At 50.3% G+C, this 87,518-nt stretch carries 82 protein-coding genes, 4 tRNA genes and 1 riboswitch (1 of these 87 only partly in view); of the genes, 23 read left to right on the forward strand and 63 right to left on the reverse strand.

The window, feature by feature from the left end; all coding sequences use genetic code 11:
- The 18 genes from dnaB to orn form a co-directional block, all read right to left on the reverse strand.
- A protein-coding gene (gene dnaB, locus MHN33_RS17315; protein ID WP_046004973.1) for a replicative DNA helicase crosses the window boundary here: on the reverse strand, window positions 1-1,150 show its 5' portion. It extends 230 nt beyond the left edge of the window; the window shows 1,150 of its 1,380 coding nt (coding positions 1-1,150); the start codon lies at window positions 1,148-1,150; the stop codon falls past the left edge of the window.
- Between the two features lie 120 nt (window positions 1,151-1,270).
- A complete protein-coding gene (locus MHN33_RS17320) occupies window positions 1,271-2,212 on the reverse strand; it encodes a DUF4097 family beta strand repeat-containing protein (RefSeq protein WP_239399723.1) in 942 nt (313 codons plus the stop codon).
- Between the two features lie 9 nt (window positions 2,213-2,221).
- On the reverse strand, window positions 2,222-2,707 hold the full coding sequence (locus MHN33_RS17325; RefSeq protein WP_239399725.1) for a hypothetical protein: 486 nt from the start codon (window positions 2,705-2,707) through the stop codon (window positions 2,222-2,224).
- Window positions 2,700-3,251, reverse strand: a complete 552-nt coding sequence (locus MHN33_RS17330; protein ID WP_239399727.1) for an RNA polymerase sigma factor — start codon at window positions 3,249-3,251, stop codon at window positions 2,700-2,702. The genes MHN33_RS17325 and MHN33_RS17330 overlap by 8 nt, the downstream gene beginning before the upstream one ends.
- A 154-nt stretch (window positions 3,252-3,405) precedes the next feature.
- A complete protein-coding gene (locus tag MHN33_RS17335) occupies window positions 3,406-5,148 on the reverse strand; it encodes a polymer-forming cytoskeletal protein (RefSeq protein WP_239399729.1) in 1,743 nt (580 codons plus the stop codon).
- 4 nt (window positions 5,149-5,152) lie between these two features.
- Window positions 5,153-5,677: a prepilin-type N-terminal cleavage/methylation domain-containing protein gene (locus MHN33_RS17340; RefSeq protein WP_239399731.1), complete on the reverse strand. Its 525-nt coding sequence runs from the start codon at window positions 5,675-5,677 to the stop codon at window positions 5,153-5,155.
- Complete coding sequence (locus MHN33_RS17345) at window positions 5,674-6,069, reverse strand: prepilin-type N-terminal cleavage/methylation domain-containing protein (RefSeq protein WP_239399733.1); 396 nt, start codon at window positions 6,067-6,069, stop codon at window positions 5,674-5,676. Before MHN33_RS17345 ends, MHN33_RS17340 begins: the two co-directional genes overlap by 4 nt.
- On the reverse strand, window positions 6,060-6,521 hold the full coding sequence (locus MHN33_RS17350) for a GspH/FimT family pseudopilin (RefSeq protein ID WP_239399735.1): 462 nt from the start codon (window positions 6,519-6,521) through the stop codon (window positions 6,060-6,062). The genes MHN33_RS17345 and MHN33_RS17350 overlap by 10 nt, the downstream gene beginning before the upstream one ends.
- Window positions 6,508-6,927, reverse strand: coding sequence for a type IV pilin protein (locus MHN33_RS17355; protein WP_275442861.1), 420 nt, complete (start codon window positions 6,925-6,927; stop codon window positions 6,508-6,510). The genes MHN33_RS17350 and MHN33_RS17355 overlap by 14 nt, the downstream gene beginning before the upstream one ends.
- A 412-nt stretch (window positions 6,928-7,339) precedes the next feature.
- Window positions 7,340-7,792, reverse strand: a complete 453-nt coding sequence (rplI, locus tag MHN33_RS17360) for a 50S ribosomal protein L9 (RefSeq protein ID WP_239399737.1) — start codon at window positions 7,790-7,792, stop codon at window positions 7,340-7,342.
- 35 nt (window positions 7,793-7,827) lie between these two features.
- Window positions 7,828-8,055: a 30S ribosomal protein S18 gene (gene rpsR / locus MHN33_RS17365; protein WP_010386263.1), complete on the reverse strand. Its 228-nt coding sequence runs from the start codon at window positions 8,053-8,055 to the stop codon at window positions 7,828-7,830.
- 12 nt (window positions 8,056-8,067) lie between these two features.
- On the reverse strand, window positions 8,068-8,397 hold the full coding sequence (gene priB / locus MHN33_RS17370) for a primosomal replication protein N (protein WP_239399739.1): 330 nt from the start codon (window positions 8,395-8,397) through the stop codon (window positions 8,068-8,070).
- A gap of 30 nt (window positions 8,398-8,427) precedes the next feature.
- Window positions 8,428-8,769, reverse strand: a complete 342-nt coding sequence (rpsF, locus tag MHN33_RS17375) for a 30S ribosomal protein S6 (RefSeq protein ID WP_010386261.1) — start codon at window positions 8,767-8,769, stop codon at window positions 8,428-8,430.
- Window positions 8,770-8,978: 209 nt separating this feature from the next.
- Window positions 8,979-9,054 (reverse strand) — tRNA-Gly (locus tag MHN33_RS17380).
- Window positions 9,055-9,183: 129 nt separating this feature from the next.
- Window positions 9,184-9,259, reverse strand: a tRNA-Gly gene (locus tag MHN33_RS17385).
- A gap of 148 nt (window positions 9,260-9,407) precedes the next feature.
- A tRNA-Gly gene (locus tag MHN33_RS17390) sits at window positions 9,408-9,483 on the reverse strand.
- A gap of 209 nt (window positions 9,484-9,692) precedes the next feature.
- A tRNA-Gly gene (locus MHN33_RS17395) sits at window positions 9,693-9,768 on the reverse strand.
- Between the two features lie 174 nt (window positions 9,769-9,942).
- The gene (orn, locus tag MHN33_RS17400) at window positions 9,943-10,488 is read right to left on the reverse strand and encodes an oligoribonuclease (RefSeq protein ID WP_130244536.1); all 546 of its coding nucleotides are present in this window, start codon (window positions 10,486-10,488) and stop codon (window positions 9,943-9,945) included.
- 173 nt (window positions 10,489-10,661) lie between these two features.
- Here orn and rsgA point away from each other — a divergent pair, with 173 nt between their 5' ends.
- Window positions 10,662-11,714 (forward strand): small ribosomal subunit biogenesis GTPase RsgA, encoded by a 1,053-nt coding sequence (rsgA, locus tag MHN33_RS17405; protein WP_239399741.1) that lies wholly within the window; start codon window positions 10,662-10,664, stop codon window positions 11,712-11,714.
- 34 nt (window positions 11,715-11,748) lie between these two features.
- Entirely contained in the window at window positions 11,749-12,615 is an 867-nt protein-coding gene (gene asd / locus MHN33_RS17410; RefSeq protein ID WP_125720180.1) for an archaetidylserine decarboxylase, read from the forward strand.
- A 57-nt stretch (window positions 12,616-12,672) separates the two neighbouring features.
- Here asd and MHN33_RS17415 read toward each other — a convergent pair whose 3' ends face one another.
- The 8 genes from MHN33_RS17415 to MHN33_RS17450 all read right to left on the reverse strand — a co-directional run bounded on the left by MHN33_RS17415 (window position 12,673) and on the right by MHN33_RS17450 (window position 20,225).
- Window positions 12,673-13,425, reverse strand: a complete 753-nt coding sequence (locus tag MHN33_RS17415; RefSeq protein WP_239399743.1) for a HesA/MoeB/ThiF family protein — start codon at window positions 13,423-13,425, stop codon at window positions 12,673-12,675.
- Window positions 13,422-14,942: a thiamine phosphate synthase gene (thiE, locus tag MHN33_RS17420; protein ID WP_239399745.1), complete on the reverse strand. Its 1,521-nt coding sequence runs from the start codon at window positions 14,940-14,942 to the stop codon at window positions 13,422-13,424. The genes MHN33_RS17415 and thiE overlap by 4 nt, the downstream gene beginning before the upstream one ends.
- Window positions 14,943-15,025: 83 nt before the next feature.
- Window positions 15,026-15,820 (reverse strand): thiazole synthase, encoded by a 795-nt coding sequence (locus tag MHN33_RS17425; protein ID WP_239399747.1) that lies wholly within the window; start codon window positions 15,818-15,820, stop codon window positions 15,026-15,028.
- Window positions 15,820-16,017, reverse strand: coding sequence for a sulfur carrier protein ThiS (gene thiS / locus MHN33_RS17430; protein WP_125782407.1), 198 nt, complete (start codon window positions 16,015-16,017; stop codon window positions 15,820-15,822). Before thiS ends, MHN33_RS17425 begins: the two co-directional genes overlap by 1 nt.
- A complete protein-coding gene (locus MHN33_RS17435; RefSeq protein WP_239399749.1) occupies window positions 16,014-17,033 on the reverse strand; it encodes an FAD-dependent oxidoreductase in 1,020 nt (339 codons plus the stop codon). The genes thiS and MHN33_RS17435 overlap by 4 nt, the downstream gene beginning before the upstream one ends.
- Before the next feature lie 40 nt (window positions 17,034-17,073).
- Window positions 17,074-19,026, reverse strand: coding sequence for a phosphomethylpyrimidine synthase ThiC (gene thiC / locus MHN33_RS17440; RefSeq protein WP_239399751.1), 1,953 nt, complete (start codon window positions 19,024-19,026; stop codon window positions 17,074-17,076).
- Window positions 19,027-19,190: 164 nt separating this feature from the next.
- Window positions 19,191-19,292, reverse strand: a riboswitch (TPP riboswitch).
- A 28-nt stretch (window positions 19,293-19,320) separates the two neighbouring features.
- On the reverse strand, window positions 19,321-19,698 hold the full coding sequence (locus MHN33_RS17445) for an META domain-containing protein (protein WP_239399753.1): 378 nt from the start codon (window positions 19,696-19,698) through the stop codon (window positions 19,321-19,323).
- Between the two features lie 137 nt (window positions 19,699-19,835).
- Window positions 19,836-20,225: an acyl-CoA thioesterase gene (locus tag MHN33_RS17450; protein ID WP_046004957.1), complete on the reverse strand. Its 390-nt coding sequence runs from the start codon at window positions 20,223-20,225 to the stop codon at window positions 19,836-19,838.
- Between the two features lie 105 nt (window positions 20,226-20,330).
- On the opposite strand from MHN33_RS17450, the gene MHN33_RS17455 reads away from it, so the two are divergent.
- Window positions 20,331-22,424: a TonB-dependent receptor gene (locus MHN33_RS17455; protein ID WP_239399755.1), complete on the forward strand. Its 2,094-nt coding sequence runs from the start codon at window positions 20,331-20,333 to the stop codon at window positions 22,422-22,424.
- 68 nt (window positions 22,425-22,492) lie between these two features.
- Here MHN33_RS17455 and speD read toward each other — a convergent pair whose 3' ends face one another.
- The 9 genes from speD to fabR all read right to left on the reverse strand — a co-directional run bounded on the left by speD (window position 22,493) and on the right by fabR (window position 31,028).
- A complete protein-coding gene (gene speD, locus MHN33_RS17460) occupies window positions 22,493-23,296 on the reverse strand; it encodes an adenosylmethionine decarboxylase (RefSeq protein WP_239399757.1) in 804 nt (267 codons plus the stop codon).
- Window positions 23,297-23,382: 86 nt separating this feature from the next.
- Window positions 23,383-23,796, reverse strand: coding sequence for an OsmC family protein (locus tag MHN33_RS17465; RefSeq protein ID WP_239399759.1), 414 nt, complete (start codon window positions 23,794-23,796; stop codon window positions 23,383-23,385).
- A gap of 82 nt (window positions 23,797-23,878) precedes the next feature.
- A complete protein-coding gene (locus MHN33_RS17470; protein WP_046004953.1) occupies window positions 23,879-24,217 on the reverse strand; it encodes a DUF3802 family protein in 339 nt (112 codons plus the stop codon).
- A 175-nt stretch (window positions 24,218-24,392) separates the two neighbouring features.
- A complete protein-coding gene (gene astD / locus MHN33_RS17475) occupies window positions 24,393-25,865 on the reverse strand; it encodes a succinylglutamate-semialdehyde dehydrogenase (RefSeq protein WP_239399761.1) in 1,473 nt (490 codons plus the stop codon).
- A 13-nt stretch (window positions 25,866-25,878) separates the two neighbouring features.
- A complete protein-coding gene (astA, locus tag MHN33_RS17480; RefSeq protein ID WP_125720201.1) occupies window positions 25,879-26,907 on the reverse strand; it encodes an arginine N-succinyltransferase in 1,029 nt (342 codons plus the stop codon).
- Between the two features lie 75 nt (window positions 26,908-26,982).
- A complete protein-coding gene (locus MHN33_RS17485) occupies window positions 26,983-28,194 on the reverse strand; it encodes an aspartate aminotransferase family protein (protein WP_239399763.1) in 1,212 nt (403 codons plus the stop codon).
- A 322-nt stretch (window positions 28,195-28,516) separates the two neighbouring features.
- Window positions 28,517-29,692 (reverse strand): HDOD domain-containing protein, encoded by a 1,176-nt coding sequence (locus tag MHN33_RS17490; RefSeq protein ID WP_239399765.1) that lies wholly within the window; start codon window positions 29,690-29,692, stop codon window positions 28,517-28,519.
- Window positions 29,693-29,736: 44 nt separating this feature from the next.
- Window positions 29,737-30,318, reverse strand: a complete 582-nt coding sequence (locus MHN33_RS17495; protein ID WP_239399767.1) for an aminodeoxychorismate/anthranilate synthase component II — start codon at window positions 30,316-30,318, stop codon at window positions 29,737-29,739.
- Between the two features lie 65 nt (window positions 30,319-30,383).
- A complete protein-coding gene (fabR, locus tag MHN33_RS17500; protein ID WP_239399769.1) occupies window positions 30,384-31,028 on the reverse strand; it encodes an HTH-type transcriptional repressor FabR in 645 nt (214 codons plus the stop codon).
- Window positions 31,029-31,143: 115 nt separating this feature from the next.
- Here fabR and MHN33_RS17505 point away from each other — a divergent pair, with 115 nt between their 5' ends.
- Both MHN33_RS17505 and sthA read left to right on the forward strand, forming a co-directional pair.
- A complete protein-coding gene (locus MHN33_RS17505; protein ID WP_239399771.1) occupies window positions 31,144-32,277 on the forward strand; it encodes a fatty acid desaturase in 1,134 nt (377 codons plus the stop codon).
- Window positions 32,278-32,317: 40 nt separating this feature from the next.
- The gene (gene sthA / locus MHN33_RS17510) at window positions 32,318-33,754 is read left to right on the forward strand and encodes a Si-specific NAD(P)(+) transhydrogenase (protein ID WP_343224848.1); all 1,437 of its coding nucleotides are present in this window, start codon (window positions 32,318-32,320) and stop codon (window positions 33,752-33,754) included.
- A 26-nt stretch (window positions 33,755-33,780) separates the two neighbouring features.
- Here the strand turns inward: sthA and MHN33_RS17515 are convergent, their stop codons facing one another.
- Both MHN33_RS17515 and MHN33_RS17520 read right to left on the reverse strand, forming a co-directional pair.
- Complete coding sequence (locus MHN33_RS17515; protein ID WP_239399773.1) at window positions 33,781-35,031, reverse strand: hypothetical protein; 1,251 nt, start codon at window positions 35,029-35,031, stop codon at window positions 33,781-33,783.
- Entirely contained in the window at window positions 35,024-35,689 is a 666-nt protein-coding gene (locus MHN33_RS17520) for a methylamine utilization protein (RefSeq protein ID WP_239399775.1), read from the reverse strand. The genes MHN33_RS17515 and MHN33_RS17520 overlap by 8 nt, the downstream gene beginning before the upstream one ends.
- Window positions 35,690-35,861: 172 nt before the next feature.
- Between MHN33_RS17520 and MHN33_RS17525 the strand changes: the two genes are divergently transcribed.
- A complete protein-coding gene (locus tag MHN33_RS17525) occupies window positions 35,862-37,919 on the forward strand; it encodes a glycoside hydrolase family 97 protein (RefSeq protein ID WP_239399777.1) in 2,058 nt (685 codons plus the stop codon).
- Between the two features lie 30 nt (window positions 37,920-37,949).
- Here MHN33_RS17525 and MHN33_RS17530 read toward each other — a convergent pair whose 3' ends face one another.
- Together MHN33_RS17530 and MHN33_RS17535 are read right to left on the reverse strand one after the other, a co-directional pair.
- Entirely contained in the window at window positions 37,950-38,945 is a 996-nt protein-coding gene (locus MHN33_RS17530) for a hypothetical protein (RefSeq protein WP_239399779.1), read from the reverse strand.
- 114 nt (window positions 38,946-39,059) lie between these two features.
- Window positions 39,060-40,223: an MFS transporter gene (locus MHN33_RS17535; RefSeq protein ID WP_239399781.1), complete on the reverse strand. Its 1,164-nt coding sequence runs from the start codon at window positions 40,221-40,223 to the stop codon at window positions 39,060-39,062.
- Window positions 40,224-40,303: 80 nt separating this feature from the next.
- Between MHN33_RS17535 and MHN33_RS17540 the strand changes: the two genes are divergently transcribed.
- Complete coding sequence (locus MHN33_RS17540; protein WP_239399783.1) at window positions 40,304-41,110, forward strand: helix-turn-helix transcriptional regulator; 807 nt, start codon at window positions 40,304-40,306, stop codon at window positions 41,108-41,110.
- Here MHN33_RS17540 and MHN33_RS17545 read toward each other — a convergent pair.
- Entirely contained in the window at window positions 41,107-42,423 is a 1,317-nt protein-coding gene (locus MHN33_RS17545) for a M43 family zinc metalloprotease (protein ID WP_239399785.1), read from the reverse strand. The genes MHN33_RS17540 and MHN33_RS17545 overlap by 4 nt on opposite strands.
- A gap of 228 nt (window positions 42,424-42,651) precedes the next feature.
- On the opposite strand from MHN33_RS17545, the gene MHN33_RS17550 reads away from it, so the two are divergent.
- On the forward strand, window positions 42,652-43,305 hold the full coding sequence (locus tag MHN33_RS17550; protein WP_239399787.1) for an XRE family transcriptional regulator: 654 nt from the start codon (window positions 42,652-42,654) through the stop codon (window positions 43,303-43,305).
- Between the two features lie 60 nt (window positions 43,306-43,365).
- Here the strand turns inward: MHN33_RS17550 and trpS are convergent, their stop codons facing one another.
- The 3 genes from trpS to rpe are packed head-to-tail and all read right to left on the reverse strand — an operon-like array spanning window position 43,366 to window position 45,749.
- Window positions 43,366-44,370, reverse strand: coding sequence for a tryptophan--tRNA ligase (gene trpS / locus MHN33_RS17555; protein ID WP_239399788.1), 1,005 nt, complete (start codon window positions 44,368-44,370; stop codon window positions 43,366-43,368).
- Window positions 44,371-44,394: 24 nt separating this feature from the next.
- Window positions 44,395-45,060: an HAD family hydrolase gene (locus MHN33_RS17560; RefSeq protein WP_239399789.1), complete on the reverse strand. Its 666-nt coding sequence runs from the start codon at window positions 45,058-45,060 to the stop codon at window positions 44,395-44,397.
- On the reverse strand, window positions 45,060-45,749 hold the full coding sequence (gene rpe / locus MHN33_RS17565) for a ribulose-phosphate 3-epimerase (RefSeq protein ID WP_239399790.1): 690 nt from the start codon (window positions 45,747-45,749) through the stop codon (window positions 45,060-45,062). The genes MHN33_RS17560 and rpe overlap by 1 nt, the downstream gene beginning before the upstream one ends.
- Before the next feature lie 176 nt (window positions 45,750-45,925).
- Here rpe and MHN33_RS17570 point away from each other — a divergent pair, with 176 nt between their 5' ends.
- Window positions 45,926-46,225 carry a hypothetical protein gene (locus MHN33_RS17570; protein ID WP_239399791.1) on the forward strand — a complete coding sequence of 100 codons (300 nt, stop codon included), beginning with the start codon at window positions 45,926-45,928 and terminating at the stop codon, window positions 46,223-46,225.
- Window positions 46,226-46,340: 115 nt separating this feature from the next.
- A complete protein-coding gene (locus tag MHN33_RS17575) occupies window positions 46,341-46,523 on the forward strand; it encodes a DUF2970 domain-containing protein (RefSeq protein ID WP_239399793.1) in 183 nt (60 codons plus the stop codon).
- Between the two features lie 257 nt (window positions 46,524-46,780).
- Here the strand turns inward: MHN33_RS17575 and MHN33_RS17580 are convergent, their stop codons facing one another.
- From MHN33_RS17580 to MHN33_RS17620, 9 genes are all read right to left on the reverse strand, one after another.
- Window positions 46,781-47,611, reverse strand: a complete 831-nt coding sequence (locus MHN33_RS17580; RefSeq protein WP_239399794.1) for a Dam family site-specific DNA-(adenine-N6)-methyltransferase — start codon at window positions 47,609-47,611, stop codon at window positions 46,781-46,783.
- A gap of 37 nt (window positions 47,612-47,648) precedes the next feature.
- On the reverse strand, window positions 47,649-49,115 hold the full coding sequence (locus MHN33_RS17585; RefSeq protein WP_239399796.1) for an SPOR domain-containing protein: 1,467 nt from the start codon (window positions 49,113-49,115) through the stop codon (window positions 47,649-47,651).
- Complete coding sequence (gene aroB / locus MHN33_RS17590) at window positions 49,115-50,185, reverse strand: 3-dehydroquinate synthase (protein ID WP_239399798.1); 1,071 nt, start codon at window positions 50,183-50,185, stop codon at window positions 49,115-49,117. Before aroB ends, MHN33_RS17585 begins: the two co-directional genes overlap by 1 nt.
- 30 nt (window positions 50,186-50,215) lie before the next feature.
- Complete coding sequence (aroK, locus tag MHN33_RS17595; protein WP_239399800.1) at window positions 50,216-50,734, reverse strand: shikimate kinase AroK; 519 nt, start codon at window positions 50,732-50,734, stop codon at window positions 50,216-50,218.
- 151 nt (window positions 50,735-50,885) lie between these two features.
- Window positions 50,886-52,931, reverse strand: coding sequence for a type IV pilus secretin PilQ family protein (locus tag MHN33_RS17600; protein ID WP_239399802.1), 2,046 nt, complete (start codon window positions 52,929-52,931; stop codon window positions 50,886-50,888).
- 13 nt (window positions 52,932-52,944) lie between these two features.
- Window positions 52,945-53,484 carry a pilus assembly protein PilP gene (locus MHN33_RS17605; RefSeq protein WP_239399804.1) on the reverse strand — a complete coding sequence of 180 codons (540 nt, stop codon included), beginning with the start codon at window positions 53,482-53,484 and terminating at the stop codon, window positions 52,945-52,947.
- Entirely contained in the window at window positions 53,484-54,086 is a 603-nt protein-coding gene (locus MHN33_RS17610; RefSeq protein ID WP_239399806.1) for a type 4a pilus biogenesis protein PilO, read from the reverse strand. Before MHN33_RS17610 ends, MHN33_RS17605 begins: the two co-directional genes overlap by 1 nt.
- Window positions 54,087-54,089: 3 nt before the next feature.
- A complete protein-coding gene (locus tag MHN33_RS17615) occupies window positions 54,090-54,686 on the reverse strand; it encodes a PilN domain-containing protein (protein ID WP_239399808.1) in 597 nt (198 codons plus the stop codon).
- Window positions 54,674-55,753 (reverse strand): pilus assembly protein PilM, encoded by a 1,080-nt coding sequence (locus MHN33_RS17620; RefSeq protein WP_239399810.1) that lies wholly within the window; start codon window positions 55,751-55,753, stop codon window positions 54,674-54,676. Before MHN33_RS17620 ends, MHN33_RS17615 begins: the two co-directional genes overlap by 13 nt.
- 224 nt (window positions 55,754-55,977) lie before the next feature.
- Between MHN33_RS17620 and MHN33_RS17625 the strand changes: the two genes are divergently transcribed.
- Complete coding sequence (locus tag MHN33_RS17625; RefSeq protein ID WP_239399812.1) at window positions 55,978-58,425, forward strand: penicillin-binding protein 1A; 2,448 nt, start codon at window positions 55,978-55,980, stop codon at window positions 58,423-58,425.
- Between the two features lie 44 nt (window positions 58,426-58,469).
- Here MHN33_RS17625 and metL read toward each other — a convergent pair whose 3' ends face one another.
- A complete protein-coding gene (gene metL, locus MHN33_RS17630) occupies window positions 58,470-60,818 on the reverse strand; it encodes a bifunctional aspartate kinase/homoserine dehydrogenase II (protein ID WP_239399814.1) in 2,349 nt (782 codons plus the stop codon).
- 5 nt (window positions 60,819-60,823) lie between these two features.
- Window positions 60,824-62,047 (reverse strand): cystathionine gamma-synthase, encoded by a 1,224-nt coding sequence (gene metB / locus MHN33_RS17635; protein ID WP_239399816.1) that lies wholly within the window; start codon window positions 62,045-62,047, stop codon window positions 60,824-60,826.
- 300 nt (window positions 62,048-62,347) lie between these two features.
- On the opposite strand from metB, the gene metJ reads away from it, so the two are divergent.
- Window positions 62,348-62,668 carry a met regulon transcriptional regulator MetJ gene (gene metJ, locus MHN33_RS17640; protein WP_010386199.1) on the forward strand — a complete coding sequence of 107 codons (321 nt, stop codon included), beginning with the start codon at window positions 62,348-62,350 and terminating at the stop codon, window positions 62,666-62,668.
- Between the two features lie 69 nt (window positions 62,669-62,737).
- On the opposite strand, the gene MHN33_RS17645 is transcribed toward metJ, so the two are convergent.
- Complete coding sequence (locus MHN33_RS17645; RefSeq protein WP_239399818.1) at window positions 62,738-63,979, reverse strand: malic enzyme-like NAD(P)-binding protein; 1,242 nt, start codon at window positions 63,977-63,979, stop codon at window positions 62,738-62,740.
- Between the two features lie 624 nt (window positions 63,980-64,603).
- Window positions 64,604-64,819, reverse strand: coding sequence for a 50S ribosomal protein L31 (gene rpmE / locus MHN33_RS17650; protein ID WP_082078901.1), 216 nt, complete (start codon window positions 64,817-64,819; stop codon window positions 64,604-64,606).
- A 318-nt stretch (window positions 64,820-65,137) separates the two neighbouring features.
- On the opposite strand from rpmE, the gene priA reads away from it, so the two are divergent.
- The 5 genes from priA (at window position 65,138) to MHN33_RS17675 (ending at window position 70,189) form a co-directional block, all read left to right on the forward strand.
- Window positions 65,138-67,309: a primosomal protein N' gene (gene priA, locus MHN33_RS17655; RefSeq protein ID WP_239399820.1), complete on the forward strand. Its 2,172-nt coding sequence runs from the start codon at window positions 65,138-65,140 to the stop codon at window positions 67,307-67,309.
- 8 nt (window positions 67,310-67,317) lie between these two features.
- Window positions 67,318-67,851, forward strand: coding sequence for an SPOR domain-containing protein (locus tag MHN33_RS17660; RefSeq protein ID WP_239399822.1), 534 nt, complete (start codon window positions 67,318-67,320; stop codon window positions 67,849-67,851).
- Window positions 67,852-67,927: 76 nt separating this feature from the next.
- Window positions 67,928-68,446, forward strand: a complete 519-nt coding sequence (hslV, locus tag MHN33_RS17665; RefSeq protein ID WP_054016975.1) for an ATP-dependent protease subunit HslV — start codon at window positions 67,928-67,930, stop codon at window positions 68,444-68,446.
- Window positions 68,447-68,457: 11 nt separating this feature from the next.
- Window positions 68,458-69,786 carry an HslU--HslV peptidase ATPase subunit gene (hslU, locus tag MHN33_RS17670; protein WP_239399824.1) on the forward strand — a complete coding sequence of 443 codons (1,329 nt, stop codon included), beginning with the start codon at window positions 68,458-68,460 and terminating at the stop codon, window positions 69,784-69,786.
- Between the two features lie 40 nt (window positions 69,787-69,826).
- Window positions 69,827-70,189: a DUF971 domain-containing protein gene (locus MHN33_RS17675; RefSeq protein ID WP_239399858.1), complete on the forward strand. Its 363-nt coding sequence runs from the start codon at window positions 69,827-69,829 to the stop codon at window positions 70,187-70,189.
- A 75-nt stretch (window positions 70,190-70,264) separates the two neighbouring features.
- On the opposite strand, the gene MHN33_RS17680 is transcribed toward MHN33_RS17675, so the two are convergent.
- The 3 genes from MHN33_RS17680 to MHN33_RS17690 form a co-directional block, all read right to left on the reverse strand.
- Complete coding sequence (locus MHN33_RS17680) at window positions 70,265-72,145, reverse strand: methyl-accepting chemotaxis protein (protein WP_239399826.1); 1,881 nt, start codon at window positions 72,143-72,145, stop codon at window positions 70,265-70,267.
- Window positions 72,146-72,253: 108 nt separating this feature from the next.
- Window positions 72,254-73,306 (reverse strand): MJ1255/VC2487 family glycosyltransferase, encoded by a 1,053-nt coding sequence (locus MHN33_RS17685; protein ID WP_239399828.1) that lies wholly within the window; start codon window positions 73,304-73,306, stop codon window positions 72,254-72,256.
- Entirely contained in the window at window positions 73,303-73,824 is a 522-nt protein-coding gene (locus tag MHN33_RS17690) for a phosphatase PAP2 family protein (RefSeq protein WP_239399830.1), read from the reverse strand. The genes MHN33_RS17685 and MHN33_RS17690 overlap by 4 nt, the downstream gene beginning before the upstream one ends.
- Window positions 73,825-73,985: 161 nt before the next feature.
- On the opposite strand from MHN33_RS17690, the gene rraA reads away from it, so the two are divergent.
- Complete coding sequence (gene rraA / locus MHN33_RS17695; protein WP_239399832.1) at window positions 73,986-74,492, forward strand: ribonuclease E activity regulator RraA; 507 nt, start codon at window positions 73,986-73,988, stop codon at window positions 74,490-74,492.
- 74 nt (window positions 74,493-74,566) lie between these two features.
- On the forward strand, window positions 74,567-75,625 hold the full coding sequence (locus tag MHN33_RS17700) for a formimidoylglutamase (protein WP_239399834.1): 1,059 nt from the start codon (window positions 74,567-74,569) through the stop codon (window positions 75,623-75,625).
- On the opposite strand, the gene MHN33_RS17705 is transcribed toward MHN33_RS17700, so the two are convergent.
- Window positions 75,622-77,487, reverse strand: a complete 1,866-nt coding sequence (locus MHN33_RS17705) for a GGDEF domain-containing phosphodiesterase (protein WP_239399836.1) — start codon at window positions 77,485-77,487, stop codon at window positions 75,622-75,624. The two genes, MHN33_RS17700 and MHN33_RS17705, sit on opposite strands and share 4 nt — an antisense overlap.
- A gap of 24 nt (window positions 77,488-77,511) precedes the next feature.
- Window positions 77,512-78,732 carry an imidazolonepropionase gene (gene hutI, locus MHN33_RS17710; protein WP_239399860.1) on the reverse strand — a complete coding sequence of 407 codons (1,221 nt, stop codon included), beginning with the start codon at window positions 78,730-78,732 and terminating at the stop codon, window positions 77,512-77,514.
- 151 nt (window positions 78,733-78,883) lie between these two features.
- Between hutI and hutC the strand changes: the two genes are divergently transcribed.
- The gene (gene hutC, locus MHN33_RS17715; protein WP_239399838.1) at window positions 78,884-79,594 is read left to right on the forward strand and encodes a histidine utilization repressor; all 711 of its coding nucleotides are present in this window, start codon (window positions 78,884-78,886) and stop codon (window positions 79,592-79,594) included.
- Window positions 79,595-79,600: 6 nt separating this feature from the next.
- Here hutC and MHN33_RS17720 read toward each other — a convergent pair whose 3' ends face one another.
- Window positions 79,601-80,362, reverse strand: coding sequence for an NADP-binding protein (locus MHN33_RS17720; RefSeq protein WP_239399840.1), 762 nt, complete (start codon window positions 80,360-80,362; stop codon window positions 79,601-79,603).
- 256 nt (window positions 80,363-80,618) lie between these two features.
- Here MHN33_RS17720 and MHN33_RS17725 point away from each other — a divergent pair, with 256 nt between their 5' ends.
- The 3 genes from MHN33_RS17725 (at window position 80,619) to hemN (ending at window position 86,219) form a co-directional block, all read left to right on the forward strand.
- Entirely contained in the window at window positions 80,619-82,649 is a 2,031-nt protein-coding gene (locus MHN33_RS17725) for a methyl-accepting chemotaxis protein (RefSeq protein WP_239399842.1), read from the forward strand.
- A 131-nt stretch (window positions 82,650-82,780) separates the two neighbouring features.
- Window positions 82,781-84,730, forward strand: a complete 1,950-nt coding sequence (locus MHN33_RS17730) for a methyl-accepting chemotaxis protein (protein ID WP_239399844.1) — start codon at window positions 82,781-82,783, stop codon at window positions 84,728-84,730.
- A 118-nt stretch (window positions 84,731-84,848) separates the two neighbouring features.
- Entirely contained in the window at window positions 84,849-86,219 is a 1,371-nt protein-coding gene (hemN, locus tag MHN33_RS17735; RefSeq protein ID WP_239399846.1) for an oxygen-independent coproporphyrinogen III oxidase, read from the forward strand.
- A 48-nt stretch (window positions 86,220-86,267) separates the two neighbouring features.
- Here the strand turns inward: hemN and MHN33_RS17740 are convergent, their stop codons facing one another.
- Window positions 86,268-86,459 (reverse strand): hypothetical protein, encoded by a 192-nt coding sequence (locus MHN33_RS17740; protein WP_239399848.1) that lies wholly within the window; start codon window positions 86,457-86,459, stop codon window positions 86,268-86,270.
- Between the last annotated feature and the right edge of the window lie 1,059 nt (window positions 86,460-87,518).

An 87,518-nucleotide genomic window follows, 5' to 3' on the forward strand; every position in this document is an offset into this window, starting at 1 on the left:
GGCGCTTATCCGCCCGTTGTTCCAGCGTACGGTTAAGCTGCGACAGGGCTATCACCGGACATTGTAGTTCTTTAGCTAGCGCTTTTAGTGAACGAGAAATCTCAGCGATTTCTAAGGTCCGGTTGTCCGATAAACTGGGTACTCGCATCAGCTGCAAATAATCCACCATGATCATGCTGATCCCACCATGATCCCGCGCGATCCGCCGCGCCCGGGAGCGCACATCGGTGGGCGTCAGGCCGGAGGCATCATCGATATACATTTGGCCCTTTTCCATCAGCAGGCCCATGGTTGACGATAAACGCGCCCAGTCGTCATCATCCAATTGACCGGTCCGCACTTTGGTCTGGTTGATCCGGCCCAGTGAGGCCAGCATCCTCATCATGATCTGCTCTGAGGGCATCTCCAGTGAGTAGATAAGCACCGGCTTGTCTTGTGTCATCGCCGCATGCTCGGCCAGGTTCATCGCAAACGTGGTTTTACCCATCGACGGACGTGCCGCGACGATAATAAGGTCTGACGGTTGCAGCCCTGCGGTCATCTGGTCAAGATCGGAATAGCCCGTACTCACCCCGGTTACACCGTCCTGCGGTGACTGGTAAAGCTCTTCAATTTTATCGACGGTTTTTTCAAGAATGCTGTGAATGCTCTGCGGACCTTCGGTACTCTTGGTACGCTGCTCAGCGATTTTGAATACCTTACTTTCCGCCAGATCCAGCAATTCGTGGCTGTCGCGCCCTTCCGGGTTAAAACCCGCCTCGGCGATTTCATTGGCAACTGTGATCATCTCACGAACCACCGCACGCTCGCGGACAATGCTGGCATAGGCATCTATATTCGCCGCACTGGGCGTATTTTTCGCAATCTCAGCCAGATAAGCAAAACCGCCTACGGTGTCCAGCTGGTTGTTCTTCTCCAGATTTTCCGAAATAGTGATAAGGTCAATCGGCTGACTGGCCTCGACCAGTTTGGTCATAGCCTCAAATATCAACTTATGGGTGCGGGTATAAAAATCCTGCGCGACGACCAGCTCTGCCACCCTGTCAAACGCCTGATTATCAAGCATGAGTCCGCCAAGGACAGATTGCTCAGCCTCAATGGAATGGGGGGGAACTTTCAGGGTATCAACTTGTTGATCAGGTTTTGCCATATCACTACAAATACTAAGGGACGGACCTGTTATTGTATACGCAATCGGGGTGGAAATGAATCCAGATTACCGGCCTATTCTCAACTGCCGGGGCACGCACTTGCAGCACCCCGACTCGTATCACAGCTTCTTCAGAGCGATACGCCCACTGACGGTATCGATTTCCACATCCACGTCACCGTCTTTGATAACAAACTCCAACTCCCGGGACGGACCATATTTGGCTTTTTTCTCTTTGTCTGCTGATAATTCATTGACGATCCGTCCGCCAGCATGCGCATCGATGTCAAAGCGTGCAGACAGTTCAGCCGGGAAGTAAAAATCGACGTCCCCACTGACCGACTCAAATCGGATGTTGGCACCTTTTTCCAGCGCTCTGAGGCGTACATTGATCTCGCCATTGACTGTACTCATACGCAAGTCTTTCAGGCTGGCAATATCAAAATCCACTTCACCGTTGACGTTTTCAACCCGAATATCATTGGCCTGTGTCATGCTTTCGATACCGCCATTGACGGCGTTAAAGCGTAGCTTACCGCTGGACGCCATGTCTTCAATATCCCCATTCACTGTTTCATAGCGAATATTGCCTGATAACTCTTTGCCTTCGATGTCGCCGTTCACGGTTTCCAGCTCAATTTTACCGCTAAGCTGGTTCGCCTCAATGTCCCCGTTGACTGTGGTGACCGCCACCCCGGCAGTGAAATCGCTGACATTCACATCGACACTCACGCCTTCAAAGTCGAGTTCACTTTGCTTAGGCATATAGACGGTCAGCCTTGAGCCATCTCGCTGGTTGTTCCAGCTCTTGGTGCGGCGCGGCATTTTGACAATGAATTCGGTCACATTGCCCTGCGTTTCCAGTGTATAGCCTTCGGCCAGCTCATCGAGTTCTCCGCTGACCTTAAAGCTTGGCTTATCCCATGATTTAATGGTGACCTTGCCTCGCTGGTTTTCGATGACCACTTTACCATCCAACGGCACTTCGATCTGCTCATCAATTTTGTCACCTGCCAGGGCAAACAGCGGCAGCGCGGCCAGTCCTACTATGATTGCTTTCATGCTTCTCTCCTAAATCTGTTGCCACTGGGGCTGATGTACCTTAGTGATTAAATCCAACTGCTGCTGGTAAACCTGGGCCAGCATTTTGAGCAGGGCAGCATTGTCCGGATCCTTCATCAGTGCCAGCTTAATGGCCTGCTCTGCTTCTTCTAATTCCTGTAATGGTTTCTGCCAGTCTTTGGTCAGCGCGGGTTGTGCTTCATACTTGACCAGCAGCGTCTGTTTTTCCTGCTCAAAAAAAGCGCTCATGTGTGCCATTGTGTCTTGTTTAGGCTGGGTCATAATCACCTGCCAGCTCAGCAGCCCAGCCGACACACAGGCAGCGACGCCTGCCAGCTTTATCCAGGGACTGCGAGTGCGCGGCGCCGAGTCTGGCATATTGATGGCGTTCTCAATGCCCTGCCATAAGTCTCGTTGCGGCTCTGGTAATTGCTCCTGATCTTGTTGCCGTGGCAGCTGTTGTTTCAGAAACTGCTCGAATGTTGGTTTACTCATTGTCATACCACTCCTGTAACAATTTCCTGGCTCGGTGAAACTGTGACTTACTTGAGCCCACCGCCATATTCAACATACCCGCCACTTCTTCATGGCGATATCCTTCTACCGCATGCAGGACAAACACCAGACGTGCACGCTCTGGCAAACGTAAGATCAGCTTATCGAGCCCATTAAGTGACTGACATTGCATTATTTCGGCTTGCTCCATCCCACCGTCTTCCAGACTGACGACTTTTTGCAACCAGTTTTTCTGCTTACGTAAATAGCTGATCGCCACATTGGATGTCACACTGTGAAGCCAGGTGGTAAACTTTGACTGCCCCTGAAACTGGGCAATTTTGTGCCAAAGCTGAACAAAGACTTCCTGCGTCGCGTCTTCCGCATGAGCCTGATCGGCAAGCAAACGTAAACATAATCCATAGACCCTGCGATAACACTGCTGATAGAGCTGTTCAAAGGCTGTCTGGTCGCCTTGCTGGGCGCGCAGTACTAACCGCTCAATCGTATCTGGGTTAAATGCCTCTTTGGCATTGATTATCATAGAGTATTCCCTCGTTGCCGAGCCATCATCGTGACATATCAGGTGCCATAAAGAAAGTAACCCGATAATGTGATGTTTGCAGGATAAGACGCGAGGGAAATAGCGAAAGGTTTAAACGGGCAGGTAAATTTTTTCTTAATGGCAGACAGACGCGTTACTCTTCCTCTTCGTCGGGGGCCTGATAGTCCTCACCGGATTCAAAACGCCAACCCATAAACTCCAGTTTCGCAGGTGTAATCACGCCACCATTACCTAGGTTAAAGTTTTTCAGCGCTTCGTCAAAGTGCACACCGCTGCCGCCCGTGGCATCTATGGTTGCCCCACGAATGGTGCCATAAAACTGGCCACTACCACGCATGGCAATGCTGGTAACCGGTGCATAAATGACCGCATAGACTGAACTGGCGCCCCTCAATGTAATACCGTTTTGGCCTGAATAAGATGAGAAGATACTCAGGCTGGGAAAGCCACTGTCAGTTAGTCCTTCTCGCTCTGTGATCACCACCCCACTGGCCCCGAAATCCACTTTCCCGGTGACAAAAATTGCCAAACTGCTGCCCGCTTTAATGGTAATACTGGTGTGGCCCGTCATTTTAAGATCCCCATCAACCAGCCAGATAACGTCTCCCCCTTCTATGGTAATGGTGCCATCACTGGTCAGTTTCATGTTTTTCATGCCAAATACATATTCGTTGCTGGTATTACTCTGGCCATGATTTTGCGTCAGATGCTGAAATAAGTAGATGTCTGCGGGACTGGATGACCAGGTACCGCTGCCACCACGGGTATAGCGGCCTTCACTTGGTGTGAACACATAATCGGTCTGTGCACCGATCGTAAAGTCCGTGTAGCTATTGTGGTTGTCGATCACTGAAGGCATATTCAGCGGCAAAGCCAGCGGGTCGCATTCCTTGTCGGGGTCACTAGGATCATAGTCCGGTGAGCTTGGGTCGTATACCCGGACTGCTTCAACCTCGGGATTCACATTGAAACGATCGGCTGAATAGTGCAACCCATCCTGGACATGGCTGCTCTTGAAGCTTCCGGTGCCGCCATACATAATATCGAGCTCGGCCCGGTTCTGATTGAGGATCTCGGCGCCCCACTTCATGGTGACATCGCCGTTTGCACGCAATACCCCCGTGATCTGTCCGCCATTGTGCTTCACAAACCCCTGTGTGAGGACATCGCCGTCGACCCGCACACCACTGCCGGCAGAAATATCAATCCCGGTATTGGATTGCACTGTCCCAACGACGGGCGAGGAGCCCTTCAGGTAGAGTATCCCAGATGCTTTCACATCGCCCATAATGGGAGAATGACCATTTAGCACCACATCGGCATCGCCAATCACGGTATGCACATCGCCGTTACTGGTGTGAGTGTCTTCGTAACTGCCCTGGGTAGAATCATAACTATCGACCAGACCACTGCCTGCCAGATTCACCCCTTTACATCCGGTGACCGCATTTTGGAACACTGAGCTGCGTTCGGGGGGCGTGTATTTAAAGTAAGAGACCATACGCGACTGGGCCTGCTCATCATAGCGCTGCCCCAGGCTGGCAATCGCCACCTCATCGCCATTGACTGACAGCTGGGCGTCAAAGCTCGTGCCATCCAGTTCACCGCTGCCCAGACCCGCCCCAATCTGCTGAACCGCCTGCTCCAGTGTCAGATTTGGGTTATTGGTCAGTGCCGCTTTTAATGCCTGCCCGCGCTCGATCACGCCCTTTTCAGCCAGTAATCGCGCATTCAGGTCTTTTTGGTAGTTACCACTGAGGCGCTCCTGCACCAGGGTATCTTTGAATGCAGCAAACACCACCACGCTGGCCACGGAGCTCAGTAGCATGACTTTAATCAGGGTAAATCCGCGTTGTCGTATACTCTGCATCTTCATAATGTCACCAATTGGCCGTCGCGAGCACTTGCTGGCTTGCAGCCACGTCTATCTGGATCCCCGCAGCATACTGTGCGGGCATACCCACGGGCGTCACTGTGATGGACGTGATCAGGCCGTCGACCGAAAAGCTTAACCCATTCACTCCCCGTAACAAGCGCTGGGCAGGCAAGTTATCTGAGCTGAGATCGCACAATAAATAGCCATCCTGTAATGAAAATGTTTCGGTGTAATTCACCACTGGAACACTGCCATCGCAGGCCGGTGTATTGGCAACCTGGCTGACCTCTAATGCCTCACCGTTAAGCCTAACCTGTGGTGTAGAGGCTGTTTGCTTAATACTACGGGTCATCAGCTGGCTGGTATAGCGGATCACTTCCTGTGCTTGTGCCAGCTCCTGATTTATCACAATAGTGCTACGAATAGTCGAATAGGCAACCGCAATACCGCCGAGCATAAACAGGCCTATCGACAGTGCAATCAGCAGTTCCAGTAGGGTAAACCCGCGACCATTCACAATGCGATTCATAAGCAGACATTCACAAAGCTGGCGTGCAGTGAGATTTGGTCCACGCCGGTGTCAGTCATGCGCTCATCGTGCCAGCTGACGGTCAGACTTAAGTCCAGGCTAAAGGTGTTGGGCAGCGTCAGCGCAAACCGCGGATCATCGGGATATAAACCCGCAGCAGTCGGGTTAATGCCGGGGTTCAGGCTGGTATTCACGCTCTGATAATGACAGATATCAGGCCAGATGCGCTCAATCGCGTTCTGTCCGTGGATCAGTGCTATGGTATAGTTAAAACTGTTTTGCGCAAACTGCATTGCTTTAATCTGCGCCGCCGCAAGCCCAAGCAGCGCAATGGCTGCTATCACCATAGACACCATAACTTCCAGCAATGAAAACCCTTTTACTACGCGCAATTGTCAGTCGCCTTACTCAACCAGCTTTGACCACTGTGTAAAATACACAAACGCACGTCATCCGTCGTCGCATCGTTATCTGAAATCAGAATATTGCTGAACGCGCTCAGTTCACCACTGGAACGTAGTGTTCTGTCAACCAGGTTAACAGCAACCTGATTAGGGTCAACCGTAAAACGCCTTAACGTGACTTCCTGACCTTGTTCAACCACTTTCATTACCCAGTCATTATTCTCCAGCGCCAGCTTTACCGGCACTTCACGTTTAACCGCTTCACTGCGCGCAAAGCGATAGAAACTACTGAGCTGGTTTGCCGTCGTGTTCACCCGGTCTTGCTTAATCTGGCCTATCAAAGAAGGGGCTGCCACCATGGCTAAGATAGCGATGATGGCCAATACAACCAGCAACTCAACCAGTGTTACGCCTCGCTGTGTGTTGTTACCAACAGTCATTCAGGTTACCTCCCTGATTGCCAAGGTGGTCCAGAGTCAGCACCCCACACACATCTCTGCTTTGACTGCCATTCAACACGGGCGTTGCTCTTAAAATATAGCCCATATTGCGAAAATCACCGTTCGCACCTTGTGGCTTGTTACGCGCTTCGTAGCTGAATGTGTAGAACTCAGCAGCGGGCAGTCCCTGAAACGTCTCATCATTAGGGTAACCACCATTGCGGGAATAAATACGCTCCAACGTGGCACTGGTTTGCAGCAGTAAATGCTGTGCATCCAGGCGTCTGCTTTCACGCACATACTCGCCATAGTTTGGCAATGCCACACTGGCCAGGATGGCGACGATCGCAATGGCGATCAGCAGCTCTATTAAAGTGAATCCACGCATGTTGGAGGTTTTAAGCATATTGGGTTTCCCACCTAAATGATAACGCTGTCATTAATCTCTAAATAAGACTGTATGACATTTAACCAATAAAAAAAAGTGCCTGTAATAAAAACAGTTAACTAAAATATCACAAAACAGAATTAGCTAAAACAGGAACGCGTTTACACGAGATAACAGCCAGGTAATATACCCTAGAACAACCATGTGGTCAGACCATTAAATGTTAGCGTCATATGTTCCCGTAATGACTATAAGCCGTTTACGAGCGCCGTTGTTTTGATTTGGATTAATTTTCCGACTGGTGTTGTAAACCTTCCATGATGATCCCGATAATCATCAGATCCACACACTGAAAATTGGAGTTGTTATTGTCTTTCAGAGATTGGGAATACAACCGCGTACAGATGCACGCGGTTGGTGCTTAATAGAATTAAGCTTCAGCGATCACGATTACTTTGATAGCTGTTGTCACGTCAGTGTGAAGCTGGATTGATACGTCAAATTCACCTGTCTCACGGATAGTACCGGTAGGCAGACGAACTTCTGACTTAGCAACTTCCAGACCTACTGCTGTGATTGCGTCGGCGATATCGCGAGTACCGATAGAGCCGAATAGCTTACCTTCGTCACCCGCTTTAGAAACCAGAGTCACTTCTGCAAGTGCTTCTAGTTTTTCAGCGCGCGCTTGTGCAGCAGTTAGCTCTTCAGCGATTTTCGCTTCAAGCTCAGCACGACGTGCTTCGAAAGTTTCGATGTTAGCTTTAGTTGCAGGAACTGCCTTGCCCTTAGGGAAAAGGAAGTTACGTGCGAAACCAGATTTAACAGAAACCTGGTCACCTAGGCCACCTAGGTTTGCGATCTTGTCTAGTAGAATAACTTGCATGTCTCTACACCTTTTAAAAACTGTTAATCAGCTGCTTACTTGTGTAAGTCAGTGTACGGAAGAAGGGCTAGGTAGCGAGCACGCTTGATAGCAGTTGCTAGCTGACGCTGGTATTTAGCGCTAGTACCTGTGATACGGCTAGGTACGATTTTGCCACTTTCAGTTACATAGTTTTTAAGAGTAGCCAGATCTTTGTAATCGATTTGTTGTACGCCTTCCGCTTTAAAACGGCAGAACTTACGACGTCTGAAATAACGTGCCATGAGTAAATTTCCTCAATTAATTCTTTCAATATGTTGTGCATGTAATACAAGTTGACTCAAGCCACTGCGGCTCTCGTGTCGGTTTAAAAAACCGCGTACCTGTATGGTCTGCCCAACGTATAAATGCTCTAGTTGAGTCCGGAACTGCTGTCCGCTGGCAACCACCTGAATACGCACATAACTGTTACGATTTAGGTCGGCTTCTACTTGCATCGATTTATGTTCTAAAACAAAAATACAATGCGCGATACCGGCGGGGCTTTGACTGTACTTAGGTGGCTTACAGACCGTGCCAGATAATACCAGCTGGTTTGTATACAGATCAGACTGAGTGCTCACCAAACTACCAGGTCAATTCCGAATCAAAAACGATTAAGCAGTTGCTGCTTCTTTTTTCTCTTCTTTAGCAAGAGGAGACGCTTCAGTTACAGCGTTCTTAGTACGCATAACCAGGTTACGAAGCACTGCATCGTTGTAGCGGAAAGAAGTTTCAAGCTCGCTGATTACTTCAGTTGGTGCTTCAACGTTCAACAGAACATAGTGTGCTTTGTGAAGCTTTTCGATTGGGTAAGCCAGTTGACGACGACCCCAGTCTTCTAGACGGTGGATTTTACCGCCAGCTTCTGTGATGGCACCAGTATAACGCTCGATCATACCAGGTACTTGCTCACTTTGGTCTGGGTGAACCATGAATACGATTTCGTAATGACGCATGGATATTCCTTACGGTTAATATAGCCTTGTCCCGTTTCGGCCAGTCGGGGTAAGGCAAGGAACTAAAGTTAGTTAGGCCGAAAGAGCGCGTATTTTACGTGTCGTGCTAAAAATAAGCAATCAGTTTATCGATGAAAATTGGTGGAATAAGATTTAAAGTTGAGCAAGTAAGTCAGAGTGAGAAAATATGAATATAAAGAGAGGAGAGTTGGAGCGGCACACGAGGTTCGAACTCGTGACCTCGACCTTGGCAAGGTCGCGCTCTACCAGCTGAGCTAGTGCCGCATTTCGATGTAGCTCTTAGATTCCCGCTGTGCGCAACCTTGAGGTCGCGTCTAACGTTTTAGCAGCTGAGCTAGTGCCGCTTCACAATAAGCACTCTTTTTTAGTCAGTTGAGTAAACTGATTGAAGATTGGAGCGGCACACGAGGTTCGAACTCGTGACCTCGACCTTGGCAAGGTCGCGCTCTACCAGCTGAGCTAGTGCCGCATCACAATGTAGCTCTTAGTTTCCCGCTGGGCGCAACCTGAGGTCGCGTCTAACGTTTTAGCAGCTGAGCTAGTGCCGCATCACAGGGTATGGAAATATAATCCAATACAATCTCGTTGTTTAGTCAGTCGAGTAAACTGATTTAGATTGGAGCGGCACACGAGGTTCGAACTCGTGACCTCGACCTTGGCAAGGTCGCGCTCTACCAGCTGAGCTAGTGCCGCATTCCGATGTAGCTCTTAGTTTCCCGCTGGGCGCAACCTTGAGGTCGCGTCTAACGTTTTAGCAGCTGAGCTAGTGCCGCATTCCGATGTAGCTCTTAGTTTCCCGCTGGGCGCAACCTTGAGGTCGCGTCTAACGTTTTAGCAGCTGAGCTAGTGCCGCATCACAATGAATACTCTTTTTTAGTCAGTCGAGTAGACTGATTGTAGATTGGAGCGGCACACGAGGTTCGAACTCGTGACCTCGACCTTGGCAAGGTCGCGCTCTACCAGCTGAGCTAGTGCCGCATCACAATGTAGCTCTTAGTTTCCCGCTGGGCGCAACCTTGAGGTCGCGTCTAACGTTTTAGCAGCTGAGCTAGTGCCGCATCACGCACAAGCAACAGACAATGTTTGCCGTCTTGAGCGGGGCAGGATTCTACAAGATAGAAAAAGCATTGCAAGTACTTTTTCTAAATTTTTTTAAAGATTGAAGAATTTTTGCTGGTAAACCTTCAACTCCATAATGGAGTCTTTGATGTCGTCCAGAGCCAGGTGAGAGCTCTTTTTGTGGATCCCATTTAACAACTCAGGCTTCCAACGACGTGCCAGCTCTTTAATCGTGCTGACGTCCAGGTTGCGGTAGTGAAAGTACTCTTCCAGCTCGGGCATGTATTTGTTGAGGAAGCGACGGTCCTGACCAATAGAGTTGCCACACATTGGCGATTTGCCCGGCGGTACCCATTGTTTCAGGAAGTCTAATGTTTGTTTGATTGCATCAGATTCAGAATGTGTGCTGGCCTTACAACGCGCAGTCAGACCAGAGCGGCCATGCTGATTTGTACACCACTCATCCATATTATCAAGTAATTCATCACTTTGATGGATAGCAATTACAGGTCCCTCGGCCAGTACATTCAGATCACAGTCGGTGATCACAGTGGCAATTTCGAGGATCCTATCTGTTTTAGGTTCCAGACCCGTCATTTCTAAGTCGAGCCAGATCAGGTTTGATTCATGAAAAGACATACACTACCTAACGGTACTTTCCTTTAGATCCAATGCAATTAGATATATCATATTAGCTTCATCACTCGACCAAAAGCTTTTTTTTACAAAGCGGGGCAATTTATTGAGTTATAGTCCATGATTGGCCTGTATACCACTCGATAGCAATAAATCGTGTCGCGAGTTTATAAGATATGGCAAAACGCAAAAAACTCAGTAAGGGCCAGTCCAGACGGATCAGTGCCAACCATCAAAAACGCTTGCATAAAGCGAAACAACAGTCCGACACGCAGGTGACTTGGCAAACCGATAACCTGGGCCCCACAGAACCCGCTGTGGTGATCAGTCGCTTTGGCCAGCACGCCGATGTCGAGTGCGAAAATGGCGATGTACTGCGCTGTAATATTCGCCGTACCGTCACCAGCTTAGTGTGCGGTGACGAAGTGATTTTCCGTCGCGCCAAAGTCAGTGAAGGCGATCTGGCCGGTGTGATAGAAGCCGTCGAGCCTCGCCGCTCTCAGCTCACCCGTCCAGATTTTTACGACGGTGTGAAAGTGGTGGCAGCCAATATTGACCAAATTTTAATGGTATCCGCAGTAGTGCCTGAATTTACCCCACAGATCATTGACCGCTATCTGGTCGCCTGCGAAGACATGGGTATTGAGCCAATTCTGTTGCTCAATAAAATCGATCTACTCGATGACGAAGGCCTCGACTATGTCGATGAAGTGCTGGATATCTATCGCGAGTTAGACTACCGCGTCGTGCTGGTGAGCAACAAGACTGGCGAAGGAATTGATGAGCTCAAATCCCTGCTGGCAGACAAGAACAACATCTTTGTTGGCCAATCCGGCGTGGGTAAATCCACTTTAGTGAACACCGTCCTGCCCGATGCCGCCATCCTGACGCAGGAAGTCTCTGAGAACAGTGGTCTGGGTCAGCACACCACCACGGTTTCTAAACTACATCACCTGCCCAGTGGCGGTAACCTGATTGACAGCCCGGGGATCCGTGAATTCGGCCTGTGGCATCTTGAAGTAGAGCGAGTGACCTGGTGCTTTAAAGAGTTTCGAGAGTTTATCGGCGGCTGCCGCTTTCGCGACTGCAAACACCTCAATGATCCGGGTTGCCTGATCCTGGAAGCCGTTGATGAGGGCAAAATAAGCGAACTGCGCTTTGACAGCTATCATCGCATTCTGGAGTCCATGGCGGATGGCCGCGCAGGTGCGCGCGCGCCAAGAGTTTGATACTATCTTCAAAATTTTTTCAGGAATAATAAAAGTGAACTTGGATAAACTAAAGATTGCCCTGCAATATGCTTTACCCAAACATGCCGTATCACGTTTGGTGGGAAAACTGGCCGCAGCCGAAGCGGGTGCACTGACAACCACCTTAATTAAACTGTTTATCAAACAGTACAAGATAGACATGAGTGAAGCCCTGCATGAAGATCCAGCTCACTATAAAACCTTTAATGAATTCTTTACCCGCCCGTTGAAGCCGGGGATCCGCCCACTTGCCGAAGAAGCCAGCATTGTGGCTCACCCGGTCGACGGTGCCATCAGCCAGTTAGGTGATGTAGTCGATGGTCAGATCATTCAGGCCAAAGGCCATGACTACAGCCTGCAAACCCTGCTGGGGGGCAAAGAATCCGACGTAGCACCGTATCTGGGCGGTAAATTTGCCACCATTTATCTGGCACCCAAAGACTATCACCGTATTCATATGCCCCTTGATGGGACGCTGAAAAAGATGATCTACGTACCTGGCGATCTGTTCTCGGTAAACCCGCTGACTGCGCAAAACGTCCCGAATCTGTTTGCACGTAACGAGCGGGTTGTCGCTATCTTTGACACTGAGATAGGTCCACTTGCGATGGTACTGGTGGGCGCCACCATAGTAGCCAGTATCGAAACCATCTGGGCCGGCACAGTCACGCCACCAGCCGGTAAAGACGTCTTCAGCTGGGATTATCCGGCAGAGGGCGACAACGCCGTTAAATTGAAAAAAGGCGACGAGATGGGCCGTTTTAAGCTAGGCTCGACGGTTATTTTGGCCTGGGGAGAAGATAAAGCCGACTTCCTGGCCAACCAATTACCAGAAACAGTTACCCGTATGGGCACCCCATTTGCGACCATCCGAGACTAGCCGGATCACGCGCTCAAAAAAGCCCGCAGATGCGGGCTTTTTTAATCGTCCGTGGCATTAGCCACACACATCACATGCCGCATCCCTTTCCAGCGTAAACTGCCTTTGCTGCAAGCTCAAAGCATCGACCACGATCATTTCACTGTGTTTATCAGGCACATCAGAGATAATTAAACTGACTGCCTTCATCGCCTGCATAGAGCCGATAATGCCCAATAACGGGCTCACCACACCTGCGTTCTGACAATTCAATACCGGTTGCGCCGACGACTTTGGAAAAATGCAGTGATAACAGGGCGAGGACGCCCTGAAATCAAAGGCCATAAACTGGCCCTGAGTGCCCAGCGCGGCACCCGAAATCAGGACCTTACGGTGTTGTACACAATACTGGTTGAGCAAATAGCGCGTGGCGAAGTTGTCGCTGCAATCCAGGATCCAGTCACTGTCTTGCAATATGCTGTCTATATTGCTGTTGTCGAGCTTCACAGGCTGTGGGATCAGTGAGATTTGGTTATTCAGGCTCGCTAAAACCTTACCCGCGGCTTTCGCTTTTGGCTGGCCAATGTGACTGACCTTATACAAAATTTGCCTTTGCAAATTAGACAGCTCAACCGCATCATCATCACAAAAAGTCAGCTGCCCGACTCCACTTGCCGCCAGATAAAACAGCGCAGGGCTGCCCAGACCCCCACAACCAACCACGGCCACCCGCGCTTGTTTTAGGCGCAGCTGACCGGCTTCCGACACTTCGTTGAGCAGTAAATGGCGGCTGTACCTCAGTCGCTCTTTGTCACTGAGATCTGTACTCATGACTCGCCAGTGGCCCGTTTCAGGTCAATGATTGCCTGTTTATAATCCGCCGCCTCGGTGATGGCACGCACCACCGCCACACTGCCAACTCCGGTGGCGGCAACCTGAGGTGCCCGGGTCAGGTCAATGCCCCCAATGGCCACGGTGGGATAGCTTTCACGCATCAGAGGTACAAAGTGTCTAAGCTTTTCAAGCCCCTGGATCTGTCCGGTCATGTCCTTAGTGGTCGTCGGGTAAATCGCGCCAAACGCCAGGTAGCTGGGCCGATAGTTGTGGGCTCGCAGCATTTCATAAAACCCATGCGTGGACACCCCCAAACGCAGTCCCGCCTGCTGAATGGCAACCAGATTCGCCGAACCCAGATCTTCCTGACCAAGGTGCACCCCATAGGCGCCATGGCGAATGGCCAGCTCCCAGTGGTCGTTAATAAAGACCCGGCCCTGATATTTTTCGCCCAGGGTGATAGCACACTGTATGTCTTCTTCCAGGGTCGCGTGATCAGCCTGTTTAATTCTGAGTTGCACCGTTTTCACGCCTTCCGCCAGACACTTTTCAACCCAGTCTACCGAGTCAACGACGGCATAAAGCTCCAGTTCTTCTCCGATGGGCGCAAACCCGGCGGCAAAGTTAAACTCTTCGCTAAGTGCAAATTCCAGTTCATCACCGAGCCAGCTGCCTGGCTCTATCACCTGAGGAAAGTCCGAGATATTCTCAGGAAATCCAGCATGTGCCAGGGGACCCCTGCCCTCACCAAAGCGCTGCGCTAATTTCAGCCCCTGATTGATATAAGCTTTGGCCAGAATAAAGGCATCTTTGATCGGGTAGCCTTTGGCCAGGCAAGCCGCAACAGAAGAGGCGAAGCTACATCCGGTACCATGACTGTGCGGCGTTTGTATCGCCTCATTGCCAAGCCAATACTCTTCGCCTTCACTCCAGCAATAATCGATGCAATAACCACTGGGATAATCCCAGTGACCCCCTTTAATGATCACCGATTTGACGCCAAATTCGCGCAGCTTACGGGCAGCGTCCCTGACGGCATCCGGACCAATCAGATATACGCCAGTGAGCACTTGCGTCTCCTGTGTATTGGGCGTGATAACATCAACCAGAGGTAACAGGTACTTTTTCAGCGCATCCAGGGTATCTTCTTCGGTCAGCGCATCGCCACTGGATGCAATGGCAACCGGGTCGAACACAATCACAGGGGGATTGTCCCAGCGACTCTTGTATTGCGCCAGATGTTCTGCCACCAGCTGGATCTGTGTGCTGTTGGCCAGCATGCCAATTTTAATCACGGTTGCTTTTAAATCGGCTTCGAGTGCCAGCAGCTGAGATTCCAGCACTTCACTCGAGACCGCATTGATCTCTTCAACCGCCAAACTATTTTGCGCCGTCAGCGCGGTTATGGCTGTGCAGGTTTGCACACCAAAACTGTGCATTGCTTTGACATCCGCTTGCACTCCGGCGCCGCCGCCCGAATCCGACCCGGCAATGGTCCATACCAGTTCAGCCACAATTACTCCTACTTACTCTGTTGAATATGGCGCATGATTAAGTACTTTGCGCCACAAAGGCTTAGCGACACTATAGCGCGTGTTTAATTCTGATGCCAAAAGGGCATCCCCATCGTCGGGGTGGAAGGCGCTGCGACTTCTTTCTCCGGCATGGCCTGCGCTACATAGGCAGCACGCCCGGCAACCACCGCATGATTAAAAGCACTGGCCATGGTCACCGGACAGCCAGCACCGGCAATGGCAGAATTCAGCAACACGGCATCGTAGCCAAGCTCCAGGGCCTGTGCGGCATGCGAGGGTAAGCCGAGTCCCGCGTCAACAATCAGAGTGTGGTCAGGCAAACGCTCACGAATGGTTTTCAGATTATAAGGATTAAGTAACCCTTTTCCGGTGCCAATGGGGGCACCCCAGGGCATCAGTACTTCGCAGCCCAGATCCGCCAGGCGCTGACACACCACTAAATCATCGGTGCAATATGGCAGCACTTTAAACCCTTGCTTTATCAGAATTTCGGTGGCTTCCAGCAGGGCAATCGGGTCGGGCTGTAAATTGTATTCATCGCCAATCAGTTCCAGCTTGATCCAGTCAGTCGTAAACACTTCCCGGCACATTTGCGCCAGTGTCACCACTTCTTTAACACTGTGACACCCGGCGGTATTAGGTAACACCCGCAATCCGGTATCCTTGATCAGTTGCCAGAAGTCACCTCCAGCCGACACGGAGTTCTGGCGTCGCAGTGACACAGTGACGATTTGCGCCTGCGAGGCGACCAGGCTTTGCTGCATAATCTCCGGCGAGGGGTAAAGTGCTGAGCCTATCAGTAAGCGGCTGTCGAACTGCTCACCATAAATGCTTAACGGTGTATCACTGTGCATCATTAGCCTCCCTGAATAGGCGATAGCAACTCGATGCTGTCACCCTCTTGCAGTCGCTGCTCCGCTAACGTGCTGCGCGGCACAAATTGCCCGTTCAGCGCTACCGCAAAAGGCGCCTTTGCCCCTTGTGCTTCAATCACCTCCAGTAAAGACTGTGGCTGCGACAGCGTGAGCGCCTGACCATTGTAACTTATATTCATAATACCCCTTGTTGTAACGCGTGTTGCACCACCATTGGTGCCAGCAAAAACCCATGCCGATACAGACCGTTAATGCGGATCACATTATCAGTGACACTAATATGCGGGCGATTATCTTTATACGCCGGGCGCAAACCTGCGCGCAGCGACATCACCCGCCCCTCAGCAAAGCCACTGTGTACCGTATAGGCGGCCGACAGCAGCTCCAGTGTCGAGCGGACTGTGATATCGCCCCGATCCTGAGATTCAATTTCGGTCGCACCGATGACAAACTCGTGATTTGGTTTAGGCGCGATGTAGAGTGGGTAACGCGGATGCATCAGACGCACCGGGCGCTGCAAACTCACCTCAGGCGCGTAGATGCGGGCAACCTCACCACGCACCCCACGCAGCCCGGGGCTGTCGTCTTTGGCATCCAGCCCACGGCAGTCAATGATCCAGTCAAACGCTTCACCATTGACTCGCCCTTGTGCGATGTGTGCCTCTGCCCCTTCATGAAAGCGCACGCCCCTGTTTTTTAGGGTGCTAAGGCTGGCAGCAAAGAATGCCAGATTATCGAGCTGACCCTCACAGGGTAAATACAACCCCTGATGAAAGCGGCCAGCCAGTTCAGGCTCCAGCGCACCAATGCCGCGACCATCCAGGCTTTGCGCCTGATGGCCAGCCAGGGGCTTAAGGCGACGCTGAAAACTCAGCAAATCGCCTCTGTCTTGCTGGTGCGCGACGATCACTGTGCCCTGCTGCTGAAAAAACACCGGTGCATCGAGCTTGGCCAGCAACTCGGGCCACAAGGTCATGGCATGCAACCCCTGCTCAGCCAGATCTTGTTCACAGATCACGGATTCCGCCATCGGGGCGAGCATCGCGGCGGCCAAAGTGCCGACACTGGCAGGCGCCGCGACCAGATCGCGCTCAAATACGCTCAGCTGATACTGCTCTGCCAGCATCAGGGCAGCAACCCGCCCTGTCAGGCCAAAGCCGACAATAGCAACGCGTGGTTTGTTTGTCTGGGACATCTTGCCTCCATACGGGCCCGAAAGGACCCGCTACCCTAAATCACAGCGCTTTGTGGTAAAGCTCCGACCCCGTCTCTTTGAACTCGCGTGATTTATTTTTCATTTCGGCTTCCACATCAATCATTTTGATGGCAATGGCTTCGCCGGCATTATTTGGATCTATGCCCTCGGCCTCGAGCTGCTTGGCATAGTCGCGCACATCCTGGGTGATCTTCATAGAGCAGAACTTAGGACCACACATAGAGCAGAAGTGTGCCACTTTACCCGACTCCTGAGGCAGTGTTTCGTCGTGATAAGACAATGCCCGCTCCGGGTCCAGACTCAGATTGAACTGATCGTGCCAGCGGAACTCAAAACGCGCTTTAGACAGGGCATTATCACGAATTTGTGCGCCCGGATGACCTTTGGCCAGATCCGCCGCGTGCGCCGCAATCTTGTAGGTGATCAGGCCCTCTTTGACGTCTTCTTTGTTTGGCAGACCCAGATGCTCTTTTGGTGTGACGTAACACAACATGGCGGTACCGTACCAGGCGATCTGCGCAGCACCAATCCCGGAGGTGAAGTGATCGTAGCCCGGTGCAATGTCTGTGGTCAGCGGGCCAAGGGTATAGAAAGGGGCTTCATGACAGTGCTTTAATTGCTCATCCATGTTTTCTTTGATCAGGTGCATAGGCACATGCCCTGGCCCTTCAATAAATACTTGTACGTCATGTTTCCAGGCAATCGTGGTCAGCTCACCTAAGGTACGCAGCTCAGACAATTGCGCTTCGTCATTGGCATCGGCGATTGAACCCGGACGCAGGCCATCACCCAGAGAGAAACAGACATCGTACTGCTTCATGATCTCACAGATGTCTTCAAAGTGGGTGTACAGGAAATTTTCTTTATGGTGCGCCAGACACCATTTGGCCATAATGGAGCCACCACGCGACACAATCCCCGTCACTCGCTTTGCCGTCATAGGCACGTAGCGTAACAGCACACCCGCGTGAATGGTGAAGTAGTCAACGCCCTGCTCGGCCTGCTCAATCAACGTATCGCGGAAAATTTCCCAGGTCAGATCTTCCGCCACACCGTTCACTTTTTCCAGCGCCTGATAAATCGGCACCGTACCGATTGGCACCGGTGAGTTACGTACCACCCACTCACGGGTTTCGTGGATATATCGGCCTGTCGACAAGTCCATGACCGTATCCGCACCCCAGCGGGTTGACCACACCAGCTTCTCAACCTCTTCTTCAATCGAAGAAGTCACCGAGGAATTACCTATGTTGGCATTCACCTTCACCAGGAAGTTGCGGCCAACAATCATAGGCTCGGTTTCCGGGTGGTTGATGTTGTTTGGCAAGATAGCGCGGCCACGTGCAATTTCAGCACGGACAAATTCGGGGGTAATAAAGTCTGGGATCTCAGCACCAAACGACTGGCCCTTGTGCTGCTGCGCCAGTAACTCTTCACGAATTTTCGCGCGGCCCATGTTTTCACGAATGGCGACGTATTCCATTTCCGGGGTCACAATACCACGACGCGCATAGTGCATTTGTGTCACATTTTGTCCGGGCTTAGCGCGGCGGATCTTAGGCAGGTTCTCAAAACGAATATGGTCCAGCCCTTCGTCCGCCATACGCTGCTGAGAAAACTGCGAAGTGACCGACTCCAGCGCTTCGGTATCGTCGCGGTCTAAAATCCACTGCTCACGGAATTTCGGCAAGCCTTTGCGCACATCCAGCTTAAAATCTGGATCGGTGTAAGGGCCTGAAGTGTCGTAGACGCGAACCGGTTCATTTTTCTCAAAGATTGGCTCTTCTTCCGTCCCGCCAATAAAAGAATCACTCAAAGTGATTTCGCGCATGCCGACACGCACGCCTGCCTGCTCACCCTCAACATACACTTTCTCGGAATTTGGGAAAGGTTGTCCGGTAAGGTTATAGATAAAATCCGACGCGGCCTCGCGCGACTCACGACGTGATAACTTGCTACTGTTGTTTGACATGACATGCCTCATTGTTAAGTTAAGGTGTCTTGTCAGAACTCCGCAAAGGGAGCGAGAAGGGTCCAAACCAAACCCACAGCAAAGCGCTGTGTGCTGATTTCATTTAGTGGAGCATGTTGGCACAGGTACAACATGGCTGGCAACCTAGATATCTTACGATATACCAACTTAGGTAGCTTGTTCCCTACGCAGGCATTAACCTGATCAGGTCCACGGATCCCGCAATACTGCGATCTCAGCCCAGATGGGCACTCCGACAAGTAACGAACTGTGAAAAAGTGTACTGAATCGCGCCTAGTTAGTCAAAGGCTCTGCGTCCAGTGCTTTAAATTGCCAGGTTTGCTGGCCTTTAAGGTGTAACTTATTGTTCTGAATAGTAACAGTCACGCCCTGCTGTAGCATGTCCAGAAACTGCATCTCCCGCGCATCCAGCACATCACCGCAGGACTTTCGGGTCATCCCCAGCTGACTCAGCTTGAGGATCTCAGACGCCATGTTGCCCTCAGCAAAAAACCGATTACACCCAGCAAAACCAACCACCTGTAAGGCATCCAGAAACTCGATTTCTATCGGTGAGGCCTCTGTAACAAGATGACCATCAACCTGAGCTAACTGCCAGTGAGAGTGCTTAAGCTGTTCCCTGGTTACCTTCCCTGTACTGGAACATGCCATTAATACGCACATCAGGCATAAAAGAATGGAATTTTTCATGGTAAACCAACCGCTTAAAATATGATTAATATTATAACGTCAGCCGGTGTGGAAAAGGCAGTAAAAATCTGTAATTTTCTGCCTTTTTAGTAAAAAAATCAGACGAAAAGCTGATCAATTTCCTCAGGCAGGAACGGACGCCCCCGTTCATTCACGGATGTCCCGGTGACAACCGCATCCAGCATGAGCTTGTCGTCTGCGGCGCGGATAATGCGCTGAATAAACGCGAACTTCAGTTTACTGACCCGCAGTGTTTCAACTTCAACATAAAATGCGTCCCCCGGTTTCAATGAATCTTTATAATTCATTTCAGAGCGGATCACCACCAGGTTGATTTTTTGCTCCGCCAGTGCAGCAAAATCGACGCCGTTGGCAATCAAAAATTCATGCCTGGCATGCTCCAGATAATTAAAATAGACACTGTTATTCACAATGCCCTGCAAATCACATTCATAATCCCTGACTTTGAAATCAAGCTTAAATGTCATGGCCTTTCCTCTTCACTAAGTTGCCGAATTTATAACACATATTAACTGTTAACTGGTCGGGCTTTTGCTACACTGTGCGCAATCAAAAATGGAACAAGATAAGACATGAAGCTTAAACTTTCTTTGCTTAGCATCAGCCTGTTGGCTGCCCTGTCAAACCAAGCCGCCGCTGACGAATTACCGACAGCCGCGCCCCTTGAAACCATTGAAGTCACCGGCGACTTCCAAAGAGAATCTCTGCAAACACTGAGTGCCAGCGCCAGTGTGATGGGTGAAGTTGAAATGACCCATCGCGGCGCCAGCTATCTGGATGAGCTATTAAATAGCACCGCCAATGTGAACTTTACCGCAGGCGCCTCACGCGGCCGCTTTGTGCAGATCCGTGGCGTAGGGCTGCGCTCTCAATTTGTTGACCCAATCACACCCAGTGTGGGTATGCTGGTCGATGGCATAAACTACTCAGGTCTGGGCGGCAGTGCCTTGCTGTTTGATATTGATCAGGTGACCTTATATCGCGGTCCTCAGGGAACACGGTTTGGCGCCGATGCCATGGGCGGGATCATCGACCTGCAATCTCATGTCCCAACCCAGGATACCGCAGTTAAACTACGCGTTGGCGCGGGTAACTACAATAGCTATGAAGCCGGCCTGGCGGCAGGCACCGGATTAACGGACAGTACCGCTGGACGTATTAGCCTGTATCAACGCGGCTCCGACGGCTATGTCGATAACCTGTATCTGGATAAGCCAACTCAGGATCAGCAAGAGCGACTGGCCCGCGTTAAACTCAGCAGCCAGCTGACAGACGCGCTAACAGTGAACCTGGCCGTGCACCACATAGATATCGATAATGGCTATGATGGCTTTACGCTGGACAATACACGTCACAGTGTGGCTAACCTGCCAGGTAAAGACACCCAAGAAAGTGATGCCTTTGCACTTAGTGCCCAGTATACCGGCCTGAGTGCTTTTGATATTGAGTTCCAGGGCACAGGGCTGCAAGCCGATACAGAATATAGCTACGATGAAGACTGGACCTGCCATGACGCAACCCAGCCGAAGCTTTGCGCCGCAGGCCTGCACCCGGACCACTATGAAAGCTTTGACAGCTACCTGCGCGATCACGAACGTGGCACGCTGGAAGTCAAACTACTGGACAAGCAGGGCGACTGGGTGATTGGCGCCTACGCACAACGTCGTGATGTCGACCTGACCCGTCAGTACACCTGGCTGAGCAATGATTTTCGCTCCAGCTATGATGTTTCCAGTCAGGCGCTATTCGGTCAGAAAGTCACACATCTGAATGAGCAGACCCGCCTGATCACGGGATTGCGAGTTGAACGCTATGACAGTGAATACCTGGATACCAATGGCTTTAGCATAGATCAGGATGACACTATGGTCGGTGGTAAGCTGGCGCTGGAATATCAGGTTGTGCCTCGCACCATGATTTATACCAGCCTGAGCCGGGGTTATAAGGTCGGTGGCGCCAATGGAGAAGCGCTGGCCAAAGCCAAAGACGAAGGGTTTAGCATTCCTGCCTCAGCATTTTCGTTTGAGCCAGAATATCTGTGGAATGCAGAATTTGGTGTAAAGGGTCAGTCTGAAGATAAAAAACACACCCTGTCTGTTACCGCATTCTATATGGAACGCGAAGACATGCAGCTTAAACAGTGGCGCATTGACGGTGTCCAGTTCGCCGGCTTCATCAGCAATGCGGGTAAAGGCGAAAACTATGGTCTGGAAATCGAAGGCCAGCGCCTGATCACGGATCAGCTGACGCTGAACTACAGTCTCGGCTATCTGGACACTAAAATAGAAGACTTTGTAACCACCTCAGGTGCTAACTTCGATGGTCGTGAGCAGGCACAGGCGCCCAAGTATCAATATGCCTTCTCGGCAGACTACAGCGTGCTGGAAAACCTGGTGCTGAGTGTGGGTGTCGAAGGTAAAGATGATTACTTCTTCTCGGACAGCCACAACGAGCAGGCACCGAGTCAGAACCTGATCAATGCCAGCGTAAGTTATTATGGTGAACAATGGTCACTGACTGCCTGGGGTCGTAACCTGGCCGACCGTGATGTCCCGGTCAGAGGGTTTTACTTTGGTAATGATCCACGCGATGGCTACACGCCGCGGAACTACGTTCAGTATGGTGAGCCGCGAGTCTTTGGCCTGACCTTCACGTACGATTTGTAAATTCGAACGAGTATGAAACAAAAAAAGGCGCTCAGTGAGCGCCTTTTTTAACGGTTAGTACCCGCTGTTTATTCCGGCAGGTTGCGGCCGTAGAACACTTCCTGGATCTCACGATTCAGGCGCTCACGGATCTGCTCTTCCTCTTCTGTGTCCAAGTCATCCGTTGTGATACCAAACAGGTAGGTATTCAGATCGGTTTCTTTGAGCATCATCTTAGTGTGGAACAGATTTTCCTGATACACATTCACATCCACCATGTGATACGCCTCTTTGGTATCTTCCGTCATGTAGTTCTGGATAGAATGAATGGCATGGTCGATGTAATGCTTTACGCCATTGACGTCGCGGGTGAAACCACGCACACGGTAATCAATGGTGACCACGTCTGACTCCAGCTTGTGGATCAGGAAATTCAGTGCCTTCAGCGGTGAAATAATACCGCAGGTCGAGACTTCAATATCAGCACGGAATGTACAAATACCATCATGCGGATGCGCTTCAGGATACGTGTGCACACAAATATGGCTTTTATCCAGGTGCGCCACCACAGATTCCGGTAATGGTCCTGGTGTTTCATTGCTGTCGAACGTTTGCTGCTCAACTGGCTCTTCTGATACCAAGATGGTGACACTGGCACCCTGAGGATCGTAGTCCTGGCGGGCAATATTCAGTACATTGGCACCAATGATATCGACTACGTCGCGCAGAATGTCGGTCAGGCGATCGGCACTATACTGCTCATCGATGTATTCCAGATATTCTTTACGCTGCTGCTCGGTCTTGGCATAGCAAATATCATAGATACTAAAGCTTAAACTCTTAGTTAAGTTGTTAAAGCCGTGGAGTTTAATTTTATCAAAGGGCTTGTTCACGATAGACCCACCTTAAAACGTGAAAATCTGCGCTGCAGAAATAAAAGTTCGCGGATTTTATACGAAAATAGCGTCGCAAAAAAGACCTATTTCGCGCTGTTTTCAACCACTTCGTGGCTGTGAGTAATTTCTACCGCTTTTTCAAGCATTAAGGCTACCGAACAGTATTTTTCAGCAGACAATTGCACTGCGCGCGCCAGGTGCTTTTCTGACACATTATTGCCAGTCACCACAAAGTGTAGATTGATTTTGGTGAATACTCTAGGGGCACTCTCAGCGCGCTCTGCTGTCAGCTCCACCGTGACATCACTGACGTCCTGTTTGGCTTTTTTTAGAATGCTGACAACATCCACGGATGAACAGCAGCCTGCCGACATCAACACCATTTCCATCGGGCTGGGCGCTGCGCTGTCAGCGCCTGCGTCGAATACCACATTATGACCAGAATGAGAGCGACCTATAAAGGTATCTCCGTCAACCCACTTCACACTTGCTTGCATGTTTATTATTCCTCGAGTTCCTAAAACTAATAACACCGCCAATAGGCGGTGTTATATTTGATACATAGCAGCGACGACTGCGTCAGTTTATTGCATTGTCGAACAGGTTTTTCACCAGCCCGGCGAATTCCTCAATAAACTCTCTTTGTTCTTCAGTAACGCGCTGCTCAGTGACGCTGGAGAGTACTTCCTGCAAATCATACACAATGCCGTCAACTTCTCTGACTATCAGGCTACGTTGTTCGGTCGTCAATCCGGTATGTTGCTCACAGAGGCGGATCACGTGCTCAGCAATCACATCTTCTATTAACTCCAACACCTTAGGTGCATTGGCTTTCACCACACCCGGCTTCTCAAACAAGGCTAAGTGTTGCGTTAGGTACATGACTAACTCATCGTATCCTTGTTTATCTAAAACCATATATTGCCCACCTGAATGTATCAATGACATCTCCTATTGATTTAAGCAGAAACTAGTTTTGATTGCTACTTTTGATATTTGCAGACCAACAAAAAAGCAGCCGAGTTGACGCTTGGCTGCTTTTTTCAATACTAAAGGGTGAGAAAATACGGGTTTATTCTCACTGAGTACGATTTTACTCGATAGTCAGGCCCGGACTCAAGGTGCCTGGCAAAGTCACTTTGTCCAGCTCAACCGAAGCCACCGGGTATGCACAGTAGTCTGCTGCATAGTAAGCACTTGCTCTGTGGTTACCAGATGCACCAATACCACCAAATGGTGCGGCACTGGATGCGCCTGTGATTGGACGGTTCCAGTTGACGATACCCGCACGGCTGCGACGCAGGAAGTGCTCGTAATCGGCCTGGTTATCACCCAGTAAACCGGCTGACAAACCAAAGCTGGTGTCGTTGGCTTTTTCAATTGCAGCATCGAAATCGCTGTAACGGAATACTTTCAGTAACGGGCCGAAGTGCTCATCATCAGGGAAATCAGTGACCTTGGTACACTCAATGATGCCTGGCGTTACAAAACCCGTGCCTTCAGTGTGTGTCAGCTCAAGCAAAGTCTCACCACCAAGCTCAACCAGCTGTTGCTGTGCAGCAACCATACCAGCAGCGGCATTGTTAGAGATCATTGAGCCCATAAACGGCTGATCTTCGGCGTCATAATTACCGATTTTAATCGCTTTAGTGGCTTTCAGCAGTTGCGCCAGGATCACATCGCCCTGTTCGCCTTCTGGCAGGAACAGTTTACGCGCACACGTACAACGCTGACCGCTGGAGATAAACGCTGACTGGATGATGTCATGAACGGCCGCTTTGGTATCAGCCACGTCTTTCACGATCAATGGGTTGTTACCACCCATTTCCAGAGCCAGAATTTTGCCAGGCTGACCTGCATACTGCTCATGGAGCAGATGACCGGTACGAGAAGAGCCGGTGAAGAACAAGCCGTCGATGCCTTTGTGTGACGCCAGGGCTTTACCTGTTTCTACTTCACCCTGCACCAGGTTGATCACGCCTTTTGGCAGACCCGCCTGCTCCCATAGCTTCAGCGTCAGCTCTGCCACATAAGGTGTCAGTTCTGAAGGCTTGAAGATCACAGTGTTACCCGCCAGCAGGGCCGGTACAATATGACCGTTTGGCAGGTGACCCGGGAAGTTATAAGGACCAAATACCGCAACTACGCCGTGCGCTTTGTGACGAATAACCGCACGACCCACTGGCATTGGGTTTTCAACTACGCCGGTGCGCTCATGATAGGCTTTTTCAGAAATCGCGATTTTACCAACCATGGCGCCCGCTTCAGTGCGCGTTTCCCACAGTGGCTTACCGGTTTCCTGTGCAATGGCTACAGCCAGTGCTTCACTGTTTTCTTTCAGTAGCTCAGCAAAGCGCTTAACCACAGTCAGGCGCTCTTCAAACGCCTGCTCACCCCAGCTGTAGAAGGCTTCGCGGGCCGCTTTTACGGCACTGTCAACTTGCTCTGCCGTTGCCGCGTTGGCACGCCAGATCTCTTCGTTATTGGCCGGGTTTACCGACGCAAATGCTGCGCCTTCACCTAAGCGCCACTCACCATTAATAAATTGTGCTGCGTGTGTTGTCATAATTCTTTCCCAATTAAAGAGTTGCAATACTAACGGTGTCACCGTCAGCGATCTGCAGGGCCTTCGCCACCGCACCAGGGATGGCCACTTCTGTTGCTTTTTCTGGCAGCGTTAACGTCAGTGCCGTCGCACGATATCCCGCTAGTTTATCATTAGCTATCATGACGGGGGAACCTTCTGCGTCAATCTGCATCGCATCGTCAATGCGCACTGTGTACTTACGCACTTCGCGCACTGTGCGGATGTTGTCAACTTTGGCTTCTACCGTGGGACCTGCATCGAAGATATCGACATAGCCATTAAACGTAAAACCTTCGCTCTTAAGCAGTTCAATCGCCGGGCGCGTGTTGTCATGCACTTCGCCCACCACTGACTGGGCTTCTTTGCTCAGCAGGTTAACGTAGATAGGGTACTTAGGCATCAGCTCGGCAATAAAGACTTTTTGACCAATGCCGGTCAGATAGTCCGCAGTCGGAAAATCCATTGAGAAGAAGTGTTCTTCCAGCCACTGCCAGAACGGGCTGTCGCCATTCTCATCAGACACGCCGCGCATCTCAGCAATCACAGTGTCCGCAAAACGGTCACGATGTTGATTGATAAACATGAAGCGTGACTTAGACAATAACTTGCCATTCAGCCCGCGGCGGTATTTATCGCGCAGGAATAATGTGCACAACTCAGTGGCACCGGTGTAGTCATTACACAGGGTCAGAATATCCACTGCTTTGTAAACATTCAACGTCCGTGATGAGTGGATCACTTTACTCAAATGATAGTGATAGAAGGCATCATCAAGACCCACTGCGGCTTCGATGGCACTGGTGCCAACGACTTCGCCCGTCTCACTGTCTTCGAGCACAAACAGGTAACCTTCATCAAAAGGCACGTCTGTTTCTTTGGCGAATGAAGCAACTGAGCGTTCGATCTTGTTTTGCAGCAATTCTTCATTGACCGGCAATGAAGTAAAGCCATGCCCCGACTCCTGGGCAATGTTCAAAAGCGCTGAATAATCGCTTTTCTGGATTGGGCGAAGGATCATCATGAGCCCGCTTACTCCTCAAAAAATGTAGATAGCTGAGTCGCACATTAAGTGCGACCCACATGTCACCGACTGGTATTAGGCGTTGTTTGCAACCACTTTGGCCACAGCCGCTTCAAAGCGCGCCATACCTTCACGGATATCCGCATCAGGGATCACCAAAGAAGGGGTGAAACGCACTACGTTTGCACCGGCAACCAAAGACATCACGCCCTGGTTAATACCTTCTACCAGGAATTCTTTCGCTTTACCCTGATATTTGTCGTTCAGCACACCACCCAGTAGCAAGCCTTTACCACGGATCTCACTGAACACCTGGTGCTTCTCGTTGATCTCATTCAGCAGCTCGCGGAACAGCGCTTCTTTGGCTTTAACGCCATTCAGTACTTCCGGGGTGTTGACTGTGTCCAGTGCAGCTTCTGCAACGGCACACGCCAGCGGGTTACCGCCGTAGGTTGAACCGTGTGTACCAATCTTCAGGTGCTTGGCAATTTCAGTGGTGGTGATCATCGCACCGATTGGGAAACCGCCGCCCAGCGCTTTAGCTGTGGTCAGGATATCAGGTGTCACACCCAGTCCCTGATAGGCATATAGGTCACCAGTACGGCCAACACCGGTTTGTACTTCATCAAAAATCAGCAGCGCGTTGTGCTTATCACACAGTTCACGTACACCTTTTACGAAGTCCGCTTCTGGTGAAATGATACCGCCTTCACCTTGTAGTGGCTCCATCATTACCGCACAGGTGTTGTCTGAGATCAGTGCTTCCAGTGCCGCCAGATCATTGTAGTCGCTGTGCACAACATCGCCCGGCTTAGGACCAAAGCCATCGGAATACGCAGCCTGACCACCCACGGTTACAGTGAAGAAAGTACGACCGTGGAAACCTTTATTGAAGGCGATAATTTGTGATTTTTGCTCACCGAAGTTATCCAGTGCCCAGCGACGCGCCAGTTTTAATGCAGCTTCATTGGCTTCAGCACCAGAGTTCGCAAAATAAACTTTGTCTGCGAAGGTCGCATCAGTGAGTTTTTTCGCCAGGCGAAGGGCCGGCTCATTGGTCATGACGTTAGACAGGTGCCAGATTTTCTCGCCCTGTTCTTTTAGCGCTGCAACCAATGCAGGGTGACAGTGACCCAGACAATTTACTGCGATACCGCCCGCGAAATCGATGTATTCTTTGTTATTTTGGTCCCATACGCGCGCACCTTCACCCTTGACCGGGATCACTGCAGAAGGTGAATAGTTAGGCACCATTACCTGATCGAAAAGTTCACGATTGATAGTCATTTTGATTCCTCATTTTGGTGAGTACAGCACTCAACCGGGCCAGGCAGTGATACATGAAATCTCAGCGACAGCGATGTAAAAGACCTGAATTTTTCCCAATTGGTGCAAAATTCATACGCTCATTATTTCAAAAAAAAGCGCATTTGTCTCATATTAAACACCGCGCGAGCCCTTTATATTCAAGGGATTAGTATATAATTGCAATCTCAGTGAATAACTATTAAGGCGGCCAAAATTAACGCCCCTATAACTTCAAGGTGTTTACTGAGATCCCTCGCTTACCCGGGGTGAATGAATAAGCGAGAAAAAAGTGTGGCTTTTTTTACAGAATGGTCAGTTGCAGGCTTTGTAGTGCTGTTTTTGACAGCAGATCTTGCTCCGCACTGTTGAGCTGATTAAAAGCAAGCCAGTCTTTAGCTTCATCGGCCTCCAGCAGATGAGTGTCTTTAAGCATCTGATATTGCGCATAGCAATAGGCTTTGCGCACTACCTGAGTGAGCGGCAGTTGCTCAGCAGCATGATTATGCGACTTTGGCAGATAGCTTTGCGCAAACTCTTCCATAACCGCATTAAAAGGCAGATAACGAAACTCCATTCGCTCAATCAGGTACTGTGATATCGTTGCCGAGTGCTCCAGCAATAGGTTACGTAAGAACAAGGGATCAGGCTCCAGACCGACCAGCGCGGTGTGCAGATCTTTTTGCTTTTTGTCGCGGGCAATTTTTACTTTTCCCTGCCAGACCCGCTCAAACGTACGCAAATATAATCGTGTTAATGCGATCTTACCGACATCCAGCAACATGCCCAGCGTGAATGCATGCTGCTCTTTGACACCATACATCGGAGCCAGTGTTTTAGCGGCGATGGCCGTTGCCATGCTCATATCGCGCAGTTTGCGCTTCAATAATGGAAAAGGTTCTGTGGAATGTGGCATCCAATGGCGCATCGCAAAGGTCGGGATCACCATTTGCAGGTTTTCCAGCCCCAGGTAGCGTAACGCCAGTGCAGGTGTATCGACCTTTACTGCGGTGCCTTTCGCACTCTTTTTGCGGTACTGAGGCAAGTTTACCAGAGACACCAGATCCCGCCCCAGCCAGGACAAATCATTGATCAGGGGCTCTAAACGACCGACCGAGGCCGATTTCACAGCCAGAATATCCAGCACCGTTGGCACGGCTTCCTGGATCCCTACCACTTCATGGTAGATGGTGTCCAAATCTTCCAGTTGGGTGTTGATAGCGGCCTCAATGACCTGATGTAAGTGCGTGCTGGCTTTGGCAATGTATTTATGATGACTGGTGCTGCGCTCCTGACGCTTGGCGGCTGCAGCGAGTTCTACCTCAAGCATAGTACGTTGTGGTATACGTTCGCCAAAATTCATATCAAAAGTATGAATATAGCCGATCTGCTGCTGAGCAAAGTTATGGCTAATTAGTACATCATGGGCACGCTCTGCCAGAGCTTGTGCGATCCGAGATTGCCTAATGTCATCAGTCATCAATTATGTTCTTTTTCGGTATTGTCGGGGTTGCTTTTTTAAGGTTAGAAGCGACTTATAAAGTTATCAAGTAGCCGCAGGCCATGCTCAGTCAGAATGGCCTCAGGGTGAAACTGAACACCTTCCAACGCCCGCTCAGTATGGCATAAGCCCATGATTTCATCTAGGTCACCCGCGCTATTTTGCGTCCAGGCCGAGACCTTGAGCGCCTCGGGTAACGTGTCTTGCTGCACCACCAGCGAGTGATACCGGCATACCTCAAACTGTTCGGGCAAGCCTGTGAAGGATCCGCTGTGGTTGTGCACCAGTGTGGAAGTTTTACCATGCATGACCTGCCTGGCACGTACTACTTTTGCCCCCAGCGCCTGCGCGATGGTTTGATGGCCCAGGCAGATGCCGAGGATGGGGATCTGTCCCTGAAATGCGTCAACCACCGACAAGGATATCCCCGCTTCATTCGGTGAACAGGGCCCAGGCGAAATCACAATATGATCCGGATTGAGTGCGCGAATGTCAGACACCGATAGCGCATCATTACGATGCACCACCACTTCTTGATCAAGGCGTTGAAAATATTGCACTAAATTGAATGTAAATGAATCATAGTTGTCGATCATAAGTAGCATACTGCGCTATCCTTGTGATGTCGTTTTAAAGCGGTTTGGGTATTATTGTAGCATGTCGGGTCAGGCTACTGATCCGATGCTTTGGTGCCGGTATGTGTCTGGCTTTCTTTTTGATAACCCGACGCCCCTTTAACGATATATCTGAGCTGCCAGATCAATCGTTCAGTCAATTCTGCACGTTGTTGGGCATCCTGATCTAAGGCTTCTGCACCCGAACTGAATACCAGGGTAACCATGGCTTCTGCCTGCATATAAGCATGATTGGCATCACAAGGTGTTTCGGTCTCCAGGTAATGAGAGAGCTCCATGATGAAGTGTTTGATCTCTCTGGCGACAGCAGCCCGAAAAGCGGGCGAAGTGCCAGAGCGCTCACGCAACAGCAAACGAAACTGGTTGCTGGATGTTTCTATAAACTCCATAAAGGTCAGAACAGACGTGTGGATCACGCTCCCGCCCCCTTTAGCAATTCTGCGCCGCGCCTGACGCATCAGCTGGCGTAAGGTCAAGCCGGCCTCATCCACCATGGTCAGTCCTAACTCATTCATGTCTTTAAAGTGGCGATAAAATGAGGTGGGCGCAATGCCTGCTTCCCGGGCTACTTCGCGCAAACTGAGATTGGTAAAGCTGTGCTCTGCACTGAGCTGATTAAACGCCGCCTCTATCAGCGCCTGGCGGGTTTTTTGTTTTTGCTGGGCACGCACACCTGACATGGTCTCATGTTCCTATAAATTATTGGCTCAGATCAAGAATAGAGGCAGTCTAATACTTGACGACGCAACTTTGAAATACTATTTTAGCGTACAAGTGTACGCTGAGATATCAAAAATGAAAAAACCACCTTTATTGTGGACTAATGTACTATTTTTTAGTCTGTCCTTTCTTGCTGCTATTACTTTAGTGCCCTGGTATGGGTTTGAATATGGCTACAGTGCTACCCACTGGGTTGCGTTTGTGGGCTGTATGTTCTACGCCGGCATGTCTATCACCGCAGGATACCATCGCCTGTGGGCCCACAAAGCCTACGATGCGCACCCCGTTATCCAGGTTTTCTTTGCACTCGGTGGAGCCTTTGCGCTGCAAAACAGTGCCCTGCACTGGAGCAGTGACCATCGCGTTCACCATGGTCAGGTTGACGACCCGGTGAAAGACCCGTACGCCGCGACACGCGGGTTCTGGTATAGCCATATCGGCTGGATGCTCAGAGACTATCAGGGTGAAAGTTATGGCGATTACAGCAATGCGCGCGACTTACAGCGCAACAACATTGTTATGTGGCAGCACAAGCACTACCTGAAGCTGGTACTGCTGACAAATATTGGTATTCCGCTGATGCTCGGCCTGATCTTAGGAGATATACTCGGCATGCTGTTATTGGCGGGCGTATTACGCCTGGTACTCAGTCAGCACTTTACCTTTTTCATCAATTCCCTGGCACATATCTGGGGCAAGCGCCCTTACACCGAGAAGAACACCGCCCGGGATAATGGCTTTTTGGCGCTACTGACCTATGGCGAAGGCTATCATAACTTTCACCATATATTTGCCAGTGACTATCGTAATGGTATTCGCTGGTATCATTATGATCCAACCAAGTGGATGATCCGTGGCCTGTCGTACCTTGGTCTGGCCAGCAAGCTCAAGCGCACACCGGTTGAACGAATAGAAAAAGCCAAAGCAGAAACCTTGCTGAATAAGACCAAAGTTACCCTGGCAAAATTGCCTTTGGCGCAGGATAAGCTTACATTGTTACAACAAGAGTATGATTTGTTGCTGAAAAAGCTTCAGCACTTCTGTGCCGTGCAAAAGCAGGTACTGGAAACGAAAAAACATGCTATGCGCGAACAATGCGAGCAGTCAGCCCTGTTAAAGCAGTATCAAGAGCTGGAACAGGCCTGGCAGGCGCAAAAACAGGCATGGCTGGCATTAAACTCGAGGTTGTTAAAGGGCGCCACCAGCTAACCCGATAGCGGCCTCACACGTCATTATTTAAGGTGAGGCCGTGACTAAGAAAACCGCCACAAAATCCCCCACGCAAAACGCATCCTACCAGTACGATGCGATCATCATTGGCACAGGCCCCGGCGGTGAGGGGGCTGCCATGAATCTCTCCAAAAGCAATCGAAAAGTCGCCGTGATCGAACGACAAAAAGACGTCGGAGGTGGCTGTGTGCACTGGGGTACCATTCCGTCCAAAGCACTACGTCACTCTGTCAGCCGCCTGATTGAGTACAAAGCTAATCCCCTGTTTCGTTTTAACGAGCGTCCACAGCGTCTGACTTTTCAGGATATTCTGCATCACGCCAGTGATGTGATCAGCAAACAGTCGAGCCTGCGTTCCAGTTTTTACGACCGTAACCGCATTCACCTGTATCAGGGGGATGCCACCTTTGTCGACGCACACACCATTCAGGTCCAACATTTGGATGGCTCTCAGGAGCGCCTTACAGCGCAAACCATTGTTATTGCTACAGGTTCTCGTCCTTATCGACCACCCGGTATCGACTTTGACCACCCCCGCGTCTATGACAGTGATACCATTTTAGATCTCACTCACAACCCACGACGGGTACTGGTTTATGGTGCTGGTGTAATTGGATGTGAATATGCCTCTATTTTCAAAGGTTTGGGGGCAAAAGTTGATCTAATTAATACCCGTGATCGACTGCTCTCATTTATGGATGACGAAGTGTCCGATGCTCTGAGTTACCACTTCTGGAACAGTGGTATCGTGATCCGTCACAACGAGGAATTTGCCAAGGTAGAAACTGAAGATAAAGGCGTAGTGCTCCATCTACAATCCGGTAAAAAGGTCAAAGCAGACTGTATTTTATGGGCCAATGGCCGAACGGGTAACACTGATGCACTTAACCTGGAGACAATCGGACTGAAAGCAGACGGCCGTGGCCAGCTAAAAGTCAATGAACATTACCAGACTGAAATTGATAATGTGTACGCGGTGGGAGATGTGATAGGCTACCCCAGTCTGGCCAGTGCAGCCTTTGATCAAGGCCGTATTGCCGCGCACGCTATCGTGCACGGCAAGTGCGATGACCGCCTGATCACTGACATTCCAACCGGTATTTACACCATTCCGGAGATGAGTTCAGTAGGCAAAACTGAACAACAGCTGACCGCCGCCAAGATCCCTTACGAAGTTGGTCGTGCTCAGTTCAAACACCTGGCACGCTCGCAGATCACCGGCACCGAAGTCGGCTCACTCAAGCTATTGTTTCATGCTGAAAGCAAAGAAATCCTCGGGATCCACTGTTTTGGCGAACGCGCCTCAGAAATCATCCACATTGGCCAGGCCATTATGGAACAAAAAGGTAAAGGCAATAACATCGAGTATTTCGTCAATACCACCTTTAACTACCCAACCATGGCCGAAGCTTATCGGGTCGCAGCTCTGAATGGCTTAAACCGTCTGTGTGACTGACCCCTGCGCATTTTCAAGCTGCGCGATTAAAAGCGCAGCTCACCGCTCACGCGCCACAATTGTTCTGTCTGGCGCGTCGGTAATTTAAAATCGGCCCGATTTGCCACTTTAGACTCGAGATACTGAAATTCCATACCGACATGCCAGTGATCGGTGACCTGCCAGCGACCTGTCAGCGTAACAGCGCCTCCCTCGCTGGTATTCGGATCGAAATCCCAGAAGTCTCTGTCTTTGACATTAAACTGCTCTACTCGCCCACTCACGCGATAATCCAGCCATTTATGGGTCAGCAACACAAATTGACTGCTGAAGTCGTTATCAACGCCACGCCGCTTGCCCATCGCAGTATTGCCGCCCATTGCTTGCATAACCAGATGCGTCGCCCGGGTGATCTTAAAACGATATGCCGCACTGTAAAACTTGGTATCCCAGGCATATTGTCCTGTCTGATAGTTTACTATGCTTGGATCACCATTGTTGTCATACCAATACAGTCGCACAGTATGACGCTTCTGATAATCCCAGTGCGCCCCGATGTAGTACCCAAACCGGCCATCGACTTCAGTAAACGGCTCAGTCCGCCAGGCCTGCTTTGCCAGGGGAGGCGCTTTTAATGCGTAGATAGGCGCAAAAGGAATCGCCTCATTAAATACACTTTGCCGGTCGTGCACGGCCCAGCCACGCCAGGCCAGCAAAGTACCTGCCGGATCGTTTCCTTTATACAGGGCACCAACTAACTCCCAATTGTGGCCGCTACGCTGGCGTCTCGGCAACCGACTGTCACTGCGTTTGAAGCTGACTTCTGTGCCAAAAGTACGGATCTCCTCTCCCAGCCAGGCATTTATCGCGCTGTAGCTGTAGTTGTAAGGAGACGACCAGCCAATATCCGGGTTCTCCAGTGACATTCTGGGGTAAAAACCACCAATCCGCCCCTGCCACTGCCAGGGCCCTTTATTGAGGGTGTGGTATTGGGCAAACAGCTCGGTAAAGCCCAGCTTGCTATCCGGATCCGGCACATACTGCGCACTGGCCAGTAATGACCACTTACTACCCAGTTCAGTGCGCAAGTCGACCGCCGCACGGCTCAGGTTCAGTCGCTCTGACTCAGTGCCAAAGCGGTTAACCGACACTCCCCTGTCATACCAGCTTGCGTAGTCACTACTGTTTTGCCAGTTTGCCTGAACAACCCCTTTGTACTGAATGTTTTTAGCTTGTACGGCAGTGGAGAGTAGTGCACTGAAGCCTGCCAGTGTCAGCCAGTGAAATGGTTTATTCATAGTCATCAAACTCATCGCTGAAATCATCCTGGAACATCCCGAGCGTCTGCTGCAGTTGCACTTTAAGTTGCTCGCCCGACCGTATTACCGATAACTGGCGACTCTCCGGTTTATCAAGATCCATAAACCCCTCATGCCAGACTTTCAGTTCAACATGTTTAAGCTGTTCGACGGGTAATGAGATATGCGCCACTCCGTCAGCATTAGTCACGGCAAAGTGTGTTGAGTCTACCACCAGAATATAACCCAGCATCCAGTCGTGAATATTGCAACCCAGCTCAACCGCCCCGGTTGTAGAAAAGGTCAGCGCCTGAGGCTGGTCACGGTAGAGCTTAAATTCGAAGGTTTTAGCGGGTGAAAACGAATAAACATGATGCAAAATAGAATCATAATTGGGAAACGAAATTTCAGCCTGCTTTGGCACAATCAGTAAATGTGGCGTAAACGTGCGGTTTTTTTGGCCCATCTTATATTGGTGGGTAAGGACCTTCTGATCTTCAGCCAGGCCCTGCCCGGTTAACCACACCGCGGCACCAGGCAAGGCCTCTCCTTGTTTGTCCAACACCTTTACCGAAAGCTGCCCGGCAGCAAATGCACTGCCAGTTACCAGCATCAGGGCAGTCACAGCGACACTAAGAATATGTTTTAATTGAATCATTGCCTAAAAGCTCCTTGCGGTCTGGGTTTAGTATAGGCCACAGATGTAGACCGGACGACTGTTAGTTTCCATTCATCGCATTTTCAAACTGAATACGTATGCAGAAAGTTCATGCCCCATTGAAGATAACAGTATGCTAAACGCTCACTCACATTTGCAACCGAGATAGTTTATGCAATTAGTCTTCTCAGCAACAGGCATTGCCGCCACGCTCGTCGCCGGTTTATTTACCGGTGCTATACAAGCTGCGACACACAGTGTCAGCTCGCCCGATGGTAAACTGACCTTTCAGATCAGTGATGATCATAGCCAACCCAGTTACCAGCTCACCTTTAACAACAAAGCGGTGATCAACCCCTCTAAGCTGGGCTTTGATTTTGCCCGGGCACCATCGTTGCGCGATGGCTTGACTATCAGCAGTACCCAACGCAACAGCAAAGATGAACGCTGGCAACAACCCTGGGGCGAAGCACGAGAAATACGCGACCATCACAACGAGCTGGTTGTAACTCTGGCAGACAGCCAGTCAAAGCAGGTACAGTATGCACTCAGAGTGCGGGTGTTTGATGACGGCATAGGTTTTCGCTACGAGGTTGCACACGACTCTGCCCGCTATATCACCCGGGAACTCACTGAGTTTGCCGTCGCTGACAGCGACAAAGCCAGTGCCTGGTGGATCCCGGCCCGGGGCTGGAACCGTTACGAGTATACGTATAAAACCACCCCACTTCATGACGCAGCCCATGTCCATACCCCGTTCACATTAAAGAACAAAGATGGCGTACACGTCAGTATTCACGAAGCAGCCCTGGTTGATTATGCTGCGATGACCCTGAACCAGCGTCGCCCCGGTACGTTTATCAGCGACCTGACGCCCTGGTCAGATGGCATTGCGGTAAAAACCAATGGCCAGTTTAACACCCCGTGGCGAACGATCCAGGTGGGCGCACAGGCCACTGACTTACTCAACTCCCGCCTGATCTTGAACCTCAATGAGCCCAATAAGCTGGGCGACGTATCCTGGGTGGAACCGGGTAAATACCTCGGCATTTGGTGGGGTATGCACATCGGCAAAAACACCTGGGGCAGTGGTGAGAAGCATGGCGCGACCACAGCACGCACCAAAGAATACCTGAGCTTTGCTGCTAAGCATGGCTTTGATGGCGTACTGGTGGAGGGCTGGAATACTGGCTGGGACGGCGACTGGTTCTTTAACGGTGATGTATTCAGCTTTACCGAAGCGTACCCGGATTTCGATCTGGATGCCATTGCCAAGCATGGCGAACAAGTGGGTGCCCGCCTGATCGGCCACCACGAAACCTCAGGTAACGTCAGCAACTATCGTGACCAAATGGCCGACGCTTTTGCCCTGTATGAAAAAGCAGGCGTCCGACAAGTAAAAACTGGCTATGTAGCCGATGGTGGCAACATCAAGCGTATTGATGAACGTGGCCATGCCCGCTTTGAGTGGCATGACGGCCAGTTCATGGTCAATGAGTATCTGGATAATGTGAAACTGGCGGCCAGACATAAGATCAGCATCAATACCCATGAGCCTATTAAGGACACGGGATTGCGCCGTACTTACCCGAACTGGCTGACCCGTGAAGGCGCACGGGGCCAGGAGTTTAATGCCTGGGGTACGCCACCGAACCCGCCCGAACACACCACTATGCTGGCTTACACCCGTATGCTGTCAGGTCCGATGGACTTTACTCCGGGTATTTTTGATATGAGCTTTAATGGTCTGGGCGATAAAACCAATCGACCACAAACCACCCTGGCAAAACAGCTGGCCCTTTATGTGGTGCTGTACAGCCCGGTACAGATGGCCGCCGACTTGCCTGAAAACTATCTGGCCAGACCGGATGCCTTTCAGTTTATCAAAGACGTTCCGGCCGACTGGGAAGACAGTGTCGCGCTGGCTGGAGAAGTGGGTGATTATGTGGTGTTTGCCCGAAAAGAACGTAAACGCGGCAAATACTCAGGTAAAGACTGGTATTTAGGTGCCATCACCGATGAGCAGGCCAGAAGCATTGACGTAAAGCTCGACTTCCTTGAGCCGGGCCAGCGCTTCGAAGCCCAGATCTATCAGGATGGTCCTAAGGCTGAGTGGAAACACAACCCCTATGATCTGAGCATTCAAAAACAGATTGTCACGGCACAGGATACCTTAACGCTGAAGCTGGCCACCAGTGGCGGCACCGCGATCCGCTTTAAGGCCCTTTAAAACAGAGGGCAGCTCGTTTCCCTTGCTGCCCTAGCCTTTGCTCCAATCAAAGTACAAAGTAAAACCACAATGCTCGGCAAGCGTTTGAAAAATGGCTTTTACCTGTGCCGGATCCCAACTTTTAACATGAGCAACAGCTGTTGAACCTCGACCAAAATACAATGACGTCGCACGACCCCCCTCCTCAAATCCAGTTTTAGACAGCAACTGACCATTCCTATAAAAATGACGTGCAACAGCAGCACTTAACCCATTGCTGGGATTGCCATAAAGCTCAACTTGTCCACCCTTTTCATTGACCCTCACGTAAAGTTCTTTTAGACGTTTGAGATTACCTGACACTTTATTTTCATATACCCGGTGATTTGCATTTGAAGTATTTTGCCTACTAAGCGTTCCGCGATAAATGATATCTTGCTCTTCTCGCAGCTCTGCTTGCACTGTGCAGTCCGCAGCGAAGTTGATCGTGCCCGTTTTATGGGCATGCACCATGTCTTTAGACCCCTGTCTCGTTGGCCTTTTGAAGTCTGTAAACTCAATGGCTGATAAACTTTGGTTTATGACGTTCAGTGCTTGCTTTAACTGCACATCTTTCGGTATTTGAGTACTACCATAAATCCCCCCGGTAATTTCCCCCTGCATGACTCTGGCATATCCTCGCACTATCGTAGGCTTTTTGCTACCACCACTCACCATCGCAGTGCCACCAACAATAGCATTTCCCATCACTCGTACTTTGCCACTCACAATCGCTTCATCTTTGATGACCGCATTTCCCATCAAGCGTACCCCGTGCTCCACGGTCGCTGACCCACATACTGCAGCCGTCGGGGCGATGAATGCCCCCTCTGATACAAAAGCCCCGCTTGAGACAAAGCCACCTTGCTGCGGGTTGGTTTTTCTATTGTTAGTGAAGTAGTAGCCAGACTCACCGGGGCATAATTCTGACTGTGCAGCATAAGCCAGACTCAGAGGCTGCAAGCTGGAGAGCGTAGATAAAGCAACTAATAAAATGGCTCGTTTCATGTTAGTTTCATTCGATGTCGATGTAGAGGTCGTTAGATCATCTCTATATCGTGGAAAAAATGCAACTCTAAATACCTGTGGCCCTCTCACTCCATTTATAAACACCGAACCTCACTACACTGTCGCCTTTTTGAGATGTGGCGTAATAAACTGACTCAGTGCCAAAGAGCACCCTGCCAGTGCCGCGCCAAAGTAAAACACCAGAGACTGATCATACAGCCACACCACGCCAAAACTGGCCGGGATCACCACCGCGGCAATATGGTTGATGGTAAAGCTGACGCCTGCAGTGGCCGCAATGTCCTCCGGCTGAGCAATTTTCTGGAAGTAGGTTTTCAGTGCAATGGCCATGGCAAAAAAGATATGATCGACCACATACAGCACCGCCGCGAGCTGAGCCGACTCCACCAGCGCATATCCCACAAACACCAATATTAAGCCTGAATATTCCAGGGTCAGCGCCTTTTGCTCGCCAACCCGGTTGATCATCTGGCCGATTTTCGGGGCAACAAAAATATTCACAACGTGATTGATCATGTACAGTGCGGTGATCTCGGCCACATCAAAACCAAACTTTTCGACCATCAGAAAGCCGGCAAACACCATAAAGATCTGTCGACGAGCACCCGAGAAGAACGTCAGAATGTAATACAGGCTGTATTGTTTTCTCAGGATCAGCTTTTTGTGCTGGGTCGCCTGCTGGACAAATTGCGGGTGCGTTGCTGCCATAAACAGCGTCAGCGCCAGTCCGGCACCGCCGAAGAGCAAATAAACCCACACATAATCCGTGGCCAGCCAGGTGAATGCCACCCAGATCAGTCCAAAGGTGACCAAAGAGGCCATCGATTTAATAGACAGCAGCCGACCTAACTGCTCCGGCGCCTCTTCCTTAGAGAACCATTGCAAACTCAGCGACTGATTAAGCGTTTCGAAATAGTGAAAGCCGATCGACATCAGTACCGTCGTCGCATACAGGCCATACACACTGGGGAAAAATCCCGTTAGTGCGACCCCGATTGATAACAAGCATAAACTCACCAGCGCAAAAGTTTGCTCCTTCAGTACCAGCAACACAAACACCGCGGTAAACGCCAGGAATCCGGGCACTTCACGCAGTGATTGCAACATACCTATGTGGGCGCCGGTGAACGCGGCCTGTTCAATCGCAAAGTTATTGAGTAAGGCGTTCCACGCAGAAAACGTCATTGCCATGACAATGGTCGCCAGTACCATAAAACTCATCGGCGAGGGCACAAAGAGTCGGGTTGGGTTTTTCATTCACAGTCCTTAAGCACATTGATTGCCGTTATTAGCCCGGTTAGTATATGAGCTAGGCACGCTGGCTTATATGGAAAATCATGACACAAAGTTTATCAAATCGGACAGATCCTTCCTGGCGCAGTGTGTCCAGCCGGTTTAAACGTAAGACGCTGGACAGACCCGTCTTCCCCCGGCCCACCACAATGCCCGCCAATGAGCACGTACGGGCGCATAGTCATCACTGGGGTCAGATCACGTACATCAGCGATTCGGTCATGACCATTTTTACGCCACAGGGGACCTTTGTGATCCCGCCGCAGCAGGCGTTGTGGATCCCGCCCAATCTGGAGCATGAAACCTTCTGCCGCTATGGCGGACATTTTCGCAGTGTCTATATCGATGAAAAGTACACTGAGATATTAGGCGATCAGGCGAAAACCCTGGTGGTTGATACCCTGCTCAAAGAAATGATCCTGACCATCTGCACCTGGCCAGAAGACTATTTGCTTGATGATAAAACCGAGCGCTTTATCCAGGTATTTATCGATCGACTGGAGCTGGCACCCACCAGTGCATTTTTCATTCCCTGGGCCGATGACCAGCGTTTGCTGCCGATTGTCAGTGAACTGTATGCGAACCCGGGCTGTGCGCTGACGCTTGAGCAGTGGGGTGAACAGGTGGGGGCCTCGGCCAGAACCCTTAACCGCCTGTTTCACAAAAACTTTGCTATGAGCTTTAGCCTGTGGAAGCAAAAGCTCAGGGCGCTGCGTGCGGTAGAGATGCTCACCGCCGGTGAAACCCAGCAGGTCATCGCCCAGCAGCTGGGTTTTGAATCCAGCTCCGCATTTAACAGCGCGTTTAAAAAGTTCTTTGGTACGACCCCCCGCCAGTACCTGAAACGTTAGGGCTGATTATTCAAATACAGCGCCTGTAATGGTCCCGTTTCTAGCCAGGCACGCATCAGCTGACTCTGGCTCAGTGAAAACATTTTTTGTCCATTGTCATAAACGTTGGCACGCATAAAGTTCATGGTCAGATCCGCATTCACACATTCCGTCTGCACGAGTCCGTCACAGCTCAGATGACGGTGGGTGTTTTGGTCATTCCAGGGGGGGTTAGTATGACCAATTAGCCCCAGAAAATGACCCAGTTCATGCGTCAGTGTTTTGCCCTGATCATAGTTTGGCTCTCTTGGCGCAATGGTACCAAACAGCCCCTGCTCTATCGACACCCCAATATAGGTGTCAGGGGCACTGCCGGGCACATGGGCTCTGCCCGCAAGGACAGGCTCATTAAAGCGGGTGCGTGACATGCCCACCCAGATATTAATATAGCGTTCTGTCGGCCAGGCATCCGAGCCGCCGGCGTCGCTGCGGGCAAATGGGTATCCCTCAAGGGCAAAGACACTGGCAGTGGACTCTAAGCGCACGATCCCTGAGTGAGGCTGACCATCCGGATCTGTGTCGGCCAGATAAAACTGGACCCCGGTGTCTGCAATAAAGGGGGTATAAGTTTCGGGAATGGTCTCAATTTCAGCACTATTTTTGCCCCGAAAATGCAAATTGGTCGCCCGTAGCTGAGATAGGATCTGCTCATCGCTGAGTTCAAAATAGCCATTATCCAGCACATGTACAACGACCGGTAAGCGGATCCGCGTTACTGACTCAGGGTCGGGAAGATAAGGTAAGAATAACGCACTCACTGTGCAGGACCCCGTCACCTCAGAAATACGATAACGACCTTCTGTTAGCGCCCCATTACAACCTCCGACGCGCTCCAGAATATGGTCACTGTTGGGTGTGAAGACAAACTCGGCGGCACTACCATACGCCACCTGCTGAGTGCTGGAATCCACATTCCCTCCCTGACTGACGGTTGCATCCAGACGGTAACGAATAGGCGAAAAACGTGCAGTCACCTGACAGTTTTGCTCGACCCGCTCCACCTTGTAAGCCACGCCGGTGCGCTTGCCCGCGCAACCACTTAGCTCGGTCAGCTCATAACCCGCCTGGGGCTTCGCGACAAACTCGGCGGTTTTACCCTTGCTAACTTTTAACTCTGCGGGTTCCAGCGTCCCGCCCCCTGCACTGAGTGTTGAAACAGTCAGTAACTGCGGCGTTTCATTCACCGGCGGATTATCATCACTGCCACCTGAGCACCCGGTCAACGCGCTCAGTGTCATCACCAGCACCAAGTGACCCGTCGAAATATAATTCATCGTTCCTTCTCCGTTATCTTATGGCGTTGAAAAACCCAACAACACCTACCTTATTATAGGTACGCTGTGCCCGTAAACTGTTATGTCACTGGTTAAAAATGTCGCTATTTGTTACCCGCGCTGTGAACACTGGACAGACTTTGCGCAATTGAGCCGCCTGCGCTGTACAGTCACGCAAGAGCCAAGTACTCTGAGCCTCTTTCTTCGTTGTAACCTGTATGGGGTGTCATGAGCACAGCATTTTCACGCCGATTTACTACCTTGATCGACCAGTTTAGCGCCGGCAACAAGCGCCAGTTTGCGCTACTCACAGGCAAGTCTCCTTCACATATTTATCGTATTTGCCGTGGCCTGAGCCGACCCTCTGTGGCGTATCTGGAGCATTTGTATAGTTTATTCAACATCGATTTGAACTGGTTGCTGACCGGCGAACAACCCGTCGAGCAATCTGCAGCGACCGGCTCTGGAGATATGCTGATGGTGCCTAAGCTGGATGTGGAAGCCAGTGCCGGTTTTGGTAGCATCAATGGCAGTGAAGATATCACAGAGCAGTTTGCCCTGAATAAGCGCTGGCTCAGCACTCAGCTGGGCGTGCACAGTGAACAGCTGGCGTTTGTGACTATTCGTGGTGACAGTATGCTGCCGACCTTACAACACGGCGACATGGTGCTGGTTGATTTAAGTCAGCGTGACGCCAGCAAGCGCGGTGTATTTGTGCTGCAAACCGAAGATGGTCTGATGGCCAAACGTATACAACAGCACCAGGATCATATTAGCGTTGTGAGTGATAACCCGGAGTATCCCGCCTGGCAGATCCACGCCGGGAATGCACAGCAGCATGGTATCGCAGGCAGAATTGTCTGGTGTGGTCGCAGTATGTAACTCATATACAGCAAAAAGCCAGCAGAGTTGCTGGCTTTTTTGTGTTTGTGAGCAGTCTGATTACGGGCGCGGAATAAAGCCTAACGCATCATAAGCCGCTTTCAGTGTTTTCTCTGCACGAGCTCCTGCTTTTTCTGCTCCGGAGCGCATGATTTGATCCAGTAATGTCTGGTCTTCACGGATCTCCCTGAAGCGTGCCTGCATCGGCTCCAGCATCGCCACAACGGCATCAGCCGTATCTTTCTTCAGGTGGCCATACATTTTGTCTTCATACTCAGGTACCAGATCGGCCACATCACGCTTAGTTGCCACAGACAGCAGCGTCAGCAGATTCGACACACCGGGCTTTTCTTCTCGATCAAAGTAAATGCGCGCCTGCTCGTCAGAATCCGTGACTGCCTTTTTAAGCTTTTTCTCAATCTTTTTCGGCTCATCCAATAGCATAATGTAAGCATTTGGATTGTCATCCGACTTAGACATTTTCTTCAATGGATCTTGTAAGCTCATGACCCGAGCACCCAGCTCAGGAATGTAAGGCTCTGGTACTTTGAATACATCACCATACAGATTATTGAAACGCGTTGCGATATCACGTGTCAGTTCCAGATGCTGCTTCTGATCTTCACCCACAGGAACCTGATCAGCCTGATAAAGTAAAATATCAGCCGCTTGCAATACCGGGTAAGCAAACAGGCCTACATTAACATTGTTGGTGTTTTTCGCTGACTTGTCTTTAAACTGGGTCATGCGATTGAGTTCGCCCATTTGCGCATAACAATTCAGTACCCAGCTTAACTGAGCATGCTCTGGTACCTGTGACTGTACAAACAGCGCCGATTTTTCAGGGTCGATACCACAAGCGGCATACAGAGCAACACCATCTAAAACGCGATCACGTAGTACACTCGGTTCCTGGCGTATGGTGATGGCATGCAAATCAACCAGCATAAAGAAACAATCATGATCTTCCTGTAGCTTAAGCCACTGGTTAATGGCACCCACATAATTGCCTATTGTCATACCACCGGTTGGCTGAATGCCACTTAACACTACTGGTTTAGCCATTGTGTTCCTTTACTCCTATTTAGTTTAAGGTCGATTTAAAATGGGGATTATATCCAAGAAGCCCTCACAGAGGTACTGTGGATTAAACTGGGCCAGGTCCAGTCCTTGATTGTACCCATATTTAAGTGCAATCACAGGTATTTTAGCAGCCTGAGCTGCCAGAATATCGCTTTTTGAGTCGCCCACCATGATGGTCTGCTGCGGTTCGAGATTAAGTTGCTGACAGGCAGACAAGAGTGGCTCAGCCGATGGCTTTTTCGGGCCATCGTCGCCACACACCACCACATCAAAATGCGTGCTGAGATTAAGATTGTCGAGTAACTGCAGCGTAAACTCGCGGCTCTTATTGGTCACAACAGCCTTAGGGACATGGCTGAATGCAGACAGTACCGTTTCGACATTGGCATAAAGCAGAGAATATTGCCCAACCAGAGCCCGATAATGCCCGGCAAACCGCTCTTGCGCTTCTGCCACCAAACGCGGCGGTAATTCTGCATTAACTTCATTGCTACCACTGAGACCACGTTGTACCAATACATCAATGCCATTGCCTACCCAGTTCAGCACCTGCGCACGGCTAACCACCGGAAAAGCCACTTCTGTTAACGTTAGATTCAGTGCCATATACAAATCATGCGCACTGTCGACCAGCGTGCCATCGAGATCAAATAAAATACCCTGATATCGCATTAGCCCACCTTAGCGAGCTCTGAACGCATCGCATCAATGACCGTCCGATAGTCTGGTTGATTGAAAATTGCAGAGCCAGCAACAAACATATCGGCGCCCGCCGCTGCTACCTCAGCAATATTGTCGACTTTGATGCCGCCGTCGACTTCGAGGCGGATCTTACGACCACTGGCGTCAATGCGCTCCCGAACCTGGCGTAACTTGTCGAGCGTTTGTGGAATAAAGCTTTGTCCGCCAAAACCCGGATTCACGGACATCAGCAGGATCTGATCCACTTTGTCCATCACATAGTCTAGGTGATGCAATGGTGTAGCGGGATTAAGCACCAATCCGGCCTCACACCCGAGCTCCTTAATAAGACCCAGGCTGCGATCTACATGTTCGCTCGCTTCGGGGTGAAAAGTAATGATATCAGCACCCGCTTTTGCAAACGCCGGGATCAGGTTATCTACCGGCTTAATCATCAGGTGTACATCAATGGGGGCAGTGATGCCATAACTTCGCAGCGCCTCGCAGATCATCGGACCAAAAGTCAGATTTGGGACATAATGATTGTCCATCACATCAAAGTGCACAACATCCGCACCGGCAGCCAATACACTGGCTACGTCTTCACCCAACCTTGCAAAATCGGCAGACAAAATGGACGGTGCAATTAAGAACTCGGAATTATTATTGTTCTGCGACATATTACCCCCTGAAACAAAATGTCAGCGGCTACTGTAACTCATCTGGACGCTAAAAACACCTGATTGTTGGACGCACTTATTTTGCGAGCAACGACCACTTTTGCAGGACAAAGAGATTGTTTAATAAACGTCCATGGTGTACTATTTATAGATAACTATTCACTGGGGATATGGTTATGTTAGGTCGGCTTAAAACACGGACGCTTTTGCTAACGGCTGCAGTGGTCTTATCTGCTGGCGTGGTGTCGTTCAATGGCGACGATGCCTTAATTGCAAAACACGACATGTGTCAATGCACTACCACTATGGCGAATCAACACTCGCAAGCAAATGTATGCAAACTGGAATCACACACCAGTTGGTATGCCTGGTTAACTGGTGGCAGCAGCAACGCACAATTTCACTACCTTGATTTACTCGAATTATTGCTGGGATCAGGTGATGAGCAAACGTCGAGTCAATTTTCACAATTCTAATCAATACCAACACGCCTAATTTTGTCATTTTTGAATGACGAGTCATTACGACAAGTTGGTATTGATACACTATACTGATCGGTATCTTAGTTCACACAGAAGCCAGGATGCCGTGATGGAAAGATTTTTTATACTTATTCAGAGTGTACTTGCTGCGATGTTTGGTGTGCAAAGTCAGGCCAAATATCGTGTCGATTTCAACCAGAAACACTTTTGGCCTTTCGCCCTGCTAGCCGTATGCTTTGTCATTGCACTGGTTATCGCCTTAGCCTGGTTTGTCAATGATGTCGTACTATAACCAACTCGCATTAATACATAGCCAAATAACCAAATAGAGGGATTTAATTTACCGACAGCTCTATACCAATTTGACTTAATACCTGTTCAATTTGAAGGAGCAAATATGACGCTAACTGTGTTAAAAATTTCTCATTTAGAACAACTAAATAGCAATTTTTCCTCGCCTAGCTGAATTTGGATACCTCTGCGGTGGCAGGACGCATGAGCTGTGTTCTCGCTTCAGGATTGGCTACTTAATTAGACCGGTTTGCCAGCTCATTCGTGATACAGGGCCATCAGTTCGTCGACGCGATTACGCCCCGAGCCCTTAGGGCTGATGGTTCTTTTTACCTGGATCACATCCAGTTTAGCCTGACTATAAATTTTGCGTGTCAGTACCGTGTCATGATTGGAGATCAGTACCGGAGTTTGCTGCTCAAAGGCGGCCTTCTCTGCCAGGTTTGCAAGTTGTGCCTGGTCATCCAGGTTAAAGCCCCCTTTAGCATAAGCGGTAAACGACGCCGTTTTGCTCAATGGTACATAAGGAGGATCACAATACACCACGGCTTGATCCGGAACACGTTTAAAGACTTGTTCATAGCTTAGACAGGTAAAAGTGGCTTGTTGTGCTTTTTCTGAAAAAAAGTACAACTCATTTTCCGGAAAATATGGGCGTTTGTATTTGCCAAAGGGCACATTGAAAATCCCTTTGAGGTTGTAACGGCACAATCCATTGTAACCATGACGGTTCATGTATAAAAACAGAATGGCTCGCTCATATACGTCGACACTTTCATTAAATTGCTGACGATACGCATAATAAGCATCCGGGTGATTGTTCAGCTCCACAAACAACTTTCTGGCATCACTGATAAACTCATCGGGCGTGCGTTGCAGTTCCTTATAAAGATTAATCAGATCCGCATTGATATCATTGAGTATATAGTGCTTAAAGTGACTGTTGAGAAAGACCGATCCAGCCCCAACGAAGGGCTCCACCAGAGTTTCGGCCTCTTCATTTGCGGCTTGCAAGCGCTTGGTGATTTCTTCCACCAGGGCGTATTTTCCACCTGCCCATTTTAGAAAAGCTCTGGTCTTTTTTTGCATGATCTGACTAGTTACCCCAAAGTAGCGCGATTCTACACTATTTTTGTGTTTGTGACTGTTGGATTTGTTGCTTAATTTGCACGATACGTTTAAAAAACGGCTGTCCGGCTAACACGGTTTCCGGCAATTCGGCTCGCGCCTGTTTTGCCTCATCTAAGGTCGCAAAGGGAGCCAAAGTGACAAACCACCAATCTTTACCCCCACGAACAACCTGTGCGATGCGGATCTTTGATAGCTTGTGTTGCTCGACATATCTCAGTGCCACGGCCTGGTCGGTGACGGCCAGCAGCTGAATTGCCCAGGCATTGCTATCCTGCGCCATAAACCAGGCATTACCGGACAGATCCGCCGCAGGGGCGTGCTGCGTCGACTGCTCAGAGACGTCCGCTGGCAGCGGTTTCTCAACCGTTTGTTGCGTGTCTGTCACCTCTTTAGCCTCTGTCGTTGCCTGCTCGGTAAGGGCTTGTGCAACGACTGCCGATGCATCAGGTACAGTGTGTGTGCCTTCTCCTGAAGCGACCTCATGCCCGCTGCTGTTTGTCGACTCACCTGACTGGCTACCTTCCTGTGCGATGTGCCTCACCATTAATGCGCCCAGTATCGATTGCACATCATGCTGCAACTCGGCCTGATCGCCATGACTGGTTTGCTCTGTCAAAGCTGCAACCGCAGGCTGCCTGCTGTTCTCCGATAGTGCTTGTTGTGTCGTCAGCACGGTCGGCTCGGGTAACACCTCGCCTTGCATCGCTTCGACATCTTGTTGCATGCGCAATAGATCGGTGAGATCTTTTTGATACACCACAGCCACCAGGAATAAAGCGGCGATTATGACAAAAGCACTTATAAATCCTTTCAATTGTTTACTGCTTATAGCCGGTTTAGAGGTCAATGCCAGCTGGTGTTGATTCTGCTGCCATTCCAGCAAAATACTGGGATTTCCACCGGCTTCAGTGAGGAAAGTGCTAAATATAGGATCTTCTTGAGGGGGGAGTTCCTGGAAAAACATCGCCATCAGACGACGACTTTCCATTAAGGATAAGGGTTCCAGGTGAATATCCAATGCTTCAGGCAGTATCTTCGGCGCCTGGCCTGTGGTCAGAATATATAAAGTATCCGGGGCCTTTTTGGCCAGCAACTGGAGTTCCTGGATTAGTTCATCACTGAGATGGCGTGCGCCATCAATCACCCACAGGCATGGACCGCAGGGTTGTTCATTGTAGAGGACAAAAAAATTCTCACTCAAAGACAGCTTATGATCAACCAGAGGTGCGCGGAAACTGTTTTCCAACAACTGCTGTACTAACTCTGTGTCTTTGGTGTGGGCGCCCAGCTTAACAAATGCCTTGTTAAAGTTGGGGTACTTGTCGGTGATGAAAGACTCTGCCAGATAGCTTTTACCGAGCCCGGAATTACCTACCAGGCAGATTAGGTTTTGGCCATACTCAAATTGCATTGCAATCCGGTCGACCAAAGCGGCGCGACTCGGTAGTATTTGCGACTGCATCAGTGCCCTATTAGCAGGCCCAAGGTGTCATCAGATACGTCGTCCACCAGCTGACACTTACCCAGACTGGTTGGCACGATAAAGCGGATCTTACCTTGCTTGTTTTTCTTATCTTTGCGCATATGAAGAATGAACTGCTCGGTTGTCATTGATGCAGGCGCAGCAACGGGCAGCTGATACATCTCCAGCAAGGCTGCTATGCGCGCGACTTCAGCTTCTGTCAGCGCACCTCTGTGCTGCGCCAAACGCGCGGCTAACATCATACCTGCCGCAACCGCTTCGCCGTGTAACCACACGCCATAGCCCATCTGTGCTTCAATGGCATGGCCAAATGTATGACCTAAATTTAGTAATGCACGCAGGCCAGCTTCTTTCTCATCTTGCGCCACAATCTCAGCTTTTATTGCACAGCAACGATAGATCACCTGCATCAATAACTCTGTTTCCAGACTTTTCAATGCCGACCCATGCTGTTCGAGCAAATCCAAAAAGGCCAGATCATAGATCAGACCGTATTTGATCACCTCTGCCATACCCGCCGCAAATTCTCTCGGCGGCAAGCTTTTCAGTGTATTGGTATCAATAAACACCGCTTTAGGCTGATAGAAAGCCCCTATCATGTTCTTGCCAAGAGGGTGATTGACTGCCGTTTTTCCACCTACCGATGAATCGACCTGAGACAGCAAGGTCGTGGGAATTTGAATAAATGGCACGCCACGCTGATAACAGGCCGCAACAAACCCGGTCAGATCGCCAACCACACCGCCACCTAAGGCAATCAGACAGGTATCCCGACCACAGTTATGCTCAAGCAAAAAGGCGTTAACACGCTCAAACCACTTGAGTGATTTGTACTGCTCTCCATCCGGGAGGCAAAAGTGAAGCGCTTCTTTGTCAGCTAGCTGCGATAACAACGTATCCAGGTACAGAGGTGCAACAGTTTCATTGCTGATGATGACGGGGCGTGCATTGCCAATATGCTGCAATAGCCGCCCCTGATCGGTGAGAAGATCTTGTCCAATATAGATAGGATAGCTACGCTCGTTTAAATCGACTGTTAATTCAAGCATGTGCTGTCTCCTCCTATCTAGCCTACATGTTTAGAAATCTAGCTTCTCAATAATTTGATTTGCGACCACTTTGGCGCTTTGCTCATCTGTGCGTACCACGTGATCAGCCACTTCTTTATATAGTGGTTCACGTTCGCTTGCCAGACGCTCTAATACGTCGCGTGAATCTTCTTCTGTTTGAAGCAACGGACGACGCTTATCGCGTTGTGTACGCGCTACTTGCTTCTCAATCGGGGTTTCTAGATAAACCACAATACCACGAGCAGATAGTTTGTTACGTACCTCTTTACTGATGACCGAGCCGCCGCCAGTAGCCAATACGATGCCTTGCTTTTCGGTAAGATCAGAAATCACGGTCTCTTCGCGACGACGAAACCCTTCTTCCCCTTCAATATCGAACACCCAGGAGATATCGGCACCCGTACGGCGCTCGATTTCTTGATCTGAATCGAAGAACTCCAGATGTAATTGGTCCGCAATGTGACGACCAATCGTGCTCTTACCAGCCCCCATTGGGCCTACCAGAAATATATTACGTTTCTCAGCCATATCTTTTTAGTACAAACGAACTCTAAAATTTGAAATAAAACCCCGCCTAACGACCTGGCCCCAAAATTAAGGAGGGGATTATCTCAGCATTCACTGCGTGATTTCAAGTCAAAAGGTAACTTTCACGCCCATTATTATTATTTTAGTCTGACTAGAGTGAGTCATGCATGATCTTGGGCGTCACAAAAATCAATAACTCTCTCTTTTCATTGATTTCTCGTGTGTTCCTAAATATGACACCTAAATAGGGAACATCACCCAGGACAGGCACCTTGCTCACCGCATTGGTCATTTCCTGCTGATAAATCCCTCCCAGCACAACAGTTTGACCATTCTCTACCAACACCTGAGTCTGGATCCTTTGCGTATTGATTGCGACTGCCGGGCCATTGGCGGTCTGTACGGTATCACCCCGCGTATCCTGAGTTATGACCAAATCTAAAATAATTTTATTATCCGGGGTAATTTGCGGTGTCACTTCCAAACTCAGTACCGCTTTTTTAAACTGCACGGTTGAGGCACCACTTGAGGCAGATTCCACATACGGGATCTCGGTACCTTGCTCAATCCGCGCTGTCTTCTGATTGGCCGTGGTAATACTGGGCGTTGCAATGATCTCGCCTTTATTTTCCTGCTCCAGCGCCGACAGCTCCAAATCAATCAGGGTTCCGTCTGACAGTTTGGCAATGTGCATGCCCAAGCTGCCAGCTGGGTTTTGCACCGGCAGATTCACGTTCAAGCGCTCGGCCAAATCGGGAATGGTCCCCCCGGATAGTTTATTGGTGGCCTCAAGCGTTCCTGAAATAGCATCTGTGCCTTGTTGATCGCTGAATCCCCAGCGGATCCCCAAATCTTCCTGTACGTTGTCTGATACAGTCACCATGCGTGACTCAATACGCACCTGCTTGACCGGTACATCCAGCGTTTCTACCATGCGTCTGACATTCTCGATACTGCGTGAAGTGTCCTTAATTAATAAGGTGTTGGTACGCTTATCAACAGAAACGCTGCCACGCAAACTGATGATCGAGTTTTCGTCCGTTTTAAGCAGATCTGCAAACTCTTCCGCTTTGGCGTAATTGAGCTGAATATACTCACTGTAAAGTGGCTCCAGCTCCTCAACCTGACGCTTTGCCTGGAGCTCTTTGGCTTCTCTGGCGGCCAACTCTTCAGATGGTGCCACCATTAAAATCGCCCCTTCCATGCGTTTATCCAGCCCTTTTACCCGTAATACCACATCCAGCGCCTGGTCCCAGGGTACACCGTCCAAACGCAGCGTGATGTTCCCTGTTACCGAGTCACTTGTGACCAGGTTAAAATTATTGGTATCGGCGATGATCTGTAACACCGAACGAATTGGGATATCCTGGAAGTTTAACGTGATTGGCTGACCCTGGTAGTTTTTCTTCTCTGCGTAGGAGAACTCCTGCTCGTCTTTTTCTACCGTCAGGGTAAAAATATTGTCCAATTGCTGATAATTGAATTTAAACGCCCCATTGGGCTTGATCACTAAGCGGCTCTTACCTTCTTCCCGAAAGGTTTCTATTGTGCTGACTACCGTGCCAAAATCAACCACATCCAGTTCGTACAGTAACTCATCAGGGATGGCGATATGATGAAAGTCGGCGTAGATCTGTCCACCGCGTTCCTGCACATCAATTGCTGCCTGGCTGGAGTCCAGAAAAGCCAGGATCTGCGCAGCGCCCTTCTCTGTGCGGCGAAAATCGACATTCTGGATCCGATTCATGGCACTGTGCAGGGCGTCTGGCAGTACGTCATCGCTGGCAATCGGGATCGGCTGGTCAGATACTTTGACATAAACCAGGTTGTTCTTGACCTCAGTTCGGTAGAGCTTAAGCGCTTTCATTTCGACGCTGAGGACAAATCCCCCGCTTTCCATTCTGCTTTTGATCTGCTCGATACCCGCTTTATTAACCTTCAGCAGTTCCAGGCTTTCTTCATACTCTGCATCCGGGAAAAACAGCTCGATCCGGGCAGGTTCATTGAGCACCTGTACTTTCGGTTCAACCGCCAGCTTTTCATCAAACACGAGCTGTAACTCAGTTTCTCCATTAGGCACCGGGTTATAGCGGACATCGTACAGCATAGGCATTGCCTGGGCGAACAGTGCAGCCCCCATTAAAATGCCGCCCATCAGAGTTTTCACAACGTGTTTGATCCCGTCGCGCGCAATCATATTTTCACCTTTTTTATTCTTCACTGGCACCGACGTCCTCGGCTTCTACCATTTCGACTTTGCTGAGACGCTCTTTCCAGCACCCAGTCCCATCCGGGATCAGCTCCATCAGCTCCAGATGATCGGCCTGTACACTGATAACTTTACCGTGATACAAACCCATATATTCATTTTTCTTAATTCTGAACAAGCCTTGCTCACCAGCACGGATGAGAGCCCATACTATCTCCCCGCGCGTAATAGTGCCCTTCATGACCAAGTTATCCAGAGCATATTTTTCCAACGGATCTCGGGGACGATTAGGGTCCGGGTGCAAACAGTTTTTCACTTGCACCAGGCGACTTTCAATGACTTCCGGCTGCGGTGCCACAAAAGGGCTACGCAGTTTACCAGCACTGTAGGAGAAATGCTCAAACCGGGCCATTTCAGGCATTGGGTCAATGCTCGGGGTGGCATTGGCCTGAACCCGATCAATAAATTCTTTTTGTTCAGCGGTGTTATCGTTGCACCCCGTTAACACGGTCACCGTAAGCAATACGAGCAGGTATCTCATTATTCCGCCTCCTGCTCATAGCGATACGTCTTTGCCACTACGCTGAACACCAGTTGGTTATTGCCTGCACCTTCAATACGGAAGTCATGCAAACTCACAATACGCGGCAGTTGCGCAACTTTACTGACAAACTCACCAAATTCATGATAGGTCCCAACCACTTCGAGGTTGATCGGCAGCTCAGTATAAAACTCTTTCTTAACTTCAGGTAACCAGCCAATTTTTAAAAACGTCAGGCCACTGGAGGTGCCCACATACGTTAAATCATCAAGTAAGCCCGGTGTTTCATTGGAGGTTGGCAGCTTTCTTAGCAATTGAGAAAACTGCGCTTCCATGTCCTGCATTTGCTGGCGGTATAACTCCAGGTTATTCGCACGGCCATACTTAATACGATAACTGGTACGCAGGTCTTCTTCTTCTTTTACTGCTCGCTCAAAGCTGGCCACTGACGCTGAAACCAACATGCTGTAGCCTATCACCAGCATGATCACGACCACCACTGCGCAGCATATGACTTTTACCGGCAAAGGCCATTCGCCAATGTTGTCCAGCTCAATTTCGTTCCAGTCGATCTCCTGTAGCGACTTCAGATCAAATTTCATGGCCTAATTCTCCGCCTGTTTTGTCTGAGCCTGCTCGGCGCGCTCTTTTTCCATTTGAGCAAAAGTTTTGACGTAAAAGTTCATCGTAAAATTGCTTAGCAAGCGCTCTTCTCGCTCACCCGCAACGATCCCCTGCAGCAGGGGATCACGCAGTAAATAGGACGACTCTACAGCCCGCAGCATTTGCGACAAACGGTTATTGGATTCACTTCGACCGATGACTTTGATCATGTTTTGCTGCCGTTCCAGGCTGGTCAGGTAGACGCCTGCCGGCACCACCCGCGCCACTTCATCAATGATCTGCGTGCCCAGATTTCGGTTGCTCTGTAGCTCTTCTATCAGCCGGATACGGCGTTGCAGGTTTTCTTTTTGCTGGTTAAGCCCCTGGATTTCACCGATCCGCTTATCCAGTTTTTTTATCTCGCTGGAAAGATAGCGATTTTTAATTTCCTGCCCTTCTTTGAGGGTGTCGTAAAACGCACCAATGCCGTACATTAGCGCCAGACTGGCGGCCACAATGATCCCCAGTATGGTCAGGAATTTTTGCTGTGAAGCCTGCCGTTGCTGTTCACGCCAGGGTAATAAATTTATATGTGGCATGATGAAAAGCTCCTCAATGCCAACCCGGTAGCAATAGCAAACTGCGCTCTGTGATTGGCCAGCACACCCCGATCCACTTTAGGTGCTATTTCCATATTCGCAAACGGATCGGCCACAATCGCATGCACACCCAGTTCATCGACAAGTAGGCGATCAAGCCCTTCAACCTGCGCAGTACCGCCGGTCAAAACAATGTAATCGACCTGCTCCTGGCCACTGGTGGTCATAAACATTTGCAGTGCACGACGTACCTGTTGTAGTAATGATGTCTGAAAAGGTGCGAGCACTTCAAAGGTGTAGTTGGGTGGCAGATCGCCGGTGGTTTTTGCCAGCTCAGCCTGATCAAAACTCTTATTGTAATAAGCAACAATACTATTGGTATATTGCTCCCCACCGAACACCTGGTCCCGGGTATACAAGGTTTTGCCAGACTGCACTACGCTCACCAAGGTGACCACGGCACCAATGTCGATGATCCCCACGACTTTGTCGTAGGCGTCCGATGGTAACTGACCATATAAAACTTCCACAGAGCGTGCCAGCGCATAGCTTTCGACATCCACGACTTTGGCTCTCAAGCCAGCTTCTTCCAGTGCACTCACGCGTGCCTGAACGCTTTCTGTTCTGGCCGCTGATAACAACACATTGACCTTGGAAGGATCCGCTTCATTGACTGTCAGTTTTTCGAAATCCAGACTCACTTCGTCAAGCGGATAAGGGATCAAGCTGTCAGCTTCAATGGCAATTTGTGACTCCAATTCAGCATCGCTTAACGAGACATCCATAAATATCATTTTAGTGATAACAGTTTGCCCGGACACTGCAACAGCGGCGAAATGGCTGGTTTTAGGAAGACGCTTGCGTATTTTGCTGATGACCTTACCGACCGCTTCAATATCCTGGATGGCACGCTCTTTCATGGCCCCCTTAGGCAATGGTTCGATGGCCACAGCTTCCACCCGGTAACCCGCGCTTGATTCAGCCAGCAACACGGCCTTCACACAGTGTGACCCTATGTCTACCCCGACCATCATGGGTGCTTGTTTTTTTAAGAATTGACGCAACATGCCATTAGCCCAAGTATCCAGAATTCTGTACAGTGTTAATTAAGAGTTTAGTCATTTAGGTACAGTTTGGCGAAAAGCATTGTACTACTTGCCAACTTTCGGCCACACTCCCACGCACCTTAATTAGGCACAAAGTAATTTACGCAAAAATTATTAATCGTTTTTTAATCAGGATATACTAGCAGTGTCCGATTGTAATTGGGAGTCTCGCTAGAGATAAATTCGTGAATTTATTAAAAAGATTACTACACCTGATACTGCTTTGCACGACACTGGGCCTGCTTACCCTGTTCGGCCTTTATTACTATGTCAAATCAGACATTCCCAGTGTTAAGGTTTTAAAAGATGTACAGCTGCAAACCCCGATGCAGGTCTTTACCCGCGACGGCAAACTGATCAACCAGTTTGGCGAGAAACGCCGTATTCCGGTTAAAATTAATGACATTCCCGAGCCTTTACTCAAAGCCTTTCTGGCCACCGAAGACAACCGCTTTTACGACCATTTTGGTATCGATCCGATTGGCATAGTCCGCTCTTTTATCGTACTGGTCAGTACTGGCGAGAAAAAACAGGGCGCCAGTACCATCACCATGCAGCTGGCACGAAACTTCTTCCTGACTCGTGAAAAAGCCTATATCCGTAAAGTGAAAGAAATCTTCATCGCTCTGCATATCGAGCGGTTACTGAATAAAGATGAAATTTTGGAGCTTTATCTGAACAAAATAGAACTGGGCCACCGTGCTTTTGGGATCGGAGCCGCGGCGCAGGTGTATTACGGCAAAGAACTTCATGAACTCACATTGCCACAAATGGCCATGCTGGCTGGTTTACCCAAAGCCCCTTCAGCACTTAACCCTATCCGCAACCCGCAACGTGCCAAATTGCGTCGTAACGTTGTGCTGGGCAGAATGCTCACTGAGGGTTATATCTCTCAGACGCAGTATAACGAAGCCACTCAGGCACCAATCACGGCCAAGCGCCATGGCGCCGAGATAGAACTCTATGCCCCCTATATTTCGGAAATGGTCCGGGCTTATATGGTGAAAACTTATGGTGAGGATCAGGCCTACAATTCGGGATTTAAGGTCTACACCACTGTTGAATCCGACATTCAGGCTGCGGCTCAGCAAGCACTGATCGACAACCTGCACGCGTATGATATGCGCCATGGCTTCCGCGGGCCTGAGGCACAATACTGGCAGGCAGAAGAGTCGCTCTGGACAACCGCCAAGATCCTGGAAAAGCTCCAGAAGGTCAAAGAAATAGACCCGCTGCGCGCCGGGGTTGTTACAGCAGTTAACGAACAAAGCGCTACCGTACTGTTAAAGAATGGCACTGAGATCACTGTGCCCTGGTCTGGATTAAAGTGGGCACGCGCTTATATCACGGAGCGTCGTCAGGGTTTGCCACCCAAACTGGCGAGCGACATTCTGGCGCCTGGGATGCAAATCTGGGTGCGTGAAACAGATCAGGACTGGCTGCTAAGCCAACTGCCACAACCGGCAAGTGCACTGGTTTCTCTCGACCCACAAAGTGGTCGTATCAAAGCCTTAGTGGGTGGCTACAGTTTCCAGCAAAGTCAGTATAACCGTGCCGTTCAGGCCAAACGCCAGGTTGGCTCTAATATCAAGCCTTTCATTTATTCTGGTGCACTGGAAGCGGGTTACACCCTGTCAACTATCATAAACGATGCGCCCATCAATCACTGGGATAAAAGTATGGGTGTGGCCTGGCGTCCCAAGAACAGCCCCGACGTTTACAGTGGCCCCATCCGTATCCGCCGAGCACTTGCCCAGTCGAAAAACGTCGTGTCTGTGCGCCTGCTGCGGGGTATGGGACTGAATGAGGCCGCCGATCATATTCTCAAGTTTGGCTTCAATAACGAAGACATTGTACGCAGCGAATCACTGGCGCTGGGCAGTGCTTCGCTGACCCCACTGGAAATGGCGCGTGGTATGAGTGCCTTTGCCAATGGCGGCCATCTGGTCGAAACCTACTTTATAGAGAAACTCACCGACAGTTACGGTAACCTGCTGGGCGCCGCCCAGCCGTTGAAAGTCTGTTCAGAGGATGAATGGGAAGTCGATCAATATACCTGTGCACCGCGTATCATCTCCGAACAAAATGCCTTTTTGATTGCCGACGCTATGAAAAGCGTGGTCTGGGGTGGCGGTAGCTGGAAGCACAAAACCGGCTGGAGTGGCACAGGCTGGCGCGCTCAGGCACTTAAGCGCAAAGATCTGGCGGGAAAAACCGGCACCACCAATAACTCTGTCGACACCTGGTTCACCGGATTTAATCGCAACGTATTAACCACAGTATGGGTTGGCTTTGACGATCCCGGTAAATCGCTGGGTCGAGCCGCTTATAATGCCAACCTCGGCAAGCAACAGGTGGTCGGGGCGGAAGCCGGTGCCACGTCCGCACTACCGGGCTGGGTGCAGTTTATGGGCACAGCATTAAAAGACGAACCCCTGGCACCAATTGACCCACCACCAGGCCTGGTGTCGGTGCGTATTGATTTAAAAACCGGGCTGCTAAGCGAGCGCAACGACCACACCAGTCGCTTCGAGTACTTTGAACGCGGTACTGCTCCAAGCAAATATGTACTGGAAACGGGCTCAAGTACACCCTTTGAAGAACAGCTACCGGATACGGAAGAGTTGTTCTGATAGCCATGACTAAAAAGGCCGGTCAGTGACCGGCCTTTTTATGCTTATCTCAGCTGCTGGGTTAACCAGTACAAATCGGAGTGGATCCCCGCCGCGGTGACTTCCTTACCCGCACCAGGCCCCTGGATCACCAGCGGATTTTTTTCATACCACCCTGTCGTAATAACAAAAATGTTATCCCCCGGGGTCAGATTGGCAATGGCGCTTCCCTGAGCGACCTGCGCAATCCCCACTTTGGCCTGTACTGCACCAGAGGCATCGATTTCCAGCGCCCCCGTATACCTCAGAGTTTTGCCTTGTGAATCCGCAACCTCAACACGTTGCTGATAGAAAGCATCGAGTTCATCCCTGCGCGCCAGGAACGCTTCCCAACTACCTTGTGCCAGAGATGCTGGCATCAGCGCCTCAAGCGCAATGTCGTCAAGCTCCAGTTTTAGCCCTAGTTCACGGGCCAGGATCAACAGTTTACGCTGCATGTCCCGACCAGACAGATCTTCACGGGGATCGGGCTCGGTATAACCCATCTGCTGTGCAGCCAGGACCAGCTCAGAGAAAGGCCGTTCGCCATTAAAACTACTGCACAACCAGGATAAAGTGCCAGAAAACACACCTTCAATTCGTACGACCTTGTCACCACTGTTTTGCAGATCGGCCAGCGCAAAGTTCACAGGCAATCCGGCGCCTACACTGGTGTTATAGCGCCACAACAGATTGCGTTCCTGCAACTGAGTGCGCAGTGCCTGGTACCACTCATGCGCAGCGGTACCGGCATACTTATTGGCACTGATCAAATGACAGTCATGTGCCGCAAAGTCTGGATAAAGCTGACTAAATGTTTCGCTGGCGGTGATATCAATCACCACTTTGTGTTCGTAATCCAGTTCACTGATGCGATCCAGCAGCTCTTCATGCGAGTAATCCTGTGCTTCACTTTGCCATTGCTGTTGCCATTGCGATAAGGTCAGGCCGCTCGGGCAGAACACCATTTTCTGTGAACGCAGCAGCGCAACCACTTTGAGATCAAATTGGCTTTGCAATCTCGCTATTTGTTGCTGACACTGGCTGAGAAATACCTCACCCACGTTGCCCAAACCGGCAATGATCACTGCCAGTTCTCGGCCTTTATTGACCAGCTTGTCATGTAAAATAGCCAGCACATCACTGTCAATTGCCTGATCCGTGAGGAACAAGGCGTATTCTGTTGCACTGTGAGTAAAGCGTACCACCACGGCTTGTTCGTCTAGCACAGCCTGTGCCTGACGCACTAATGGCGCAATGTCCGGACTGGGCGCCACCACTGCAAAGCCACGTAAATGAGATTCAACAATGGTTACCCGGCCACTCAGGCGCAGTACAACCTGATGGGTAAACTCGCTGGGCACCAGCAGATAATCTTCCCCATTTTGATTAAAGTGATGAATACCATGCTGAATCAGCTGGCTAAGCGCGCCAACTTCGCCCGACACCAGGGTATCGACGCGCAACAAGTCCAGTTCGCCAAAGGTAGTTACAAAACGCTTCTCTTTGCTATAGCCTTGTTTGACGATTTCAGTACCCTGCACATCAGGTTCAAAACTGCTGCGTACCTGCAACTTAATTGCGGTTTCTTTCAACGGCGATAATGTCTTGGCATGTAACACCGGATTACCAAGACGGGCCAGTAAATTAGCCTGGGCACGACATACCTTGCTGTATTTGATGGCATTACCTACTTTACGCGGATCGGTGCTGAACACACCCGGTGTATCTGTCCAGATAGACACAGACGCCGCATCCAGATAGCTGGCCAACAGGGTGGCACTGTAATCGCTGCCGTTACGCCCCAGCGTGACCGTATTGCCTTCACTGTCAGCGGCAATAAATCCGGTGACCACGTAAATTTTGTCCTGAGCAAGCGCCTGATGACAGGCACTGCGATTCAGGCTGTGCATCAGCTGTCCCTGATGCTGAGTAAACAAAGTGCGCGCATCAACCTCTTGCGCAGTAATGTTCAGGGTATTCAACAAGGCAGCCAGTAAACGTGCCGACCAAACCTCTCCAAACGCCAAAAGTGGCGCTTCGAGCAACTGACGTGACTGTGCCTGACGCCCAATACGGCTTAGTTCATCACGTAACTTTGCCACCAGCGGTGCTTGCTGCGCAGCCGGGAACAACTCACTGATCAGTTGCAACTGATGATTTTCTACCTGGAGCAAAATGTCACTGAAAGCCTGCCCGTCTTGCTGCTGGTAACTTTGCCACAAGGCCACCAACGTATTCGTAGTTTTCCCTGCCGCCGATACCACGATACAGTCACCACTTTGGCATTGCCCAATGATGATATTGGCAACTGCCTGATAGCGTGTAGCCGAACTCAGGCTCGAGCCACCGAATTTATGTACTGCTTTTGTCATTTCTTCTACCACAATGCCGTATGTGCTGGCGAAAGCTTAAAATCCTTCGCATTATCACTGGGGCTGCCTTGCCTGGCTTTTACCACCGCAAAAGCCTGCTCTAAATCTGCCAATAAGTCGTCAATTTCCTCAATACCCACAGAAATACGGATGAGCGTGTCGCCGACCCCCGCTTCCAAACGCGCCGCCGGTTCCATTCCCGCATGCGTCATGGTCGCCGGATGACAAATCAAACTCTCAACTCCGCCCAAAGACTCTGCCAGTGAAAATTGCTTTACACTGGTCAGAAGCTTGGCCGCATCCGCCAGCTCACCTTTAATATCAAAGCTCACCATGCCACCAAATCCTTGTTGCTGTTGCTTAGCCAGTGCATGTTGAGGGTGGCTTTGTAGCCCTGGGTAATACACCTGGCTAACAAAGTCAGATTGCTCAAGGTAGCGTGCAATCGCCAGTGCATTTTCCTGATGTTGTTTCAGACGCACGTTGAGCGTACGTAAACCGCGTAATGTCAGATAACTGTCAAACGGCGCGCCTGTGATGCCGATATTGTTCGCCCACCATGCCAGCTCATCACCCAGCTCCTCGGTCTTGGCGATCACCGCCCCGCCGACGACATCCGAGTGACCATTGATATACTTAGTCGTTGAGTGCACCACGATGTCGACACCAAATGCGATGGGGTTTTGCAGCGCCGGCGACAAAAAAGTATTGTCGGCCGCGACCAATGCACCACACTGTGCAGCCACATCGGTGACCGCTTTGATATCGGTTAATCGTAAAATGGGGTTGCTGGGTGTTTCAATCCAGACCAGCTTAGGTTTGATGACCAGGATCTCCTGCAAACTCTCAGTGCGCGTCAAGTCGAGCACTTTGACCTTGAGCAAGCCACGCTTTTCCAGTGAGGTAAACAAGCGATAGCTGCCACCATAACAGTCATGAGGGATCACCAAAGTATCATCGGCATTCAGCAACTGAGTCACCAGGTGAACGGCAGCCATACCGGTGGCCGTAATGATACCCTTAGCCCCACCTTCGAGCTCCGCCAGCGTTTGCGCTAGAATATCGCGATTCGGGTTGCCACTGCGGCCATAATCGTAATCACGCTTCTTATCAAAGTCAGCAAAAGAGTAAGTGGTCGACAAATAAAGCGGCGGCACCACCGCACCATGATGCTTGTCGGCATCAATGCCTGTACGTACCGCTATGGTTGACTTGTTGCTTTGGCTCATAGGTCACCTGGATTAATTGGATGTTTAGACGTCTAAAAGGTTAGATGAACAAATGTTAGAAGTCAAAACATTTATACCGCTAAATGGCTAAATAACTAGTATTTGACTATCTTTTTTAAACCGATAAAATTTCGCCACTCAACGCGAACTCTATGCTAATAAGACTGAGTATTTGAGCTTAAACTATGGCAAATGACGTGCAACATTGCCAACAGAGAGCCTGCGTGTCACGGTTGGATCCATACACAGTACACAGTCTTATTCGCATTGCATCTACAACACTGAGGCAAGTACACCACTATGGCTAAATGGAACGGTGAATATATTCACCCTTATGCAGAACACGGTAAGAAATCAGAACAGGTAAAAAAAATTACTGTTTCTATCCCACTCAACGTGCTTAAAGTGCTGACCGACGAGCGTACCCGTCGTCAGGTCAATAACCTGCGCCACGCGACTAACAGTGAATTACTGTGTGAGGCATTCCTGCATGCCTTTACCGGCCAGCCACTGCCTGGTGACGAAGACCTGCGCAAAGATAATCCGGAGAAGATCCCGGCAGAAGTGCGTCAGATCATGACGGAAATGGGTCTGGAAATTCCAGAGATCAACGAAGAATAACCTCGTCGGCACCAGTGCACAACAACAAAAAAAGCCTCACAATGTGAGGCTTTTTTTGCTCGGACCGGCTTATGCCATATAATTTTCTGGCATCTCTATTTGCGCGACACCGGATTCAACCGCCGCCTCAGCCACCGCTCTGGCAATACGCGGCAACAGACGCGGATCCATTGGCTTAGGAATAATGTAATGTTCACCAAATTCCAGGCTTTCAACATCAGCCGCTTTCAGCACTTCAGCAGGCACCGGCTCTTTAGCAATGCTGCGAATGGCTTCTACTGCTGCGATCTTCATTTCATCGTTAATGGCCGTTGCACGCACATCCAGTGCACCACGGAAGATAAACGGGAAGCACAGTACGTTGTTCACCTGGTTAGGATAATCTGAACGACCCGTAGCCATGATCAAGTCATCACGTGCACCATGCGCTACTTCAGGGCTGATCTCCGGGTCCGGGTTAGAACACGCAAAGACCACTGGCTTATTAGCCATCAGCTTAAGGTCTTCTGGCGACAACAGATCCGGACCAGACACACCAACAAACACATCAGCGTCTTCAATCACATCCTGTAAAGTGCGTTTGTCTGTGTTATTGGCAAACAGCTTCTTGTATTCATTGAGGTCATCACGACGTGTGTGGATCACCCCTTTGCGGTCAAGCATATAAATGTGTTCACGTTGTGCACCACACTTGATCAACAACTCCATACACGCGATGGCGGCTGCACCGGCACCCAGACACACGATAATGGCGTCATGAATGTTCTTGCCCTGGATCTCCAGCGCGTTCAACATACCCGCAGCAGTAACAATTGCAGTACCATGCTGGTCATCATGGAATACCGGTACATCACAACGCTCAATCAGCGCACGCTCAATCTCAAAACACTCAGGTGCCTTGATATCTTCCAAGTTGATGCCACCGAAGGTATCGGCAATATTGGCAACCGTGTTGATAAAGTCTTCTGTGGTACGATGCTTAACTTCGATGTCTATCGAATCCAGGCCTGCAAAGCGTTTAAACAGTAACGCTTTACCTTCCATCACAGGCTTAGACGCCAGAGGGCCAAGATTTCCCAAACCCAGGATCGCGGTACCATTACTGATAACGGCAACCATGTTACCTTTACCTGTGTAACGATAAGCATTGCTCGGATCGGCAGCAATTTCACGGACTGGTTCAGCAACACCTGGACTGTATGCCAGAGCCAGATCCTTGACGGTTTCCGCAGGCTTGGTCAACTCAACGCTGATTTTTCCTGGAACGGGGTGGGCATGATAATGTAACGCTTGTTCACGAAAGTCTGACATGACGCGATTTTTTCCTAACGAAGAAGTTGAAAGTGAGAGTGAGATAAAAATTCGCTAACTGCTTTAAACCATACCTTTTTTAAAAATTAATTCAAGCGATATCAGGTCTATCCTGTGAACGCAAAGATAGTTGACAGTTAGCAAGATTTAGCGACGTTTTTGCTACTTTTCGGCAAACTTAACTCAGTATAAATGATCTGATAAGTGTCATTTTCAGTTCAAAATAGCGTCATTTTTATGCAGAATATAAATGAAATGAATAAAGCCCGGAATAAAATCACAATTACAGCATTTAAACCACTTTAACCTTTAAATAGCGGCTTTTAGAAGATTTTAAATGAATATAGATTAGACATTAGCACGGATAGCTATGCATATTAATCAGGTGAATATGGCTATTCACGCAGGCAGGGACTGTGATATAGGTGTCATCTGAGGGCACAGCGGCACGCTCAGCTGCGAGCCGGTCTACATGCAACAGACACGTATTACTGGAAACTTTACTAGCCAAACAGCACTGATCCGTCCACTTGGCATCATACTGATACACAGCTAGATTAGAAAGCTGAAGCGCAGAAACGAAAAAAGCACCCGAAGGTGCTTTTTCTACAGCAAAAGAAAAACTTACTTCTTGCTGCTAAGCGCACCAAAGCGCTTGTTGAAGCGATCAACACGACCACCTGTATCTAGGATCTTCTGCTTACCAGTGTAGAACGGGTGACATGCAGAACATACGTCCAGGTGAATGTCTTTACACAGTGTTGAACGAGTCTCGAATTTGTTACCGCACGAACAAGTTGCTGAAATTGTTTCGTACTTAGGATGAATACCTTCTTTCATAGGGCACCTCTAGTTAAGGCCGTATCGCTCTCCAAACCCGAAGTCTGGCACCATACGTAGTTATACAAAAATTGTGGACGCGTATTTTAGGGTCAATCCGGGCATTCCACAAGCAATAAATGCAAATTAGCTGCTATTTTTTGCACAATTTCAAATTGACGCCGTGAATTGCCAGTTGAAAACAAAGCGCACAGACCGCGCACATGCATTTTTACACTATTGCAGTATAGCGGTATACTGAGCGCGTATTCTGGCTGCACAGTTAGTTGCTGTCAGGCACCAGTCCTTAACTTTTGATATTCAAATGCCGGAGTCTCCATGCGCTTCGCCGAAGTCGCTTTGAAAGTGCCTTTACACAGAACCTTTGATTACCGCCTTGATCCAGAGCAGCAACCTTGTGTGGGTGGCCGGGTCCGACTCAAATTTGCTAACAGAGACTGCGTTGCCATCGTCGTGGCACTGAAATCTCACAGCGATGTGCCGGCGGACAAAATAAAAGTGGTTGAGTCGGTGCTTGATACTGTGCCCGTGTTGTCGCCCGAACACCTCGGCTTCTTGCGCTTCAGTGCCCAATATTACTGCCATCCATTAGGTGAAACTCTGTTTACCGCCCTGCCCGGCGCACTGCGTGAGGGTGCACAGGTTAACAAAACACAGGTACCGGTATTAACCCTCACTGAGACAGGGCGTGACACCACACAACTCAGAGCAAAAAAACAACTGGCTTTAATCGAGCAACTACGCAGCGCTGGTGACGCCACTGCCAGTGAACTAAAGACGCTGGGCTTCTCACAGGCACAGATCAAGGCCTTGCTGGAAAAGTCTCTGATCCGGGAAGAGTTACGTACCGACACCCACTGGCAGTCAGTGCCATTGCAACTGGGCAGCAAACCCAGGCTTAATCCGGAACAGGCTACCGCTTGTAGTGCAATAAACAGTCAAACCGGGTTTCGTACCTTTTTACTGGAAGGTGTCACTGGCAGTGGTAAAACAGAAGTTTACTTACAAAGCCTGGAAGCCATTTTAGCCAGCGGTCAACAAGCGCTGGTGCTGGTACCTGAAATTGGCCTCACACCACAAACGGTCAATCGGTTTAAACGCCGTTTCGAGGGGCTCCCGATTGATCTCTGGCACTCCAACCTGACCGACAATGAGCGTTTACACACCTGGCGTCGCGCCGAGCTGGGCGAATCTGCGCTGGTGATTGGCACCCGCTCAGCGATCTTCCTGCCCTTTCAGGCGCTGGGCATGATAGTGGTCGATGAAGAACATGATGGCTCTTTCAAACAGCAAGACGGGTTGCGTTATCACGCGCGCGACCTGGCCGCCTATCGCGCCGCGCAGGGCCAGTTCCCTTTGATCCTGGGTACCGCCACACCGGCACTGGAAACCTTGCATAAAGCACTGCTGAACCGTTATCAACTGCTACCACTCACGAAACGGGCACAAACCCAGCAGGATAACCGTTTTATGCTGGTGGATATGAAAGGACAATCAGATCAGGCCGGTTTTGCCAAAGCCAGTCTGGATGCCATTGCAGCCACGCTGTCCCGCGGACAACAAGTCATGGTCTTTCTCAACCGGCGCGGTTTTGCCCCCACTTTGATCTGCCATGAATGTGGCTGGCTCAGCAATTGTGACCGCTGCAGTACCAGTGCGACTTATCACAAGTCTCTTAGCAGGCTGATCTGCCACCATTGCTCTGAGCAGGCATTTGTACCAGTTCAGTGCCCTGACTGTGGCAGCACTCAGATCATGCCAACAGGGTATGGCACCGAACAACTGGAAGAATTTTTATCCGCGCAGTTTACGGACTTTCCGGTACATCGCATTGACCGTGATTCTACGCGTCGCAAAGGCAGCCTCGAAAGTGCACTGGATGAAATCAATCAGGGAGGTGCCCGACTGCTGATTGGCACCCAGATGCTTGCCAAAGGACACCACTTCGCCGATGTCAACCTGGTGGTGATCCTAGACGTAGACAGTGGTTTATATTCCTGCGATTTTCGCGCCACTGAACACATGGCCCAGCTGATCACGCAAGTGGCTGGGCGGGCCGGGCGCAGTGGCGAAGCAGGCACTGTGCTATTACAAACCCATTTTCCGGAGCATCCTTTGTTACAGGATCTGGTGAATAATGGCTATCAGGATTTTGCCCGCTATGCATTGCGCGAGCGCGAAGAAACCCAAATGCCACCGTATAGTCATCTGGCACTGATCCGCGCGGAAGCGACCAGTTCGCAACTGGTCATGGCGTTTTTGTCAGATTTGGTTCCAGCCACCCCCTACCCTGGTATACAATTGCTCGGACCGATCCCCGCGCCGATGGAACGCCTGGCCGGAAAATACCGATATCAATTGCATATTCAGGCAGCGCAGCGCAAAGTACTGCATCAATACCTGGCGCAACTGGCTGACTATATAGGCCAGCACAAACTTGCCAACCGGGTGCGCTGGAGTATTGACGTTGACCCTATGGATACCTATTAAAAAACGTTATGGCACAACACGACTATATAAATAAGAAACCGGGCGGTAAGAAAGCCGCAAAAGGAAAGGCTGCCAAACCCTTTCCCAAGTTTTTTGCTGCACTGACACTGGTGCTGATCAGTGCCTTTGGTTATGGGCTGTGGTACATCAAGCAGCACGGCGAGCCTGAAGCACAGGCCATCAGCCCTGCTGCAACAAAGAAGACAGAGCAACCGAAAGCAGAAAAAGACTTACCTCGCCCACCGGACTTCATTAAAGACATCAAAGATCATGAAGTCAAAGTCGAGGTCAAGAAACTCGAGAGTAAAGGGCCATACCAGATGCAATGCGGCTCGTTCAGAACCTATGAACAAGCCGAGCAAATGAAAGCCAAAATGGCCTTTGCCGGACTCATCGCAGAGATCCGTCGCACCGAAGGCTCCAACGGCGTCTGGTACCGGGTCCGTCTGGGCCCTTACGACACCAAACGAGGCGCCGAAAGCGACAAGAATAAGCTGGAACGAGTAAACATCGTCAGCTGTGGGATCTGGAAGTGGACTTGATCTTCGTAAAATCGTCCCTATCTCTACCCTAATTGAATTTACAGGTGAGGCTGATGCCTCCTGATTAAGGAATACTATGACAACTATCGTGAGTGTTCGCCGAGGCGACAAAGTCGTAATTGGTGGAGATGGCCAGGTTTCTCTTGGCAATACGGTAATGAAAGGCAATGCCAGAAAAGTGCGTCGCCTCTACAACGGGAAAGTGCTCGCAGGCTTTGCCGGCGGTACTGCTGATGCGTTCACCCTGTTTGAGCGCTTTGAAACCAAACTGGAAATGCACCAGGGCCATTTAACCCGAGCAGCCGTTGAAATGGCGAAAGACTGGCGCACTGACAGAGCGCTGCGCAAATTAGAGGCGTTGCTGGCCGTTGCAGACGAAACCGCCTCACTGATCATCACAGGTAATGGTGACGTCGTCCAACCAGAGCACGACCTTATTGCCATAGGCAGTGGCGGTAACTTTGCCCAGGCGGCAGCCACAGCACTGATAGAGAACACCGACCTGAGTGCCCGCGAAATTGTAGAAAAGAGCCTTAAAATCGCAGGTGATATCTGCGTCTTTACTAACAATTTCCAAACCATCGAAGAATTGTAATAGGAATTGCCATGACAGCAATGACCCCAAGAGAAATCGTCCATGAGCTGGACCAACATATAATTGGTCAGGACAAAGCGAAAAAAGCCGTCGCCATTGCACTGAGAAATCGCTGGCGCCGCATGCAGCTTCCTGAAGAACTGCGCACCGAAGTAACGCCAAAGAACATCCTGATGATCGGCCCTACGGGTGTCGGTAAAACCGAAATTGCTCGTCGTCTGGCTAAACTGGCGAACGCCCCGTTTATTAAGGTTGAGGCCACTAAGTTCACCGAAGTCGGCTATGTTGGCAAAGAGGTCGAAACCATCATCCGCGACCTGGTGGAAGTGTCTTTTAAAATGACCCGCGAGCAGCAAACCAAGAAGCACAAGCACCGCGCTGAAGAAGCCGCAGAAGAGCGCATTTTGGATGCGCTGCTGCCACCAGCGAAAGATGCCTGGGGTGAAACTCAGCAAAGTGACAACAGCTCTACGCGCCAGGTCTTCCGTAAAAAGCTCCGTGAAGGCCAGCTGGATGACAAAGAAATCGACATCGACATCGCTGAAACAGCGCCTCAGGTAGAGATCATGGCGCCGCCAGGCATGGAAGAGATGACCAATCAGTTACAGGGCATGTTCCAGAACTTGTCTGGCGACAAAAAGAAAAGTCGTAAACTGAAAATCAAAGAAGCCTTCAAGCTTTTGATTGAAGAAGAAGCGGCCAAGCTGGTCAACCCGGAAGAGCTTAAAGAGCAGGCCATTTTTGCGGTTGAGCAAAATGGCATCGTGTTCATTGACGAGATAGACAAGATCTGTAAACGTGGCGAAGCGTCCGGGCCGGATGTCAGCCGTGAAGGGGTTCAGCGTGACCTGCTGCCACTCATAGAAGGCTCTACCGTCAGCACTAAGCATGGCATGGTCAAAACAGACCATATTCTGTTTATTGCCTCGGGTGCGTTCCAGATGGCGAAACCATCGGACCTTATTCCTGAACTACAAGGTCGATTGCCTATTCGTGTTGAATTAGAAGCGCTCACCGCGAAAGACTTCAAGCGTATTCTGACCGAGCCACATGCCTCGTTAACCGAGCAACAGCAGGCGCTGTTAAATACCGAAAGTGTCAGCATTGAATTCAGTGATGATGCCATCGAGCGCATCGCGCAGGCTGCCTGGCAGGTCAATGAAAAAACCGAAAACATTGGCGCCCGTCGCTTGCACACGGTAATGGAAAAGCTGATGGAAGAGATTTCGTTCGATGCCTCCGACAAAGCCGGTGAGTCGCTGACAATCGATGCCGCTTATGTCGACAAGCATTTAGATATGCTGGTCCAGGACGAAGACCTGAGCCGCTTTATTCTTTAACGGATCCCAGCCCGGTCAAAGATCGGGCTTTTTTATGTCTATGTATCAAGTTACTAAACTGCATTACCACAGGCTACAAAAAATGCTCGACGTGCACTTTGACGATGGCCAGAGCCACTCATTCAGTGCCGAGTTTTTGCGTGTTCACTCGCCCTCTGCCGAGGTGCAGGGACACGGCCCCGGTCAGCAGCAACTGGTGCTCAATAAGCAGGAGGTGGCTATTGAGCAAATCGAGCCGGTTGGTCACTATGCGGTCAGAGTGGTGTTTAATGACGGCCACAACTCCGGCCTGTTCAGCTGGCAATACCTGAGAAAGCTCAGTGAGCAGCATGAGGAGCTGTGGCAAGACTATCAACAGCGTGTGTCATCACGCCACGATGTACCCATCAAATTTACGCCCTGAACAACGGTGATATACACAAAAGAGGCGACCTGTGGTCGCCTCTTATTTTACCAAACCCAGTTAACCGGACTGGGACTACACTTGGTATTTTTCCACCGACTCGTATAAGTTCCGAGCCTGCTCTGAGAGCTCCTCACTACTTTGTGCATTACTACTGGCATGCTCTGATGCTACCTGAGCAATGTCGCGGATCTTAACCACGTTTTTATTTACTTCTGATGCCACCTGTTTTTGCTCATCAATGGCAGTGGCAATGTGCGTACTCATTTCCATAATGGTTTGCACATCCTCGGTGATCATGCCCAACAAATCACCTGCGCGCTCCGCCTGAGCCACACTTTCATTACCCTGATCACGGCACTGCTCCATAATATTAACCACTTCGCGGGTACGTTGCTGCAGGGTAGATATAATGCTCTCGATTTCCTGCGTCGAATCCTGGGTACGCTGCGCCAGCGATCGGACTTCATCCGCCACCACCGCAAAACCACGGCCCTGCTCACCGGCACGGGCTGCCTCAATGGCGGCATTCAGTGCCAGCAGGTTGGTTTGTTCGGCAATACCCCGGATCACATCCAATACAGAGCCAATGGTTTCACCATCACGCTCTAACTGGCCGACCACATCTGATGCCCCACCCAAAGACTCAGACAGCTGCATAATATGCTCAATGGTCGAGGTCACCTCAGTACGACCCAGTTGGGCGTTCTTGTTAGTGGACTCGGCTTTTTCTGCGGCCGCTTCGGTGTTGTGCGAAATATCCTGGATCGTGGCCTGCATTTCGGTCGCTGCTGTCGCCACCATATCGGCTTCATGAAGCTGTTCATTCATCCCGGCACTGGTCTGCGCCGTGGTATCCGACAAGTGGTGAGTCGCATCATTGATAATCGCCAGGGCTCTGTTCACATCACTAATCAGCTCTTTAAAGTCACCAATAAGACTATTAAAGTCTTTGGTCATCAGGGTGATCTCGTCATTGCCCGTCTGTTCAATCGGGATACGCAAATTGTTCTCGCGGCGGATCCGCTCAATGGTCTGATAGACCCGCTCAACCGGGCGAATAATCGACTGACTGGTCGACAGCACCAAAATCATCACCAGCACCGATGCCACCACAAAAATAATCAAAGCTGCCATCTGCGCCATCCGGGCATTATCGGCAACCTCTTGTTTGGCCTGTTCGACAATCTGACTTACCACTGCATCACTTTGTTCAACACTTTGCTTCATGCTGCCCAAAGCGCCACTGTTAAGGTCCAGGCCCAGCTTGGTCTGTGCATCCACCAGATTTCTGAAGCGGGTCTGATATTGCTTAATCAATGTCTGGATCTGGCGCTCGTATTGCGCAGCAAAACCAGCGGCTTTTATCTGGCCTTCAAACTTGCTGATTTGGTCGTCGAACTTTTTAAGGTATTTCAGATCCAGTCGCAGCATAAAGTCTTTTTCAGCCCGCCTCAGCATCAGCATACTGACCAGCAGATCGTCACGATCTTGCTGCTTCAGCATGGTTTCGACTTCATGGACGGCACTACGCAGCGCGCCATACAGGCCATCTTTAGGGTGCAGGCCGATGGTTTGCTGTAGCTCAACCACCTGATTGAAATCATCGACATAAGTTTGCGCCAGGCGCTCAAACTCAAGTAAGTTACTGTCGTCAATACCGAACTCTGCAAATATCTCTTCCAGCAGGCCAGCTTTACGCTGCAACTCACTGTAATCCTTGGCAAATAAATCCAGTGCCTCAGTATCTTTGTAGAACAAAAAGTTCTTCTCGTGTTTGCGCATAGAGAGCTCATGAATATCCAGCTCCTCTGCGTACTGAATGGTTTCATTCAGCTTGCGCATGGTGCTGGCTTCGATCATGATCACTGCCAGCATAACGACTAAAGCCACACCCACAACCAGCGCGTTCAACTGCAAGCGCCGCTTAATGGTCAGATTTTCTAGAAATGCCATACGGTTACCCAATTATTACAAGACCTGCAATAAGTATAGATTATTCCGTCAGCAACGCCGCGCACTATTTGCTATTTTTGCACGACTTTATTACTAATTGCGCATTAATTAAGCGGCCTTTGGTGCTTTATTGAGCACAGCCTGCCAGAGCGTATCATGCAGCTCCGTGACATTGCCCCACTGTCCCTTAGTTAGCCACAACGCCAGCGGGGTGGCATCGCTGGGGAAATTAATTTGCTGCCCGGCGGGTGACTCCAGCCATTCATCCAGCGCCTCTGAATTTAGATAATTCATCACCTGGGCCAGCCCCAGGTTTTGCAGTGTCATAGCGTTACTCTGCTGCTCAAACTGCCCCTGTAAAGGTTTAAGCAATAGCTTCTTGCCAAACTTCAATGCCTCGCTGGACAATTCAAATCCGGCATTGGCCACCACCCCCGATGCGTTCGCCAGATCGGCGATAAACCCCTCGCGTGAGGGGCAGCGCAGGTGAATATGATTCAGTGAGGTATTGTGCGCATCCGGGTGATAGCAATAAAATTCTCTATCCGGGAAGTCTTTAAGCAGCTCCACAATGTGTGACAAATCTTCAAATGGCAGATACACCAACACTTTATTAGTAATAGACTGGTTGCCAAAATCACCGGGCTGGTAGGGAATAAAAGGCGGCACGATATTTTCTGCAAAAGGCTGCCAGTGCACCCCCAGGTGAATATCGGCTGGTGCAAACCAACGTATTAATGACCGGATCAAGAAGCTGCCGCCAAAGATGGGGACTTTCGGAGACAAAAAAGCACTTTGATGGCTCATGGCAACAACCGGCACCTTAGCACGGCGGGCAGCCCATGCTGTAACAGGCTCAAAATCATTGAATACCATGTCATAGCCACGCATATCAAAGCGCCGCACATCTTGAATAAAACGCCCGAAACGCAGCTGCTGGAGCGTCCCCTGATAATTTAACCCCCCATGTCGGGTCGCAAAACTGATCCCGCGTCGGGTTTGATAGTCTCCAAACACCGCCATATCAAAATAGCGCTCATCCGGACGACCGGAAAACACATAGTCAACATCGATACCCAAACGTGTAAAGCACTCTGCCATCACCCGGGCGCGGGTGATATGACCATTGCCGGTCCCCTGTACGCCATATAAAATCTTCATAATTCCCCTACCACTCCTATTGCCAGCAAAGCACATCCACTCCCTATCATCGCCCCCAGAATCACATCAATTGGGTAATGTACACCGACGACAATTCTCGATAGAGACACACCTGATGCCCACAGCATCAAAGGCAGCGCCAATGCCGGAAAAGGTTCCATCAAGCATGTAGCATATAACCAGGCACCCGCACTATGTCCGGAAGGCATGCTGAATTTATCACTGGGTGTAAGCATGGCCTTAACCGCAAGGCAATCACAGGGTCTCACCCGGGCAATGCGATTTTTCAGATAGAGGTAAAGTGGCCGCTCAATAGCAAACGCAACCACAGCACACAAGGCAAACTGCTGCCCAACTGAGTCCATAAACAGGGCACTCAGAACACCCAGTACCACGTAAAGGCCGCCATTTCCGCTTTTTGACAGTGCCAGCATCACCATTTTGAACCAGGGCTTACACTCGGGTTTATAAAGGGCGAAGTAGAGCGCCGTGTCGAGTTTGATGATTTGTGTTTTCATAGCTCATGCTTACATTTGTTCACAATTTCAGCATAGAAGAGCTAAATAACACTGCCGCGACAATTTTGTGACACAATTATGTATGTTGATTCAAAGCATTGCGCCCCTACATAATGGGAGTATACTGGGTTGTGAATTCAGTTATTTTCGAGGACGCCCGTATGGATTACAGCACTTCCGACTTATGTGACCATTTTGCCGATGCCGTTGATGTATTAGAGCCCATGTTTATCAACTTTGGTGGTCAAAGCGCCTTTAGCGGGCGGATCAAAACGCTTAAGTGCTTTGAGAATAATGAGCTGATCAACCAGGTATTGCAGCAAGATGGAACAGGCCAGGTATTATTGGTTGATGGTGGCGGGTCAACGCGTCGTGCGCTCATCGATATCGAGCTTGCTGAACTGGCAATCGAAAATAACTGGCAAGGTATTGTTGTCTATGGGGCTGTACGTCATGTAGAAGAGCTGGAAGAATGTGATCTTGGGATCCAGGCCATTGCTTCAATACCGGTCGCTGCTGATAGCCATGGTAGTGGCGAACAGGGCATTCCCGTCAACTTTGCCGGCGTGTCTTTTTACGACGATGACTTCCTGTATGCTGACGCCACCGGCGTGATTATTTCTGCTGAAGAGCTGCTCCTGGAAGTCGACGACGAGCAAAGCGAATAATCCGGCAACCACTTTCTTATCCTCCGGGTAGAGCCCATCTTTACCCGGCACAATCCTATAGATCGACCTGAATTATGAGTAACCACTGCCTTCATATTTATACCGAAGCGGACATTACCGCATACTGCACCAGCCGTGAGAATGAACACCGTTTCTGGCAAACACTGGCATTTTTACAACCCAAAGATGATCTAACCCAGGCGCTGCGCGATGCCGCTCAGTTCGGTATTAAGTACGTCCTGGTTGCTATCAATGAGGATCTGGGCCCGCGGGCAAACTGTGGCCGGGGCGGCGCACACCTCGGCTGGCAAGCGTTTTTGCAGCGTTTCCTAAACCTGCCCTGCAATCGTTTTCTCACCCCAGATGATGTATTGCTGCTGGGCGAAGTGCGCTGTGATGACCTGCAGCAACAGGGGGCTAACCTGGACAATCGCGATCCGGTACAACTGGCCCAATTACGCGAGCTGAACAGTCAGCTCGATGAGCGCGTATGCGCGGTGATGCGTGCTATCTTTGATGCCGGGCTGGCGCCGATAGTGATAGGAGGCGGCCACAATAATTGCTTTGGCTTGTTGCAGGCTTTATCGCAAAGCACTCAGCAGGCCTGCCACGCCATTAATTTCGATCCCCATGCCGATTTTCGTGCGCTGGAAGGACGCCATTCCGGTAACGGTTTTAGTTATGCCTATGACCAAGGGTATCTGGCGGATTACCATGTAGTCGGTATGCACGAGCAGAAAAATAACCAGACCATTATCTCGGCGCTGGACAATGCCGGATTTAGTTATGCCAGCTACCAGGATATTCTGGTGCGCCGCACGCTCACCCTGACTGAGGCATGCCACACTGGCTTGACGCGTTTTGCCGGGCAAGCACCGCTGGGGATAGAAGTTGATGTAGATGCCATATCCGGCATGCCAGTCAGTGCCTATACCAACTGTGGTTTTACGGTCAATGATGCCGAACACTTCGTTCATCTGGCAGCCTGTCAGGAACACGCCCGCTATTTACACCTGTGTGAAGCTGCACCGGAACACCATCCACAAGGTCTGCAGCAGGGGATCAGCGATGCCGGACAAGTGCTGGCTTCTTTGGTATGCAGTTACCTGCAGGCAGGTAAACCGGGCGCTTAGTGTTGATCTGGCTGAGACGCTGCGCTCGCATCATCCGGATGCTCCCAGCGCCACTGTTTCAGCCAGCTGATCATCCCCACACTACTCAGTGGTCTGGCAAAATAATAGCCCTGCGCTGCAAACGTATTGAGACTTTTCACAAACTGCAGCTGCTCCGGTGACTCTACGCCTTCACAGACCACTTTGCACGCCTGGATCTGCTGCATTTCCACAATCCCACGCACGACGCTTCTGAATGACCCCTGATTACCGTGATCAGACGTTAATGAACGACCCAGCTTGACGTAATCGACGGTCAACTGAGGCAGCTTGGACAAAGTAACCGGGCTTTCTCCGAAGCCATCAATGCATAAACGCAGCCCCATTGAGCGTAATCGCGATACCATCGCAATACCCTGAGGGTCAAGGCTGGTAAATAAACTGGAAGGGCACTCTATGATCAGGTCCCCTGGTTTTAGCTGATGCTCCAGTAACACATGGTCAATAAACTCGATGAATTCCTCATGCAGCATTTCAGGCCCAAACAGGTTCAGGCTCAGCGGCATGGCGATGCCTTCCATTCGCAGTGCCAGAGCTATTTCAGCAGCACGCTCAATAACGTACTGGGCAACCGGCAATGCCAGGCCGGCAATACGGATGTCCTCAATAAATTTGCCTGCCGCCAGGATCCCTTGTTTGGGGTGCTGCCAGCGCAGCAGCAACTCCAGAAATTCGATATCACCATCTGCATTGCGCACCACAGGCTGAAAATACAGCTCGAGCTCCTTTCTGAAGTCTATGTGTGCCAATTCAGCTAATCGTGCCTGCTGCTCCAGGCGGTTGATTTGCATCTGTTGCTGATAGGGCGCGATGGGACTGTCGGGCTGACTGTCTAGTGCCAGAAACGCACAGGTCAGTAAGTTCTCAAACTGCCCCTGCTCTTCATCACAGTTCACATAGCTGGCACGCGCCTTGACTTCGATGGTGCAATTACCCACATTGAACGGTTTCAGCGTACTCTCGATGATTTCATTGACCATTTGCTCATGCAGATGGTGCTGATTAACCAGACTACACACAAACACAAAATGTAGCCCGCCCAGGTGAGCCAGCCGGGATACATCGTTACCCAGCGGAACGGGCATCACGTCCGGATGCTGCAAATGTTGCTTAATGCGATTGGCCGACTGGGCCAGCAACAGATCGCCAAATTCCCTGCCCAGATGAAAGTTCACCTGCTGAAACCCTTCAAGACGGATCATCACCAGCATGGCTGCACTGGGGTCGCGCTGACGGAAGTCATAAAATGCGGTACGGAATCCCGCCCGATCGGGCAATTCCAGTATATCCGCCGTTTTGCTTTCTTCATTACTCGCCTGTTGTGCCGTTCCAGATGTTGCCCTGGGCAATGTCAGCTCAGCAAAAAATACGGGGAGCAGCGCCGCCACCAGCAGTCCCGGTGATAACGCCCAAAACAGTGCGCCGCTCAGCGCCAGTGCAGCCCCACATAAGCTGAGGCATGCAATCAGCTTGTAACGCCTCTGCCCTGTATGCATAGCCAACCAGACATGCAAGAATAAAAGCGGGATGAGTAGATAGGCAAAATACACCACAGCGTTGGCCAGGTATGCCAGCACCGCAGCCGTGGTGGTCGCATAAACCAGTCGGTGCAATGGCTGCTGGCTGACACTGATGGCCCCGATACTGGCACTTAGTAACGCCCCGGCCATAAAGGCCATCAAGAGGGGGGACTGAGCATCCGAGGCCTGCCAAAATGACGCTACCGAAACAGAGGCCGTTGCGGCCATAATCTCGGGGTGACAGCATGCCAGCAGCACTATGACGCTGTGAACACTGTGTTTTAGCAGCATATTTTTTGTCATCAACAGGCCATTGCAAAATTCTTACTATTGCACAAGTTTACCCGAAATCCAGGTATTTAACAGGTCATTTACGCCAAACTGGTAGCTGAGTTCTGCCGGATGACCAACCTGCCATAGCACCATATCGGCGCGCATACCCGCTTTCAGTATGCCCCGGTCTGACAGACCCAGCGCCTTAGCACCGTGGCGCGTCACACCCAGCAATGCTTCTTCCGGCGTCATACGGAACAAAGTACATGCCATATTCAGCATCAGACGTAATGAGCACAGCGGCGCAGTTCCGGGGTTAAAGTCACTGGCCAGAGCAATTGGCACATTGTGCTGACGCAGCAGTTCAATCGGTGGTAACTGCTTTTCACGGAGGAAATAAAATGCCCCCGGCAGTACAACACCCACAGTGCCCGCTTTGGCCATGGCCTTGACACCGGCTTCATCCAGGTACTCAATGTGGTCGGCGGACAAACCGTTAAACTCAGCCACCAGCTCACTGCCGTGCTGATTAGACAGCTGCTCAGCATGACATTTTACTTTTAAACCCAGCTCAGTGGCTTTGGCGAACACCCGGCGCGTTTGCTCATTACTGAAACCGACATTTTCACAAAACGCGTCGACCGCATCGGCCAGGGATTGTTCGGCTACCTGAGGTAGCATTTGCTCACACACCAGATCGATATAGCCATCGGCGTCATCGCGATATTCCGGCGGCAGCGCATGTGCGCCCAGGAATGTGCTTTGTACACTGACAGGATGATGCTCATCCAGCATACGGTTGACAGCCAGCAGCTTGATTTCGCTCTCACAATCCAGACCATAGCCGGATTTACTTTCGACTGTGGTCACGCCTTCGCTGAGCAACGCATTCAGTCGCGTTTTACCGACCACAAATAAGTGCTCATGATCCGCCGCGCGGGTTGCCTTCATGGTCGTTGCAATCCCTCCGCCCTGCTGCGCGATCTCTTGGTAGGACACTCCATTGAGACGTTGCTCAAACTCCTGTGCCCGCGACCCGGCAAACAAAATATGAGTATGGCAATCGATCAGACCCGGCGTCATCCAGGCCCCTTTTGCAGAAATAGTCGGTGTGGTCACCGGATCAAAATCAGGAAGTTCAGACTGCGCACCAAGCCAACAGATCAGCCCGTCTTTCACCATTATAGCGCCATGTTCAATGGCACCGTAAGGGCGCTCAATACCCGGGTCCATCGTCGCCAGATTAACATCCAGCACCACCAAATCTACTACCATCACCACGCAATTCCTCATCGTTAACTTGCTGGTTTGAGTGTAGCAAGAAAGCTTGTATATACAATAGAGGTGTGCCATGTTTATCAGCGAGCTTTGTTCGCTCAGCCTGACACCCGAGTCGGGTTTTCTTTACTAACCATGGCACGAGATTGTGACAACGCAACCCAAATTTGCACAAATAAAACAACATATCATTGCGCAGATCCGCAGTGGTGCCTGGCAAGAAGATCAGCGGGTTCCCTCTGAAAACGCGCTCTCTGCTCAATTCAGCGTAAGCCGAATGACTGCCAGGCGCGCACTCAGTGAGCTAACCGATGCTGGGATCCTGACCCGCAGTCAGGGATTAGGTACCTTTGTTGCGAGGTTCAAGTCCCAGTCTTCTTTGCTGGAGATCCGTAATATCTCTGATGAGGTAAAGGAACGCGGAGGCAACTACACTTGTGTGGTGCTGTCATTAGAGTCAATCGCTGCCATTGCGCCGATTGCCATTGCGCTGGGCGTCGAAATCGACAGCCAGGTGTACCGCAGCGTACTGGTACATCATGAAAATGAACAACCTTTGCAAGTGGAAGAGCGCTTTGTAAACCCCCAATTGGCACCAGATTACCTGCAACAGGACTTCACCAAGCTCACCCCCCACGAATACCTGATCCAAATTGCGCCCCTGACAGAAGCCCGCCATACCGTTGAAGCCATCGTGCCCGGCCCCGATATTTGTCAGTGGTTGAACATGTTTCACGAAGAGCCCTGCCTGCAACTGATCCGCAGAACCTGGGCACAAGGAGGGATTGTCAGTTTTGCCCGGTTAATATCACCGGGCAGTAAATACCGCCTCGGCGGTCATCTGACCTTTAAAAAATGAGTGAACTCAGATGGCATGTTGATAACTAAACCCGAGCTCACCGATGGCTGACCCATCAATGATCCGTGCTTTGCTGTCTTCGCCGGCAAAACTCGGTGGCGCTGTGCCGGCCTGGGCACAGTGTGCCTGATAGTAGTCCTGTTTATGCGGATGTGAAGGTGAACAAAGGTTGTACACCGCTCTGGCCTGGGGCCAGTGATGCAGCACGCTCATTATGGCTGCAACCACATCATCACGGTGTACCATGTTGACCCGCTCCTGACCTGAGCTACGCAATGCTTTACCCGCAACAAACTGCCCGGGTTCCCGCCCGGGTCCGACTAAACCCGCCAGTCTGAGCACCTTCCCACCCTGCGAGAGCACTAACTGCTCCGCCTGCTGCAAAATACGTTGACGCTGTGAGTCGGTTGCTGCCAGCGCTCCTTGCTCAGTGTAGTGCCCATCTGCATCGGCATAAACACCGGTACTGGAGCAGAGCAAAAACCCGCTCATCTGCATTTGTGTGGCCAATGCCAGCGTTGCCTCTAAAGTCATCAGGTAGTTGCTGTCCTCGCGGCGAGCGCCAGGTGGCATAGCACATAGCCAGAACGCCTGTTGCAGGGATACATTATGCACCAGTGTTTTGCCATCGTGTATCAGCTGCCGGGATAGTCCATCGTCGTGAGTCCGTCGCCGTGTCGCCTGTACCTGCCAGCCCTGAGCCGCAGCTGTGCGGGCAACTGGCATGCCCAGCCAACCAGCCCCGGCAACAACGAGTTTATTATGCATATCATTTTCCTGTGGTGTTAAGCACTGTGCGCATGATGCAACAGCCTGCTATACACAGGCAATAGCCCATGGTAATCCGAGTGGTAAGAAAAATGGCTGATTTATTGCTAAAAGTTAAAGTATCTGTCCCTAATGCCGATTATGGATGTAAAGATTATTCGTCAAGTGTTATTAATCAACCGCCGTAAATTGTGGCCTTATTGCATAAGATATGGTTTGATTAAGCCTTGCCTGATCCCAAGAAAAAGAAAAACGCATGCTAGAAAATTTATCTCTTCGAAAAAAAATCCTGCTGTTAATTGGCGGTACCATTTCTGTCTTGCTGGTTGCTGCGTCCGGGTATTTCGTTAACCACATTGCCCAGCTTTCCCGCGCAGGCATTGAGCGCGAGGCACAGAGCCACTTATATGCCGAAAAGCTCTCTATGGAGTCCTTCTTTACCCGCTATGGAGCGATTGTTGAAACTTTTGTTACCAACCCACACAACGTCAATTGGTTTGATGACTATACCGAGCGCGAAAAATCGCTGAGCGCCGATCTGGGCTATCAGGAAGTTAATCAGGACTTTATTCGGATCTCCGCCAGCGACGAGAACATTCTTTCCGCTTTTATGGCCTCGGCACGTACAGGTGAGTACTTCAAAGAAAATGAGCGTACCTCCAACTATTCAGACGGTCGCCCCTATTACTCTTATAAGCGCCCCTGGTGGCAAGATGCGCTGAGTCATGGTGGTTTATACGTCGGTGCGGTGTCTGTTGATATCAATACTGGGGCGGTTTCTGCCGTGGTGCAGCAGCCCGTGTATAACACACAGCGCGAACTCGTTGCTGTCGGTGGGGTAGATCTGCAAATCAATAAGATCAGTGAACTGGTAGAGCAGATCCAGTTCGATGGTCAGGGCTATGGCTTTTTGCTCGACCACAACTATAAGGTCGTGCATTTGTCCAAGCGAACAGGTCATCAACTGTCTATCACAGATGAAGGGCCGAATGGCAAAGAAGGCCTGGAAGCGCTGGAAAGACAATTTGCCGACACCCAGGGCTTTGCCGACCTTAACCGGGCAATGCGTGCAGACGGTGCTGGCGCAGCCAAGGTCACGCTCAAGGGCGTGGATTACTATGTGGTCTTCAACAATGTGAAGCTGGATAAACCTATCCTGGACTGGCACCTGGGCTTGCTGATCCCCGTTAGCCTGATAGAAGAGCCGGTTAACAAAGCCGTGATGAGTACCATCACCGCGGTGGTCCTTATCCTTGCCATTATTGTGGCGATGATTTTATGGGCCACTCACATGATAGCAGCCCCTATCACGACACTGACCAACACCATGCGCGATATTGCATCGGGCGAAGGTGATCTGACCCGACGTATCGACATCATCAGTCAGGATGAAGTCGGCCAGCTGGCTCACCATATGAACACCTTTATTGATAAGTTACGCAGCATGATGCTGGATACAGCCGCTCAGGCGCAACAGCTCAGTGGTGCCGCAGCGCAACTACAGGATGTATCGACCAACACCAATAATGAGATCCAGCAAGAGAAAGAGCAGGTTGACAGTGTCAGCGCTGCCGTGACTGAAATGGCCGCCACTGTCACGGAGATTTCTCGCAATGCCCATGAAACAAACCGGGCTGCTGATCTGGTACAAAGCATGACCAATGATGGCGCTGCTCGTTCTGGCCAGGCCCAGGAAGTGATGACTGAGCTTGCCAGCCACATCGGTGAAGCCGCGAAAGTGGTTGCCGGCCTGGAGCAGGAAACCAGTAACATTGGCGCCGTGATTGATGTGATCAATGGCATTGCAGAGCAGACCAATTTGCTGGCACTCAATGCGGCGATTGAAGCGGCGCGCGCCGGTGAACAGGGTCGCGGCTTTGCAGTAGTGGCCGATGAAGTACGCAGCCTGGCCAGCCGCACTCAGGAATCGACAGACGATATCCGCAATATGATCTCGCGTCTGCAACAAATTGCACAGCAGGCCTCGGTGATGATGCAACAAGGTCAGGAACGTGCAGAAGGCTCCGTCGGCCAAACCCAGGAAGTGCTGGATGCGTTGCGCAATATCACCGAATCCGTCAGCACAGTGCAAGATCAGAGTCACCAGATTGCCACCTCTACGGAGGAGCAAACAGTGGTTGCTGAGGACATCAATAACAGCCTCAATGCCATCAATGATCTGGTTAATAGTACAGCCAACCATGCCCATCTATTGGCGGATGAGGCCCGGGACCTGAACAGCCTGGCCAAAGCCCTGAACAACACTGTTAATCAATTCAAATTATAGACCCCTGATACAAGCCCGGTATACCGGGCTTGTATCGCTCCGCGCATCATTTCTCCATTGCTGTAACTTGACTAATGCGCAATTGCAGACGATCACTTAAAGGGTGACTCTTTGCAAAATCGTGTTTAATTATGTTTAAAAACCTAAAACTTACGCAGATGCTTGCGTATTCATTTGGTGCGCTCATTACCCTGATGGCCGTTGTTTCACTGGTTGCCTATATTGGCCTGAGCACCGGTTATACCAACTTTGTTGAGTATCGTACTCTGGCACGCAATGCCAATCTGGAAGGGCGTGTCCAGGCAAACCTGTTGCTGGTTCGCCTCAATGCACTTAAATACCTTAAAGAGCAAAATGCAACCAATATAGCCGGGTTCAACGAGCGGTTTGCGTTGCTCAGTGATTTAATGGACCAGGCCCAAAGCAGCATCGACGACCCGCAATATCGCGCTCAGCTTAGTACCAGTGCAGACGAAATTGAACAGTACCGACGTGCATTCGAGCAAATTGTGCAACTTTATACCCAACGCGATGACATTGTGACCAATCAGCTGGATGTAAACGGGGCGAAAATGCGAGCTTTACTGAGTGAAGTGGTTGACAGTGCCTATCAGCGTGATGACAGCCAAGCTTTGTATGCCGCCGCCAAGCTGGAAGAAGCGCTGATGCTGGGGCGACTGTTTGTCACCAAGTTTTTGGTTACCAATGCCAGTGAAGACTATCAACGTGCTGTAACAGAGTTCGCTAAGCTGGCGACCCTGCTTGATGAGCAGGCTGGTGCCTTTGCCTGGCAGCCCGCCCAGGACTTACTGGGGCGATTTTTACAGCATAAGCTAGATTATTTGTCAGGCGTAAAAGCAGTGAATCAGACTATTTCACAGCGTAATCAGCTGATTGCACAGCGCCTTAACGTAATTGGCCCTAAAGTGGCCAAGACCCTAGAAGACATCAAGCTGGACATTAAAGCGCGCCAGGACGAACTGGGTCCCCAGGCACAACGCACCAGCGAACAGGCCGTACTGTGGGTTTCCATCATCTCGGTATTAGTGGTCTGCGCTGGTCTCTTCCTGAGCTGGTATGTCAGTAAGCTTCTGCGCGATCCCATAGGCGGTGAACCCAGAGACATAGAAGCCCTGGCCAAAGCGATTGCTAAGGGTGATCTCAGTTACCAGTTTGCGACCACCAATACCACCGGCATTTACCGGGCTATGTCAGAGATGACCACCACATTACGTGATATTGTTGGTAAGATTAAAGCGGCAACGGCCACACTCAACGATACCTCAGGCACTATGATCACCGTCACAGAGCAAACCAAAAGTGAGACCGATCAGCAACAGGACCAGTTAACCCAAAGCGCTACCGCTATGCAGCAAATGAGTGCTACGGTCCAGGAAATTACCCAAAGTGCCCAACTGGCCGCCGATGCCGCAACTGAAGCTGATCAGCAATCTCAGACCGGGATCCAGGTGGTGCAAACCTCACGTGAAGCCATGAGTGAACTGGTCGGTAGTATTCAGCAGGTCAGTGAAGCCATTACCCAGCTGGAGAACGAAACCGAATCAGTGGGCTCGATCCTGGATGTGATCCGCAGTATTGCCGATCAAACCAATCTGCTGGCGCTTAATGCGGCGATTGAGGCAGCACGGGCCGGTGAACAGGGCCGCGGGTTTGCCGTGGTGGCCGATGAAGTACGCAGCCTTGCCAGTCGTACCCAACAAAGCACGGAAGAGATCCAGGCAATGATTTCGCGCTTGCAAAGCGAAGCCAAACGATCGGTAGAGCATATGCAGCGTAATGTCGATCATGCGGAGCACTCTGCAGAACAAACGGAACATGCCGGTGCGACACTGCAGGCCATTTGCAGCTCAATTAGCACCATTCGCGACATGAACCTGCAAATCGCCAGCGCATCGGAGGAGCAAAACACCGTATCTCTGCAAATCTCGGAAAGTGTCACCAATATCAGTGAAAGTGCAGCAGAAACGGCGCAGGGGGCTTTGCAAGTCTCTCAGGATGCTAAAGCACTGAGCCAGGTTGCCAGAGAACTCAATGCGCTGGTGTTACAATTTAAATTGTAAGACCAGCGCTCAGTGCGGGTGTTACAGACTCCACTCGCACTGCCCTTTGCTTTAGATCAACGCCCCACTGCGCAACTTTGCTTACACTGGCCTTCTCAGTAGCAAAGAGAGTGCGATCGTGATTAAATTACCTCAGTGGGATGATTCCCTTATCAACAAGTACAACATCTCAGGCCCCAGATATACGTCTTATCCAACGGCTCTTTCGCTGGAGTCGGGTTACTCACAGGCCGATCTGGTGGACGCCATTGCCCACTCCCAGAGTCGGGCACTGTCGTTATACATTCACATTCCGTTTTGTCACCAGCTTTGTTATTACTGTGGCTGCAATAAGATCATCACCCGTCACCAGTCCAAGGCCGATGTCTATCTCGACCACCTGGCGCAAGAAATAGCAGCCCAGGCCCCCTTGTTTAAAGACTACCAGGTTGAGCAGTTACATCTGGGCGGGGGCACGCCGACCTTTCTGACCACAGCGCAGATGACACGACTGGTAACTATGCTGGAGCAGCATTTCCCATTTACCCCGGATGCCCAGCGTGGCATCGAAATTGACCCCAGATCGCTGGCCGACAACATGCTGCCGGCGCTGAAAACGCTCGGTTTTAATCGGGTGTCATTCGGGGTGCAGGACTTTAATGATCAGGTACAGGCGGCTGTGAATCGCCCGCAGCAGGTTGAGGAAGTGCTGTCATTACTCAAACAGGCTCGCGAGCTGGGTTTTAAATCCATCAATATGGATATGATCTACGGCCTGCCCCATCAGAGCGTTACATCCTATCGCGACACCATAGCGCAGCTGATTGAGTTGGGCCCGGACCGGGTGTCGGTCTTTAACTATGCTCACCTGCCGGAGCGCTTTGCTGCACAACGTAAGCTCAAAGAAGCCGACATGCCAGGTCCACAGGAAAAACTCGCTATATTCAAGCAAACACTGGAGCAGATGACCGCCGCAGGCTATCAGTTTATTGGCATGGATCATTTTGCCAAAACCGATGACGAACTGGCTGTGGCACAGCGACACAATCACCTGCATCGTAATTTCCAGGGTTACACCACCCATGGTAACTGCGACCTGCTGGGTCTGGGTGTGTCGTCTATATCACAGATTGGCAATGCCATTTTACAAAATGAAAAAGACCTGAAGCCTTACTATCAGGCAGTGACTGAGCGCCACAGCGCCATTCATAAAGGCGTCAAGCTCACTCAGGATGACATAATACGTGCCGCAGCAATCAAACAACTCATCTGCCACTTTGAGCTCGATAAAGACGCCTTTGCCACAGAACATAGCATCGACTTTGATGACTATTTTGCCGATGCCCTGGTGGCACTCCAGCCACTGGCGGATGATGGCTTGGTAGAGCTCAGCGAGCAGCGTATTGAAGTAACCGCCAGAGGTAACCTGTTTATTCGCATCATCTGTATGTGTTTTGATGCTTATTTGCAACAGCAGATCAAAAACACCCGTTTTTCACGGGTGATTTAAGGATTGTATTACTCTATAAACTACGCCAAATAGCGTGTTCACTTGTTATTAATGACCGTCAGGAACAAAACAATGGCGGTCACAGGACTGCGTTCTCCTGCACTCTTCAGATTCATTATTGCAGCCCAGTAACGTGGTTATACCTGTGCCCCCTGCAACTTCAGGGGTCATTTCTGCAGGCAACAAAGCCGGATTCTTAGACAATGCTTTAATTGGTTTTTTATTGAGTTTTAATTTCATCGGATTATCCTTATTTATAGCTCAAAAATTCACCGAAAAAGATAACCCAACAAACCCAGGTGGTCAACATTTTAGAAACCACTTAGACACAACAGGGCGTGGTTAGCAACATTGCAAATGGGGATTCATTGCGATGCAAATGCGCTAATCTTTCCACGGTCACTAGTCAGCTGAATGCAGTAAATTGTATCTGCAGATACAGTGTAGAATGCTTATAGCGACACTTGTAACAATGCAGACAAGATTACTTTCTATATTTGTCGAGTGATTGCTTCAACACACTCTCATTCTTGGAGTTCTCGCCCGGGCAACGCTTACCAGAAGAAAACGGCATATCCGCTTTTTCCATTTCCGAGGTTTCATCAGACAAATAACATTTACCTTTCCACCGTACAAGTCGCTTGTTACCACTTCTGGATAAAACAGTTGTTTTACCTGACATATACCCACTGTGCAGTTGCGGTGTCTTGAATCGCCTCACCGGTGCGTAACGATAGAAGCCATCAAGGCCACTCGCCTTGAGTACATAGCATAATCCCTCAACTGATTATTTTTGCTTGAAGGGTTTTGCAACCAAAAAGTTCCGAGGGTTTATTAAGTGAACCATCTGGGCAATAGTTCAATCCCCAAAACGCAAAAGCCCCGACCAAAAGGCCGGGGCTTTTCAAAAGTTTAATTTAGTTAAAAACTAAAATTAAGCTTTCTTAGGACGAACCAGAACGTCTACCAAAATCCAGGATGTTTTCTTAGAGGATTTTGGCGATGACGCACATTCACGGAGCATCGCGCTATTCTGACGACCCCTTAAAAAACCTGCACGTCCCAGACGCAAAAGCCCCGACCAAAAGGCCGGGGCTTTTCAAAAGTTTAATTTAGTTAAAAACTAAAATTAAGCTTTCTTAGGACGAACCAGAACGTCTACCAAAGTCCAAGATGTTTTCTTAGAGGATTTTGGCGATGACGCACATTCACGGAGCATCGCGCTATTCTGACGACCCCTTAAAAAACCTGCACGTCCCAGACGCAAAAGCCCCGACCAAAAGGCCGGGGCTTTTCAAA

The organism is Pseudoalteromonas sp. OOF1S-7, from assembly GCF_022347765.1.
Classification (GTDB): Bacteria; Pseudomonadota; Gammaproteobacteria; order Enterobacterales; family Alteromonadaceae; genus Pseudoalteromonas.

Excerpts from the sequence above, each read along its gene's own strand:
- MHN33_RS17320 (WP_239399723.1), bottom strand. The coding sequence starts at position 2,212 with ATGAAAGCAATCATAGTAGGACTGGCCGCGCTGCCGCTGTTTGCCCTG.
- MHN33_RS17325 (WP_239399725.1), bottom strand. The coding sequence starts at position 2,707 with ATGAGTAAACCAACATTCGAGCAGTTTCTGAAACAACAGCTGCCACGG.
- MHN33_RS17330 (WP_239399727.1), bottom strand. The coding sequence starts at position 3,251 with ATGATAATCAATGCCAAAGAGGCATTTAACCCAGATACGATTGAGCGG.
- MHN33_RS17335 (WP_239399729.1), bottom strand. The coding sequence starts at position 5,148 with ATGAAGATGCAGAGTATACGACAACGCGGATTTACCCTGATTAAAGTC.
- MHN33_RS17340 (WP_239399731.1), bottom strand. The coding sequence starts at position 5,677 with ATGAATCGCATTGTGAATGGTCGCGGGTTTACCCTACTGGAACTGCTG.
- MHN33_RS17350 (WP_239399735.1), bottom strand. The coding sequence starts at position 6,521 with ATGACTGTTGGTAACAACACACAGCGAGGCGTAACACTGGTTGAGTTG.
- MHN33_RS17355 (WP_275442861.1), bottom strand. The coding sequence starts at position 6,927 with ATGCTTAAAACCTCCAACATGCGTGGATTCACTTTAATAGAGCTGCTG.
- rplI (WP_239399737.1), bottom strand. The coding sequence starts at position 7,792 with ATGCAAGTTATTCTACTAGACAAGATCGCAAACCTAGGTGGCCTAGGT.
- rpsR (WP_010386263.1), bottom strand. The coding sequence starts at position 8,055 with ATGGCACGTTATTTCAGACGTCGTAAGTTCTGCCGTTTTAAAGCGGAA.
- rpsF (WP_010386261.1), bottom strand. The coding sequence starts at position 8,769 with ATGCGTCATTACGAAATCGTATTCATGGTTCACCCAGACCAAAGTGAG.
- orn (WP_130244536.1), bottom strand. The coding sequence starts at position 10,488 with ATGTCTTTTCATGAATCAAACCTGATCTGGCTCGACTTAGAAATGACG.
- rsgA (WP_239399741.1), top strand. The coding sequence starts at position 10,662 with ATGGCAAAACGCAAAAAACTCAGTAAGGGCCAGTCCAGACGGATCAGT.
- MHN33_RS17415 (WP_239399743.1), bottom strand. The coding sequence starts at position 13,425 with ATGAGTACAGATCTCAGTGACAAAGAGCGACTGAGGTACAGCCGCCAT.
- MHN33_RS17425 (WP_239399747.1), bottom strand. The coding sequence starts at position 15,820 with ATGATGCACAGTGATACACCGTTAAGCATTTATGGTGAGCAGTTCGAC.
- thiS (WP_125782407.1), bottom strand. The coding sequence starts at position 16,017 with ATGAATATAAGTTACAATGGTCAGGCGCTCACGCTGTCGCAGCCACAG.
- MHN33_RS17435 (WP_239399749.1), bottom strand. The coding sequence starts at position 17,033 with ATGTCCCAGACAAACAAACCACGCGTTGCTATTGTCGGCTTTGGCCTG.
- thiC (WP_239399751.1), bottom strand. The coding sequence starts at position 19,026 with ATGTCAAACAACAGTAGCAAGTTATCACGTCGTGAGTCGCGCGAGGCC.
- MHN33_RS17445 (WP_239399753.1), bottom strand. The coding sequence starts at position 19,698 with ATGGCATGTTCCAGTACAGGGAAGGTAACCAGGGAACAGCTTAAGCAC.
- MHN33_RS17450 (WP_046004957.1), bottom strand. The coding sequence starts at position 20,225 with ATGACATTTAAGCTTGATTTCAAAGTCAGGGATTATGAATGTGATTTG.
- MHN33_RS17455 (WP_239399755.1), top strand. The coding sequence starts at position 20,331 with ATGAAGCTTAAACTTTCTTTGCTTAGCATCAGCCTGTTGGCTGCCCTG.
- MHN33_RS17465 (WP_239399759.1), bottom strand. The coding sequence starts at position 23,796 with ATGCAAGCAAGTGTGAAGTGGGTTGACGGAGATACCTTTATAGGTCGC.
- MHN33_RS17470 (WP_046004953.1), bottom strand. The coding sequence starts at position 24,217 with ATGGTTTTAGATAAACAAGGATACGATGAGTTAGTCATGTACCTAACG.
- astD (WP_239399761.1), bottom strand. The coding sequence starts at position 25,865 with ATGACAACACACGCAGCACAATTTATTAATGGTGAGTGGCGCTTAGGT.
- astA (WP_125720201.1), bottom strand. The coding sequence starts at position 26,907 with ATGATGATCCTTCGCCCAATCCAGAAAAGCGATTATTCAGCGCTTTTG.
- MHN33_RS17485 (WP_239399763.1), bottom strand. The coding sequence starts at position 28,194 with ATGACTATCAATCGTGAACTTTTCGATCAGGTAATGGTGCCTAACTAT.
- MHN33_RS17490 (WP_239399765.1), bottom strand. The coding sequence starts at position 29,692 with ATGACTGATGACATTAGGCAATCTCGGATCGCACAAGCTCTGGCAGAG.
- MHN33_RS17495 (WP_239399767.1), bottom strand. The coding sequence starts at position 30,318 with ATGCTACTTATGATCGACAACTATGATTCATTTACATTCAATTTAGTG.
- fabR (WP_239399769.1), bottom strand. The coding sequence starts at position 31,028 with ATGTCAGGTGTGCGTGCCCAGCAAAAACAAAAAACCCGCCAGGCGCTG.
- MHN33_RS17505 (WP_239399771.1), top strand. The coding sequence starts at position 31,144 with ATGAAAAAACCACCTTTATTGTGGACTAATGTACTATTTTTTAGTCTG.
- MHN33_RS17515 (WP_239399773.1), bottom strand. The coding sequence starts at position 35,031 with ATGAATAAACCATTTCACTGGCTGACACTGGCAGGCTTCAGTGCACTA.
- MHN33_RS17520 (WP_239399775.1), bottom strand. The coding sequence starts at position 35,689 with ATGATTCAATTAAAACATATTCTTAGTGTCGCTGTGACTGCCCTGATG.
- MHN33_RS17525 (WP_239399777.1), top strand. The coding sequence starts at position 35,862 with ATGCAATTAGTCTTCTCAGCAACAGGCATTGCCGCCACGCTCGTCGCC.
- MHN33_RS17530 (WP_239399779.1), bottom strand. The coding sequence starts at position 38,945 with ATGAAACGAGCCATTTTATTAGTTGCTTTATCTACGCTCTCCAGCTTG.
- MHN33_RS17535 (WP_239399781.1), bottom strand. The coding sequence starts at position 40,223 with ATGAAAAACCCAACCCGACTCTTTGTGCCCTCGCCGATGAGTTTTATG.
- MHN33_RS17540 (WP_239399783.1), top strand. The coding sequence starts at position 40,304 with ATGACACAAAGTTTATCAAATCGGACAGATCCTTCCTGGCGCAGTGTG.
- MHN33_RS17545 (WP_239399785.1), bottom strand. The coding sequence starts at position 42,423 with ATGAATTATATTTCGACGGGTCACTTGGTGCTGGTGATGACACTGAGC.
- MHN33_RS17550 (WP_239399787.1), top strand. The coding sequence starts at position 42,652 with ATGAGCACAGCATTTTCACGCCGATTTACTACCTTGATCGACCAGTTT.
- trpS (WP_239399788.1), bottom strand. The coding sequence starts at position 44,370 with ATGGCTAAACCAGTAGTGTTAAGTGGCATTCAGCCAACCGGTGGTATG.
- MHN33_RS17560 (WP_239399789.1), bottom strand. The coding sequence starts at position 45,060 with ATGCGATATCAGGGTATTTTATTTGATCTCGATGGCACGCTGGTCGAC.
- rpe (WP_239399790.1), bottom strand. The coding sequence starts at position 45,749 with ATGTCGCAGAACAATAATAATTCCGAGTTCTTAATTGCACCGTCCATT.
- MHN33_RS17570 (WP_239399791.1), top strand. The coding sequence starts at position 45,926 with ATGTTAGGTCGGCTTAAAACACGGACGCTTTTGCTAACGGCTGCAGTG.
- MHN33_RS17575 (WP_239399793.1), top strand. The coding sequence starts at position 46,341 with ATGGAAAGATTTTTTATACTTATTCAGAGTGTACTTGCTGCGATGTTT.
- MHN33_RS17580 (WP_239399794.1), bottom strand. The coding sequence starts at position 47,611 with ATGCAAAAAAAGACCAGAGCTTTTCTAAAATGGGCAGGTGGAAAATAC.
- MHN33_RS17585 (WP_239399796.1), bottom strand. The coding sequence starts at position 49,115 with ATGCAGTCGCAAATACTACCGAGTCGCGCCGCTTTGGTCGACCGGATT.
- aroB (WP_239399798.1), bottom strand. The coding sequence starts at position 50,185 with ATGCTTGAATTAACAGTCGATTTAAACGAGCGTAGCTATCCTATCTAT.
- aroK (WP_239399800.1), bottom strand. The coding sequence starts at position 50,734 with ATGGCTGAGAAACGTAATATATTTCTGGTAGGCCCAATGGGGGCTGGT.
- MHN33_RS17600 (WP_239399802.1), bottom strand. The coding sequence starts at position 52,931 with ATGATTGCGCGCGACGGGATCAAACACGTTGTGAAAACTCTGATGGGC.
- MHN33_RS17605 (WP_239399804.1), bottom strand. The coding sequence starts at position 53,484 with ATGAGATACCTGCTCGTATTGCTTACGGTGACCGTGTTAACGGGGTGC.
- MHN33_RS17610 (WP_239399806.1), bottom strand. The coding sequence starts at position 54,086 with ATGAAATTTGATCTGAAGTCGCTACAGGAGATCGACTGGAACGAAATT.
- MHN33_RS17615 (WP_239399808.1), bottom strand. The coding sequence starts at position 54,686 with ATGCCACATATAAATTTATTACCCTGGCGTGAACAGCAACGGCAGGCT.
- MHN33_RS17620 (WP_239399810.1), bottom strand. The coding sequence starts at position 55,753 with ATGTTGCGTCAATTCTTAAAAAAACAAGCACCCATGATGGTCGGGGTA.
- metL (WP_239399814.1), bottom strand. The coding sequence starts at position 60,818 with ATGACAAAAGCAGTACATAAATTCGGTGGCTCGAGCCTGAGTTCGGCT.
- metB (WP_239399816.1), bottom strand. The coding sequence starts at position 62,047 with ATGAGCCAAAGCAACAAGTCAACCATAGCGGTACGTACAGGCATTGAT.
- metJ (WP_010386199.1), top strand. The coding sequence starts at position 62,348 with ATGGCTAAATGGAACGGTGAATATATTCACCCTTATGCAGAACACGGT.
- MHN33_RS17645 (WP_239399818.1), bottom strand. The coding sequence starts at position 63,979 with ATGTCAGACTTTCGTGAACAAGCGTTACATTATCATGCCCACCCCGTT.
- rpmE (WP_082078901.1), bottom strand. The coding sequence starts at position 64,819 with ATGAAAGAAGGTATTCATCCTAAGTACGAAACAATTTCAGCAACTTGT.
- priA (WP_239399820.1), top strand. The coding sequence starts at position 65,138 with ATGCGCTTCGCCGAAGTCGCTTTGAAAGTGCCTTTACACAGAACCTTT.
- MHN33_RS17660 (WP_239399822.1), top strand. The coding sequence starts at position 67,318 with ATGGCACAACACGACTATATAAATAAGAAACCGGGCGGTAAGAAAGCC.
- hslV (WP_054016975.1), top strand. The coding sequence starts at position 67,928 with ATGACAACTATCGTGAGTGTTCGCCGAGGCGACAAAGTCGTAATTGGT.
- hslU (WP_239399824.1), top strand. The coding sequence starts at position 68,458 with ATGACAGCAATGACCCCAAGAGAAATCGTCCATGAGCTGGACCAACAT.
- MHN33_RS17675 (WP_239399858.1), top strand. The coding sequence starts at position 69,827 with ATGTATCAAGTTACTAAACTGCATTACCACAGGCTACAAAAAATGCTC.
- MHN33_RS17680 (WP_239399826.1), bottom strand. The coding sequence starts at position 72,145 with ATGGCATTTCTAGAAAATCTGACCATTAAGCGGCGCTTGCAGTTGAAC.
- MHN33_RS17685 (WP_239399828.1), bottom strand. The coding sequence starts at position 73,306 with ATGAAGATTTTATATGGCGTACAGGGGACCGGCAATGGTCATATCACC.
- MHN33_RS17690 (WP_239399830.1), bottom strand. The coding sequence starts at position 73,824 with ATGAAAACACAAATCATCAAACTCGACACGGCGCTCTACTTCGCCCTT.
- rraA (WP_239399832.1), top strand. The coding sequence starts at position 73,986 with ATGGATTACAGCACTTCCGACTTATGTGACCATTTTGCCGATGCCGTT.
- MHN33_RS17700 (WP_239399834.1), top strand. The coding sequence starts at position 74,567 with ATGAGTAACCACTGCCTTCATATTTATACCGAAGCGGACATTACCGCA.
- MHN33_RS17705 (WP_239399836.1), bottom strand. The coding sequence starts at position 77,487 with ATGACAAAAAATATGCTGCTAAAACACAGTGTTCACAGCGTCATAGTG.
- hutI (WP_239399860.1), bottom strand. The coding sequence starts at position 78,732 with ATGGTAGTAGATTTGGTGGTGCTGGATGTTAATCTGGCGACGATGGAC.
- MHN33_RS17720 (WP_239399840.1), bottom strand. The coding sequence starts at position 80,362 with ATGCATAATAAACTCGTTGTTGCCGGGGCTGGTTGGCTGGGCATGCCA.
- MHN33_RS17725 (WP_239399842.1), top strand. The coding sequence starts at position 80,619 with ATGCTAGAAAATTTATCTCTTCGAAAAAAAATCCTGCTGTTAATTGGC.
- MHN33_RS17730 (WP_239399844.1), top strand. The coding sequence starts at position 82,781 with ATGTTTAAAAACCTAAAACTTACGCAGATGCTTGCGTATTCATTTGGT.
- MHN33_RS17740 (WP_239399848.1), bottom strand. The coding sequence starts at position 86,459 with ATGAAATTAAAACTCAATAAAAAACCAATTAAAGCATTGTCTAAGAAT.